Origin of the sequence: Zhongshania aliphaticivorans, assembly GCF_001586255.1 — a bacterium.
GTDB classification, from domain to species: domain Bacteria; phylum Pseudomonadota; class Gammaproteobacteria; order Pseudomonadales; family Spongiibacteraceae; genus Spongiibacter; species Spongiibacter aliphaticivorans.
The window spans coordinates 705,686-821,028 of the sequence record NZ_CP014544.1 but is presented as its reverse complement, the minus strand read 5'-3'; the positions used below and the strand labels follow the sequence as shown (position 1 = coordinate 821,028).

The 115,343-nt window shown below is 51.2% G+C and carries 97 protein-coding genes, 2 tRNA genes, 1 other RNA gene and 4 pseudogenes (2 of these 104 running past the window's edge); 50 read left to right on the top strand and 54 right to left on the bottom strand.

Annotated features, from left to right (window positions below; all coding sequences use genetic code 11):
- Window positions 1-408 carry the 5' portion of a DUF4197 domain-containing protein gene (locus tag AZF00_RS03605; protein WP_081482667.1) on the bottom strand. The gene continues 285 nt to the left of window position 1, outside the view, so the window shows 408 of its 693 coding nt (coding positions 1-408); its start codon is at window positions 406-408; the stop codon falls past the left edge of the window.
- Between the two features lie 341 nt (window positions 409-749).
- On the opposite strand from AZF00_RS03605, the gene queG reads away from it, so the two are divergent.
- Complete coding sequence (queG, locus tag AZF00_RS03600) at window positions 750-1,817, top strand: tRNA epoxyqueuosine(34) reductase QueG (protein WP_040803684.1); 1,068 nt, start codon at window positions 750-752, stop codon at window positions 1,815-1,817.
- 85 nt (window positions 1,818-1,902) lie between these two features.
- Here queG and AZF00_RS03595 read toward each other — a convergent pair whose 3' ends face one another.
- A complete protein-coding gene (locus tag AZF00_RS03595) occupies window positions 1,903-3,741 on the bottom strand; it encodes an autotransporter domain-containing protein (protein WP_008250564.1) in 1,839 nt (612 codons plus the stop codon).
- A gap of 173 nt (window positions 3,742-3,914) precedes the next feature.
- Window positions 3,915-4,460, bottom strand: a complete 546-nt coding sequence (gene orn / locus AZF00_RS03590) for an oligoribonuclease (RefSeq protein ID WP_008250563.1) — start codon at window positions 4,458-4,460, stop codon at window positions 3,915-3,917.
- A gap of 182 nt (window positions 4,461-4,642) precedes the next feature.
- Here orn and rsgA point away from each other — a divergent pair, with 182 nt between their 5' ends.
- The 3 genes from rsgA to asd all read left to right on the top strand — a co-directional run bounded on the left by rsgA (window position 4,643) and on the right by asd (window position 7,552).
- Window positions 4,643-5,653: a small ribosomal subunit biogenesis GTPase RsgA gene (gene rsgA / locus AZF00_RS03585; protein ID WP_008250562.1), complete on the top strand. Its 1,011-nt coding sequence runs from the start codon at window positions 4,643-4,645 to the stop codon at window positions 5,651-5,653.
- 169 nt (window positions 5,654-5,822) lie between these two features.
- Entirely contained in the window at window positions 5,823-6,668 is an 846-nt protein-coding gene (locus AZF00_RS03580) for a sulfurtransferase (protein ID WP_008250561.1), read from the top strand.
- Window positions 6,669-6,691: 23 nt separating this feature from the next.
- Window positions 6,692-7,552 (top strand): archaetidylserine decarboxylase, encoded by an 861-nt coding sequence (gene asd, locus AZF00_RS03575; RefSeq protein WP_008250560.1) that lies wholly within the window; start codon window positions 6,692-6,694, stop codon window positions 7,550-7,552.
- A 19-nt stretch (window positions 7,553-7,571) separates the two neighbouring features.
- Here asd and epmA read toward each other — a convergent pair whose 3' ends face one another.
- Together epmA and efp are read right to left on the bottom strand one after the other, a co-directional pair.
- On the bottom strand, window positions 7,572-8,525 hold the full coding sequence (gene epmA, locus AZF00_RS03570) for an EF-P lysine aminoacylase EpmA (RefSeq protein WP_008250559.1): 954 nt from the start codon (window positions 8,523-8,525) through the stop codon (window positions 7,572-7,574).
- Window positions 8,526-9,095: an elongation factor P gene (gene efp, locus AZF00_RS03565; RefSeq protein WP_008250558.1), complete on the bottom strand. Its 570-nt coding sequence runs from the start codon at window positions 9,093-9,095 to the stop codon at window positions 8,526-8,528.
- Window positions 9,096-9,143: 48 nt separating this feature from the next.
- On the opposite strand from efp, the gene epmB reads away from it, so the two are divergent.
- The 3 genes from epmB (at window position 9,144) to AZF00_RS03550 (ending at window position 14,080) form a co-directional block, all read left to right on the top strand.
- The gene (gene epmB, locus AZF00_RS03560; RefSeq protein WP_008250543.1) at window positions 9,144-10,157 is read left to right on the top strand and encodes an EF-P beta-lysylation protein EpmB; all 1,014 of its coding nucleotides are present in this window, start codon (window positions 9,144-9,146) and stop codon (window positions 10,155-10,157) included.
- A gap of 74 nt (window positions 10,158-10,231) precedes the next feature.
- A complete protein-coding gene (locus AZF00_RS03555; protein ID WP_008250542.1) occupies window positions 10,232-12,034 on the top strand; it encodes a cyclic-di-GMP receptor FimW-related protein in 1,803 nt (600 codons plus the stop codon).
- Window positions 12,035-12,073: 39 nt separating this feature from the next.
- Window positions 12,074-14,080, top strand: coding sequence for a sensor domain-containing phosphodiesterase (locus AZF00_RS03550; RefSeq protein ID WP_008250540.1), 2,007 nt, complete (start codon window positions 12,074-12,076; stop codon window positions 14,078-14,080).
- Between the two features lie 36 nt (window positions 14,081-14,116).
- Here the strand turns inward: AZF00_RS03550 and serB are convergent, their stop codons facing one another.
- Window positions 14,117-15,328 (bottom strand): phosphoserine phosphatase SerB, encoded by a 1,212-nt coding sequence (gene serB, locus AZF00_RS03545; RefSeq protein ID WP_008250538.1) that lies wholly within the window; start codon window positions 15,326-15,328, stop codon window positions 14,117-14,119.
- 119 nt (window positions 15,329-15,447) lie between these two features.
- Here serB and AZF00_RS03540 point away from each other — a divergent pair, with 119 nt between their 5' ends.
- Window positions 15,448-16,668: a hypothetical protein gene (locus AZF00_RS03540; protein ID WP_008250537.1), complete on the top strand. Its 1,221-nt coding sequence runs from the start codon at window positions 15,448-15,450 to the stop codon at window positions 16,666-16,668.
- Here AZF00_RS03540 and parC read toward each other — a convergent pair.
- Entirely contained in the window at window positions 16,665-18,923 is a 2,259-nt protein-coding gene (parC, locus tag AZF00_RS03535; protein WP_008250536.1) for a DNA topoisomerase IV subunit A, read from the bottom strand. The two genes, AZF00_RS03540 and parC, sit on opposite strands and share 4 nt — an antisense overlap.
- Window positions 18,924-19,137: 214 nt before the next feature.
- Between parC and AZF00_RS03530 the strand changes: the two genes are divergently transcribed.
- Window positions 19,138-19,401: a hypothetical protein gene (locus AZF00_RS03530; RefSeq protein ID WP_008250535.1), complete on the top strand. Its 264-nt coding sequence runs from the start codon at window positions 19,138-19,140 to the stop codon at window positions 19,399-19,401.
- A 5-nt stretch (window positions 19,402-19,406) separates the two neighbouring features.
- Here the strand turns inward: AZF00_RS03530 and AZF00_RS03525 are convergent, their stop codons facing one another.
- Complete coding sequence (locus tag AZF00_RS03525; protein WP_008250533.1) at window positions 19,407-19,589, bottom strand: hypothetical protein; 183 nt, start codon at window positions 19,587-19,589, stop codon at window positions 19,407-19,409.
- Between the two features lie 111 nt (window positions 19,590-19,700).
- Between AZF00_RS03525 and AZF00_RS03520 the strand changes: the two genes are divergently transcribed.
- Window positions 19,701-20,183: an FKBP-type peptidyl-prolyl cis-trans isomerase gene (locus tag AZF00_RS03520; RefSeq protein WP_008250531.1), complete on the top strand. Its 483-nt coding sequence runs from the start codon at window positions 19,701-19,703 to the stop codon at window positions 20,181-20,183.
- 14 nt (window positions 20,184-20,197) lie between these two features.
- Here AZF00_RS03520 and AZF00_RS03515 read toward each other — a convergent pair whose 3' ends face one another.
- The 17 genes from AZF00_RS03515 to rlmE form a co-directional block, all read right to left on the bottom strand.
- Window positions 20,198-21,097 carry an alpha/beta hydrolase gene (locus tag AZF00_RS03515; RefSeq protein WP_008250528.1) on the bottom strand — a complete coding sequence of 300 codons (900 nt, stop codon included), beginning with the start codon at window positions 21,095-21,097 and terminating at the stop codon, window positions 20,198-20,200.
- On the bottom strand, window positions 21,079-22,923 hold the full coding sequence (locus AZF00_RS03510; protein WP_008250525.1) for an Lnb N-terminal periplasmic domain-containing protein: 1,845 nt from the start codon (window positions 22,921-22,923) through the stop codon (window positions 21,079-21,081). The genes AZF00_RS03515 and AZF00_RS03510 overlap by 19 nt, the downstream gene beginning before the upstream one ends.
- Before the next feature lie 60 nt (window positions 22,924-22,983).
- A complete protein-coding gene (locus tag AZF00_RS03505) occupies window positions 22,984-23,466 on the bottom strand; it encodes a DUF3015 domain-containing protein (RefSeq protein WP_008250523.1) in 483 nt (160 codons plus the stop codon).
- Between the two features lie 167 nt (window positions 23,467-23,633).
- Entirely contained in the window at window positions 23,634-25,760 is a 2,127-nt protein-coding gene (pnp, locus tag AZF00_RS03500) for a polyribonucleotide nucleotidyltransferase (protein WP_008250522.1), read from the bottom strand.
- Between the two features lie 72 nt (window positions 25,761-25,832).
- Entirely contained in the window at window positions 25,833-26,102 is a 270-nt protein-coding gene (gene rpsO, locus AZF00_RS03495) for a 30S ribosomal protein S15 (RefSeq protein WP_008250520.1), read from the bottom strand.
- Window positions 26,103-26,253: 151 nt separating this feature from the next.
- Window positions 26,254-27,183 carry a tRNA pseudouridine(55) synthase TruB gene (truB, locus tag AZF00_RS03490; protein WP_008250519.1) on the bottom strand — a complete coding sequence of 310 codons (930 nt, stop codon included), beginning with the start codon at window positions 27,181-27,183 and terminating at the stop codon, window positions 26,254-26,256.
- 2 nt (window positions 27,184-27,185) lie between these two features.
- Complete coding sequence (gene rbfA, locus AZF00_RS03485) at window positions 27,186-27,572, bottom strand: 30S ribosome-binding factor RbfA (RefSeq protein ID WP_008250518.1); 387 nt, start codon at window positions 27,570-27,572, stop codon at window positions 27,186-27,188.
- Window positions 27,573-27,600: 28 nt separating this feature from the next.
- Window positions 27,601-30,462, bottom strand: a complete 2,862-nt coding sequence (infB, locus tag AZF00_RS03480; protein WP_008250517.1) for a translation initiation factor IF-2 — start codon at window positions 30,460-30,462, stop codon at window positions 27,601-27,603.
- 30 nt (window positions 30,463-30,492) lie between these two features.
- Window positions 30,493-31,995, bottom strand: a complete 1,503-nt coding sequence (gene nusA / locus AZF00_RS03475) for a transcription termination factor NusA (protein WP_008250510.1) — start codon at window positions 31,993-31,995, stop codon at window positions 30,493-30,495.
- Window positions 31,996-32,040: 45 nt separating this feature from the next.
- Entirely contained in the window at window positions 32,041-32,496 is a 456-nt protein-coding gene (gene rimP, locus AZF00_RS03470) for a ribosome maturation factor RimP (protein WP_008250508.1), read from the bottom strand.
- Between the two features lie 607 nt (window positions 32,497-33,103).
- Window positions 33,104-33,189 (bottom strand) — tRNA-Leu (locus AZF00_RS03465).
- Between the two features lie 8 nt (window positions 33,190-33,197).
- Complete coding sequence (secG, locus tag AZF00_RS03460) at window positions 33,198-33,584, bottom strand: preprotein translocase subunit SecG (protein WP_008250506.1); 387 nt, start codon at window positions 33,582-33,584, stop codon at window positions 33,198-33,200.
- Complete coding sequence (tpiA, locus tag AZF00_RS03455) at window positions 33,584-34,273, bottom strand: triose-phosphate isomerase (RefSeq protein WP_335338873.1); 690 nt, start codon at window positions 34,271-34,273, stop codon at window positions 33,584-33,586. Before tpiA ends, secG begins: the two co-directional genes overlap by 1 nt.
- A gap of 137 nt (window positions 34,274-34,410) precedes the next feature.
- Window positions 34,411-35,745, bottom strand: coding sequence for a phosphoglucosamine mutase (glmM, locus tag AZF00_RS03450; RefSeq protein ID WP_008250502.1), 1,335 nt, complete (start codon window positions 35,743-35,745; stop codon window positions 34,411-34,413).
- On the bottom strand, window positions 35,738-36,613 hold the full coding sequence (folP, locus tag AZF00_RS03445; RefSeq protein ID WP_008250500.1) for a dihydropteroate synthase: 876 nt from the start codon (window positions 36,611-36,613) through the stop codon (window positions 35,738-35,740). Before folP ends, glmM begins: the two co-directional genes overlap by 8 nt.
- Window positions 36,614-36,620: 7 nt before the next feature.
- Window positions 36,621-38,567 (bottom strand): ATP-dependent zinc metalloprotease FtsH, encoded by a 1,947-nt coding sequence (gene ftsH / locus AZF00_RS03440; protein ID WP_008250497.1) that lies wholly within the window; start codon window positions 38,565-38,567, stop codon window positions 36,621-36,623.
- Window positions 38,568-38,679: 112 nt separating this feature from the next.
- Window positions 38,680-39,303, bottom strand: coding sequence for a 23S rRNA (uridine(2552)-2'-O)-methyltransferase RlmE (gene rlmE / locus AZF00_RS03435; RefSeq protein ID WP_008250495.1), 624 nt, complete (start codon window positions 39,301-39,303; stop codon window positions 38,680-38,682).
- 91 nt (window positions 39,304-39,394) lie between these two features.
- Between rlmE and AZF00_RS03430 the strand changes: the two genes are divergently transcribed.
- Entirely contained in the window at window positions 39,395-39,703 is a 309-nt protein-coding gene (locus tag AZF00_RS03430) for a YhbY family RNA-binding protein (RefSeq protein WP_008250493.1), read from the top strand.
- 8 nt (window positions 39,704-39,711) lie between these two features.
- Here the strand turns inward: AZF00_RS03430 and greA are convergent, their stop codons facing one another.
- The 8 genes from greA to grpE all read right to left on the bottom strand — a co-directional run bounded on the left by greA (window position 39,712) and on the right by grpE (window position 51,258).
- A complete protein-coding gene (gene greA / locus AZF00_RS03425) occupies window positions 39,712-40,194 on the bottom strand; it encodes a transcription elongation factor GreA (protein WP_008250490.1) in 483 nt (160 codons plus the stop codon).
- On the bottom strand, window positions 40,191-43,412 hold the full coding sequence (gene carB, locus AZF00_RS03420) for a carbamoyl-phosphate synthase large subunit (protein ID WP_008250488.1): 3,222 nt from the start codon (window positions 43,410-43,412) through the stop codon (window positions 40,191-40,193). The genes greA and carB overlap by 4 nt, the downstream gene beginning before the upstream one ends.
- Before the next feature lie 162 nt (window positions 43,413-43,574).
- Window positions 43,575-44,714: a glutamine-hydrolyzing carbamoyl-phosphate synthase small subunit gene (gene carA / locus AZF00_RS03415; protein WP_008250487.1), complete on the bottom strand. Its 1,140-nt coding sequence runs from the start codon at window positions 44,712-44,714 to the stop codon at window positions 43,575-43,577.
- A gap of 286 nt (window positions 44,715-45,000) precedes the next feature.
- Window positions 45,001-45,807 (bottom strand): 4-hydroxy-tetrahydrodipicolinate reductase, encoded by an 807-nt coding sequence (gene dapB / locus AZF00_RS03410; RefSeq protein WP_040803655.1) that lies wholly within the window; start codon window positions 45,805-45,807, stop codon window positions 45,001-45,003.
- A gap of 18 nt (window positions 45,808-45,825) precedes the next feature.
- Complete coding sequence (locus AZF00_RS03405; protein WP_008250482.1) at window positions 45,826-47,202, bottom strand: YihY/virulence factor BrkB family protein; 1,377 nt, start codon at window positions 47,200-47,202, stop codon at window positions 45,826-45,828.
- Between the two features lie 101 nt (window positions 47,203-47,303).
- Window positions 47,304-48,434, bottom strand: coding sequence for a molecular chaperone DnaJ (gene dnaJ, locus AZF00_RS03400; protein WP_008250480.1), 1,131 nt, complete (start codon window positions 48,432-48,434; stop codon window positions 47,304-47,306).
- Between the two features lie 181 nt (window positions 48,435-48,615).
- Window positions 48,616-50,541 (bottom strand): molecular chaperone DnaK, encoded by a 1,926-nt coding sequence (gene dnaK / locus AZF00_RS03395; RefSeq protein WP_008250477.1) that lies wholly within the window; start codon window positions 50,539-50,541, stop codon window positions 48,616-48,618.
- A 120-nt stretch (window positions 50,542-50,661) separates the two neighbouring features.
- Entirely contained in the window at window positions 50,662-51,258 is a 597-nt protein-coding gene (gene grpE, locus AZF00_RS03390) for a nucleotide exchange factor GrpE (RefSeq protein WP_008250476.1), read from the bottom strand.
- 192 nt (window positions 51,259-51,450) lie between these two features.
- Between grpE and recN the strand changes: the two genes are divergently transcribed.
- Window positions 51,451-53,115 carry a DNA repair protein RecN gene (gene recN, locus AZF00_RS03385; RefSeq protein WP_008250474.1) on the top strand — a complete coding sequence of 555 codons (1,665 nt, stop codon included), beginning with the start codon at window positions 51,451-51,453 and terminating at the stop codon, window positions 53,113-53,115.
- Window positions 53,116-53,356: 241 nt separating this feature from the next.
- Here recN and fur read toward each other — a convergent pair whose 3' ends face one another.
- Complete coding sequence (gene fur, locus AZF00_RS03380; protein ID WP_008250472.1) at window positions 53,357-53,773, bottom strand: ferric iron uptake transcriptional regulator; 417 nt, start codon at window positions 53,771-53,773, stop codon at window positions 53,357-53,359.
- A 76-nt stretch (window positions 53,774-53,849) separates the two neighbouring features.
- Between fur and AZF00_RS03375 the strand changes: the two genes are divergently transcribed.
- Window positions 53,850-54,263 (top strand): outer membrane protein assembly factor BamE, encoded by a 414-nt coding sequence (locus AZF00_RS03375; RefSeq protein WP_081482665.1) that lies wholly within the window; start codon window positions 53,850-53,852, stop codon window positions 54,261-54,263.
- Here the strand turns inward: AZF00_RS03375 and AZF00_RS03370 are convergent, their stop codons facing one another.
- Genes AZF00_RS03370 through AZF00_RS03360 form a run of 3 tightly spaced genes read right to left on the bottom strand, consistent with a single transcriptional unit; the run spans window position 54,264 to window position 56,390 of the window.
- Window positions 54,264-54,578 carry an RnfH family protein gene (locus tag AZF00_RS03370; RefSeq protein ID WP_008250469.1) on the bottom strand — a complete coding sequence of 105 codons (315 nt, stop codon included), beginning with the start codon at window positions 54,576-54,578 and terminating at the stop codon, window positions 54,264-54,266.
- A complete protein-coding gene (locus tag AZF00_RS03365) occupies window positions 54,568-55,002 on the bottom strand; it encodes a type II toxin-antitoxin system RatA family toxin (RefSeq protein WP_008250467.1) in 435 nt (144 codons plus the stop codon). The genes AZF00_RS03370 and AZF00_RS03365 overlap by 11 nt, the downstream gene beginning before the upstream one ends.
- A 17-nt stretch (window positions 55,003-55,019) precedes the next feature.
- Window positions 55,020-56,390, bottom strand: coding sequence for a sodium-dependent transporter (locus tag AZF00_RS03360; protein ID WP_008250465.1), 1,371 nt, complete (start codon window positions 56,388-56,390; stop codon window positions 55,020-55,022).
- An 88-nt stretch (window positions 56,391-56,478) separates the two neighbouring features.
- Here AZF00_RS03360 and smpB point away from each other — a divergent pair, with 88 nt between their 5' ends.
- Genes smpB through AZF00_RS03345 form a run of 3 tightly spaced genes read left to right on the top strand, consistent with a single transcriptional unit; the run spans window position 56,479 to window position 58,136 of the window.
- Window positions 56,479-56,958, top strand: coding sequence for an SsrA-binding protein SmpB (smpB, locus tag AZF00_RS03355; RefSeq protein ID WP_008250462.1), 480 nt, complete (start codon window positions 56,479-56,481; stop codon window positions 56,956-56,958).
- Window positions 56,959-56,981: 23 nt separating this feature from the next.
- Entirely contained in the window at window positions 56,982-57,479 is a 498-nt protein-coding gene (locus AZF00_RS03350) for a SixA phosphatase family protein (protein ID WP_008250460.1), read from the top strand.
- Between the two features lie 33 nt (window positions 57,480-57,512).
- Window positions 57,513-58,136, top strand: a complete 624-nt coding sequence (locus tag AZF00_RS03345; protein WP_008250459.1) for a class I SAM-dependent methyltransferase — start codon at window positions 57,513-57,515, stop codon at window positions 58,134-58,136.
- A gap of 16 nt (window positions 58,137-58,152) precedes the next feature.
- Here the strand turns inward: AZF00_RS03345 and ppk1 are convergent, their stop codons facing one another.
- The gene (ppk1, locus tag AZF00_RS03340; RefSeq protein WP_008250456.1) at window positions 58,153-60,261 is read right to left on the bottom strand and encodes a polyphosphate kinase 1; all 2,109 of its coding nucleotides are present in this window, start codon (window positions 60,259-60,261) and stop codon (window positions 58,153-58,155) included.
- Window positions 60,262-60,419: 158 nt separating this feature from the next.
- Between ppk1 and ppx the strand changes: the two genes are divergently transcribed.
- Together ppx and ssrA are read left to right on the top strand one after the other, a co-directional pair.
- A complete protein-coding gene (gene ppx, locus AZF00_RS03335) occupies window positions 60,420-61,931 on the top strand; it encodes an exopolyphosphatase (protein WP_008250454.1) in 1,512 nt (503 codons plus the stop codon).
- A 35-nt stretch (window positions 61,932-61,966) separates the two neighbouring features.
- Window positions 61,967-62,328: a transfer-messenger RNA gene (gene ssrA, locus AZF00_RS03330) on the top strand.
- A 282-nt stretch (window positions 62,329-62,610) separates the two neighbouring features.
- Here ssrA and AZF00_RS03325 read toward each other — a convergent pair.
- On the bottom strand, window positions 62,611-63,801 hold the full coding sequence (locus tag AZF00_RS03325) for an ISL3 family transposase (protein WP_062382734.1): 1,191 nt from the start codon (window positions 63,799-63,801) through the stop codon (window positions 62,611-62,613).
- 93 nt (window positions 63,802-63,894) lie between these two features.
- On the opposite strand from AZF00_RS03325, the gene AZF00_RS03320 reads away from it, so the two are divergent.
- The 11 genes from AZF00_RS03320 (at window position 63,895) to AZF00_RS03265 (ending at window position 78,813) form a co-directional block, all read left to right on the top strand.
- Entirely contained in the window at window positions 63,895-65,112 is a 1,218-nt protein-coding gene (locus AZF00_RS03320; protein ID WP_040803650.1) for a tyrosine-type recombinase/integrase, read from the top strand.
- Window positions 65,113-65,191: 79 nt separating this feature from the next.
- A complete protein-coding gene (locus AZF00_RS03315; RefSeq protein WP_008250449.1) occupies window positions 65,192-65,662 on the top strand; it encodes a hypothetical protein in 471 nt (156 codons plus the stop codon).
- A 114-nt stretch (window positions 65,663-65,776) separates the two neighbouring features.
- Window positions 65,777-65,983 (top strand): helix-turn-helix transcriptional regulator, encoded by a 207-nt coding sequence (locus AZF00_RS03310; protein ID WP_008250447.1) that lies wholly within the window; start codon window positions 65,777-65,779, stop codon window positions 65,981-65,983.
- 426 nt (window positions 65,984-66,409) lie between these two features.
- A complete protein-coding gene (locus AZF00_RS19280) occupies window positions 66,410-66,802 on the top strand; it encodes a hypothetical protein (RefSeq protein ID WP_143829435.1) in 393 nt (130 codons plus the stop codon).
- A 1,019-nt stretch (window positions 66,803-67,821) separates the two neighbouring features.
- A complete protein-coding gene (gene hsdR / locus AZF00_RS03295; protein ID WP_008250441.1) occupies window positions 67,822-71,331 on the top strand; it encodes a type I restriction-modification system endonuclease in 3,510 nt (1,169 codons plus the stop codon).
- Window positions 71,332-71,514: 183 nt separating this feature from the next.
- Window positions 71,515-72,588: a Fic family protein gene (locus tag AZF00_RS03290; protein ID WP_008250439.1), complete on the top strand. Its 1,074-nt coding sequence runs from the start codon at window positions 71,515-71,517 to the stop codon at window positions 72,586-72,588.
- A gap of 10 nt (window positions 72,589-72,598) precedes the next feature.
- Window positions 72,599-74,215, top strand: a complete 1,617-nt coding sequence (locus tag AZF00_RS03285) for a class I SAM-dependent DNA methyltransferase (RefSeq protein WP_008250437.1) — start codon at window positions 72,599-72,601, stop codon at window positions 74,213-74,215.
- Entirely contained in the window at window positions 74,215-75,759 is a 1,545-nt protein-coding gene (locus AZF00_RS03280) for a restriction endonuclease subunit S (RefSeq protein ID WP_008250435.1), read from the top strand. The genes AZF00_RS03285 and AZF00_RS03280 overlap by 1 nt, the downstream gene beginning before the upstream one ends.
- Window positions 75,756-76,688 carry a DUF5655 domain-containing protein gene (locus AZF00_RS03275; RefSeq protein ID WP_008250426.1) on the top strand — a complete coding sequence of 311 codons (933 nt, stop codon included), beginning with the start codon at window positions 75,756-75,758 and terminating at the stop codon, window positions 76,686-76,688. Before AZF00_RS03280 ends, AZF00_RS03275 begins: the two co-directional genes overlap by 4 nt.
- A gap of 29 nt (window positions 76,689-76,717) precedes the next feature.
- Window positions 76,718-77,512, top strand: coding sequence for a hypothetical protein (locus tag AZF00_RS03270; RefSeq protein WP_143829433.1), 795 nt, complete (start codon window positions 76,718-76,720; stop codon window positions 77,510-77,512).
- The gene (locus AZF00_RS03265) at window positions 77,509-78,813 is read left to right on the top strand and encodes a radical SAM protein (RefSeq protein ID WP_008250424.1); all 1,305 of its coding nucleotides are present in this window, start codon (window positions 77,509-77,511) and stop codon (window positions 78,811-78,813) included. The genes AZF00_RS03270 and AZF00_RS03265 overlap by 4 nt, the downstream gene beginning before the upstream one ends.
- A gap of 132 nt (window positions 78,814-78,945) precedes the next feature.
- Here the strand turns inward: AZF00_RS03265 and AZF00_RS03260 are convergent, their stop codons facing one another.
- Both AZF00_RS03260 and AZF00_RS03255 read right to left on the bottom strand, forming a co-directional pair.
- Window positions 78,946-80,112 (bottom strand): zinc-binding metallopeptidase family protein, encoded by a 1,167-nt coding sequence (locus tag AZF00_RS03260; RefSeq protein ID WP_008250423.1) that lies wholly within the window; start codon window positions 80,110-80,112, stop codon window positions 78,946-78,948.
- A 40-nt stretch (window positions 80,113-80,152) separates the two neighbouring features.
- Entirely contained in the window at window positions 80,153-80,872 is a 720-nt protein-coding gene (locus AZF00_RS03255) for an SDR family NAD(P)-dependent oxidoreductase (RefSeq protein WP_008250422.1), read from the bottom strand.
- A gap of 810 nt (window positions 80,873-81,682) precedes the next feature.
- Here AZF00_RS03255 and AZF00_RS03245 point away from each other — a divergent pair.
- From AZF00_RS03245 to AZF00_RS03225, 5 genes are all read left to right on the top strand, one after another.
- Entirely contained in the window at window positions 81,683-83,428 is a 1,746-nt protein-coding gene (locus AZF00_RS03245; protein ID WP_008250420.1) for an alkaline phosphatase D family protein, read from the top strand.
- On the top strand, window positions 83,425-84,570 hold the full coding sequence (locus AZF00_RS03240) for a metallophosphoesterase (protein ID WP_008250417.1): 1,146 nt from the start codon (window positions 83,425-83,427) through the stop codon (window positions 84,568-84,570). Before AZF00_RS03245 ends, AZF00_RS03240 begins: the two co-directional genes overlap by 4 nt.
- Window positions 84,567-85,082: a hypothetical protein gene (locus AZF00_RS03235; RefSeq protein ID WP_008250415.1), complete on the top strand. Its 516-nt coding sequence runs from the start codon at window positions 84,567-84,569 to the stop codon at window positions 85,080-85,082. The genes AZF00_RS03240 and AZF00_RS03235 overlap by 4 nt, the downstream gene beginning before the upstream one ends.
- A gap of 458 nt (window positions 85,083-85,540) precedes the next feature.
- A complete protein-coding gene (locus tag AZF00_RS03230; RefSeq protein ID WP_008250413.1) occupies window positions 85,541-86,533 on the top strand; it encodes an endonuclease/exonuclease/phosphatase family protein in 993 nt (330 codons plus the stop codon).
- A gap of 108 nt (window positions 86,534-86,641) precedes the next feature.
- A complete protein-coding gene (locus tag AZF00_RS03225; protein WP_008250410.1) occupies window positions 86,642-87,109 on the top strand; it encodes a DUF4112 domain-containing protein in 468 nt (155 codons plus the stop codon).
- 12 nt (window positions 87,110-87,121) lie between these two features.
- Here AZF00_RS03225 and AZF00_RS03220 read toward each other — a convergent pair whose 3' ends face one another.
- The 3 genes from AZF00_RS03220 to AZF00_RS03210 form a co-directional block, all read right to left on the bottom strand.
- Window positions 87,122-87,934 carry a DODA-type extradiol aromatic ring-opening family dioxygenase gene (locus AZF00_RS03220; RefSeq protein WP_062383201.1) on the bottom strand — a complete coding sequence of 271 codons (813 nt, stop codon included), beginning with the start codon at window positions 87,932-87,934 and terminating at the stop codon, window positions 87,122-87,124.
- Window positions 87,935-88,159: 225 nt separating this feature from the next.
- Complete coding sequence (locus AZF00_RS03215) at window positions 88,160-89,134, bottom strand: zinc-dependent alcohol dehydrogenase family protein (protein WP_062383199.1); 975 nt, start codon at window positions 89,132-89,134, stop codon at window positions 88,160-88,162.
- 82 nt (window positions 89,135-89,216) lie between these two features.
- Window positions 89,217-89,666 carry a DUF1499 domain-containing protein gene (locus AZF00_RS03210; protein ID WP_062383196.1) on the bottom strand — a complete coding sequence of 150 codons (450 nt, stop codon included), beginning with the start codon at window positions 89,664-89,666 and terminating at the stop codon, window positions 89,217-89,219.
- A gap of 149 nt (window positions 89,667-89,815) precedes the next feature.
- Between AZF00_RS03210 and AZF00_RS03205 the strand changes: the two genes are divergently transcribed.
- From AZF00_RS03205 to AZF00_RS03195, 3 genes are all read left to right on the top strand, one after another.
- On the top strand, window positions 89,816-90,274 hold the full coding sequence (locus tag AZF00_RS03205) for a MarR family winged helix-turn-helix transcriptional regulator (protein WP_062383194.1): 459 nt from the start codon (window positions 89,816-89,818) through the stop codon (window positions 90,272-90,274).
- A 245-nt stretch (window positions 90,275-90,519) separates the two neighbouring features.
- Window positions 90,520-91,575, top strand: a complete 1,056-nt coding sequence (locus AZF00_RS03200; protein ID WP_062383192.1) for a transporter substrate-binding domain-containing protein — start codon at window positions 90,520-90,522, stop codon at window positions 91,573-91,575.
- A gap of 3 nt (window positions 91,576-91,578) precedes the next feature.
- On the top strand, window positions 91,579-94,542 hold the full coding sequence (locus AZF00_RS03195) for a mechanosensitive ion channel domain-containing protein (protein WP_008250396.1): 2,964 nt from the start codon (window positions 91,579-91,581) through the stop codon (window positions 94,540-94,542).
- A gap of 49 nt (window positions 94,543-94,591) precedes the next feature.
- On the opposite strand, the gene AZF00_RS03190 is transcribed toward AZF00_RS03195, so the two are convergent.
- Complete coding sequence (locus AZF00_RS03190) at window positions 94,592-95,599, bottom strand: TIGR03617 family F420-dependent LLM class oxidoreductase (RefSeq protein ID WP_008250395.1); 1,008 nt, start codon at window positions 95,597-95,599, stop codon at window positions 94,592-94,594.
- Window positions 95,600-95,867: 268 nt separating this feature from the next.
- Between AZF00_RS03190 and AZF00_RS03185 the strand changes: the two genes are divergently transcribed.
- The 3 genes from AZF00_RS03185 to AZF00_RS03175 all read left to right on the top strand — a co-directional run bounded on the left by AZF00_RS03185 (window position 95,868) and on the right by AZF00_RS03175 (window position 99,811).
- Window positions 95,868-98,096, top strand: a complete 2,229-nt coding sequence (locus AZF00_RS03185; protein WP_008250394.1) for a peptidase M19 — start codon at window positions 95,868-95,870, stop codon at window positions 98,094-98,096.
- Window positions 98,097-98,137: 41 nt separating this feature from the next.
- On the top strand, window positions 98,138-99,589 hold the full coding sequence (locus AZF00_RS03180) for a hypothetical protein (protein ID WP_008250393.1): 1,452 nt from the start codon (window positions 98,138-98,140) through the stop codon (window positions 99,587-99,589).
- A 145-nt stretch (window positions 99,590-99,734) separates the two neighbouring features.
- Window positions 99,735-99,811 (top strand) — tRNA-Met (locus AZF00_RS03175).
- Here AZF00_RS03175 and AZF00_RS19780 read toward each other — a convergent pair.
- From AZF00_RS19780 to AZF00_RS03145, 4 genes are all read right to left on the bottom strand, one after another.
- Window positions 99,768-101,378 carry a recombinase family protein gene (locus tag AZF00_RS19780; RefSeq protein ID WP_418112969.1) on the bottom strand — a complete coding sequence of 537 codons (1,611 nt, stop codon included), beginning with the start codon at window positions 101,376-101,378 and terminating at the stop codon, window positions 99,768-99,770. The genes AZF00_RS03175 and AZF00_RS19780 overlap by 44 nt on opposite strands.
- Before the next feature lie 275 nt (window positions 101,379-101,653).
- Window positions 101,654-102,499, bottom strand: a complete 846-nt coding sequence (locus AZF00_RS03155; RefSeq protein WP_062383184.1) for a nucleotidyl transferase AbiEii/AbiGii toxin family protein — start codon at window positions 102,497-102,499, stop codon at window positions 101,654-101,656.
- Window positions 102,496-103,317, bottom strand: a complete 822-nt coding sequence (locus tag AZF00_RS03150; RefSeq protein ID WP_062383182.1) for a type IV toxin-antitoxin system AbiEi family antitoxin domain-containing protein — start codon at window positions 103,315-103,317, stop codon at window positions 102,496-102,498. Before AZF00_RS03150 ends, AZF00_RS03155 begins: the two co-directional genes overlap by 4 nt.
- 109 nt (window positions 103,318-103,426) lie before the next feature.
- Window positions 103,427-103,624 carry a hypothetical protein gene (locus AZF00_RS03145; RefSeq protein WP_062383180.1) on the bottom strand — a complete coding sequence of 66 codons (198 nt, stop codon included), beginning with the start codon at window positions 103,622-103,624 and terminating at the stop codon, window positions 103,427-103,429.
- Between the two features lie 265 nt (window positions 103,625-103,889).
- On the opposite strand from AZF00_RS03145, the gene AZF00_RS03140 reads away from it, so the two are divergent.
- The 6 genes and pseudogenes from AZF00_RS03140 to AZF00_RS03115 form a co-directional block, all read left to right on the top strand.
- A complete protein-coding gene (locus tag AZF00_RS03140) occupies window positions 103,890-104,168 on the top strand; it encodes a hypothetical protein (protein WP_062383179.1) in 279 nt (92 codons plus the stop codon).
- Window positions 104,169-104,179: 11 nt separating this feature from the next.
- Window positions 104,180-104,452, top strand: coding sequence for a hypothetical protein (locus tag AZF00_RS03135; RefSeq protein ID WP_062383178.1), 273 nt, complete (start codon window positions 104,180-104,182; stop codon window positions 104,450-104,452).
- A gap of 17 nt (window positions 104,453-104,469) precedes the next feature.
- The gene (locus AZF00_RS03130; protein WP_062383177.1) at window positions 104,470-105,651 is read left to right on the top strand and encodes a tyrosine-type recombinase/integrase; all 1,182 of its coding nucleotides are present in this window, start codon (window positions 104,470-104,472) and stop codon (window positions 105,649-105,651) included.
- A 340-nt stretch (window positions 105,652-105,991) separates the two neighbouring features.
- Window positions 105,992-107,119, top strand: coding sequence for a dsDNA nuclease domain-containing protein (locus AZF00_RS03125; protein ID WP_062383175.1), 1,128 nt, complete (start codon window positions 105,992-105,994; stop codon window positions 107,117-107,119).
- Entirely contained in the window at window positions 107,116-108,813 is a 1,698-nt protein-coding gene (locus AZF00_RS03120; RefSeq protein WP_062383172.1) for an AAA family ATPase, read from the top strand. The genes AZF00_RS03125 and AZF00_RS03120 overlap by 4 nt, the downstream gene beginning before the upstream one ends.
- A gap of 229 nt (window positions 108,814-109,042) precedes the next feature.
- A pseudogene (locus tag AZF00_RS03115) lies at window positions 109,043-109,240 on the top strand (transposase); the annotation flags it as partial.
- A 39-nt stretch (window positions 109,241-109,279) separates the two neighbouring features.
- Here the strand turns inward: AZF00_RS03115 and AZF00_RS19065 are convergent.
- Window positions 109,280-109,480: pseudogene (locus tag AZF00_RS19065) on the bottom strand (integrase core domain-containing protein); the annotation flags it as partial.
- Window positions 109,481-109,551: 71 nt separating this feature from the next.
- Between AZF00_RS19065 and AZF00_RS03105 the strand changes: the two are divergent.
- Window positions 109,552-110,636 (top strand): IS3 family transposase gene (locus AZF00_RS03105; protein ID WP_156474842.1). Its coding sequence is split into 2 segments (ribosomal slippage): window positions 109,552-109,813 and window positions 109,813-110,636, totalling 1,086 coding nucleotides; the frame shifts between segments, so codons are not numbered across the junction.
- Between the two features lie 40 nt (window positions 110,637-110,676).
- Here AZF00_RS03105 and AZF00_RS03100 read toward each other — a convergent pair.
- Window positions 110,677-111,563 (bottom strand): annotated as a pseudogene (locus AZF00_RS03100) (IS3 family transposase); the annotation flags it as partial.
- A 72-nt stretch (window positions 111,564-111,635) separates the two neighbouring features.
- Here AZF00_RS03100 and AZF00_RS03090 point away from each other — a divergent pair.
- The 3 genes and pseudogenes from AZF00_RS03090 to AZF00_RS03085 form a co-directional block, all read left to right on the top strand.
- Window positions 111,636-112,516: pseudogene (locus AZF00_RS03090) on the top strand (IS3 family transposase); the annotation flags it as partial.
- Between the two features lie 239 nt (window positions 112,517-112,755).
- Window positions 112,756-112,890 (top strand): hypothetical protein, encoded by a 135-nt coding sequence (locus AZF00_RS19690; RefSeq protein ID WP_257722009.1) that lies wholly within the window; start codon window positions 112,756-112,758, stop codon window positions 112,888-112,890.
- A 61-nt stretch (window positions 112,891-112,951) separates the two neighbouring features.
- Window positions 112,952-113,464, top strand: a complete 513-nt coding sequence (locus tag AZF00_RS03085) for an antirestriction protein ArdA (RefSeq protein ID WP_062383158.1) — start codon at window positions 112,952-112,954, stop codon at window positions 113,462-113,464.
- 163 nt (window positions 113,465-113,627) lie between these two features.
- On the opposite strand, the gene AZF00_RS03080 is transcribed toward AZF00_RS03085, so the two are convergent.
- The 3 genes in view from AZF00_RS03080 to AZF00_RS03070 are tightly spaced (at most 19 nt apart) and all read right to left on the bottom strand, a layout consistent with a single transcriptional unit that may run on beyond the window.
- Window positions 113,628-114,263 carry a hypothetical protein gene (locus tag AZF00_RS03080; RefSeq protein WP_062383154.1) on the bottom strand — a complete coding sequence of 212 codons (636 nt, stop codon included), beginning with the start codon at window positions 114,261-114,263 and terminating at the stop codon, window positions 113,628-113,630.
- Complete coding sequence (locus AZF00_RS03075; RefSeq protein ID WP_156474841.1) at window positions 114,260-115,138, bottom strand: J domain-containing protein; 879 nt, start codon at window positions 115,136-115,138, stop codon at window positions 114,260-114,262. Before AZF00_RS03075 ends, AZF00_RS03080 begins: the two co-directional genes overlap by 4 nt.
- A 19-nt stretch (window positions 115,139-115,157) precedes the next feature.
- On the bottom strand, window positions 115,158-115,343 hold the 3' end of the coding sequence (locus AZF00_RS03070) for a hypothetical protein (protein ID WP_062383149.1). 492 nt of this gene lie beyond the right edge of the window; the window shows 186 of its 678 coding nt (coding positions 493-678); its start codon lies off the right edge, out of view; its stop codon occupies window positions 115,158-115,160.

The window sequence follows — 115,343 nt, the reverse complement described above, 5'->3', positions numbered from 1 at the left end:
CTGACCACCTTCAGCCATTAGCAAATCAGTGGCTGCGCTCCGTGGCGAATCCACCAATTTTTGCAAGGTCTCGGCATCCATATTCGCGACCATGTTTTTCAATATTGGCCCGGCCACGGGAATCGCATTCTCCGCCGCGCGGTTCATTAAGGTTTCCAATAGCGCCGCTTTGGGGTTGTCATTTAAATCCCGCGCCACATCAATCACTAAACCCAAGGGCGGCGGCAGTAGAATGCGCACCAGCGGATCGTCAAGAAAGCCGCCTTTGACCGCCAGCTGCCTAACCGCCAGATCAATACCTGCGGTCAATTTCTGGGCAAATCTATTGGCGAGCATTTGCTGAAACTTGGTCTGAGCAGCCAAGGACATATTATCGAACATCGACGCACAAGCAGACGTCAGGAGCATTACCAACACAAGGGCAATTACACGCAATTATTAAATACCTGATAGTGAAAATACTAAGGGATTGCCAAATCGGCGGCATACTCTAATGCGTAAACCCGCGCATGCACGCAGCGCATAAAAGCCCCGCTCCTTGGCGAATATACCCAGATTTTGATGAGCCCAAAATCCGCGCTGCCATTGACAGCGACTATTCAAACTAGTTCGCAGCCGAGAGCTACCGCATTTAGAGTTTGTTCAACAATCATCGTTTCGCGGACCCAAAATACCAACAACATACGGCGACGTCCCAAATGTGTAAAATACCGGACTATCGTAGCGCGCAAATTAGCCCTGGCACTCTAATGACCCAATCCTCCACTGACCTCGATCTACTTGCACAACAGATTAAAGACTGGGGCCGCGAGTTCGGCTTTGCCCATATTGGTATCAGCCCGGCCAGCAATGAAGCCCATGCCCAGCGTCTGCGCGAGTGGCTTGCTAAGCAATACCACGGCGACATGGCCTATATGGCTGAGCGCGAGGGCCTGCGCGGAGAAGCTGCGGAACTCCACAGCGGTACGATTAGGGTGATCAGTGCCAGAATGGATTATTTGCCCGACGCCGAAAATATGGACGCCGTGCTCGGTAATCCTGATAAAGCCTATATCTCCCGCTATGCACTTGGCCGCGACTACCACAAACTAATCCGTAAACGCCTTAGCCAACTCGCCGGGAAAATTAGCGCCGTTGCTGGCGGCCATCACCGCGCCTTTGTCGATAGCGCGCCGGTATTAGAACGCGGTTTTGCCGAACAAGCTGGACTCGGCTGGATTGGCAAAAACAGCATGCTCATTAATAGCAAAGCAGGCTCGTGGTTTTTCTTAGGGGAAATTTATACTGACTTACCCCTCCCCGTAGACCCGCCCCAAGAGACCGGGCATTGCGGCAGCTGCCGCGCCTGCCTTGACGACTGCCCTACCGGCGCGATTGTAGCGCCCTACCAAGTAGACGCTCGGCGCTGTATTTCTTATTTAACCATTGAATTAAAAACCAGCATTCCCGAAGAACTGCGGCCACTCATGGGCAATCGGGTATTTGGCTGCGACGACTGTCAGTTAGTTTGCCCCTGGAATAAATTTGCACAAGCCACCGCCGAAGCCGACTTCTCGCCACGGCACCAATTGGATAATAGCGACTTAATTGAATTGTTTTTATGGAATGAGGAAACGTTCTTAAAAAACACCGAAGGCTCAGCCATTCGCCGAATTGGCTACCAGCACTGGCTGCGTAATCTTGCGGTAGGTTTGGGAAATGCTCCTGCCAGCAGCGCCGCGATTAGCGCCCTTAAACAACAACGCCCAAGTGCCGAGAGTATGGCACGTGAGCACATTGACTGGGCTATTGGGCAACTGCAAGGCAAACTCGTCTGACGTCGGACGAGTCGTAATATTAGCGTCTTCCGTCTCCCATCAAGCGTTCAGCACTTGGATTCGTCGGACGCCAGACATCTTGCCCTTAAAAAGGTCGCGAATAATTCAACATCGCGCTCTCGCGCCCTTCACCTTCATCGGTATAATTCAGGTTCAACGCCACCCGCGCCTGTCCCACGCTCAGCGCCGCACCTAAGCTCACATCGGCAAACCCTTCACCATCGTTCTGGTAACTTGGCAAGCGATAGCTGGCATACCCTAGATTGGTATTACGGATCTCGATAGTCTCATCCGCGTCCTCTTCTTCGGACACGCCGAAGGCTTCAGCATAGAGACTAAAACTCTCGCTCACCGCAATATTAGCCAACATACCCAAACGGAACTGGCGACTAGCCCGGCTCTGCTCACCCCACTGGTAATTAGAGACCTCACCACCCGATTCTTTATAACCATCAACGTTGGTATTCAACCAACGCACGCCGAGGGCGGGCGCCAAACTCACGGTTTGCGAAGACAGCAAGTTATAAGCGAGCTGGCCGTCTAAATGCCAACCGTGGCCATCAGTGCCACCACTGGCGGTTAGGTTTTGACTGCCCAGATTAAATTTGCGATCAATGTCGCTGTAATCAACCACATTCAGGCCGACGCTCGCCTCCGCCAACCAGCGATTTTCGCGGTAATTCACAAGCCCGCTAAGACCGACACTCGTCGCCGCAAACTCGCTGCGATCGGTATTTAACTCATGATCAGCCATACTAATTGCCGCGCCCAAGCTTAAACCCGGCGCTACGGCGCGACTTAGGCCTAAAGTTAAGTATTTAGACTCTTGATCACCGCCCGCGGGCTCATCACCGGTTGCGCCACTTGCGCTTATAAACAAGCGGTCCCCATCAGCTAACCAGCGATTTTCGCGCATCACCTGCACCAAACTTTGCTGCTGCGTGCGAGCGATACCTAAGCCTAAGCTGGGTAGCTGACCAACCACTTGCGGCGCCACAATTACATCGATCATGTAATCGCCAGCAATCGCACCTACACGAGCTGTTGGATGCACGCCGTCATTAAACATAAGCTTATCAGGGTTGGGGCTTGAGCCGTTGATACCGTAAACCGGATGCTCGATACAACCAGGAGCTGGCTGGTTAGGAGCGCCTGGTGTCACGCCGTCATCAAAACACATATAGCGCTGGTCAAACGTCCCAATAGGCCCAAATGCCGCATTAGCGCCATTGGCGAATCCATAGGCCTCCGCGTTATTCGACACATAGTTGATCAAGCCTGCAAGATCAACAGGAATGATATTGGCACTGCTGAAGTTCGCATAAGTCTGGACCGCTTGATTAAAACCTGCAGCCCCTGCAGACGCAGTAGCCGCCGCCCCAGAGGAAGGCGCACTAAAATTTTGGGCCTGCACAGCAGCAGTTTTTCCCAGATCAGGTAGGTTACTGAGCATGATGTATCGGCCACCGGCTCTACTTAAGAGCGATACGCCGCCAATCAAATTCTTAGCCGCAGCTATCGCTTCGTCTGAATTTGTGATCCTTCCCTGCAAAAAATCATTGCCACCCCCGTCCATCAATATTAAAGCTCGCGGGTTAAGCGCCAAATTCGCACCTACCACCGAACCTAAAATCTGATCTGTTCTGTAGCCACCAACCGCGTAGTTTGTGCCTGAAGAGTTAGAGGGATCAGTCGCTAAGCCAAGTGCTCTGCCGAGGTGCTGAGGGGCAATTTCGGCATATGCTCCCGTAGAAAAATCACCATTGCCGTCACCAACACGGTTAGTAAAACGAATTCCCAAATTACCAGTATCGAGCAGACTGTCACCAAAAATAAATAATTGATCAAAGTAAGTAGGAGTCTGGGCTGAAACTTGGGTACAACACAGCAGGCTTGCTGCGCAGAGTGCGGTCAACTTTTTCATATCGGTATCCCCTTATTATTATCTACAGCTTAGTTGATAAATTCGCCACTGCTAGCGCAGGCGAAATTAAGCTTTCAACACAGCGGTAAAAACAATAAGCAGCAAAACCCATGTTGTCAGTGATAACAATATGGGTTTATACCTATGGAATAGCCATCAAAGGAATGATCGGCCTAGGACAGCCGGATAAAATGCTCGCGGTAATATTGAAGCTCGGCAATCGAATCACGGATATCATCGAGCGCCAAATGAGCACCAGACTTCTTTAAACCCTTCATTAACTCTGGACGCCAGCGCCGCGCCAACTCTTTTACACTGCTAACGTCGAGATTGCGGTAGTGAAAAAACGCTTCTAGCTCGGGCATTTCTCTGGCCATAAAGCGCCGATCCTGACAGATACTATTGCCACACATTGGCGAAGCACCCTTCTCAACGTGTTTATCGAGAAAGGCGAGGGTTAAACGTTCGGCCTCTAGCGCAGTAATGCAGGTGTCTTGCACTCGTTTAACCAAGCCCGACTCGCCGTGCTGACGCGTATTCCACTCGTCCATCGCCGCGAGCACCTCGTCCGGCTGATGAATTGCCAACACCGGCCCCTCGGCCAACACATTGAGGTCGCTGTCGGTCACCACCGTCGCAATTTCAATGATGTGATCATTGAGGGTATCTAAACCCGTCATTTCCAGGTCAATCCAAATAAGATTTTGTGCTTTAGCCATGCGGATGCCTTTGCGGTATATAAAAACGGGAAACAAAAACACGGTAGAAACCGCGCGGAGTCAGTGGTTTACGCTGTAACAAACCGGAATTGCTGTCAAAATACACGGTGTCTGTCTCACCGCAGTGTCGATTATACCAGCTCATGGGTTAAGATGGCGCTTCTCCGGCGAATGACGTGTCTATGACCAAGCGTAAACTCAGCCGCCAGCAACGCTGGCGGATAGAAAAAGTTCAGGCAGAACGCACCGAGCGCGCGAGTAAACGCGACAGCCGCGCTGACCAAGCACTAAACGAGGGTGAGCTCGGCCCCGAGCAGAGCGGCCTTATTGTCAGCCACTTTGGTCAGCAGGTCGAGGTCGAGGGCGATGAAGGGCAGCGCCAGCGCTGCCATGTGCGCGCTCAGGTCGAAGGCCTGGTGACCGGTGACCGCGTTACCTGGCACGAAGGCAAGCCCACGGGTGTCGTCGTCGCCTGCAACGAGCGCCGCAGCCTACTGCAGCGCCCCGACAACCATGGCAAACTCAAGCCGGTGGCGGCCAATATCGACCACATTGTGATCGTTATCGCCCCTGAACCCCGCGCCCACGCCAACCTCATTGACCGCTACTTAGTGGCCTCTGAGGCCATCGGTATTCGCCCGATTTTACTGCTTAATAAAACTGACCTAGTTAATGAAGAGAACAGCGACTACCTAAATTCTATGCTCGCTAGGTACGAAGAGATTGGCTATCCCGTCACACGGGCGTCAACAGAATCTGAGCACGGGCTCGACGAGCTAAAAGCTACCCTACGCGAGCACATCAGCGTGTTTGTTGGTCAATCTGGGGTGGGTAAATCGTCCCTAGTTAACAGCCTGCTACCCGGTACCGACTCCCGTATTGGCGCATTGTCTGAAGCCACCGCCAAGGGCCGACACACCACCACGACCGCTCGGCTTTACCATTTCCCTGACGGCGGCAGCCTTATCGATTCGCCGGGTATCAGGGAGTTTGCGCTGTGGAATATGGACCGCGAAAAGGTATTGGCTGGCTTCATCGAATTCCGGCCATTTCTCGGTCTGTGCCGCTTTCGAGACTGCAAGCACGAGCACGAACCGCGCTGCGCCCTGCTCGCCGCCGAAGCCGAGGATAAAATTCGGCCCGAGCGCATGGCCAGTTATCGACAAATTATTGCTAGCCTCACCGCAGAATAATTTGCCGCGCAATTTAACGCAGTGAGTAATATCCAATAATTACTGTCTCAATTTTACAGCGATACATTTTATGGCACCATGACGCCCGCAGTAAAACGCCTATTTACATCGCATCACCTCGGCCGCTACTGCTACAATTCATTAAAAATCAGCGAACACATTATCTATTATGAAAGACTGGCCATTACTTATTGAAGCGACCCAACTCGCGGACGCACTCCACGAGCCCAAACTGCTTATCTTAGATACCAGCAGCGCCGACAATTACGCAAAACACCATGTGCCGGGTGCGGTTCACATTGCCCCTGCCGAACTCCAGTGCGGTATCAAGCCCGCCGTGGGCAAACTGCCCTCGACAGCGCAATTACAAGCACTCTTTTCTCGCGTTGGCCTAAGCCCAGAGAAACACGTAATTGTTTATGACGATGAAGGTGGTGGCTGGGCTGGGCGTTTAATCTGGACGCTGGATGTTATTGGCCACCACAACTACTCCTATTTAAATGGCGGCCTGCAGGCCTGGCTAAATGGTGGTCACCCCAGCGAGGAAGTGGCTAATCTGCCACCGCCAAGTGAAATCGTTATCAGCATTGACAGCACCCCTATTGCCGAGATCGAAGACTTTATCAGCCTACTCGACAACAGCCAGCTGGCAATTTGGGACGCCCGTTCACCCGAAGAGTATCGCGGCGAGAAAGTCCTCGCGCAGCGCGGCGGCCACATTCCCGGCGCCGTCAATTTAGACTGGCTAGAACTCATCGACAAAGAGAACGATATGCGCCTGAAGGACCTAAGCACTCTGCAGCTGCGCTTAGATCAACTCGGCCTGAGCAGTGACAAAACCATTATCACCCACTGCCAGACCCACCACCGCTCCGGCCTCACTTACTTATTAATGAAAATCCTCGGTTACCCCCATATCAAGGGTTATCACGGCTCGTGGGGCGAGTGGGGAAATCGCGATGACACCCCTGTAGAAGTTGGCGACCAACCCCAAGGTAGCGCCCAGCAACCTTGAACCCATGTTAAAAGGACTATTTTGTGAACATCGCGTTTATAATTTTGCAATACCTGCTGCCCCAGCACCTGCTATCAAGGCTTGTTGGTAAATTAGCGGAAACCCAAATTCCCTGGCTGAAAGACCTACTGATTAGCCGGTTCATTGCCCAGTACAACGTTGACATGAACGAGGCGGCGGACCCAGATTATCGCAATTATCAGAACTTCAACGCGTTTTTCACCCGCGCGCTAAAAGACGGCGCGCGGCCGATTGCCCCAGGTGCGCAGGACATTGCCTGTCCCGCAGACGGCGCCATCAGCCAACTGGGGCAAATTATTGACGGGCGCATTTTTCAGGCCAAGGGCCAAGATTACAGCTTACTGCAATTACTGGGCGGTAATCGCGAAGCGGCGGCGCTATTCGCTGGCGGCAGCTTTGCCACCGTGTATTTGTCGCCCCGCGACTATCACCGCGTGCACATGCCGCTGGCGGGTACGCTGCAGTCGATGACCTATATTCCCGGCGCACTGTTTTCTGTGAACACCACCACCGCCGAAAACGTGCAGGGCTTATTCGCCCGCAATGAACGCGCAGTGTGTTTATTTGAGACCGAGGCTGGCCCAATGGCAGTTATTTTGGTCGGCGCGCTGATCGTGGCGGGCATTGAAACCGTCTGGGACGGCCAAATAGCGCCGCCACCTAGCGGCATCAAAACAACAGACTACCGCAAAGGCGCCAGAGAAATCTTTTTAGATAAAGGCGAGGAAATGGGGCGTTTCAAACTTGGCTCTACCGCAATAGTGCTGTTTGGCAAAGACCAAGTGCAGTGGGCGGAGAAATTTGTGGCCACCACCCCAACCCGCTTAGGTGAAGTCTTGGGAACACTCTCGTCAGACGCCTGACGTCCGACGCCAGACGCACTCACACCCGCTCAAGCGGAAAGGCAATAACCTGGTCTATCCGTTCGGCTTTACACGCAATCATCACCAGCCGATCAAAGCCAATCGCGACACCAGTGCATTCTGGCAGACATGGCATGGCCTTTAACAAATAGCGGTCTATCGGAGGTAAATCTTGGCCGCTAAGGCCGCGGCGGCGATGATCATCGCCAATCCTACGCACCAGTTCATTCGCATCGCGCAATTCATCATAACCATTAGCCAGTTCCATGCCCGCGAAAAACGCTTCGAAGCGACGAGCCACTGGATGGCCGTCGCCATTTACCGCAATTTTTGCCAAGGCAGCCTGCGTCTCAGGAAAATCATAAACAATACTGATTTGCGCGGGGTCTAGCGCTGGCTCGACCACCAACGACATCAACAGCTGTAACCACAGATCGCGATCATCGCTGTCAAAGCCCAGGTCGAGGTGCCGCCTCGCACAGACCTTTAATTCCGCTAAGCTCGCAGTATGCGGATTGAGATGACAATGTAGTTCAAATACCTTTTGGTAAGTCAGCAGCGCCACATCTACGCTGCCGCTCGCCAGAGTAATGACCGCCACCACCTCATCTATCAAGGCATCGAGACTCATACCTGGGCGATACCACTCCAACATGGTGAATTCAGGATTATGACGACGCCCGCGCTCACCCCGGCGAAAGGCTTTGCAAATTTGATAAATCGGCCCACTACCCGCAGCCAATAAGCGCTTCATGGCAAATTCAGGTGAGGTTTGCAGGTACATTTGCCCCTCGCCGCTAGGCGACTGGGCAGTAATGGCTTCAATATTGGGATCAGTAACGGGTGCAGAGGCAAGCAGCGGGGTGTCTACTTCCAGCACCCCCCGCGCCGCAAAAAACTGGCGGATCTCACTAAGGAGCTGTGCGCGACGGCCCAAGGCCGTAATATCGGCAGAGGGCCGCCACTCGTTCACTTAGGTCTTAACTCGGTTCTGGTATTCGCCCGTGCGGGTATCTACCTTGATTACTTCGCCTTCGCTAATAAATAAAGGCACTTTCACCACCGCACCCGTACTGAGGTGAGCAGGTTTGGTTCCGCCTTGCGCGGTATCACCTTTAACACCGGGGTCAGTTTCTACGATGGGTAATTCAACAAAATTTGGCGGCGTAACTGACAAAGGCGCGCCGTTGTACAGCGTCACCGTACAGACATCCTGCTCTTTCAGCCACAGCGACGCGTCACCCACGGCTTTTGTGTCTGCTTGCACCTGCTCAAAGGATTCTGGATCCATAAAGTGGTAAAATTCGCCGTCGTTGTAAAGGTATTCCATACTCTGATCAACAACATCGGCACCTTCCAGTGACTCGCCGGATTTAAACGTGCGCTCCCATACTCGGCCAGAGTTAAGATTGCGCAGACGCACACGGTTAAAGGCCTGACCTTTACCGGGTTTAACAAATTCATTTTCCAGAATTGAACAGGGCTCGCCATCGAGCATAACTTTAAGCCCGTTGCGAAATTCGTTAGTAGAATAATTGGCCATGGTTCTCCTCAGCGGCTAGGTCGTAAACCGTAGATTAAAAAGGCAACAATGATACCTCTTATCACCACAATTTGGCAGACTCAAAGCTGGCAACAGCAAATGCAGCAGATGATCCGCGACCCAGAACAGCTTTTTAAGCGTTTGGGTTTAGACATTGCCGCTCGCCCAGAACTTATTGGCGCGCTCAAACAATTCCCTTTGCGGGCAACCGAAGCCTTTATCGCCAAGATGCAACCCGGCAACTGGAACGACCCCCTACTGTTACAAGTTTTACCACAAGCACAAGAAACCGAGCCGCAGCCCAACTTTATTGACGACCCGCTAGCGGAGCTCGACGCCAATCCAGCGCCAGGCTTAATTCATAAATACCGTGGTAGAGTATTACTCATCACCAGCTCCGCCTGCGCAGTGCACTGCCGCTACTGCTTTCGGCGCAACTTCCCCTACAGCGACAACAATCCCAGCCAAAAAGACTGGCAGCAGGCCCTGGATTATATTGCCGAGCATCCCGAAATCCATGAAGTTATCCTCAGCGGCGGCGATCCGCTGGCCACCAGCGACGATTATTTAGACAAACTCATTGGCCGCATTGCCAATATTCCCCATGTTGAAACACTGCGTATTCACACTCGCCTGCCGCTGGTATTACCCGCTCGCATTACCCCGGATTTAATCAAGGTACTCACCAAGCACCGCCTGCATACGGTAATGGTCATCCACTGCAACCACGCCAATGAATTGGATGACGCCAGCACAGACGCCCTCAAATCACTACGTGATGCCAATATTCACTTGTTAAATCAAACCGTTTTACTTAAAGGTATCAATGATCGTGCCGAAATATTAATTAAGTTAAGCCGTCGACTGTTTGAGACAGGGGTTATGCCCTATTATTTGCATGTACTAGATAAAGTCCGCGGCGCGAGTCATTTTGATGTACCTGAATCCACCGCCCAGACACTAATGCGAGAGGTGCTGGCCAGCTTGCCAGGTTACTTAGTACCGCGCTTAGTGAGAGAAGATCCTCACGCGAGCAGTAAACGACCACTTGCGCTATTATGAATTAACGCGTAAAAACATAGACTTAATGCACATACTTAATATTTGTGCTTTGAGACTGCGGAAATTAACGGGACATGATGAAAAGTAGCTCAAGCTTAGCCTTAGTCTTACCCAAATTTAATCGCGATAGCCACAGCCAGTTCGCATTAAATGCTGGCGCAGTTAACTCATGGTTAAGTAGTTTGCCCCTCGCTAATCTTGGCGAGTCTACCCGTCAGCTGTTCCAAGCGCTGTCAGAGCTCAGTCACGTCGCCTGCAAAGCCAAAGACCGCCTAGAAATTCTTGAAAAAATTCGTCCACAGGTGCATTACGTCACCAAAGGCTTATCCCAGCACTACTTGAACAAGCCGATAATTCTACCGGAAAAAACTGAAAAAATTGTGCTGCTTGCAGACACCTTAAACACCCAGCTAGCTACCGCCTATTGTCAGGCATTTCAGGGTTTTGAGGCAGAAAGTCGCTTGCTAAAACCCAAGGAAGCCATGGGAATCTGCCTGCACCGCGCATTGACGGAGTACAGCTGTATATTATTGCGCAGTCACCAGCTCTACCGCGCCAGCCAGAATGGTTTTTGGCAAACATTGCACACCATCTACCAATGCGCGCTGAGCATGAAACTGAGCAAGATTAAGGTCAGCGACGTCACTCACGGCGATGGCGTAGTAGTGCAAGCGTATCTGCGCTCATTAATGCTCGCTTGCAGCCGCACTCACCAGCTGCCCCAGCGCCATATAGAAGAAATATTCAAAGAGCTGAGCTACTGGACAGCGTTTATCGAATTGCGCGCTGACCGCCTAGAAAGCTGCGTACTCCTTTTAAATCCCAAAGAAGATGGTCAGCCCGTATACCGCGAGTTAATTCAACGGGCACCAGCACCTGGCTGGCTAGGCATAGACACCAAAGCGATTTTAAGCCAGGGTGGCGCCATGTCAGACAGTGCGCCCGCTCGCAAAGCTAGCGCACCTACCACGCTACCCAAAACGATCATCGATCACTTGGCAATCGCGTGGAGTTCAGCAACATCACGCGCCGCAGAGCGGGTCCCTTGCAATGAGCCGGTGCTTATCACTCTGGGTATGAACGCCACCCACTTTTTTGTAGCTAATCAAATTGATTTCGAACAGTTTAAAATAGATCGCAATCAAGCGGAGTCCCGCCCGGACCCCTATTTTAAAGACGAAGGCAAAGCTAAAGATGCTTGGGGCAGCGCCGGCCTAGACACCCGTGACGTAGACAGCAATACAACAGAACACCTCGACATTGAATATGATCAAATGCCTAGCCACGTCGAGAATATCAGTTATAGCTTACCGTCGAACAATCACAATAGCCCAACACCCGACACCCAGCACCAATACTTACGTACTCGCCTTCTTGACACCAGTAGCGCAGGCTACCGGCTTGAGTGGCCAGAATCGGCACAAGCGCGCATTCGTACGGGCGAGTTACTCGGCATAAAAGTCAACGATCACGAGGGCTGGCAAATTGCTGTGGTGCGCTGGCTGCGCAGCGACGATATTCATCAAATTGGCATTGAAACCATTGCCTCCGCAGCCACCCCCTACAGCGTCAGGCTGATTCATTCAGGTCTGCCAGTTCAAGACTTTCAGCGTGCCATGCTACTGCCCGGCGGGCAGCTCGCCAAAGGCCCTTTACTGCTATTGTCTAGCGTCACGGGCTTCGCCGAAGGCCAAACCGTCGAACTACTGCGCCCCGGCCACGCAATGCGGGTAAAACTCGATAAAAAGATCGAAAACTCCAATGCCTTCAAGCTCTTCACCTTTCAAGACATTTCTCGCGCCGCCTTTAAGGCGGAGGCACCGGACGCCGAGCCAGGAAATAAAGGAGATTTCAATCAGCTCTGGGATATATTGTAAGTCCGCAGCGATCCAGGCATCACCACGTAATGAGTCATTATGAGTAACGACACCGCTATCAATATCCTGCTGTTTTGCCTAGCGGACAATGACGCCGAACAAATCATTGCCTGCTGTCGGCGTGCTGGCCGAGTCGCCCATACCCAGAGCATTGAAACCGGCGAAAAACTCGCCGAAGTCATTGTCGAAAAGCAATGGGATGTACTTATTTTTGATGCCGAGCGCTCGCAACTTGACGTGCAACGCTGCGGCCACATTTTGCGCAAACACCAGGTCGATATTTCCCTGATATTTATGGGCGAAGGGGACCCGTTAAATCCGCCAGACCCGGCAATCACAGACATTATCAGTAAATATGACATCCCCCAGCTCGTGGGCGCCGCGCTCCGTGAACAGCGGAGTCAAGCGCTTCGTCGCCAATTAAAACAGCGTGAAATTGACCTTAAAGAAGCGGAAGGACGCAATGAACTATTACTTGCCGACCACCTCGACCCGCTCGCTTACATCACCGACGGCATGATTATTTATGCTAACGCGCCCTTTTGCGAACATATGGGTAATGAAGATTTAGAAGGCTTTCCCATTGTTGACTTGATCACCAACAAAGACCAGGACCGCTTTAAAAATGCCCTTAAAAAGCAGCAGCTCAACAAAGATCAACAGCAGCTTGAGATTAGTTTCGCGCACAGCGACGGCCGCGAAATAAAAACCCTGATTACCTGCAATAGCGCTAACTACGATGGTGAAGCCTGTATTCAACTGAGCCTCAATAATAACGACAGCAATAATCAGCTCAACGGTCTAGATCTCAGCACCCAGATGAGCAATAAGTACCGGTTTCAAGAGGTATTGCAGGAGTTCATTGAGAATGAGCGCAATAGTGACTCGTCCTTGATCCTGTTATCCCTCGACCGCTTTAGCAGACTGCGCCAGAGTTCGAGCCTGCTTGATGTTGAGAAAATACTCGAGGCGATCAGCGTTCATGTTCGCGAAGTAATGCCCGCCCAATTCTATGGCCGGGTTGCCGACGACATGATCGCCGCCATCTGCCACCACGTGGGCAGCGATGCGGCCTTGGAAATGGGCTTGGAACTGTGCAGAGCCATTGAAAATGACATCTTTGAAATCAAAAAGAAGTCACTGCAGTGCACCGCCAGTATTGCGATTATGCCTATAAATCACCTCACACCACCGCGGGCGAGCTTGTTGCTTGACACCCTATTCCACGGCGCCGAAAAAATCTATCTCGCGGGTGGTAACAACGCTGAGATTTGTCATCGTGAACGTCAACAGCTCAGCACCGTGGAGGCCGCGACCTCATTAGCTAGCGAAGCCTTAAACCAAGGCCGGCTCACCCTCTTATTCCAGCCTATGATTAATCTCGGCAACGCCGACGGCGACCACTACGAAGCCTCATTGGATATCAAAGACTGGGTAGAAGGCGAAGTCACCGCAGGCGAGTTATTGCGCGTCATAGAACAAGAACCCGACAACAACAAACTCGACCACTGGATTGTGGTTGAGGCGACCAAACAACTGGCCAAAGAACGCCAGACCGGCCAAGACCTAAAACTCATCATCAACCTCAGCGGCAATGTTTTTCACGACCCAGAATTTTGCTCGTGGCTAAGTGTTGCATTTAAAGCTGCGGGCCTACCGCCGTCGTCGGTGATTTTGCAGTTTAATGAAGAGAGTATTGCCAACGCTTTAAAGCCGGCGCTGAACTTCGCTCAGCAATTGCAGAAATTGGGTTCTGCACTCAGTGTTCGCAACTTCGGCCGCGCCCAAAAAGGCAATAAGTTTTTATCGCATATTCAGCCGCATTTGGTAAAACCGGGTTTTAGAAAAACCGACACCCCGAGCGATGAACAAATCAAAGATATTGTTGCGCAAGCCAAAGTGCTTAAAAGCAGAGTATTAATTCCTAATGTGGGCAGCGCCGCCACCCTTGCCATGCTTTGGCAATTGGGGCCTGACTTCATCCAAGGCAGCTACGTGAACGAACCCATGCCGAGCATGAACTACGAATTTGCCTCGTTCAACTAACACTCGCGGCAGGAGGCACTCCTGCCGCGACATACATTAGTTGGTATGGCGGTCGCTGATGCCAAGCAAATACAAAATACCATCCAGCCCCAGGGTCGAAATCGATTGCTTGGCATTTTCTCTAACGATGGGTTTAGCCCGAAAGGCAATTCCCAATCCGGCAATACTCAGCATCGGCAAATCGTTAGCCCCATCACCCACCGCGATAACCTGTTCTAAATTTAAACCTTCACGCTGGGCGATGTCGCGCAACAACTCCGCCTTGCGCTGGCCGTCAACAACAATGCCCTCAACCTCACCGGTCACCCTGCCATCCCGAATCACCAGCTCATTGGCATACACATAATCGATACCGAGCTTTTGCTGGAGATACTGGCCAAAGTAGCTAAAGCCGCCAGACAATATCGCGGTCTTATAGCCTAGCTGTTTTAGGGTAGACACGAGTTTTTCGGCGCCCTCAGTAATTTTTAAGCTGGCGGCAATGCCCTCAAGCACGGACTCATCCAAACCTTTAAGCAGGGCAACTCGCGCCTTAAAACTCTCGGTAAAATCAATTTCGCCGCGCATAGCCCGCTCGGTAATCTCGGCAACCTGATCGCCAACACCCGCCGCTTTTGCTAACTCGTCGATGACCTCGGCTTCAATCAGGGTTGAATCCATATCAAAGGCCACCAAGCGCCGCGTTCGCCGGAACATATTGTCTTCTTGATAGGCAATATCAATATCCAGCTCACTCGCTAAGTGCAGTAGCTCCCGACGGAAGTCGGAGGCATCCACTAAATTGCCCCGCACCGACAACTCAACACAGGCTTTAGACTGCTGTGCGACCCCTTCTAATGGCACCCGACCAGACAAACGGTCAATACGGTCGATATTAAGCTCATAACGCGACACAATATCGGTGACACTGGCAATATGACGCCCAGTGATTTTGCGCGCCAACAGCGTCACTATGTGGCGCTGCTTGCCCTGCCCTGTCACCCATTGATTATAGCTCTCGGGGCTAACAGGTAAGAATCGCACCTGCATTTGCATTTCATGGGTGCGAAACAGGATATCTTTTAGAATACTCGCCGCTTCAGCGCTGGCGGGCACCTCTACCAACAAACCCAGCGCTAAATTATCGTGTATTACCGCTTGACCAATATCGAGGATATTCACCCCGTGGTCAGCTAGAATACCGGTAATGCTACTGGTCACCCCCGGACGATCATCTCCGGCAATATTGATCAATATGATTTCGTTCACACCACCCCCTACGGTAATCGGCGTATTGTAGCGGTTGACGGGATTCCACCCAAGTGCTGCGAGCCTTGATATACTCGCATTACCAATAAAACTTCTAATTCCGGATGGAATGATAGTAAATGCTAAAGCAGCTCCTAAAGCTCCCCTTATCTGCCAAGTGCGGATTGATTACCGCGCTCATTTGCGCGCTTGCTGGCCTAACCTTATTACTCACCAGCATGACCGCCAGCAAGCAAATACTGCTGGAAACCACCCGCATGATTGGCCAGCAGTGGACCAATCAACTCGCCTCGCAAAGCCAGCAAGCACTGCTGCGCAACGACAAGGTTAGTTTACAAGCCATACTGCAGGATTATATTAATAGCCCGCTGATTGTCTACGGCAGTATTTCGAATGCCCGTGAAGAAGCCGTCGCAGAAGCAGGCCACTGGCGCGCAGAAAACCTCAATTACGAAGCGCAGGTCGCCGCCGATGGCCGCCTAGGTTTAGTTAAACTCTCGCTAAGCCGAGAATTAATTGGCGATGAAATTCGCGATCTCGGTAAAACCCTACTGATTTTAACCGGACTGCTTGCCTGCTTTAGCTACGCCATTGTTGCCGTACCGTTGCGCCGCATTGAAGAAATCCTAGAGCTGGCGAGGGCCAGACTAGCGCAACCGCTGCGCAATGATGATTGCTTGTATCGCGGCAGCGACAGCCTCGGCAAGCTCCTCGAAGAGATCCACAAACCCCAAATACGCCTGAGCAAACTCGGCAAAAATCGCTTTAAAGATTATTATGTGCTGCACTGCCACTGGCAGGCCTACGATGCCTTGCACGCCCAGATGGCCCCCGACAGTTTCCGCGAACACCTGCGCACCAGCTACGCCCGAGGCGAGGCCATTGCAAGACTCTACCACGCCGATATAGTGGTACATCGCCACAATGCCATCAGCCTGCGCTTTTTTGAAGTGCCCGACACCGATCACCCGCTATTCCGCGCGCTATGCTGCGCCGAGCTATTTCAAAAGCTCGATAAAATTTTACGCAGCCGCGCCGGTATCGCCCATATTCTTGGCGAGGGCGATCATTGGGAGTGTGCATCACTGGAGTGCGCCGCCATCGATCAACTGCACGGTGCCACCGCCGAGGGCAAAGGCACCTGGCTAGATAAAAGCAGCCGGCAACACGAGCGTATAGAGGCGTGGGGCGATTTCCGTGGCAATCAGGTAATAGGTATGAAGTCGCCGTATAACGACTTGCTTGAGCGTCAGCAGACTCAGCTAAAAAAGCTGAGCCTTGAATCCTTCAAGCAAGACAGTTTACGCCAACACGAAGACCCTACAGACAGCCCTAATTAATTAGGGCTGATGGCCTCCAAGGCATCTACTTTTTGGAAGCCGCGGGGCAATTTGTGACCACGACGGCCGCGCTCACCCACATAGTGTTCGAGCTCAGCAAACTTAAGGGATAAATGGCGCTTGCCAGAAATCACCTTCAACACGTCCCGCTCACCAAAGATCGTCACTGCCGTCACATACTCTTCACGGCTCGCTAGGCGCGCCGACGGAATCCCAATCATCTTATTGCCCTTGCCACGCGGCATGACAGGTAATTCTGCGGCAGGAAAAATCAACATCCGACCTTCCGTCGTCACCGCCACCACATAGCTATTGGTCAATTCGGCAATGGCAATCGGTGGTAGCACTTTTGCGCCGTTCGGCAAGGTTAAGGCTGCTTTGCCCGCCTTATTCTTGCTCTGCAACTCGGCCAATTTGGCAATAAAACCATAGCCCGCATCCGAGGCGAGTAAGTAATAGCCCTCGTCACCGCCCATCATCATGCCGGTAAAGCTCACTCCGGAAGGCGGATTAATTCGACCAGTTAACGGCTCACCCTGGCCCCGCGCCGACGGCAGGGTGTGCGCCGCTACGGTATAACTGCGTCCGGTACTGTCGAGAATAATCACAGGCTGATTACTGCGACCCCGCGCAACCAAGTTATAGCGGTCGCCAGATTTATAACTCAAACTCACTGGGTCAATATCATGGCCTTTACCGGCGCGGATCCAGCCCATTTCCGACAAAACCACGGTAACGGGTTCGGCAGAGACAATATCTTCCTCCAAGAAGGCCTTAGCCTCTGCACGCACCACCAATGGTGAGCGGCGCTCGTCGCCAAACTCCTCGGCGACCGCCAGCAATTCTTTGCGAACTAGGGTTTTCATACGCCGAGATGAGCCTAGGGTTTGCTCTAGCGAATCGCGTTCCTTCGCTAACTCTTCTTGTTCGCCGCGAATTTTCATCTCTTCAAGCTTAGCTAACTGCCGCAATTTTAATTCTAAAACCGCTTCAGCCTGAGTATCCGTCAAATCAAAGCGCGCCATCAATACGGGCTTGGGCTGCTCCTCTTCGCGAATAATGGCGATAACCTCGTCAATATTCAAAAAGGCAATTAATAAGGCGTCGAGAATATGTAAGCGCTTAAGCACTTTGTCCAAGCGGAATTCAAGGCGACGGCGCGTAGTGTTGGTTCGAATCTCTAGCCATTCGCTAAGAATTTTATCCAGGCTTTTCACCTGAGGGCGACCGTCAAGGCCGATCATATTCATATTGACCCGGTAACTGCGCTCCAGATCCGTGGTGGCAAACAAGTGATTCATTACCGCTTGCGCATCAACCCTATTGGAACGGGGTATAACCACTAATCGCGTGGGATTCTCATGGTCAGACTCGTCGCGCAAGTCCACTACCATCGGCAGCTTTTTGGCCTGCATCTGCGCGGCAATTTGCTCTAGCACTTTGGAACCTGAAGTCTGATGCGGCAGCGAGGTAATAACAATATCGTCACCCTCTTCCTGCCACAGCGCACGCATGCGCAGCGAGCCACGGCCGGTTTCATACATTTTACGCAAGTCTTCCGGCGGTGTGATAATTTCAGCATCAGTCGGAAAATCAGGGCCTTTAACATGCTCACACAGTTCGGCTACCGAAGCATTGGGCGCATCTAACAAATGTATGCAGGCGCTGACTACTTCACGCAAATTATGGGGCGGAATATCAGTGGCCATGCCCACCGCAATACCGGTGGTGCCATTGAGCAGTATATTCGGCACCCGCGCCGGCATGGTCGACGGCTCATCCATCGCGCCGTCAAAATTTGGCACCCAATCAACCGTGCCCTGACCCAGCTCGCTCAATAACACTTCAGCGTATTTGGTGAGCTTAGACTCGGTATAACGCATTGCCGCGAATGACTTTGGATCGTCGGGGGAACCCCAGTTACCCTGACCGTCAATAAGCGGGTAACGGTAGGAGAAGTCCTGGGACATCAACACCATCGCCTCGTAGACCGCGCTGTCACCGTGGGGGTGGAATTTACCAATGACGTCACCGACGGTGCGCGCCGACTTTTTATACTTAGCGTTGGCTTTGAGCCCCAGCTCGCTCATGGCGTAGACAATCCGCCGCTGCACTGGTTTTAAGCCATCGGCAATATTTGGCAGGGCGCGATCGAGAATAACGTACATCGAGTAGTCCAAGTAGGCTTTCTCGGTGTAGGTCTTTAATGGCATTTGTTCGACGCCGTCAGCGCCAATCACGATAGTTTCCGACATACAGTGTTATTTAATCCTTAAACAATGATTCTAGAGTCTAATCACAGCAAACAGACGTAAACCCATTCTTGTGCTCGGCCCCTAGTTTAATACAACTCCTCGATACGGCAGCAATGCAGGCTAGTGAACATTCACTGTCGTACGGGTAATTACGAAGGGTTAAATCCGCCCAGCCCCCTATACTTGATTACAAGTTGACCAAAGGAGAACTGAAATGGCCGCCCCAAAAGTTGTTAGACTAGCAGAATATCGTCAAAATACGCAGCAGATGCATATCGACGACATTAGCGCCCAGGCATTTCTGTTCCTACAAGAGCAAGCCCAGGAACACGACCTACCAATGCGTGTTTTACTCCGCGAGCATTTACTCGGCCTCGCCTGCGTCGTCAAAGCCGTTGAAGGTCTAGACGAAGCGCAAAACTGGCTCGCCTTAATCAGTGATGAAATCAATCACGGTGGCTCAATCGAAATCCAGTAAGTACCTCAATGTGCGGTGATTTTCTGTTCACCGCAGCGCTCACACCGGTATACCGTCACTAACTTACCCTGCTTTACATCAAACTGCTTAGCCTTATCTACCCGCCATTTATGATGCCCCTCACGGCATAAGCTGCTCACTGCCTTCCGCCCCGATGGGCGACGTTTAAACGAGATGACCTCGCCCATAGCGTTTCTCCATTATATTCAACCCGGCAAAGCTACCACTGGGCGAATTTCACGATTACTATACGCGGCTTAAGATTGCGGTGCGATATCCAATCGCGACGAGGAGACAAGATGGAAATCAGCAAAAATAAAGTGGTGTCGTTTCACTACGAACTTCGCGATAGTCAGGGCACGGTATTAGAAAACAATTTTAACGATACCCCGTCGCTATATATGCACGGCGCCGACAATATCATCAGCGGCTTAGAAGCGGCCATGGCGGGTCACAAAGTGGGCGAAGAGTTTGAGGTAACCCTCGCACCTGAAGACGCCTACGGCCACGTAGAGCCCAATAAACAAGAGCGTATTCCTGCTAAATACCTCAAGCACGAAGGCAAAATGAAGCCCGGCCAAGCGATTAGCTTCAATACCGACAAGGGCATGCGCCAAGCGACCGTGGTTAAAGTTGGCAAATTTGCGGTCGATATTGACCTCAATCACCCACTTGCGGGCCAGACCTTAAGCTTTAAAGTGCTAATCAAGGACATTCGCGACGCCACTGACGAAGAAATTCGTCACCGTCACGCCCACGGCGAAGGCGGACATCAGCACTAAAGGCCAAATTCGCCTTAGCGCCACTGGGCCACCGCCTTGCGAATAAAATCCATGACGGTGGCCCGGTTTTGCATGCCCGCATGCGGATGGTTAAAGGTTTCAATATGACCACCATCGTAACTGAGCAGCTGGCGCGGCGATGCGGCCGCAGCGTATAGCGCCACCGCATTTGCATATGGCACAACGGGATCGCTGCGGCCATGAATCAACAATAGCGGCAGCGGCGCAATCTCAGCAACTTCGGCAATCAAATCCTGGCCCTTGGGCATCGCCCACGCGACCGGACATTGAAAAGGCCACGTCACGTAATTAGCGGCTGCCACGGTCTTGGCAATAGCGCTATAACCAGTAAATCCTGCGTCTAAAATCACCCCTGCTAAATTAGCAAATTCGCTGCGATGACGCGCCACAACGACGCCCGCCAAACTCGCGCCCAGGCTTTGACCTAAGACCAGAATCGGCGTTTCTTGTAGCGGAGGCTGATCTTGTAACCATACCAAACTCGCGAGAATATCCTCTTGCGCCGACGCGACACTTGGTCGGCCTAATGAGCCACCATAACCGCGGTAATCAATGAGCAGTACATTGACCCCCTGAGCGGGCAGCCAATACACACTGGCCAAATGAGTACTGATATTTTCAGCATTGCCGTGGGCAAATAGCAGTGTCGCCGTGGCGTCGCCCACTGCAGGCAGCCACCAGCCATGCAGCGTAGCGCTGTCATCGACCGTGATCTGCACATCGCTATAGCTCAAGCCAACATCGGCGGGGGTTCGCAACAATTGCTGCTGCGGAAAAAATAGCAGGCCTTCACAAGCACTAAGCTGAAAGCATAACAGCAGCAAAACACCGGGTTTGCGCCAGCATAAGGCCACAGCCACCATCCGACTAAAGCTCAAAAATAATAGCGCCATTGCAACTCTATTCCCGTCGACTCGCCCCAGGGTTGGTGACGGTAGGCCACCGAACCGCGCAGGGCATACGCGCTCGACAAGGCCCAATTACTGCTAACGCTAACGCTGCGACGCTCGCCGTCACCGCCAAAATCACTGTAGCGAAAGCTCAGCTCCGTCGCCAGCACAGCGCCCTGCCACAACTGTCCCAACGCGACGTGTGGCGCAAGACGTAAATGCTGCTTCGCATCACCGTTATATTCCAAGCGCAGCCCCGGCAGCACATACGCCACGCCACCCAACACGTCGGCACTATAGCCCGCTCCGCCGCTAATACGACTAACCAAACTCTGTTCAGGCGCGTCGTCTAAACGCTCTAGCCCGGCGTCGACCTGCCAACTCAGCGGCGAAAAAAAGCCATTGCGCGGCGCCAATGAACGGATCGCCACAGGGTCAAAGCGCTGCAATTGAATATTATCATCGCCCGCGTCACGACCTTCCTGCCAGCGCACTTCTACACGCCCCATGCTCAAGCTTGCACCCGCGGGATATCCGGCAGCGGAATCTAAAGCATCGTGATAACTAATCCGCCACTCAGCGGTACTGTACTGACGGTCATCACGGGAACCCACATTCAATGCAAATAAGGATGTCGGGTGTCCCTGATCCGGCTTGGCCGGTGATGGCGCTTGTGGCCACTCGACCCGGTCGTGACCCTGCACTTCACGCAGCAGCGCCAGACTACGCGCAGCCCCCGCGCTGCTGCGCTGCGCGCGATTATCGCTGTAACGCAAATAGCGGTAAGCGGTCATCGCCATGGCCTGACGCTCTCGGCCTGAATAGCGAGCAAATTCTGCGCTCGCAAGGGCATCATCGCTTCTCGCCAACGCCTTTATTAACTCTCGCTGCTCACCATTAAAGTCCGCCAGCAATAATTCAAGCTCAACCCGCTTCGACGCGCGATACTCCGGCTCTTCCGCCAAACCAGCATCGATAACCTCCCGCACGGTATCGATGGGCATTGCCGCGCGGGTAAAGCGGGAGGTCAAATCCACGTCCGGCAGCGCCACTTCCAGTAACTCTAGCAGTCGGAAAGAACAGTTTTCGTCAAAGTAATAATAATCAAAATTAATCTCCCGCAATTCCCAAGTATGCGCCAGCAGAGTATCGATTTGTTCGGCGCTCAAACGCAGGGGGTAGGCCCACATATCGCGGTTTTCTAGACGGCTATACTCCTGAATTTTTTCATAATAAGGCTGCATACTGAACAGTCCAGGGTATCCCCCCACGATGCCCCGATACGCATATAACAAACCGTTTTCGCCAGTGGGAATATTCGCTGCAAAATTCAGCGCGTAAGATAAAAAGGCGCTCTCGCTGCGCTCACCCGCCGGGTCAAGCCGTAAAAAGGTATGGCCATACATTGACGAGGGGCTGTTTAAATAGCTCGCAGCCAGCACCAAAACCACTCGATTTATATCAGTTTGCGTCCGCCACTGTTGATACTCGGCACAGTGCGCCAACAAGGTTGGTGGCAATACACCCCGCTGCTGCAGCCATTGGTAACGAGCGGGAAAACGGCAGGCCGTTGACTGAGGGTCCTGCGCAAAAGCAGCTAATGTTGCAACAAGTTCGGCAGTCCGATTACTTGGACCGTCTTTAGCAAGAAAAAACCGGGGGTCATCAATATAGCTGTGTTTATTTTCGCCCCGGGGAATATGCAGCAAAGCTCGCCATGAATTACTCTGTGCCAGCGCGCTTACGTCTACGCCCTGACGAGCAGCATCTACGGCGAAGGCGGGAACGCAGAATACAAACCCCATCATTGCAGCGAGTAAACGCGTCATAAAATTCCTTGTATAAAAAAACGGCCCCGAGGGACCGTTATCGCACTGATAAAAAGAAATTTAGGCAGCGTATTTCGCTAAGCGCTGATCACTTTTCATAATTTGAAACATGGACGCCACCACCGCATCGGCGTTGACATCACCCTGTGGGAACAGGCTGTCAAAGTGCTGGTGCATTGCCGCCTTAAATACCGGGCGATCTTCTGCACTGATACCCAGTGACACTGCAACAGCCGTTAATGCTTCGCCATCGCCACGGGCAACGTCTTCAGAGAACTCGTCCATGATAGCGCCGACATTAATCATTTTCTTGCCGCCGTAGGTCAAGGTGCCGTCGGCTGAACAACCGTTGGTGCCCAAGGTCATGCCAAAGGTGTTATTACCAGACGTGCCATTGGTGATTGACGCAACCAAATGCGAAGGCAATCCAGATTGACCGGCAAACAGCATATTGCCCCAACCACAATTCGGTCCACCCGGTGCAACCGCGAACGAAGCGCTAGAAAAAGCCATTACAGCCGAGGCCAATAGTAATTTTTTCATTCAAAATCCCCTTTGTTGTTTTATACATTTTTAACCGCACCCGAAGATTACCACAGCGGGCCATACTGTCTACGGCAAATTTAGTGCGCCAAATAGCAAGTAACGTAAATATCGAGACAAAAAAAAACCCCGCAGTGCGGGGTTTAGCTCAAGCAAGAAAGCAGCGCTTATTCAGCGGCAGGCTCACCTTGCTCTTCAGTTGCCGCTTCCGCTGCAACTTCTTTAATGGACAGCTTGATACGGCCACGGGCGTCAACGTCTAGGACTTTAACCTGTACGTCTTGACCTTCGGTCAGGTAGTCGCTAACGTTCTCGACACGCTCATCTGAAATCTGTGAGATGTGTACCAGACCGTCTTTACCCGGCAGAATCGTAACAAAGGCACCAAAATCAACGATACGCGCCACTTTACCGGTGTAAATTGCACCGACTTCAGCTTCAGCAGTAATCGCCAGAATACGGTTAACCGCATCGTCACGTGAGGCAGCATCAGAACCGTAAACGCGGACAGTGCCGTCGTCTTCGATATCGATCTGCGCACCAGTCTCTTCGCACATTGCGCGAATAGTGGCGCCGCCTTTACCGATGATGTCGCGAATCTTGTCAGAATCGACTTTCATCACGTGCATGCTTGGCGCGTTGTCTGACACATCGCTGCGCGAGCTAGCCAAGATTTGGTTCATCTGACCAAGAATCAACAAACGAGCCTGCTGAGCCTGCTCCAGAGCGACTTCCATGATCTTCTGGGTAATACCCTCGATCTTAATGTCCATCTGCAGCGCCGTTACGCCGTCGGCGGTACCAGCAACTTTAAAGTCCATATCGCCAAGGTGATCTTCGTCGCCCAGGATGTCGGTCAGAACAGCGAAGCGCTCGCCTTCTTTAACCAAACCCATCGCGATACCAGCAACAGGCGCCTTCAGCGGAACACCGGCATCCATCAAAGACAAGCTGCCAACACAGACCGAAGCCATGGAGCTTGAACCGTTAGATTCAGTAATCTCTGATACAACGCGAATGGTGTACGGGAACTCTTCAACGCTCGGCAATACCGCTTCCAAGCTGCGACGTGCCAACCGGCCGTGACCGATTTCACGACGACCTGTGCTGCCCATACGACCACACTCGCCTACTGAGTAGGGAGGGAAGTTATAGTGCAATAGGAAGTGGTCTTTAAACTCGCCCTGCAATGCGTCAACAAACTGGCCGTCGCGAGACGTGCCCAATGTTGCCACACCAATCGCCTGAGTTTCACCGCGAGTAAACAATGCAGAACCGTGAGCTTTGCCCAATACGCCAACTTCAACATTAATTGGACGTACAGTGCGGCCGTCACGGCCATCGATACGCGGCTCGCCATTAAGAATACGCTGACGAACAATTTGCTTTTCCAGCTTGGCAAAAACACCTTTCACATCATCGGCGCTGTACTGGGCGTTTTCACCAGTTGCTAATGCAGCGATCGCTTCATTGCGCAATTCGCTAACTTTGGCGTAACGTAACATTTTGTCAGTAATGCGGTAGGCATCGCCCAAACCGGCTTTAAAGCCTTCGGCAACGGCGCCCAGTAAAGCAGTATTTTCCGCTTCTGGCTGCCAATCCCAAGAAGGTTTGCCCGCGTCTGCCGCAAGCTCTTTAATGGCTTGGATAACCGCTTGCATTTCTTGGTGAGCGTAAAGTACGCCACCGAGCATTTGATCTTCAGTCAGCTGCTTAGCTTCTGACTCAACCATCAATACGGCGTCTTGAGTACCAGCAACAACCATGTCCAGCATGCTGGTTTTCAGCTGTTCAAACGTCGGGTTAAGGATATAACCGTCTTCGGCAGTGAAACCAACACGGGCTGCACCAACTGGGCCAGCGAACGGCGCGCCAGAAATAGCCAACGCTGCAGAAGTACCGATCAGCGCTGCGATATCTGGATCGTTTACTTTGTCTGCAGACATTACCGTACAGATAACCTGAACTTCGTTCTGGAAACCCTTGGGAAACAGTGGACGAATCGGACGGTCGATCAAACGTGACGTCAGCGTCTCTTTTTCAGAGGGACGCGCTTCGCGCTTAAAGAAACCACCAGGGATTTTACCCACAGCGTAGGTGCGCTCTTGGTAGTGCACAGATAGCGGAAAGAAATCCTGACCTGGCTTGGCAGATTTTGCTGCAACCACAGTACACAGAACTTGAGTTTGATCGATAGTAACCAATACCGCACCGCTAGCCTGTCTGGCTATACGACCGGTTTCCAGAGTGACAGTTTGGCCGCCCCACTGGAATGTTTTAGTAACGGGATTCACGGAGTAATTCCTCCCAAAATAAGGATGATAAAAGTAATAAGGGGGCCTCTAAGGCCCCCTCACTTATTCTTCTTAGCGACGCAGACCTAAACGCTTGATCAGCTTGCTGTAACGCTCTTGGTTTTTACGCTTGAGGTAATCCAGCAATTTACGACGCTGGTTAACCATACGGATCAAACCACGACGTGAGTGGTGATCTTTTTTGTGGCCTTCGAAGTGACCTTGTAGCTTGTTAATATTGACGGTCAGCAGTGCAACTTGCACTTCTGGTGAACCAGTATCGCCTTCGGCGGTTTGGTAGTCTTTAACAACTTCAGCTTTCTCGACAGCAGATAATGCCATTTTTACATTCCTTAAGTACGAATATGCGTTTATCAATCGAGCCTGACCGCGCATATTTACAGTCAGGTTCGGAAGCCCAGAATCAACTCAAAGCTTCATTTTCCTATTACACGAGCTATTTTTGTGTCAGCTTCGCAAAATCAGCCGCGCATTATCCCATAGTTGAAAGCAAACGACGAGGCGTAACTCGCCCATCGTCTAAAATTTCACCAATTCCCATGAATTCGCCCTCATTACTGCTTAGCACGACCATGCCTTCGGTAGGCGCACCAGAAACCTGAACAGCCTGCCCCTGGCGCAAATAATAGGCAGCGGTATCGCCAAGAGTGAGGGTATTCATATGCCCAAGCGCATCACTAATGGGTAACAATAAGGCGTCTAGCCCCTCAAAATCCCCAGCATCACGCAGTGCTTGAATCGCTTCAGTCGTCACCACCTGAGCCTCGCAAAACGGCCCGGCCTGCAAACGGCGCAGGGTCGCTACGTGAGCCCCGACCCCGAGTGCGGCGCCCAAGTCCTCCGCCAGCGAGCGTATATAGGTGCCTTTAGTGCACACCACCCGCACCACCGCTTCCGCCAAAGGCCCCGCAGTAAATGACTCTAGCTCAAATTCCCGAATTGTCACGGGTCGCGCTTCACGCTCGACAGTAATCCCCTTGCGCGCCAAGGCATACAAGGGCTTACCATCGCGCTTGAGCGCAGAGTACATTGGCGGCACCTGTAGAATATCACCGCGCAAGGTATCGATCTGAGCCTCAAGCTGTGCGGCGGTTATATTTGAAGCGTCGTGCTCAGCGAGTATCTCACCTTGGGAATCACCGGTATCAGTCTGCTGACCAAATACAAAGGTGCTGCGGTATTCTTTATCCGCTTCCAGTAAGTACTGAGAAAATTTGGTCGCCTCGCCAAAGCACACCGGCAATACACCGGTAGCCAAGGGATCAAGCGCGCCGGTGTGACCGGCTTTAGTAGCGTGGTAGATGGCGCGGGCGACAACCATCGCACCATTAGAAGAACGACCAGGGGGTTTATCCAGCACCAAGATGCCGTTAATCGGTCGCCCTTTACGAGCTTTTGCCAAAACTATTCCCCGTCATCTTCCGGGTAGCGGCTGCGGTCAGACGCGACCGCATCCTGAATCAATTTACTGATGTGTTGACCACGATTAATACTGCTATCGTAGTAAAAACGCAGCTGCGGGGTAGTCCGCGCATTGTTGATTTTAGCCACTTGGCTGCGTAAAAAACCCGAAGCTTTATTGAGCACGTCTAAAGATTCCTTGGCCTCTTCGGCCGAATCTTTACCCATGACCGTGACGTAAATTTTGGCGTGACTCATGTCGCGACTGACTTCTGCATCAATCACGCTAACCATGCCAAGACGCGGGTCCCGCAGCTCTTTCTGGATAAAACTACCCAGTTCGCGCTTCAGGAAATCCGCAATACGTGCTGTGCGACTAAATTCTTTCAATTGACCTTATACCCCACGACGCGCGCCCTTAAAGGCTACGCGCGATTTCCTTCACTTCATAAACCTCGATCTTGTCACCGGGGCGTACATCTTTGTAGTTCTTAACGCCGATACCACACTCAGTACCGTTTTTAACTTCAGCAGCATCGTCTTTAAAGCGGCGTAGCGACTCAAGCTCACCTTCGTAAATAACCACGTCGGCACGTAACACTCGAATGCGCTTATTGCGGTAAACCGTACCTTCAATAACCATACAGCCGGCAATATCACCAAACTTAGGCGAACGGAAGACGTCACGCACTTCGGCAACACCCACGATCTCTTCGCGCATTTCTGGGCTAAGCATACCGGTCAGAGCGGCGGTTACATCGTCGATAACATCGTAGATTACGCTGTAGTAGCGCAGATCTACGCCTTCGTTCTCAGCCAACTTACGGGCGCTGGAATCGGCGCGAACGTTAAAGCCGAACATCACCGCACCAGAAGTCAGTGCCAAGTTCACGTCAGTTTCAGTAATACCACCGACACCGGCAGAAACGATATTAACGTTAACTTCTTCGTTACCAATATCCATCAACGACGCTTGCAAGGCTTCTAGCGAGCCGCGAACATCGGTTTTCAAGACGATATTCAAAATCCGGCGCTCGGCGGTTTCCATGCTTTCAAACATGCGATCTAGCTTAGCGGCTTGCTGGCGCTTAATACGCTGCTCGCGCTCGCGAACCTGACGGAAGTCAGCAACTTCGCGGGCACGCTTATCATTTTCGACAACCACAAAACTGTCACCCGCATCTGGAGTGCCATCAAGGCCGAGAATCTCAACGGGAATCGACGGGCCAGCTTCTTTCACTGGCTTGCCATTTTCATCCATCATGGCGCGAACGCGACCACTGCACTGACCAGCCAAGACGATATCGCCCTGCTTCAAGGTACCGCTCTGGATCAGCAAGGATGCAACCGCACCGCGGCCTTTATCCAAACGCGATTCAATGACCAAGCCCTGTGCTGGCAGATCAGGAGCCGCCTTCAATTCAAGCAATTCAGCCTGTAATAGTACCGCGTCAAGCAGCTTGTCGATGCCTTCACCAGAGTGCGCAGAAACATACACAAACTGGGTGTCTCCGCCCCACTCTTCAGAAATTACATTGCGCTGAGAAAGCTCGTTCTTAACACGTTCAGGGTCAGCGCCCTCTTTATCCATCTTATTCACTGCAACAACCAGCGGTACACCCGCGGCTCTAGCGTGAGTAATCGCTTCTTCGGTCTGCGGCATTACGCCGTCGTCCGCTGCCACGACGAGAATAACAATATCTGTACTCTTGGCACCGCGAGCACGCATTTGGGTAAATGCCGCGTGACCAGGGGTGTCGAGGAAGGTGATCATGCCGTGACCAGTTTCAACGTGGTAGGCACCGATGTGCTGGGTAATACCACCCGCCTCGCCGCTGGCAACCTTGGCTTTACGAATATAATCGAGTAGCGAGGTTTTACCGTGGTCAACGTGACCCATAACGGTAACTACCGGTGCACGGGCAACCATGGTGCCTGCGCCGCGAGCGCCAAGCGTCTCTTCCAAGGCTTCTTCTACTGCGTCTTCAGAAACCAACTTAACAGTGTGGCCCATTTCCTCAACAACCAGCTGAGCCGTGTCCTGATCAATAGGCTGATTGATGGTAACCATCAAGCCCATTTTTATCATTTCCTTAATAACTTCAGCGGCCTTCACCTTCATTTGCTGAGCTAGCTCAGCAGCGGTGGTGGTTTCGCCAACATTAACGGCGTAGACAATTTTATCTGTCGGCGCGTTAAAAGCGTGACGCTGTGCATCGTCCGGCAGCTTAAGGGTTTTCTTCTTACGGCGACCGCCACCGGCAAAACTGCCATCGAAATCATCACGCTTGTTACCGCGAGACTTACCGCCTTTACGACGCGGACGATCATCATCTCCGGCAGCAGCTGGCGCTGCGGCAGCACGACGATGATGGCGTGGCGCTGGCTTATCCTCACTGGGCTTGGCATCAGGAGCAGCTGGTGCTGGGCCCGCGCCTTTATCCGCGCTAGCAGGACTTGGCGCTGCAGCGGCTTTTTTGCGTGCTATGCGTTCGTCTTCATCGCGTTTTTTCTCGGCAACTACTGCAGCGCGACGTTCTTTAACCCGCTCTTCTTCCGCCTTGCGACGCAATATAGCGCGCTGGCGAAGCACTTCTGGGTCAACATCTAATACGTTCTCGACCACTTCGCGATATTCGTCAGTCTTATTGGCGGGTGCTGGCTTGGCGACTTCCGCTACCGGTTCATCAGCAACAACCGGCTCTGGCGCAGGCTTTTCTTCTGCGACAGGAGGTTCAACCTTCACTGGCTCCGCTTTAACCGGCTCGGCCTTCACCGCTTCCGGCTCAGGAGTCGGCTCTGGCGCTTTTTCAGCTTCGACCGCAACTGGCTCTGCTGGCTTTTCTGCAGGCTCAACCTTCGCTGGCGCCTCAGCCACAACGGGCTCCGCGACAACTTCTGCAGCCGCCTTCGGCTCGTCTGCTGGCGCATCGCCGCGCAACAGCGCCTCTTCAGCCGCCGCTTCCGCGGCCATTTCTGCCGGATCGCGCTTAACGTAAGTGCGTTTTTTACGCACTTCAATATTTACAGTCTTTTTGCCCGCGCCCGAACCTGTTTTTAAGGTGCTCAGGGTTTTGCGCTTCAGCGTAATTTGCTGGGGGGCCTCGGCTGATTCTCCGTGGCTCCGCTTTAAGAAAGTCAGCAGGGTTTGCTTGTCTTCATCGGACACAGCTTGCCCGGCAGCACTGTGTGACAGGCCCGCTTCTTTCATTTGTCGCAGCAGACGCTCGACAGGTGCGCCAACGACTTCTGCTAGCTGGCTCACGGTAACTTCAGCCATTCATCATTCTCCCAAAACGGTACGACTCGCTTATTTTGCAGATTCTTCTTCGTCTGCAAACCACGGAGCACGAGCAGTCATAATCAACTCTCCGGCCCGTTCTTTAGTCATATCTTCAATGTCGAGAAGATCTTCAACAGCCTGTTCGGCCAGATCTTCCATCGTTACTACGCCACGGCTGGCAAGAATGAACGCTAGATGTTTTTCCATCCCGTCCATTGTCAACAAGTCTTCAGCCGGTTCGGCACTTTCCAAAACTTCTTCGCTGGCAATTGCTTGCGTCAGCAGTGCATCTTTCGCTCTAGCCCGCAGTTCTTGGGCCAAATCTTCGTCAAAGCCATCAATTGACATCATTTCTTCTAAAGGAACATAGGCCACCTCTTCCAGCGTGGTGAAACCTTCCTCTACCAAAACTTCTGCAATGTCTTCGCCAACATCCAGGGCTTCAACAAAATAACTAATGATATGACCCGATTCTTGCTCGTGCTTGGCGGACATTTCCTCAATGCTCATCACATTGATTGTCCAGCCCGTCAACTGACCCGCAAGACGCACATTCTGTCCTGCGCGACCAATCGCCTGCGCCAAATTATCATCGGCCACACCAACGTCCATGGTGTGGGTATCTTCGTCGACAACAATCGACTCCACTTCAGCAGGGGCCATCGCATTGATGACGAGCTGAGCTGGGTTGTCGTCCCACAAAATTATGTCTACGCGCTCGTTGCCAAGCTCGCCAGAAACCGCCTGCACTCGCGAACCACGCATACCGACACAGGCACCAACTGGGTCAATACGACCATCGTTAGTTTTCACGGCGATCTTAGCGCGCGAACCTGGATCGCGCGCTGCAGCACGAATCTCAATTACTTCTTCATTAACTTCAGGCACTTCAATTTTGAAGAGTTCAATTAACATCTCTGGGCAAGCGCGGCTCAAAAATAACTGCGGACCACGAGCCTCAGGACGGACATCCGCCAAAATAGCACGCACCCGATCATTGATGCGGAACACTTCCCGCCCAACCAATTCTTCACGTGGCAATAAGGCTTCAGCGTTGCCACCTAAATCAACAATAATACTGTCGCGGGTGACTTTCTTAACCGTGCCGTTGATCAGCTCACCAACACGATCTTTGTATTCATCGACGATCTGCGCGCGCTCGGCCTCACGCACCTTCTGGACAATTACCTGTTTGGCGGTTTGCGCAGCAATGCGACCAAAGCCAACATTCTCGACGACTTCTTCATATACATCGCCAGCCTTAAGGTCCGCGCTGTATTCGTGCGCCTCTTCCAAGGTTAAATGGGTTCCCAACAAAGCCATCTCGTCGTCTGGCATAACCAGCCAACTCCGAAAAGTTTGGTAGTCACCGGTAACGCGGTCAATTACCACGCGGATATCTGAGTCTTCGTCGTAGCGCTTTTTCGCCGCTGTCGCCAAGGCCTGCTCAATGGCCTCGAAAATAATAGTTTTTGACACACCCTTCTCGTTAGAGACGGCCTCAACTACCAATAATATTTCTTTACTCATGATCCGCCTCTTTCCGCAGCCGGCTATTGAAATTAGCGCGTCCGATTAAAACCGGGGCACAACATTCGCTTTATCAATCTGATCGAAGGGCAGCAAATACTCATGCTCCTCTGCCGTCAGTACCACATCGCCGTCTTCAATGCCCGTCAGGCGACCAAGGAATTTACGGCGTCCTTCAAAAGGAATTCGCAAACGAACACTGATATCGCTACCAATGTACTGAGCGTACTGCTCTAAGGTATACAAGGGACGATCCATGCCCGGCGATGAAACTTCAAGATTATATTCTCCGGCAATTGGATCTTCGACATCCAATACACCGCTAATCTGATGACTCACCTTGGCGCAATCATCCACACCAATACCGTTCTCACTGTCGATATACACACGCAGCAAAGTATGGCGCCCCTGAGACTGGTGATCCAAGCCCCATAGCTCGTAACCCAGCGCTTCCACGCCAGGTCTAATTAACTCTTCAATTTTGACGGTCTTACCGGACAAGTTCACTACCCACCAATAAAAAATGGGCCCAAGGCCCACTCGAAATTCCTTAACGCATGCCCTATGGCAATACGAAAAAGCCCCTGTACAAGGGGCTTTTGAAAACTTCTGATCACCCCTAGGAAACCTTACATCCTAGGTCTAAAGCCCGCTCGCCACTATCGCGCTACCGACCCACTATCAGGAGGCCGCATTATAGTCGCTGCACCTATGCAGGTCAAGCTAGTAACACAGTGCGCCATGAGGGATCAGCTAAATTAACAACAACCCCAAGCCGCCAAATACACACCTATAACAAGTGGCAACCGCCGCTTGAATAAGCGACCAAAGAGAGGGAAGTCCGCAGGACCGAGCGCAAGCGAGTCAACACGGGACCGCGAAGCGGCTCACGCCGTACTGACACAAAAAAAGGGGGTCATCGCCCAGCGATAACCCCACGATTACAATGTGCCGACAAGCGGCAACCGCCGCCTGGATGACCGACCAAAGGGAGGGCAGTCCGCAGGAGCGAGCGCAAGCGAGTCAACGCGGGACCGCGAAGCGGCTCCCGCCGTACCAACATAAAAAAAGGGGCTATCGCCCTAAGCGATAACCCCTTTTTTTATGTTGGTGCCGAAGGCGGGACTTGAACCCGCACGAGCAATGCTCACCACCCCCTCAAGATGGCGTGTCTACCAATTTCACCACTTCGGCTAAAACTTTTACTTCGATCCTGCTTCCGGCATTTCTTCACTGGCCGGCATATCCATCGGCAACTCTTCAGACTGCGCCGGCATAGTCCCATCACCTACTGGAGCTACGTCGCGACTTTCTTGCAGCTCAGGAATATCAACAATAATGTCTTCCGAGCCACCGCTGCGCTGCTTGGCAACATACGCCAACGACAAACTGGTTATAAAGAAAACCGTTGCCAATATGGCGGTCGCGCGAGTCAGTACATTACCGCTGCCACTGCTGCCAAAAATAGTTTGCGAGGCACCAGAACCAAAAGAGGCCCCCATGTCTGCGCCTTTACCTTGCTGAACCAGAATCAGACCAATGATCGATAAACCAGCCAACACATGTACGATTAAAATTGCTTGTTCCATTACTCCGCCGCCCGACATATTGCGGAAAATTCCTGCGCATCAAGTGATGCACCACCTACTAAACCGCCATCAATATCCGCCTGCGCGAATAATTCACCTGCATTGGCCGCCTTAACACTGCCGCCGTACAGAATTCTTAAACCCTTCGCCAAAGGCTCGTCCTTTTTCGCAAACAAGGCACGGATAAATGCGTGCACTTCTTGAGCCTGCGATGGCGTCGCCGTCTTGCCAGTACCAATTGCCCACACTGGTTCGTAGGCAACCACAATACTGCGCATATCTTCAATGCTTAATACTGCAAACACCGACTGAAGCTGCTCAGCGATTACTTCTAAGGTTGCGCCATTATCGCGCTGACCTTCCGTCTCACCCACGCAAACTATCGGCGTTAAGCCCTGCGCTAAAGCTTGCTTCGCTTTTTGAGCAACACGCTCATTACTATCTTGGTACATAGCGCGACGCTCGGAGTGACCAACAATCACATACCGGCATCCTGCATCTGCTAACATGCCCGCAGACACTTCACCCGTATAAGCACCCTCACCAGCTTGCTCACACACGTTCTGTGCGCCGACCGCCACTGGCGAACCAGACATACCCTCGACAACACGCGCAATATACACTGAGGGTGGAAACACCGCGATATCAACACCGGGTTCCGATGGGAGTGCGGCTCTTAAATTCGCCATTAATTTTCCGATGCTGGCGCTATCGCCATACATCTTCCAATTACCTGCTACGAGACTACTCCGCATGCCATTTCCCTTAGCGCAAAATGGGCGCCAATCTTACATAAACTTATAAATACATACAAGGAGACGAGCGCTTAAGATGAAAGCTTTCTCACCTTATCTGCTAGACGCTGGCAAAGTGCCGTGACCTGCGCGGCATCTTCGCCCTCAACCATGACCCGCAACAGCGGCTCAGTTCCAGAAGCGCGCAATAATACCCTGCCTCGCCCTGCTAATTCCAGCTCAACCGCTTCAACTGCGGCGACTAATTCACTATTTTTTAGATCAACAGGTGAATTAATGCGCACATTTTCCATTATTTGCGGAAATTTACTTACTGGCGCCTTCAATTCCGCCAAGCTCTTACCGCTGCCAACGATTGCACCGACCACTTTCAAGGCCGCAACAATACCATCACCAGTGGTACTCACATCAGCGCAAATAATATGCCCCGAGTTTTCGCCACCCAAATCCCAGTCGAGCGCGTTCATTCGCTCTTTCACATAACGATCGCCAACATTCGCGCGCTCAAAGCCAACACCTAAATCTTTTAAGGCCAATTCAAAACCCAGATTTGACATCAGCGTGCCCACCACACCGGGACAAGGCTTACCGCGACGCAAACGCTCAGCGGCTATAATAAACAACAGCTCATCGCCATCGATCAGCTCGCCATCAGCATCGACAAATAAAACGCGATCACCATCACCATCAAAAGCGATGCCAAAATCAGCAGCTTCCGCTATCACTCTCCGCTGAAGTGCCGAGGGATGAGTAGAACCCACCTCAGCATTAATATTGACACCGTCCGGCGACGCACCCATCACAATGATTTCAGCACCAAGCTCAGTAAAAACTGCCGGGGCAACGTGATAGGTGGCGCCATGGGCGCAATCAAGCACGATGATCAGCCCTTTTAAGGACAGACCATTAGCGACCGTTGATTTACAGTACTCAATATAGCGACCCGCCGCATCATCGATACGCCGCACCTTACCAAGGTCTGCCGAATCGACTGTGGTCATAGTGAGATCAACAGCTGACTCAATGGCAAGCTCAACATCATCAGCTAGCTTGCTACCATCACCCGAAAAGAACTTAATACCATTATCGTAATAGGGATTATGGCTCGCACTAATAACAATACCGGCGCGCGCCTGAAATGTTCTAGTTAAATAGGCAATAGCCGGTGTTGGCATTGGCCCCAGCAACAACACATCAACACCAGCGGCAACAAGACCAGCTTCAAGCGCAGACTCAAACATATAGCCAGAAATACGGGTATCTTTGCCAATCAACACTTTACTGCGCCCTTCGCGCGCAAAAACCTGGCCTACCGCCCACCCTAGCTTAAGGACGAATTCAGGCGTAATTGCACCCTCGCCGACTCGTCCGCGCACGCCATCGGTGCCAAAATATTTTCTAGACATTTTCTATTTTCTCAAATTTTAAGGCCTGCGCTATACGCACGGCATCTACGGTTTCCTTAACATCGTGAGCCCGAATAATATGAGCCCCCCGCTCGACCGCCATCGCGGCCATTGCCACGCTTCCCGCCAAACGCTCAGCGACGGTGCGACCAGTAAGCGCACCAATCATTGACTTGCGCGACACGCCGACCAACACCGGGTACCCCCAGGCCACTATTTCAGGTAAACGCCGAAACAGCTCAAGATTGTGAGCAAGGTTTTTTGCAAAACCAAAGCCTGGATCGAGCACAATCTGGTCTTGGCTAATACCAGCGGCAACGCACGCAGCGACCCGCGCCCTTAAAAAGACCTCAACTTCCCCGCAAATATCCTGATATTCCGGATTATTCTGCATCGACACTGGATCGCCCCGCATATGCATAAGGCAAACTGGCAAGCCACTGGCTGCAGCTTCTTGCAGGGCATTTGGCTGCTGCAGGGCGCGCACATCATTAATAAGTGCCGCGCCTAAAACGGCGCTTTCACGCATAACCGTCGCGTTACTGGTATCCACAGAAATGGCCACATCAAAGCGTTGCGCAATGGCTTCAACCACTGGCAGCACGCGCTGACACTCCTCAGCCTCCGACACCGGCGCCGCACCAGGTCGAGTAGACTCGCCGCCGATATCAATCAGGCCCGCGCCCTCCGCGCAGGCCAGATCCACTTGCGCTAAAATTTTATCGAGCAAAGCGGAGCCGGCGTGGTATTTACCGCCATCGGAGAAGGAGTCGGGAGTAACATTGATAATCGCCATAACCTGCGGCTTGCGCAGGTCTAAAAGGCGATCACCGCAGCGTAGCTGCGATGAGGATTGAAAGCTGTGCATTGCCGACCTAGTGATCGCTCACCGAGTCAACGAAAGGGTCTTCAGGACGATCTTTTTTGTCCGCCTTAGGCGCCGGATCTTCATCGACCTCGTCCTTCACCGCGCGCCCACCGCGACGATCATCATCGTCCCAGCCCGCAGGTTTACGCGGAGTACGACCATTCATAATATCGTCAATTTGCTTGGCATCAATGGTTTCATACAGCATCAAGGCTTCAGCCATCACATCGAGCTTACCGCGATGCTCTTCCAAAATTTTACGCGCTGCGGCATAGCACTCGTCTATAATGCGACGCACTTCTTCATCGATCTGCCGCGCAGTTTCGCCAGAATGACCCTTACCCGCCTGACCTGCAGAGCGACCAAGAAAGACTTCTTCTTCGGCATCGTCGTACATCAGCGGCCCCATTTTGTCGGACAGGCCCCACTTGGTCACCATTTTGCGAGCAATATCGGTGGCGCGCTGAATATCATTCGATGCACCGGTGGTTACACCGTCTGCACCCAAGGTCATTTCTTCGGCAATACGACCACCAAACAATGAACAAATTTGGCTGATAATATGACGGCGGCTCAGGCTGTAGCGATCTTCCTCGGGCAGGAACATAGTCACACCCAAAGCACGACCGCGAGGAATAATACTGACCTTATAAACCGGGTCATGTTCTGGCACCGTGCGACCAACGATCGCGTGACCGGCTTCGTGATAAGCCGTATTGAGCTTCTCTTTATCAGACATCACCATGGATTTGCGCTCAGCGCCCATCATGATCTTGTCTTTGGCCAAATCGAATTGCGCCATGCTGACCAAGCGCAAATTGCTGCGGGCCGCGAACAGCGCCGCCTCGTTTGCCAAGTTAGCCAAATCCGCACCTGAGAATCCAGGCGTACCACGCGCAATAACCGATGCCTCAACATCATCACCCAAAGGCAATTTGCGCATATGCACTTTTAAGATTTGCTCGCGACCGCGAATATCGGGCAAGCCAACAGTCACCTGACGGTCAAAACGACCAGGACGCAATAATGCGGGATCAAGCACGTCTGGGCGGTTAGTTGCAGCAATAACGATAACACCGTCATTGGCTTCAAAACCATCCATCTCAACCAGCAGCTGGTTCAAGGTTTGCTCACGCTCGTCGTGACCACCACCCATGCCAGCGCCACGATGGCGACCAACGGCATCAATCTCATCAATAAAGATAATGCACGGCGCCTGCTTTTTAGCCTGCTCGAACATATCGCGAACACGAGACGCACCGACACCAACAAACATTTCAACGAAATCAGAACCGGAAATTGAGAAGAACGGCACCTTCGCTTCGCCAGCAATCGCCTTCGCCAGCAAGGTTTTACCGGTACCCGGTGGGCCCACCATTAACACACCGCGGGGAATACGGCCGCCTAAGCGCTGAAACTTACCTGGGTCACGCAAGAACTCAACCAGTTCTTGCACATCTTCTTTGGCCTCATCAACACCCGCCACATCGGCAAAGGTGGTTTTAATTTGATCTTCACTGAGCAAACGCGCCTTGCTTTTACCAAAGGCCATCGGGCCGCCTTTGCCACCACCAGCACCACCTTGCATCTGGCGCATAAAGAACATGAAAATCGCCAAGATGATTAAAATTGGGAAGCTCGCCACCAGCAATTGCGTCCACAAACTTTGACGCTCAGGCTTGGTGCCCTCGACGACGACGTCGTGCTCGAGCAAATCATCAATTAGCTTGGGGTCATCAAGCAGTGGCCGCACGGTTTCAAAGCGGCTTTTATCTGCCCGCTCACCGCTGATCATCAGGCCGTCAATGACCACCTTTTTTACCCGTTCATTCTGCACTTCAGAAATGAATTGGGAATAATTAAGCTGCTCTGTGGGCGACTGAACGCTGAAGTTATTAAACACCGTCAACAAAACAGCAGCTATAACCAGCCACAACAGTAAATTCTTTGCCATATCGTTCAAAAACCGATCCTCACGCTGCACTGTTTGCAGAGGCTGCAAACGGGGAAAATGCCCGGATATCTGCCCACTCTACACCATTAATCCGACACCCTCTACGCAATATTCAAGCGCGCAGACCAGTGGCCACTAAATATACTTCCCGCGATCTTGGCCGTGATGCCGCTGGTTTGCGGGTCACCACTTTGCTAAACCGCCCGCGAAGCAGCCGCATATACTCATCGAAACCTTCACCCTGAAATATCTTGGTGGCAAAGCTCCCACCTGGGCGAAGTACTAATCCCGCCATATCCAGCGCCAGCTCACACAAATACATAGATTGCGGCTGATCAACATCTCTCATACCACTCATGTTTGGGGCCATATCTGAGATTACAAGGTCAGCCTTGCTATTTCCCAAGTGTGCCATCAACTCATCAATGACTTCTTGCTCAGTAAAATCACCCCGCACAAACTCCACCCCGGCGATGGAATCCATCTCCAAAATATCGGAGGCCAATACCCGCCCGTGGTGCCCCACGAGCATGGCCGCGACCTGCGACCACCCCCCCGGCGCACTACCGAGGTCTACGACGCACATACCCGGTTTAATCAGGCGGTCCTTTTCCTGAATTTCCAGCAATTTATAACAGGCTCTGGAACGATAGCCGTCACGCTGAGCCATTTTGACGTACTGATCGTCAAAATGTTCCTTCAGCCATGCACCGCTGGATCCTTTAGGTTTCGCCACACTAACTCCATTATTAGCGAGATTTGAGATACCGACTGGGCGCACTTTCTAGTAAAATAAGCGCCCACGCTCTTTCCCGGTTCGATATATTATGCCCAAATTCAGCGCCAGCGATAAAAAACACCTACGCAGCATCGGTCACAAACTCAGCCCCGTTGTTATGATTGCCGACAAGGGACTTAGTGAAAGCGTAGCGCTGGAGCTAGACCGCGCACTCGACGACCACGAATTGATTAAAGTTAAGGTCAACATAGCTGAGCCAACTGAACGCCGCGCGCTAATCGATCAACTGTGCATAGCGCATAAAGCGCTGTTGATTCAGGCTATCGGCAAGATAGCGCTGATTTATCGTCCAGCGAAAACCCCAAACCCGAAATTATCTAACCTACTTCGGGCCTGAGTTAGCACTCACTCGGCGAGGTGTTCTACCTTGTCGATTTCGTACTCGATATTGCCACCTGGCGCGACGACTACCGCGATATCTCCCGCTTCCTTACCAATTAAGGCGCGGGCAATGGGCGAAGTTACCGAAATTTTACCAATTTTCACATTGGCTTCGTCTTCACCAACAATGCGGTAGCGCACCTCTTCGTCGGTTTCGCAGTTAATTAGCGATACCGTCGTGCCAAAAATCACTTTACCGGTATAAGGAATAGCAGTGATATCAATCACCCGCACGCCACCCAGCTTACTTTCGATTTCTTGAATCCGACCTTCGCAAAAACCCTGCTGGTCACGGGCAGCATGGTATTCGGCATTTTCTTTTAAATCACCATGAGCACGAGCTTCGGCAATCGCCTGGGTAATCCGCGGACGATCAATCGATTTTAGCTTTTTCAACTCATCGCGCAGCGCTTTTTCACCGGCAACAGTCATTGGCAATAAACTCATTGCATAAACCCCTTATGAACATCTTGTAAGCGGCGCACGGTTTTCTCTTCGCCAAACACCAGCGCCTGACAAATAGCCTCTGCACCCGCCAAGGTAGTGGTATAACTCACCTTATTGGCCAGCGCACTGCGACGAATCAATGACGAATCCGCAATTGCCTGCTTACCTTCGGTAGTATTAATAATCAGATCGACATCGCCGTTTTTCACCATATCAACAATATGGGGACGACCTTCCAAGACCTTATTAACACGCTGACATTTAAGACCCGCTTCCGTCAAGACTTTGTGAGTGCCACGAGTTGCCAACAGGCTAAAGCCGAGCTCAACCAACTGACTCGCCACAGCGATCGCACCAGCTTTGTCGGGGTCGCGAACACTAATGAATGCCTTACCACTCGTTGGAAAGACCTCACCGGCACCGACCGCCGCTTTAGCAAAGGCTTCGGCAAAGGTTTCGCCCAAGCCCATCACTTCACCAGTCGATTTCATTTCTGGCCCAAGAATGGGGTCAACGCCAGGGAATTTATTGAAGGGGAAAACTGCTTCTTTAACAGCAAAGTACTTGGGAATACGCTCTTCGGTAAAGTCCTGCTCAGCCAGACTCGTACCCGCCATGCAGCGCGCTGCAACTTTGGCGAGTGAAATACCAATACACTTAGACACGAAGGGCACGGTACGTGAAGCGCGAGGATTAACCTCAATCACGTAGATTTCGCCATCTTGCACTGCCAACTGCACGTTCATCAAACCCACCACGCCCAACTCCAGCGCCATGGCTTTAACGATCTCGCGCATGCGATCCTGAACATCGGCATCCAGCGAGTAAGGCGGCAATGAACACGCCGAGTCGCCAGAGTGAACGCCCGCCTGCTCGATATGCTGCATGATCGCGCCGATCACCACATGCTTGCCATCTGACACGGCATCGAGATCGACTTCAACCGCTGCATTTAAGAAGTGGTCCAGCAAGACTGGCGAGTCGTTAGACACCCGCACCGCTTCACGCATATAGCGCTCAAGCTCTTCTTCTTTATAGACAATTTCCATGGCCCGGCCACCTAATACATAGGATGGACGCACAACCAAAGGATAGCCGATCTCAGCCGCCGCCCGCAGTGCCGCTTCTTCTGAGCGCACGGTGGTATTCGGTGGCTGCTTGATATTTAAACGCTGCAGCATCTGCTGAAAACGCTCACGATCTTCAGCGCGGTCAATCGCGTCTGGCGTTGTACCGATAATCGGCACGCCAGCGGCCTCAAGGTCACGAGCCAATTTCAGCGGCGTTTGGCCACCAAACTGCACAATAACGCCCTTTGGCTTTTCTTTAGCCACGATTTCGAGCACGTCTTCCAGCGTCACCGGCTCAAAATACAGGCGATCTGAAATATCGTAATCAGTCGATACGGTTTCAGGGTTACAGTTGACCATAATGGTCTCGTAACCGTCTTCACGCATCGCCAGCGCCGCGTGAACGCAGCAGTAATCGAATTCAATACCCTGACCAATCCGGTTGGGGCCACCACCGATAACAAGAATCTTCTCACGATCCGACGGATTAGACTCGCACTCTTCCTCGTAGGTCGAATACATATAGGCGGTAGAAGTAGAGAATTCTGCCGCGCAGGTGTCTACGCGCTTGTACACGGGGTGAATATCTAGGCTATGACGCAGGCCACGCAACTGCTTTTCGCTCACTGCCAACAGTACTGCCAAGCGCTGATCTGAAAAACCTTTGCGCTTCAAACGCCACATCATGTCTTTGGTGATATCCGCCAAAGCCACGGTTTTTAAAGAATTTTCAGTTTTAACAATGTCTTCAATCTGTACGAGGAACCACGGATCGATCCACGAGTGCTCAAACACCTCTTCAACGCTCATACCGGAGCGGAAGGCATCAGCCACAAACCAAATCCGCTCTGGGCCGGGATTCGTCAACTCAGCAATCAAGATGTCTTTAGCGTCATCGCGATCGGTATCGATCTGGTGCTCAAAACCAGCAGAACCCACTTCCAAGCCGCGCAGGGCTTTTTGTAGAGATTCTTGGAAGGTACGGCCAATTGCCATCACCTCACCTACCGACTTCATCTGAGTGTGCAGACGGGTCTGGGCTTCACCAAACTTTTCAAAGGTGAAACGCGGGATTTTGGTAACCACGTAGTCGATTGCGGGTTCAAACGACGCAGGTGTGGCGCCACCAGTAATTTCGTTCTGCAATTCGTCGAGGGTGTAACCAATCGCCAACTTGGCTGCTACGCGGGCAATCGGGAAGCCGGTCGCTTTAGAAGCCAAGGCCGAAGAGCGGCTAACGCGCGGGTTCATCTCAATAACAACCAGACGACCCGTGTGCGGCTCCATACCAAACTGAACGTTGGAGCCGCCAGTTTCAACACCGATCTCACGCAGTACCGCGCAGGAGGCGTTACGCATGATTTGATATTCTTTATCGGTCAGGGTCTGTGCTGGGGCAACAGTGATCGAGTCGCCAGTGTGTACGCCCATAGGGTCGAAGTTTTCAATCGCGCAGACAATAATGCAGTTGTCGTTTTTGTCGCGAACCACTTCCATTTCAAATTCTTTCCAACCAATCAAGCTCTCATCGATCAGCAGCTCATTGGTGGGCGACAGATCTAAACCGCGGGTACAGATCTCAATAAATTCTTCTCGGTTGTACGCAATACCGCCGCCAGAACCACCCATGGTGAAGCTCGGGCGAATAATAGCGGGGAAGCCGATAGAGTCCTGCACTTGCAGAGCCTCTTCCATGCTGTGCGCAATGGCAGAGCGCGGCGTAGCCAAGCCGATGCGCTTCATGGCCTTATCGAATAACTGGCGGTCCTCTGCCATATCGATAGAATCTTTAGTGGCGCCGATCATTTCTACGCCGTACTTCTCCAGCACCCCTTCGCGGTCCAGGTCCAGCGCACAGTTCAGTGCGGTCTGACCGCCCATGGTCGGCAGCAGGGCGTCGGGACGCTCTTTTTCGATGATCTTGGCAACCGTTTCCCACACCACTGGCTCAATATAAGTGGCATCGGCCATTGACGGGTCGGTCATGATGGTCGCGGGGTTCGAGTTTACCAAAATAACGCGAAAGCCCTCTTCACGAAGCGCTTTACACGCCTGGGCGCCGGAGTAGTCAAACTCACAGGCCTGACCGATAACAATCGGACCAGCACCGAGGATGAGGATGCTTTGAATATCAGTTCTTTTTGGCATAAGTTCTAATCATCTGGCTCTGTGCTTCGTTACAAAAAGTCGGACGTCGGAAGCTGGACGTCAGACGCTAAAGTCGGGCGCAGTAGTGTATTTTCTCGTCCGACGTCAGACTCCCGACGCCAGACTAGCAAAATCGCCTACAAAACCGCGAGGCCGGACTTTCTACTCAGCCTGCTTAGAGGCTTTAATCAAATCTATAAACTGATTAAACAAGGGCGCAATATCATGGGGGCCCGGACTCGCTTCAGGGTGACCCTGAAAACCGAATGCGGGGATATCGGTGCGCCGAATTCCCTGTAGCGATCCATCAAACAATGATTTGTGGGTCACCTCCAAATTTGCGGGCAAGGAGGCTTCATCTACAGCAAAACCGTGGTTTTGACTGGTGATGTGTACAACCTTGGTCGTCAAATCTTGCACCGGGTGGTTGGCGCCGTGGTGACCAAATTTCATTTTGACGGTTTTTGCACCAGAGGCCAAAGCCAACAGCTGATGACCTAGGCAAATACCGAACACCGGCAATGCCGTTGCTAGAATTTCTTTAATTGCCGCAATCGCATAATCGCAGGGCTCTGGATCACCAGGACCATTCGACAGAAACACGCCGTCGGGCTTCATCGCCAACACGTCGGCAGCCGGTGTTTTGGCTGGGACAACCGTCAGGCGGCAACCGCGATCGGCGAGCATGCGCAGAATATTGCGCTTTACGCCAAAGTCGTAGGCTACAACATGGTAGGGCAATTCAGCATCAGTCATGCTGCGGCTGCCTTCACCAAGCTGCCAGCTGCTTTCGCGCCATTCATACGATTCGGCGGTAGTCACTTCTTTCGCCAAATCCATGCCTTTCAGACCGGCAAAGTCTTTAGCGAGCTGAAGGGCCTTAGCTTCGTCGATATCGCCAGCCATTAAGCAACCACCCTGCGCACCCTTGTCACGCAAAATACGCGTGAGGCGACGGGTGTCAATGTCGGCGATGCCGACAATATTGCGGGCTTTTAAATAATCAGAGAGGCTTTGTTCGCTGCGAAAGCTGCTAGCCGTCATGGCCAGGTCGCGAATAACCAAGCCCGCAGACCAAATTTCAGCCGCCTCTTCGTCTTCGCTGTTCACACCGGTATTACCGATATGGGGATAGGTAAGGGTTACGATTTGGCGGGCATAAGAGGGATCCGTCAAGATCTCCTGATACCCTGTCATCGCGGTATTAAACACGACCTCGCCAACCGAATGCCCTTCGGCACCAATAGCGATGCCCCGGAATATGCTGCCGTCTTCGAGGGCAAGTATGGCTGGAACCGTCAAGACTACCTCCTGGATCAAACTTGCGGCCGAGAGTTGCCACCGACATACTCGCCGGAACGACAACCAAAGAACCACAGAGGAAAATACGCGTGCAAAAAAGCGAGATGAAGACGTACTTCACCTCGCTCCTTGCGGGGATACGGAGCTTATTAAGCTCGGCACCCTAATCTGATGCGCGATTTTACGCGAAACCACCCCCGCTCGTCCACCGCAATAAATACCAGCAATAGCGAGCTTAGCGTCGTTTCAGGCCAAAATCTGACCTCTAGCGCGCGAATACCACGTCTTACTTAAGACCTAGCACATCCTGCATATCGTAACGGCCAGCCGCTTGCGCGCTCACCCATGCCGCCGCACGCACTGCGCCACGCCCAAAAGACATCCGCGAGCTGGCTTTGTGAGTAATTTCAACACGCTCGCCCTCAGCAAAGAAGGACACCGTGTGATCACCCACCACATCGCCGCCGCGCACCGTGGCAAAGCCAATGGTCTCGCGCTCGCGGGCGCCAGTTTGGCCCTCGCGACCGTACACCGCGACCTTTTCCAAGTCTCGGCCCAAAGCATCGGCCACCACATGCCCCATACTTAAGGCCGTGCCCGACGGCGCGTCTATTTTATGGCGGTGGTGCGCTTCTACAATTTCAATATCAACGTCATCACCCAAGACCCGCGCCGCCATATCCAGCAATTTAAAGCACAGATTCACACCAGTACTGAAATTAGACGCCTGGCAAATCGCAATCGGGGCAATAGCCGCTTCAAGCTCGGCTTTTTGCTCAGCATTAAAGCCGGTGGTGCCAATAACCATGGACTTACCGGCGCCACCGCACAAGCGAGCATTCGCCAGAGTAGCCGCTGGCACCGTAAAATCGATCAGCACATCAAAATCGTCGAGCACAGCACTCAAATCACCCACAAGAGTGACGCCACTTTTGCCCAAGCCGGCCAACTCACCTGCATCGGCGCCAATCAAGGAACTCTCTGGGCGCTCAATCGCCGCTGCCAATACGCAAGCCTCATTGAGGGCGATAGCCTCAATCAGAATCTTCCCCATCCGCCCGGCGGCGCCCGTTACTGCTACCCGTACTGTCATAGTCTCACCACACTCAATTTAATTGTTCTTGCCAGCCTCAGCGCTATCAGGCGCCGAACCGTCATCTTCAATTGCCATATCCCGCACACTGGTCGCCGCCAAAGCAGCGTCCAGAGCATCATCAATCGCTTTAGCCACCGCCGCCACGCCGTGCACTGGTCTGCGCGGCGCACCCAAACCCAGCATTGAGGCATTGCCTTCACTGCGCACGGCATCAATGACTTGCTTTAAACTGGTTTTTTCAAGCGGCGCATTCGGTAAATAACGGGCTGGCTCTTCACTATTTTCGGTGATTAGACCAGCCTCCTTCAGCGCTCGCAACACCTTAGTCACGCCCTGAATCTGAACGCGCAAACGCAACACAAAATCACTGGCCGAAAAGGGCTTACGCGACTTGTAATGACGCTCAGCAATCACCCCCATAATTTGCAGGGCCAAAACCTCTCGCTGCTTAATACTTAAATCACCGCTGCGCCGCGTTGGCGCAACATACTCAGGATGCTGAACGTAAAATGCCACACTGCTACCCACCAGCAAGATGAGCCAACTGATGTACATCCACATCATAAACAAAATGAGAATGGCAAAGCCCGAATAAATTGCATACGTTCCGCTACCACTGGCCGACACCACCACACTGCCAAAGCCCCAGCCCAAACTTTGAAACAAGAAGCCAGACACCACCCCGGCAATCAAGCCCGCCCGAACGGTCACGCGAGTGTTAGGAATGAACATATAAAAGAAGCTAAAGGCCGCAATGATCATTAAATAGGGCGCAGCTTCGGTGGCAAAGGTAATTAAATACTGCATGAAAGGCAGCTGATGACTAATAGCCTGCACAAAGCTGCCACTCAGCACACTGGCTGACAAACCAATCGCTGAGAACACCAATAGCGGCCCGATCAGCATCACACTGCCGTAGTCGGCGAAGCGACGACCAATACTGCGGTGCTGATCTAAACGCCAAATATAATTAAAGGTGGCCTCGACTTTCTGAATAAGTGAAATCGCGGTGTAAAACAATAGCGCCACACCAAAGGTACCAAGCACGCCGATTTTAACGTTATCGATAAAGCCGATGATTTTGTCGGTAATCTCCACGCCCTGCGCACCCATCGGCGCCAAAAACTGCAACATAATCGGCTGCAACTGCTTATTGTGCATACCAAAGGCTTTGAGCACCGAAAAACTCACCGCCATCATTGGCACCAGCGACAGCAAGGTGGTGTACACCAAACTCATGGCGCGCAGGGTTAGCTCACCCTTGGCAAGATCATCTAGCACCACGTACACATAGCGCAGCAAGTGAATCAATTTGCGGCGCGGCGCAGAATAGTCCGCGACCTTCTCAGACCACAGATAATTGGCAACGAATTGATTTAGGGTCTTATCCATACTTATTTCCGCGGCTTTTATATGCAGCTCAGAATGGAGAAAAACAGAGGGGAAGTCGAGGGCCGATTCAGCAAATCAGCCCTCGAGCAAGATTGATGAAATCAGATTTTCATATCATCAAAAAAGGTTTTTACACCGTCAAACCAGCTTTTTGCGCGAGGCGACTGCTTGTCGTCACCAGCAAGACTCGCCTGCAGCTCTTGCAATAGCTCTTTCTGACGCTTGTTTAATGACACCGGTGTTTCAACGGTCACTTTGCAAATCAGATCGCCAGTACTGCCACCGCGCACAGGGGTAATACCCTTGCCACGCAAACGGAAAGATTTTCCGGTTTGGGTTTCTGGCGGTATTTTAAGCTTAACCCGACCTTCTAGAGTCGGCACATCCAGCTCACCACCCAGCGCCGCATCGGCAAAACTAATTGGCACTTCGCAGTGGAGGTTTTTGCCATCGCGCTTAAAGATCGCGTGGGGCCGCACCTGCATTTGCACATACAAATCGCCCGCTGGACCGCCATTAGGACTGGCCTCACCTTCACCGGTCAAGCGAATGCGATCGCCGGTATCAACGCCTGCAGGCACCTTCACTGACAGGGTCTTGGTCTCTTCAACGCGACCCTGACCGCGGCAGCTAGTGCAGGGGTCGGCAATGATGGTGCCAGAGCCGCGACAGTGCGGGCAAGCCTGCTGCACAGCGAAGAAGCCCTGCTGCATACGCACCTGACCAACACCGTTACAGGTACTACAAGTGACCGGCTTACTACCCTTTTTCGCGCCACTACCATCACAGGGCTTACACGCAACCAGTGTTGGAATGCGAATCTTGGCCGTGGAGCCGTGTACCGCCTGCTCCAGATCAATATCGAGGGTGTAGCGCAGGTCAGAGCCACGCTGCGGGCCGCGCTGACGACCACCGCCACCACCGCCAAAAATATCGCCAAACACATCACCAAAGATATCGCTAAAGCCGCCAGCGCCTCCGCCACCACCGCCAAAGCCACCACCTGCATTAACGCCCTCATGACCAAAACGATCATAGGCCTCACGCTTTTCCTCGCTAGACAACACTTCGTAGGCCTCGGTGGCCTCCTTGAAGATATCGTCCGCCTTGGGATCTTCGGGGTTACGGTCGGGGTGATTCTTCATCGCGATACGACGATAGGCTTTTTTAATATCCTTGCTGTCTGCGTCGCGGGACACGCCCAGAATTTCGTAATAATCTCGTTTTGACATAGCTTCGCTTCACGCTAAACGGGAGGCAGGAGACGCCTTTTAAAGTGTCACCCACTACCCCTATAAATGATTCTACCTCTCATGCCAAACGGGAGATCGCAAAACACGCTGACCTTGGCCTTTGCGTCTTCCGTCTCCCGTCCAGCGTTACACTCAAGCGAGGCACGGCCTCGCGTTAAGCTTACTTCTTGTCGTCGTCTTTCACTTCTTCAAACTCAGCATCGACTACGTCATCTGCGCCGCCAGCTTGAGCAGACTCGGCGCCGCCGTCAGCCTGCGCCTGCGCAGCTTGCTCGGCATACATTTTCTCAGCCAAACCACCAGACGCCTCAGTCAGCTTCTTGGTCGCAGCTTCAATCACCTCAACGTCGTCGCTCTTAAGCGCTTCGTCAACTTCGGTCAGCGCTGCTTCGATAGCCGCTTTCTCTTCGTCAGAGGCCTTATCACCAGCTTCTTCCAAAGTTTTGCGAGTGGCGTTAGCCATGCCTTCAGCGGTGTTGCGCGCTACAACCAGCGCCTCGAACTTCTTGTCAGCTTCAGCATTTGCTTCAGCGTCGCGCACCATTTGTTCGATCTCTTCATCGCTCAAACCACTTGAGGCGGTGATGCGAATAGACTGCTCTTTGCCGGTTGCCTTGTCTTTAGCAGACACATGCAAAATACCGTTGGCATCGATATCAAAAGTGACTTCGATTTGCGGCAAACCACGTGGCGCAGGTGGAATGTCGGCCAAGTCGAAACGACCCAGCGATTTGTTGGCGCTGGCTTGCTTACGCTCACCCTGCACGACGTGAATCGTTACAGCAGACTGATTATCCTCTGCGGTTGAGAACACCTGTGATTTCTTAGTAGGAATCGTGGTGTTTTTCTCAATCAGGTGCGTCGCCACACCACCCATGGTTTCAATACCCAGGCTCAGCGGAGTAACGTCAAGCAGCAGTACGTCTTTCACTTCGCCAGACAGTACCGCGCCCTGCAGGGCAGCACCCATGGCAACAGCTTCGTCAGGGTTTACATCGCGACGCGCTTCTTTACCAAAGAACTCAGTTACCTTGGTTTGCACCAAAGGCATACGAGTCTGACCACCAACCAAAATAATTTCGTCAATTTCAGATGCAGACAAACCAGCATCTTTCAGAGCCACCTTCATTGGCTCTAGTGAGCGAGCAACCAAATCGCCAACCAGTGATTCCAGCTTAGCGCGGCTCAACTTCACAACCAAGTGCTTAGGACCAGTCGCATCTGCAGTGATGTAAGGCAGATTGATTTCAGTCTGCTGGCTAGAAGACAGCTCGATTTTGGCCTTCTCTGCGGCTTCTTTCAGACGCTGCACAGCCAGTGAATCGCCTTTCAGGTCGATGCTGTTTTCTTTCTTGAACTCTTCCGCCAAATAGTCGATCAGGCGCATATCGAAATCTTCACCACCTAAGAAGGTGTCGCCGTTAGTCGACAGCACTTCAAACTGGTGCTCGCCATCTACCTCAGCAATTTCAATGATCGAGATATCAAAGGTACCACCACCTAAGTCGTATACCGCAATGGTGCGGTCGCCCTTAGACTTGTCCATACCGTAGGCCAATGCCGCTGCAGTAGGCTCGTTGATAATACGCTTTACGTCCAGACCAGCAATACGACCAGCGTCTTTAGTCGCCTGACGCTGAGAGTCGTTAAAGTAAGCAGGCACAGTGATAACCGCTTCGGTGACTTTCTCACCCAAGTAGTCTTCAGCGGTTTTCTTCATTTTCTTAAGAATTTCCGCAGAAATTTGCGGTGGCGCCATTTTCTCGCCTTTCACTTCTACCCACGCGTCGCCGTTATCGGCTTTGCAGATATTGTAGGGCACCATCTTAATGTCTTTTTGAACCACGTCGTCTTCAAAGCGACGACCGATCAAACGCTTCACCGCATACAGGGTGTTATGCGGATTGGTGACGGCCTGACGCTTTGCGCTCTGACCAACCAGAATTTCTTTGTCTTCAGTGTAAGCAACAATCGAAGGAGTGGTGCGTGTACCTTCTGCATTCTCGATAACCTTAACTTTGTCGCCATCCATAACAGCAACACAAGAGTTAGTGGTACCCAAATCTATACCGATTATTTTACCCATGTTAAATCTCCGATTTACCTAGTCGCCACTTTTGGCGAACACTATGTCTTGTTGTCAGATATTGGCCCTTATCCACATATTTCAAGGGGACATAGACCATTTTTTACACAATTTTAAAAATTATTCCGGGGCTTTAGCGACCACCACCATGGCGGGACGCAATAAGCGGCCATTCAAAGTGAAACCCTTCTGCATCACATCCATCACTGAATTTGGCTCGGCATCGGGGTTTGGCACCATGGCCATGGCCTGATGAAACTCAGGATTAAAGGGTTCACCCACCGGATTGAGCTGCACCACATTGTGACGAGCCAAAGCGTCGAGCATCGACTTATGCGTCAGCTCCACGCCTTCGATCATCGGTTTTAAGGATTCATTATCCCTATCGGCGGATGCCAAGGCGCGATCCAGGTTATCGGCCACCACCAGCATATCGCCAGCAAACTTCTCCAAGGCAAACTTGCGAGCGTTTTCCGCGTCTTTCTCGGCGCGGCGGCGGATATTCTGAGCATCAGCAACGGCGCGCAGCGCCTGCTCTTTCGCGTCAGCGGCAGCCTGCTTAGCCTCGTCTAGCTGAACTTCAAGGCTTTTTTCTTCAGTCGGCGCAGACGCCTGCTCAGCCTCAGCTCCATCTAGCGCATCTTGAATCTCGCCAACAATCGCTTCTACTTGAGCATCCTCATCTTGCGATGCTGATTTATCCTGATCTTCTGCCACGTAAACTGCCTCCTACACGCCTATACACTTGCGGCAGCATGGCCGCGCTGACTGGGATATGGGGCTGTAGCAAACAATTTCAAGGCAGGCGTAAAAAAAATTCAGCACCTTATTTACCAGCGCTTGCTCAGCCACAGTATTTTACTGTATAAATATACAGACAATTTCCCACACCTACCGTGAGAGAACATTATGCTGAGCCACCTTCATATCAGCAATTACGCCATAACCGAAAGCCTCGACATTGAACTGCACCCCGGCATGACCGTACTCACCGGCGAAACTGGCGCAGGCAAATCCATTATGCTCGACGCCTTGGGCCTCGCCCTTGGCGACCGCGCTGACGCGGGCATTGTCCGCCCCGGCGCAGACCGCACCGACATTCACGCGCTATTTGAAATCAGCCAAATCCCGGCCGCCGCCGCTTGGCTAACAGCCCACGATTTCGATGGTGACAACGAATGCCTGCTGCGACGCGTGATCACCAGCGAGGGGCGCTCCCGCGCCTATATCAATGGTCAACCTGTCACCCTGCAAGATGTCCGCGAATTCGGCAGTTTATTAATAGATATCCACAGCCAGCACGCCCACCAATCACTATTGCAAAAGCCTTATCAGCGCGAATTGCTCGACGCCTTTGCGGGCACCACCGCGCTCGCCCAACAGGTTAGCGAGCACTGCGCCAACTACCAGCGCAGCAGCAAGACCCTTGCCGCACTTGAAAGCAACGTAGCGGAACAAAACGCCCAAGAACAATTACTTAGCTACCAACTAGAAGAATTGAACCGCCTCAACCTTCAGCCCAATGAGCTAGAAGAGCTCGAAAACCAGCAAAAGCAACTGGCCAATGCCGAGCAGATCCTCGCGGCCAATCACCACAGCTTACAGCTATGCCGCGAGGGCGAGGTCAATGCCATGGGCATACTCCATCAAGCCCTGTCCTCATTAAATAGCAGTCAGCACCGCTGCGCCGCCCAAGAAAATGCCGCCCAATTAATGGAGAGCGCCCGCATTCAAATTGAAGAGGCCGCGCGCGAGCTGCAAAATGTCATCGACAGTGTCGAGCTAGACCCTGATCGCCTAGCAGAAACCGAGAGCCGTCTGGACGCCATTTACCAAACGGCGCGCAAGCACCACCTACAAGCCAGCGAACTCCCAGCCCTGCACGCATCACTAGCAGAGCAACTCGAAGGCCTGAATGCCAGCGACGAAAAGCTAGAACAGCTCCGCGCCGAGCAACAAGAATCATTAAAAGCCTACAATGACAAAGCCGCCAAGCTCAGCGACAAACGCCGCAAAGCCGCCGCCACAATGAAAAAGCGGGTAGAAGAACAGCTGCGCGCCCTAAGCATGAAACACTGCGAAGTCGACTTTGCCCTGCACGCCCTTAGCGACGAACCCCACAGCTGTGGCAGAGAAGAGGTTGAAATCCTCATTAGCACCAACCCAGCCGCGGCCAAAGGCCCATTAAACAAAATCGCCTCAGGCGGTGAGCTATCGCGGATCAGCCTCGCTATACAGGTGGTCACCGCCCAAGTTGCCGCAATACCCACCATTGTCTTTGATGAAGTCGACGTGGGCATTGGTGGCGCCACCGCCGAAATCGTTGGCAAACTGCTAAAAGAACTCGGCCAACGCAGCCAAGTACTCTGCGTCACCCACCAACCCCAAGTGGCCAGCCAGGGCGACCACCACATTCGCGTGCAAAAAGTAGGCGACAAGAAACACCTCCGCACCGAACTAGAGTCGCTCAAAGACGAACAGAAGATTGACGAGATTGCACGGATGTTAGGCGGTATCGCGATTACCGAGAATACCCTGGCACATGCGCGGGAGATGCTGGGGGTAAGGCATTAAGCGGGAGATGCTTGATCTCGGGGTGCGGTATGCTTGACGGGAGACGGGAGACGCTAAGTCAAAAGCAAGTTTTCGCGTTCGCAGCATCTAGCATGCGGGGCTCACGATATTACGTGTCGGACATTAAACGAATCATCATACATGGGACGTCAGACTAGCAATTTCGGCTCAGTGGCAAACGGGAGAGGCAAAAGCGGATTTTGCGTCTCCCGTCTAGCGTCTCCCGTTCAGCATTAAAGCGTTACGCCTTCTTCGGCTTCACATACAAAACCAAGCTGTGATCAACCAGCTCATAGCCGCGCTCGGTCACCAGTTGACGCTGACGCGCTTCAATGACGTCGTCGCAAAATTCAATGACTTCGCCGGTTTCTAGGCACACGATATGATCGTGATGATCGCCTTTTTCAAGCTCAAAAACCGAGTGGCCGGCTTCAAAATTGTGCCGAACCACCAAACCTGCAGCTTCAAACTGGGTGAGTACACGGTAAACCGTTGCTAAACCTACGTCCTCGCCAGACTCCATCAGCGCGCGATAGACATCTTCTGCACTGAAATGCTGATTATCGCTCTCAGCCTGTTCCAGTAACTGCAGAATTTTGACACGAGGCAAGGTAACTTTGAGCCCTGCTTTGCGGAGCTCTTTATTTTCTATAGACATGTGCCTTGGACCTTAGCGTTGCGGTGGGGATTGCGTTATTATCCCACGCCTCTGTAAGCGATTGGAACCCTTTAGCATGTATAGACGATTTGCCACAGCATGCCTGCTTGTATTACTGGCAGCATGTAGCTCCCTGGAATTCCCCGGTGTGTACCGCCTGCCTATTGATCAGGGCAATATCATTACGCCGGAAATGGTCGATCAGCTTAAAGTCGGCATGAGTCGCAGCCAAGTTGAATACATAATGGGAACGCCAATGGTGCGTGACACCTTTAGCCCCAACCGCTGGGACTATATCTACACGCTAAACAAGCCTGACGAGCCCAAAGAACGTCACCAGTTAACCGCCTACTTTGACGGCGACACTCTGGTGAAATTCACCACTGACGTCAAACCAAGTGACGTTAAGCCCTTAGAAACAGTGCCTGCGCCAAGTGGCGACGGCACCGCAACTGACCCCGCTACAGTGCCAGCACCGGTTGCTGAATAATTATTCAGCGGCCTTGCGGGCCTTTACTTTGGCGGCCCGCTGCTTGCGCACTTCTTTTGGATCAACAATTAAAGGTCGGTAAATTTCTACCCGATCACCATTTTTCAATTGCTGCTCCTCGGGTTTGCTCACACCTTTACCAAACACCCCCAAATCGACACTGTTCAAATCCAGCTCAACAAACTGCTTATCCAGCCCCGACTGCATTGCCGCTGCCCTAACCGTGGTGCCCGCAGGCAATTCTAGGGCCACAATGCGCTGCTTGTCTGGTAGCGCATAAGCCACCTCGACATGAATCGTTTTATTATTTTCCATACTGTGCATTTGCTCGCTTCACTAGGGCGTCCACTAAATTATTGGCCACCGAATTAAATAATTGCTTGGTTGCCGCCCCCACCAAACTGTTTGCCAAGACAAAATGCAAGTGCAAACTTACCTTGCAAGCCTCGTCACCCAAGGCGAGAAGTGTCCACTCCCCGCGCAAGTCATCAAAGGGGCCATCGACCAATTTCAAGCTAACACTACGGTTATGCTTTAATTGGTTGCGTGTAATGAAGCTCAATTTTATACCCGCTTTCGCCAAATCTAAACGGGCTTCCATTAGGTCTTCACTACGGCTGAGCACTTCTGCACCCACACAGCCATCCATATACTGAGGGTAGGACTCAACATCGTTAATGAGCTGGTAAATGATGCCTGAGGAATAAGGCAATAGCGCACTGCGCCGAATTTCGGTCATTCTACTTTCCAATAATGTTACGCAGTCACTCGCAAATAGAGCCCTACCACGAGCACCAGCAATATTGCAGGGGGCGCAATATACCGCAACAGGGCCTGCCAAATCCAAAAAAACACCCCTTCAAACCAGCCTTCTCGCACGCCGTAAACAAGCTTTGGCACCCGCCACGCGGCAAACAGCACAAAACACCAGGCCGACAGCGGCAGCAAAACATTGGCCGACACGATGTCTACCCACTCCATAAAACTGCGCGATAACCAGCGCAGCTCACTGAATGGCGCCAAGGAGGAAATGGCTAAATCGCCGCAAATTAAAATCAAACTCCCCGCCGTCACTGCGGCCAGAGGCCGCCAAAAGGCCCAACGCTCAACCAAATACGCCACGGTCGGCTCCATTAACGCCACCACCGTCGTCAACGACAAAATACCCAACAGCAGAAAAAAGGCGGTACCCGCGATGTCGCCAAACACCAAATTACCAAAACTAAACGGCAAGCTTATAAAGAGCAGCGCGGGGCCGCTCCCCGGCACAATATGCTGATCAAACACCAAGGCCAAGATTGCCAAACCGGCCAAAATCAATACCCCAGCATCAATAATGACCAAGGCAAACAGCTGCCGAGTAATAGATCGTCCCGAGGGGAAATACGCGCCGTAAGCCATCAGCGCGCCAGTGCCAATGCACAATGTATAAAAAGCATGCTGCAAAGCAAAAAAGCCGCCACGCCAGCTTAAATCATCCATTCGCAGGGTGAACACCCACTTCACCGCAGATGCAAAATCACCCAGTGCATAGCTGTAATACACAATACTCAGTAGCGCCAATAGCAAGACCGGTAACAACACCCGCAAAAGCCCCGCCATGCCCCGCACCACATTCAGCGCCGACAGCCCTATCGCCAGCAACACAAACAATCGCTGCCAAAAACGCATAACGTCAGGAGCTGCTAATAAGTCGGTAAACTGCCCTGCCACCACATCTAAGCTAGCGCCATCCATCACGCCGGTGGCCATTTTGCCGATATAAACCAATAACCACGCCGACACCACCGCGCCATTGGCCGCCAGCAACAACGCCGTGACGCTGGCAATTTGCGTCACCAAAGACCAATGCTTACTCGCCTTGGCATAATGCGCCAGCTGATCCACCGCGTGAATGGGGTTACCCCGCGCCCGCACCGCAATACGCACCTCGGCCACGGCTATCGGCAGCATCACCAACAGCACACAAGCCAAATAAATAATCAGAAACGCCCCGCCACCGTTGTGCCCTAGCTCTTGCGGCGTGCGCCAAAAATTGCCTAAACTGACCACCAAACCGGTGGCAGCAGCCAGAAATGTCCAGCGGCTAGACCAGATACCCTGTATTTTTCGTTTCTTTAAGGCCATATGCCGTCAACATCAATTTTTGCAAAGCAGCGGTCTTTTTACCTGACCCCAATAGGTTTTGCCAGCAACTCCCTCTATAATCGCCACCATGAGTAAAAACAAAAGCAAAAGCCCTAGCGGTACGATCGCCTTAAACAAAAAGTCGCGGCACGACTACACCCTTACCGACAAGTTTGAAGCTGGCCTGGTATTACAGGGTTGGGAAGTTAAAAGCCTGCGACAAGGTAAGATTCAGATCGTCGACACCTACGTAATCCTCAAAGATGGCGAGGCATTTCTGCTTGGCGGCAATATAACGCCACTGCCCAGCGCGTCTACGCATTTCGTCACCGACCCAATTCGTACCCGCAAGCTCTTGCTTCACAGCAAAGAACTGCGCAAACTGGAAGAAGCTGTCCAGCAAAAAGGCTATACCTGCGTATGCACGGCCTTATATTGGAAAAAGCACATGATCAAAGCTGAGATTGCTTTGGCCAAGGGTAAGCAAGACCACGACAAGCGCGAAACCGAAAAGAACCGCGATTGGGAACGTCAAAAAATGCGCATTGTGCGCGACCATAACACCTGACCCGAGCTAGCTAGCCAACGCCAATGAAAACTCTTTATTTGTTACGTCATGCCAAATCCGGTTGGGATGACGACCAGCTCAGTGATGCTGAACGCCCCATTACCAAGCGCGGCAAGCGAGATTGCCAACTGATAGCCAGCGAAATCCAGCGTCGCGAACACCTCTTCAAATACGTTTACTGCAGCACCGCAAAGCGCGCTCAGGAAACCCTCAAACGTTTTCAAGCCGACGCCAGCGTATTTGACGACGCCACCATTACCCTCGACGAAGCGCTTTACACCTTCGAAGCACCTAAATTGCTCGCGTGGATAAAAGAACTGCCGCAGGCGCAAAATCACGCCGTGATTATTGGTCACAACCCTGCGCTAGCCGATCTCGCCAATTATTTATACGACGGCAAAATCAGTCACGTTGGCACCTGTAGCTTTATGGAGCTGGAAATCAATATTGAGTACTGGGATCAACTCCGTGCCGACAGCGCCAAACTCATCGAGATTATTCGCCCAAAACAATTCCGCTAACTCGACCAATCAAGCATAGGATGCGACTCAACAATGGCCGATAATCCGGTTTTAAAAGACATTAGTATTGTTAACGACGTTCTTATTCTCAAAAAGCGCCACAAGCTAATCCGCAAAATGCAGCGCAACCTGCCCGGGCCAGAAATACACGGCTACCAAGTGTGGGGCTCCTCCTTCCTTATCATGGACTACCTGCTCGAAAACCCACCCAAAAAGCGCAGCAAGATAACCGAAATTGGCTGTGGCTGGGGTATTCTAGGCATATCTTGCGCCCAACACTTCAAGGCCAAGGTCACCGCCATCGACGCCGACGAACACGTATTTCCGTATCTTGAGGCCCACGCCTTACTCAACGACGTCAAAATCAAAACCCGCACCGCCCGCTACGAACACCTAAAAACCGAAGAGCTGCAAGGCCATAGCCTAATGCTAGGCGGCGACATTTGCTTTTGGGATACTCTGGTTAAGCCCTTGTTTTCTGCCATTAGTGCGGCGCGCGACGCCGGCGTTGGCAAAATTATTATTGCCGACCCCGGTCGCCCACCCTTTCACAAGCTAGCTAAGCGTTGCCAAAAAGCTTTTGGCGCAGAGCTGATTAGCCGCGAAATACGCAAGCCTAAAAAAATCAGCGGCGAGCTACTGATTATTTCGCAATAGCGACTAGCTAGCCGCCTTATTTTTTGTGTTTCTTCTTCAGCTTGCTTACCCGAGGCCGGTAGTCCAACTTTGCCAAACGCGGCAGCTTTCCGGTGCTGAGAAATTTATGGGTTTGGCCTTGGGAGCGAATTTTACCACCACTCTTTTTCCGCGCCCGAAAACCATTGCTCTGCGACGCATCAATAATCCGCGCCTTCACATTGTCGGCCCACTGCAAATCAATAATCGACTGCAACATTTTTTGCAGGGTTTTGCTGTAAATAGGGCAGGTTACCTCTACCCGAAAATCGATATTCCGCGTCATTAAATCAGCCGAGGAAATTAAGTAGCGGGGCTCGCCTCCATTCCTAAAAATATACACTCGGGGGTGCTCTAAAAAGCCATCAACAATGCTAATCGCTTCAATATTCTCACTCAAACCGGCCAAACCCGGCACCAGCGAACACATACCACGCACAATTAAACGCACTGGCACACCCGCCGCACTGGCCTCGTACAGTAAATCAATTAACTCGCGGTCGACCAGATTATTGCACTTAAGCGTAATACCACACTCATCGCCCTTCTTAGCATTTTGTATTTCTGTTTTAACCAAGCCCAATAAGCGCTCGCGACTATTGAGTGGCGACACCCCTAAGTGATGAAACTCGTGGCGCTTGTAATTGTAAGCAATAAAGTCAAAAACCTTAGCCACTTCATCGCCAATGGCTTGATCGTAGGTCAGCAAACTAAAATCGGTGTACACCGTGGCCGTCTTTTCATTGAAATTACCCGTGCCGACATGGGTGTAAAACCGTTGCACGCTGCCCTCTTGGCGCACAATCGAAATCAATTTGCTGTGCACTTTTAAGCCCGGCACCCCCAAAATAACGTTTACACCGCCGTCAGTTAAACGCTGCGACAAAGCGATATTCGCCTCTTCGTCGAAACGCGCCTGCAACTCAACTACCACGGTGACTTCTTTGTGATTTGCCACCGCATTAAGCAGCGCATCAACCACATGAGAATTCGACGCCACCCGGTACAAGCTTGCTTTAATGCTTTTAACCGCCGGATCAATGGCAGCGGTTTTCAGCAAATCGGTCAGGTAATTAAAGCTGTGGTAAGGGTAGTACAGCAGAATATCCTGCTCGCGCAGACAGCTTAAAATATTGGCGGCCTGATCAATCACCGGCACCGGAATGGTCGGCAGGGGCTTGGCGTCTAAATACGCAGGGCCTAAGTTCGGAAAGCGCATGAAGTCTTTGGAGTTATGGTAACGACCACCGGGAATCATCGAGTCTAATTTACCCAAGCCCATGCGCTTGACCAAATAATCTAACAAATCGTTGGGCATCGCCGCATCGTAAACAAAGCGCACTGGGTCGCCTTTTTTCCGGCGTTTGAGGCTCTGGGTCATTTTTTCTACAAAGGTGTGGGTAACCTCTTCACTCAGCTCCAACTCCGCGTCGCGGGTTAGCTTAATGGTGTAGGCATCGGCCGTCTCCAGCGGAAAAATCCCCCTAAACACCTCAGGCAAACACACCCGAATCATATTCTCGAGCGCTATTAACACCTTGCCGCGCTTACCCTTACGACCGGGAATCCGAATAAAACGATCTAGCCGCGCAGTGGGAATTTCTAACAGCGCAAAGCGAGTCTGCGACTCGTAACCCAAACGGATAGCTAGATAAATAGACGACTCATTCAATTCAGGGATCGGGTTGGCATCATCAAGAATAATAGGAATGAGTTCTTGCTGAATATGCGAGTGAAAATACGAGCGCACATAGTTTGTTTGCGCCTCGTCTAACTGCTTTTCATTAATAAGGTAAATTTTACGACGGCGCAGCTCTTTTAAATTTTCCCGATACACCACATCAAAGCGCTGCTGCAGTTTCAGTACTTTCTGACGTATCTCTTCCAACAGCGCCTTATACTCATCTTGCTTAGACGCAACAGAAAACGCGGCCAAACGCCGCACATCTGCCACCCGCACCCGGAAAAACTCATCTAAATTATTCGAGAAAATACCCAAATAGCGAATACGCTGAATAATTGGCACCGAGGGGTCGGCAGCCTCCTGCAATACCCGCTCATTAAATGACAACCAGCTCAATTCTTTGGCAACCCACGTACTGTCCACGCCCTGCCTACCCCTCTGTTAATCCCTTAAATTAATGTAACAAAAAAAATACACGCTAGTGTAGCCACCGCTCATGTCATTTTTATGACAACAGCCTAGAGTCGATTTTAAGCCCCCCAGCCGATACACTGTGCAGCCAACAGGGAATTCATACTACCATGGCTCAAAACAGCGACTCTTACGCGGCACTCGACCTAGGCTCTAATAGCTTTCACCTGCTTATTGCCAGCTTTAGTGACAACAAAATTCGCGTCATCGACCGCCATAAAGACATGGTTAGATTAGCCGCAGGTCTCGACGACGACGGCCGCCTCAGCGACGAAGCCCAAGACCGCGCCCTCGACAGCCTTGCCAAAATGGCCGACCGCCTGCGCGGCGTGCCTCGGCGCCAAATACGCGTAGTGGGCACTAACACACTGCGCGCCGCCAGCAACGCCGCTGAATTTATGGCCAAAGCCGAAGCGGTACTCGGGCTGCCCATCAATATTATCTCGGGCACCGAAGAGGCCCGTCTCGTCTACCTAGGTGTGGCCAACGATTTTGCCCCAGAGCAAAAGCACCGCCTTGTTATCGACATCGGCGGCGGCTCAACCGAACTGGTGGTGGGCAATAACACCCCCCGCCAACTCGAAAGCCTACCCATGGGCTGTGTCAGTTTCAGTATGCGCTACTTCAAAAATGGCGACATCAACGAGAAGTCCTTTAAAAAGGCCGTAAATGCCGCCAGACAAATGATCGGCCCCTACGTAGAACCCTTTCGCGGCCATTGGCAAGAAGCCGTTGGCTCCTCTGGCACCATTCGCAGCATTGGCAAAATTCTCGCCGAACAAGAACTCAGCGAAGCGGGCTATATCTCTGCCGACGGCCTAGAAAAACTCAAAAACCAAGTACTTAACGCAGCTAATAGTCGCGACCTAAATATAAAAGGCCTCAGCGAAGATCGCCGCGACGTCTTTGTGGGGGGCTTTGCCGTACTCTACGCCCTATTCGAAGAACTCGGCATGGATGGCATACACGTCTCCGCCTATGCCATTCGCGAAGGTATTGTGCACGACCTTGCTGGCCGCCTCCACCACCGCGACAAGCGCGAAGACACCATAAAGCAACTCATTAGCCAATACAGCATTGACGAGGCCCAGGGCAATCGCATTGCCGAACTCTGCGCGCGCTGGCTACCCGCCGTGGCCGACCACATCACCACCCCCGACACCGAGGCAGGCCCCCTGCTGCGCTGGGCCGCCCAGCTCCACGAACTCGGCCTCGCCATTGCCCACGGCAGCTACCACAAACACGGCGCCTATATACTCGGCAACGCCGACATGCCCGGATTTTCTCGGCAAGAACAAGCCCGCCTCAGCTTTTTGGTAGCCAACCACCGCCGCAAACCCAAACCGGTAGGCAACCCCAGCTACGGCGTAAGCGCCGACTGGCCACTGGTTTGCGTGCTGCGCTTAGCCTGTATTTTTTATCGCCGCAGGCAGACCAAACAACTCCCCGCCAACATCACCTTAAGCAGCAAAGACGCCAACAAACTCTGCGTCAACATCCCCGAAGACTGGCTGCTCGCCAACCCCCTTATTGCCGCCGACTTAGAAGACGAAGCCGAACTGCTCAACAAAAGCTTAGACATCAAACTCAGCATCCAGCAAAACCACAGTGAACAATCCTAGCCGGACACAGTCCAAAAGAGTACAATCACCGATCTGGGGCCGATTTGGATTCGACGCCGGTTACAAAACTTCTGGTGCATGCCGTGATGACAGCCAATCACGTTAATCCAAAGCTGTAAACCTAATAGTTGCCAACGACGACAACTACGCTCTAGCCGCTTAAACCCCGGTTAGCGGTCGCTACCAGATGCTTGTAAATGGGACGCGACTGTCATATAGAACAAGCTAGCGAGTAAGGTATGTCTGAGACCGAGCCGCGAAACACTTAATCAGAATCGCTAATTACGTCCTGCCCGTCGGGCTGTATGCAGCTAAATTAATTGACGGAAACCAAGCATGTGAAGAGCCATAAGCAGCGGACTGGCGGACGCGGGTTCAATTCCCGCCGGCTCCACCAAAAAATCTTCCGAAATTGATTCCGGAAGGCCTGAAACCCCAGTATATCTGGGGTTTTTTGTGTCTGAATGATCCACAGGATGCCGAGGGGGGCCATTGCTATCCAGTATATTATGGGGGCACAATTGGGGGCATAAATGGATACCACAAAACAGGGGCTCTACCCCATTATCGGGGGATAGCACTCATCAAACCCTGTTAATCACTCCGTCCCACCCGCAGTGGGCCAGCACTCTCATCCTGTAATTTTCGGCTCTACCCCATTATCGGGGGATAGCACTCATCAAACCCTGTTAATCACTCCGTCCCACCCGCAGTGGGCCAGCACTCTCATCCTGTAATTTTCAAAGTTTCTAAAACCATACGCTCGTCGTGTCATCATTTCCATTTTGTTGTGGAAGCCCTCAGTTATTCCGTTACTTTTACTAAATCGCCACATGGCCACAATGGGCTTCAACCAGGAGCGCAATGTGTTAGCTAGCGCTCGTAGCGGGCTCTCAGCTAGCTCATCAAGCAATTTCATGAATACCGGCAACTTGATGCTGGCTTTCTTGCGCGTCAGGGTCTTGAGCAACACAAATCGGATTAATCGTTGCTTGGCCACATACAGTGCTTGCAGCACTGGGTACTCAGCCAAATACTGCATAAGGTTGGCGTGCTGCTCATCCCGCAAATTCCATTGATGGCGACGCATTAAACTGATCAAACCGCGGTTCTTTCTGCCCTCAGGATCATGCTGCTTCCAGACACTTAAAAAGTGCTGGTTAATAAGCCTGACCACATGGAATCGGTCAGCCACGATCGCGGCATTGGGAAAGTAGCGGCGGGCAATGCTGCGGTACGTTTCCGAGAGATCCATCACCACAACCTGAACGCGCTCTCGTCCCTCAAGGGCCTTTAAATAGCGGCGCAAACTCAATTCTGATCGTCCTAGTTGGACATCAAACACTTTGTGATTCTTGAGGTCGGTAAGCGTGGTCGCATAACCCTTTTTACGGGTAAAGAAATGCTCATCTATCCCTAATACGCGAGGGCAATATCGGCGATCCCCCTCGGAACGCTTTTGCTTAATATGGTGCTGATACCAACGCTCTACCGTCGCTGGGCTGATTTGATGGGTTCGAGACAACTTGCGCTGCGTTACACCGCCATCGTGGGCTTCGAACACTTCCAGTCGATAGGCTTCTGAAGCGCGAAAACGCGGACGAATACCGGTAAAGGCGTGACGAAAATAGCGCTTACACTCCTGGCAATGGTACTTGGGTACTCGAAGGTGCAAGGTCATCACTTGATTCCCCTGACGAGTGTGCTTCACCGTCCTGAGATGCGTGGCTTTAATCCTCAGGCCATTGCCCTGACAATGCTTACAAGGCGGCCTGTGCACAGGCTTTGCCCAGACTTCGATCCCTTTCCTGCGGACTACCCGTTCAATCTCAAGGCCAGGTATGCCTATAATTCTTCCTGCGTGGGACATCGGTATTCTCCATCAAACTGTTTCTTCGCAAATTCAGTTTAATGAATGCCGGTGTCCCCCGTTAATGATGAAGAGCCAAAACAGGTGCCCCAAATGCCCCTAACAGACACCGCAGTTAAACAGGCTAAGCCAAAAGAAAAAACCTACCGCCTAAGCGACGAAAAAGGCATGTACTTGGAAGTCACCCCTAAAGGGCAAAAGTACTGGCGCATGAAGTACCGTATCGGCAAACAAGAGAAGCGGCTTTCGATTGGCGTCTACCCCACAGTCTCACTCAAGAAAGCGCGCCAGATTCGCGAGCAAGCAAGGCAACACCTCCTCGACGGCATCGACCCCTCTGGCCTAAAGCAAGCTAGAAAGCTCACCAGCGAATTAGCTTCAGAGAACTGCTTCAAGGTTGTTGCTCTTGAATGGTTTGCCAAAAAGAAGCCGATATGGGCAGAAAATCATTGGACTAAAGTCGAGAGAATGATGACACGAGACTTATTTCCCTACCTTGGCGCTCGACCTCTAAATGAGATCACCCCGCCTGAGCTATTAGCAGTACTGCGAAAAATTGAAAGCCGTGGCGCGCTGGAGTCAGCAAAGCGAACAAAACAGATAGCTGGCCAGATATTCCGGTATGGTGTGGCGACAGGTCGATGCGAACGCGATGCATCCCAAGACCTTACTGGCGCCCTAGCCAATCCTATAAAACAGCACCGCGCAGCGATAACGAATCCAAAAGAAGTTGGCCCCCTGCTAAATGCCTTAGACGGCTACCAAGGCACAACTGTAGTTAAAGCCGCCCTCAGCCTAGCCCCACTTACATTTGTCCGCCCTGGCGAATTACGTAAAGCTAAGTGGGCAGAAATCGATTTCAATAAAGCTGAGTGGCGATACTACGTTACCAAAACCAAATCTGACCACATAGTTCCCCTATCCCAACAAGCTATTGCCATACTTACTGAACTTCAACCGCTAACCTGCAACAGTGAATATGTCTTCCCTGGCGCGAGATCACTTAGCCGCCCGATGAGTGACAATGCTGTACTCTCAGCCATGCGGCGCATGGGTATCGAAAAGGATGAGATGTGTGGCCATGGCTTCCGCGCTATGGCGAGAACAATCCTAGATGAAGAGCTACATTTTCGCCCAGACTGGATTGAACACCAGCTAGCCCACTCAGTAAAGGACGTTCACGGCAGGGCCTATAACCGAACTGCCCACCTAGCTGAACGCAAAAAAATGATGCAAGCTTGGGCTAACTACCTTGACACGCTGAAAATTCAAGCATCAAGCAGCAACGTAATAACAGCAAGCTTTGGCTAGTTCCTTTTGCGGAAGGATCCGCAACGCATATCAAATCTAACCATAAAACGACCACCCCTAAAAACTTGAGGATACTACGGTGAATTCTTATCAGTTGGGCGAGCTTGAATTATCGATTGATTTCTTAACAGCCCAAGCAAGCGGCGATGCGAAGTACGCGCAGAGCGCTACAACAAAATTACTGGACTACCTACAGGACGGAGAGGTTACTTCTCACCAAATACGCATGCTCACCTTTATCCTGGAAAATATTGTTAAGGATAAAGGACTGTGTAAGAAAGTAATTTATGGTAAGTCAGGAAGACCCAGAAATCCGGCGCTAACCTCGCATCAGGTAGGCATCGCCACTTCGGTACTCAAATTCAGGAAATTAGGAAACTCATTGAAAGGCAGCCCGGACAACCCAGATAAACCAGGGGCATTTTATCTTGCTGCTGAAGAGTTCTTTGGGAGCCATCCCCCGGAAGAAAAAATACGCTATGTCCGTCATTGCTGGGAGTCGCATAAAAAATTAGCAATCGACATGAGTGAAGGCGGGCCTGACTTCTAATATTGCCTCCTCATACAAAACCCAATAAATACCGACCAATTGTTTGGGGCGCAATGGTAGGCCACCTACCCCAAAGTAACGCCATGTTCCACAACATACCCAATAGGTATCAGCATGGCAGAGAAAACCCGAGAAATACTTTTACGGCGCAAGCAAATCGAGGCCTGCACAGGGCTATCCCGCAGCACCATTTACGCGCTTATGGGTGAAGGCAAGTTTCCCAAGCCAATTCCATTGGCAGGCCGCACAGTTGCATGGACGCAAAGCAGCGTCGACAAATGGATCGCCGGTCGTATCGCAGCCGCCAAAGCCGATATTTAAAGTCGTATGACATTGCTAGGCAAACTCATTGCCCGAGGCGACTATGTTGCGATTACAAAAGGGAAGCTAACTATATCCCCTGTAAGCGGAAGCCCGGTACCAAATACCTGGCTTAAAAGTCATCGCGCTGGCCTGTTAGTCGAAATCGCTAACTGCACCGATACCCGCCTATTTTCATACGAGGGGTACTCAACTGGACGCTACTCAATTAAAGGCAGCTCCGCAGTCAAATCTCCCGGTGTGACGCTAAGCTACTACGCTCTGCGATCTGGCGAGCTTACATCAGTCACCTTCAACGCAGAACTAGATCGCAAACGTACGACAAAAGGAGGCAAACAAGGCTCTCCTCTCCCTGCAGGGCAGTTTAGGGTGACCAACAGACATAAATTCCTACGATACTGGGATAGCACAGGAATCGAGCGTCCGTTGCGCCTGTCATCCTTTCACGACTGCATGGGCAAGCTTCGCGACGTGATCATCACCGCCGAGATCAGGAAAGGCAACCGCCTAGATAAGGACACCATTCGGCCTGCAGAGATATGTGCTACGCAACTCCGAAGGGCAATGGGATTCCCCGACAACTCCCTGACAAACACCCAACAACCAACCGACAACTACCCGACAACAATACCCGACAAGAAATCCGGCCAAAGCCACGCCACACAAGGCTTTTATGGAAGTGAAAGTGCGTGTAACGATAGCCAAGTATTAAGCAATCAAGTAGGCAGGAATACAAGTAGTGTTAGATTAGTAGTTAAGGAGGTACTAGACCCTGCTACTCAGAGCAATGATGAATGGCTTGCTGAGTATGGTGAATAATCCTCCACCGATACTCATAAAAAATTAATTGTGTTGTCGTCGTCCGGCTTCCGGGTTGGGGCGTTAGAACACCTATCTCGATGCACTGCTGGTTTGAATCGTAAGGGCATCAGCTCAAAGCCCGATCAAAAATTTAAGTCGAATATAGTCACTGCCAGCGTCTTGCGTAAAGACGTTTTTAAATTTTTGCCTCGCGTATCTTGGCTATTTACTTACACTCGACGATTGACTCACGAAGTCTTTTTCAAGGTGGGGAAAGTTCTTAAGACACATCGCCACAAACTTTCTGTTAGCTTTCGTTTCCGCATCGACGACAGCCATTTTTAACTTTAACCGTGTTGATGACCAAATAGGTCGCTGCTGCCCTTTTTCCTGAAGCGCCTTAGCTTTTGAGTATTTTTTAAGCGCTCTAGCATGCTCATCCATATACTGAGTCGAATAAGATAATTGCCAACATGATCGGCATGCTACGTCCTGCGTCGACCACATGTAGACAATCGCACAACGCCCTTCACATACGGGACAAACAAACCAAGTCCGATCTCCACCAAAATGGCATAGTGTTCTCGTGAATTCTACAGTCGTTGGCCCCAATCTTGATTGGGAGGCAGACTGGATATATAGCCTAAGTTCAGTTGATGAACGCTCCCAATCAACACTAAGTAAAGTCGCACTAGCTTTAGACCAGCTTATCGATCCCTCATTATCGCCAAGCCGCGCAATATCGCGAACATCTAGCTTGGGCAAATCATCAGTCGTGAGGTGCCGAGTTACATGCCTACCGCTTCCGTAACCGCCCATAATTTTTCCCGAAATCATTTGCAAACTTCTGCTCATGATCACTATTGGGCCGTCCGACTGCAAGCCACCAAATTAGAATAATTTGCTCTAACACATTGCCAACCAGACGCTAGCGATGGCCCCCCTCCCAGCATGACAGCCATTGTCCCCAAACCGCTTTTCCCATATATTCAGTGACGGAACATGGATGCAAAACATACACAGACGCTGAGGGAACAATGGCGACAAACACAGACCAAGGACAGGAAAGTAACTTCGCCTTTCTTAGCGAACACGACCCCATCCTAATTCAGCTTGCCGCCACTGCTGAAAATGCCTTCTATGCTGACCCAAACACCACCCTGATTAAACTACGTCAGTTTGGCGAAGCCCTTGCCCAAGACGTGTCTCTGCGTGCCGGTATCGACTTTGACGACACCACCAGTCAAGCCGATCTGTTATTTCGTTTGAATCGCGACATTAGCCTAGAGCCCGATGTACGCAACCTCTTCCATGTGTTGCGCATCGAGGGCAACAAGGCCACCCACCAGTTTCAAACCCAGCACCGAGAAGCGATGCAGGGCTTGAAGGTCGCTCGGCAGCTCGCCATTTGGTATCACAAGTCCTTTGGCAAGCAAGGCAGCGCATTTAAAGCTGGGGCTTTTATCGCGCCACAAGACCCAAGCCTGAAGCTCCGTGAGCTGCAAATACACATCGATCAGCTCAATGCTGAACTAAGCAGCAAAGCGGGTCAGCATGATGTCGAACAGCAACGTGATGCCCTGCTAGAGCAGGAGAAGACCGAATACCAGCAGCTTGCCGAACTGATGGACGAAGAGGCCCAGCACTTTAAGCAGCAGGCCGAGGCAGCGGAACAGGCGCTTGCCGCGCAAAGAACAAAGTTTGAAGCGCAGATCACCGCACTAAAACAACAGCTCGTCAGCAGCGCCGCACCAATAGAAAAACAGCGTCAGTCAGTTCAAAGTAAAACCCAGTCAGCCAGCAAAACATTGGTGCTGGATGAAGAGCTCACCCGCGTATTTATCGATCAGTTGCTGATTGATGCTGGCTGGGAGGCTGACACCCAAGAGCTGACCTACAAATCTGGCGCGCGCCCCGAGAAAGGCAAAAACAAAGCCATTGCCGAATGGCCAACCCAGACTGGCCCCGCTGACTATATGCTGTTCGCTGGGCTGACGCCTATCGCCGTTGTCGAAGCTAAACGCGAGAACAAAAACGTCGCGGGCATGATTCCCCAAGCCGAGCGCTACGCCAAAGGCTTTAAACCCGACGCCACGGTAACGCCAGCATGGCAACTCGCTGGGCGCACAATCGCGTGGCCAGACGAGAGCGATGGCCACTATCAAATCCCCTTTGTGTACTCATGCAACGGCCGCGAATACATCAAACAGCTGGCCGAGCAGTCCGGCACCTGGTTTCGCGATGTACGTGAAACCAGCAATCTTAGCCGCGCACTGCAAAGCTTCCACAGCCCCTCAGGCCTATTAGACCTCCTCGCCAGGGACAAGGACAAAGCCCAGCAAATATTACAGGACGAAGGTTTCACCTACCTGCGCCTGCGCGACTACCAGGAAAAGGCCATTGTCGCTGTTGAATCCGCCCTAGAACGCGACCAGCGCGAATGCCTGCTGGCGATGGCCACCGGTACCGGTAAAACCCGCACTATCATTGGTTTGATGTACCGTTTGCTCAAAGCGGAGCGCTTCAAACGTATTCTGTTCTTGGTCGACCGAAGCGCCCTTGGTCAACAAGCTATCGACGCGTTCAATGAAGCGCCGCTGGAACAGAACCAGCCGCTCAGCAAAATCTACAATATAAAAGAACTCGGTGACATGGCCGCCGAGGCCGAGACCCGCATTCAGGTGGCCACGGTGCAAGCGATGGTGAAACGGATATTTATGTCCGACACCCCACCACCGGTTGACCAGTTCGACTGCATCATCATTGACGAAGCCCATCGCGGCTATACCCTCGACCAAGAGATGACCGAAGGTGAACTCGCCCTGCGCGACACCAGCCAATACCTGTCTAGCTACCGCCGAGTATTAGATTACTTCGATGCTATCAAAGTCGGCCTTACTGCCACCCCCGCCAAACACACCAGCGATATTTTCGGCAAACCGGTCTACACCTACTCCTACCGCGAAGCTGTCGCCGACGACTGGCTAATCGACCACGAACCGCCGATTCGCTACGAAACCTTACTCAGCCAGAACGGCATTAAGTTTGAAAAAGGCGACACCGTCAGCGCCATCAACTCCGCCACTGGCGAAGTAGAAGCCTCTGAATTAGAAGACGACTTAGGGTTTGAGGTCGACGCATTTAATCGCCGCGTTATCAGCGAGAACTTCAACAGAGTCATCTGCCAACAGCTAGTGCAAGAGCTCGACCCCTTTGGCGACGAAAAGACCCTAATCTTCTGCGCCACCGACCTTCATGCCGACATGGTCAAACGCCTGCTGGATGAAGCCTTTGTTGATGTTTACAACGGCGACTACCCCCAAGCCGCGGTCGCCAAAATTACCGGCCAAAGCGACAAAGTCGACCAGCTCATTCGCCGCTACAAAAACGAGCGCTACCCCAATATCGCGATTACCGTCGATTTACTGACCACCGGCATCGACGTTCCTACAATCGCCCACTTGGTATTTATGCGCCGAGTGCGCTCACGCATTCTTTATGAACAAATGGTCGGCCGCGCTACTCGCCGCTGCGACGACATTGGCAAGACCGTGTTTCGCATTTACGACCCCGTTGGCATCTACGCAGCGCTACAGGAGGTTTCCACAATGAAACCGCTGGTGCGCAACCCCAACATTACCCTCGAACAACTCTGCGACGAGCTGACCGACCCAGACAAACTAGAGCAAAGCCTGAACGCCCCAGGCGAAGCCCACGACAGCAGTCACGCCGACACCGTTTTGAGCCAGCTAGGCCAAAAGGTCATGCAAGTACTGCGCAAGGCCGAAAAGAAAGCCGAGAACAACCCGCAGGTACGTCAGAAGCTAGACGAGTTGCAATACAGCTGGGGCGTTGAACCCGCCAAACTCCACCAACACCTGCACAGCCTCGGACCCAAACAAGCCGCCGCCTTTCTTAATCAACACAGCGGCTTTATAGACCAGCTCGCCCAAGTAAAAGCGATTATGGGCAGTGAGCGCATGCCCGTAATTTCGGAGCACGAAGACGAGTTGCTAGTGCGGGAGCAGAACTACGGGGTTTACGACAAACCCCAAGACTACCTCGACAGCTTCAATCAATTTATTCGCCAGCAGCTCAACGACTCGGCCGCTCTCAGCGCCGTGGTTAACCGGCCCCGCGATCTAACCCGCCAACAACTTAAAGACATTCGCCTGCTCTTAGACAACAACGGCTTTAGCGAGGCCACACTGCAATCGGCATGGCGACAGCAAACCAACCAAGACATTGCCGCCAGCATTATCGGCCACATTCGCCGCGCCGCCATCGGCGAGGCCATGATCCCCTTTGAGCAGCGGGTGCAGAACTCAGTGCAGAAAATTCTTAGTCAACACAGTTGGACGGCACCCCAGCGCAATTGGCTGACCCGGCTTGGCAAACAACTCACCCACGAAGTCATCATCAACCGCGACACCATAAACCAGATTCCCGCTTTTCCCGGTGGCGCTAAGCAACTCGACAAAGCACTTGGCGACCAGCTCGATACCGTTCTCGACGCCATTAACGACGCGCTGTGGGCGGCGTCTTAATCCACAACTACGCAGAATATGTATAAAAAACACGATTTTTTATACACGTCGGCAGAACGTGTACATTTTTTGCAATTTTTTAAGCACGACAAGAAAACATGCATAAATTTTTACATTTTCTATACATGTCACGCTCGATATGTATAAACTATCCAAAATTCTATACATATATAATGACTGCCAATGACAACGATAATTGCCCCGCTACCCTTTCCTGACATGCCGCAGCTGGAAACCCGCAATGTGCTTAAAAAATGTGCGGAAGCCCATCGCTACCTTGCGGAACTTAAAGGTGTTGCGGCAAGCATCCCAAACGAAGCCATTCTTATTAATACCCTCACCCTTCAAGAGGCAAAGGACAGCTCCGCAATAGAAAACATTGTCACCACCCAAGACGAGCTATTCAAAGCGACACTCTTTAATGAGGGCATCGCCAACCCCGCCGCTAAAGAAGTCCAAGACTACGCTATCGCGCTAAGGGCAGGATTTAGCAGTATTCGCGGCAAAGGCATTATCCGACTGGCCGACGTCTTAGACACTCAAGAAATTATCGAGAAGAACCGCGCCGGACTTAGGCGCCTACCGGGCACCGTTCTCAAAAATGCCCTCACTGGCGAGGTCGTCTACACACCACCACAAGACCCTAACGACGTCGAAAGGCTAGTGAGCAACCTGCTCGACTACATTAACGATGACGAGCTCTGCGATGCCGACCCGCTAATTAAAATGGCCATCATTCACCACCAGTTTGAGAGCATTCACCCCTTTTACGACGGCAATGGCCGCACCGGCCGCATCATTAATATTCTCTACCTCGTGGCCAAGGGGCTGTTAGACCTGCCGGTGTTGTACTTGAGCCGCTACATCATTCAAGACAAAAGCGCCTATTACCGCGAGCTGCAAGCCGTGCGCGACGACAACAATTGGGAGCCGTGGTTGCTCTACATGCTAGAAGGCGTGTCACAAACTGCCCAAACCACCATTCGCCTGGTGAACGAAATCAAGCAACTAATGGCACAGTTCAAAAACACAATACGCACAGAACTGCCCAAAATTTACCGCCAAGAGCTACTAAACAACTTATTCAATCACCCCTATACCAAAATCGAATTTATGATGGATGACCTGCAAATCACCAGACTCACGGCAAGCAAATACCTAGAACAACTCGTGGAACTTGGCCTACTTCGCAAAGAAAAAATTGGCCGCAGCAATTACTACATTAACCATGCACTGGTTTCACTGTTTCTCAATTAAGGCCTAAGAAATGACCAACAACGACATTGTTCAAAAACTCTGGAATCTCTGCGACGTACTCAAAGACGACGGCATTAACTACAGCGACTACGTCACCGAGCTGGTACTACTGCTGTTCATTAAAATGGTTCACGAAAACACCGAGTCCGGCATTCTTAAAAAGCACCACATCCCCGAAGGCTGCCGCTGGACCGACTTAAACAGCAAGTCTGGCCTCAACCTGATGGACGCCTATAAACGCATCCTGTTAGCGCTCTCCTCTGGCAAAGACGCCAACGGCGAGCAGATTCACGACGACCAACTAATCTCGGCGATTTACGCCGACGCCCAAACCCGCCTACGTGAGCCGCGCCACTTAGAGCAGCTAGTAAAGGCCCTAGATCAAATCGATTGGTATAGCGCCCAACAAGACGGCCTCGGCGATCTTTACGAAGGCCTGCTGCAAAAGAACTCCACCGAAACCAAATCTGGCGCAGGCCAATACTTTACCCCGCGCGCCCTCATCAATAGCATGGTGCGCTGCATACAGCCCCAGCCCGGCGAAGTAGTGCAAGACCCAGCGGCAGGTACCGCAGGCTTCTTGATCGCCGCAGACCGCTATATTAAAGATCACAGCGACGATCTATTTGACCTCGACGCCAAGGCCCAGAACTTTCAGCGCAACAAAGCCTTTATCGGCGTAGAGCTAGTGCCCGGCACCCGCCGCATGGCCCTGATGAACTGCCTTCTACACGGCATGGAAGGCGATGACGAGGGCGTTGTTCACCTTGGTAATAGCCTAGGCATGGTCGGCGCCACCCTTGCCAAGGCCGACATTATTTTAGCCAACCCACCCTTTGGCTCATCCAAAGGCGGCGAAGCCAGCATCACCCGCGACGACCTCACCTATAAAACCAGTAATAAGCAGCTGGCCTTCTTGCAGCACATTTATCGCAATTTAAAACCCGGTGGCCGCGCCGCGGTGGTCTTGCCAGACAACGTTTTGTTTGAAGCAGGCGTAGGCAACGAGGTGCGTCGCGACCTAATGAACAAGTGCAATCTTCACACCATACTGCGTTTGCCCACCGGCATTTTTTACGCCCAAGGCGTTAAAACCAATGTGCTGTTTTTTACCAAAGGCCACCCTAAGGACAAACTGCAAGACGAAAACTGCACCGCCAATGTGTGGGTTTACGACCTGCGCACCAATATGCCCAGCTTTGGCAAACGCACACCCTTTACCGAAGAACACCTAAAACCCTTTGAAAAAGTGTTTGGCAAAAAAGCCGACGGCACCTCCAAACGCAGCGAGGGCGAATGGAGCTGGAACGCCAAAGAGGCTGACGTCGTTGAAGGAGCCGAAGAAAACGACGACCTCGCCAAAAGTCGCTGGCGAGTATTCAGCCGCGGCTGGATACGTGACACCAAAGGCGACTCCCTCGATATAAGCTGGCTAAAAGACAAAGACAGCGTCGATGCCGCCAACCTGCCAGAGCCAGAAGTGCTGGCGGCAGAGGCTATGTCGGAACTCACCGAAGCACTGCGGGAGATGGATGGATTGATGCGGGCATTGGGGGCTGGAGATGAAGCCGATATTCAGAAGCAGCTTTTACAAGATGTATTGGGCGTTGGGAGTGAATTGGCCTGATGAGCAAAACCGACGGCACTATAAACGCAACGCCCCAAAGCAGTCATTCCCGCGAAGGCGGGAATCTAGAGCTGCCCACCGGATGGCGTATTACTTCACTTGGAGAAATATGCGACATAAATCCAAAATCCAAATTGGAGGATGAAATGAGCGTAGGCTTTATGCCTATGAGCGGCGTACCAAAACACTACAACGGGCGATGCGATTTCGAGACCCGCCAGTGGAAGGACGTGAAGAAAGGCTTTACCCAATTTAAAAATGGCGACACGATACTTGCAAAAATCACTCCGTGCTTTGAAAACGGCAAAGCCGCTGTCATTAAAAATTTTCCCTCTGGCTGGGGCGCAGGAAGCACCGAGTACTACGTTTTGCGGCCAATAGCGGAAGGCATCAATCCTCAGCTTCTACTTGCAACCGTGAAATCAAAAGACTTTTTGAACAATGGCGCCGTCAACATGACCGGATCAGTTGGTCACAAACGCGTGCCCAAGGATTATGTTGAAAACTATCCAATACCACTCCCACCCCTAGCCGAACAAAAAGTCATCGCCGACAAACTCGACGAACTACTGGCGCAGGTCGACACCCTAAAAACCCGCCTCGACGCCATCCCCGCCATCCTCAAGCGCTTCCGCCAATCCGTACTCGCTGCGGCGGTAAGTGGGAAGTTGACGAAAGAGTGGCGGTCGTCTAATCGCTTTTCCTTTGACTACAAAAAACTGGAGAACGAAAAAACAAAACTTATTCAACAACGCCTAATCAAAAAAGATCTTGATTTTCAAGAAGGCGACGTCGAATTCGATACCCCTGCAAATTGGAAAGCATTGCAGCTAAAATCGCTGGCAGAAAAAATAACAGACGGCGAACATAAGACCCCGAAGAGAGAGACTGCAGGTCGAATTTTACTATCGGCGCGAAATGTTAGGGATGGCCACATCGATCTAAGAAACATCGATTATGTTGGCGAGGAAGAATATATAAAATTACGCAAAAGGTGCGACCCTGACGTAGGTGACATTTTGATTTCTTGTTCAGGATCTGTCGGCCGCATATCTCTGGTGGATCAATCTGATGCATATGTGATGGTAAGAAGTGCCGCATTGGTAAAGACACTTCCTAAATTTTCAAACAATCAGTACCTTATGCTATGCCTTCAATCGCCGCAATTACAGAAAGAAATCGAATCTAAATCTAAGTCAACTGCCCAAGCCAACCTCTTTCTTGGCCCAATTAAAGAACTATTAATCCCAATTCCATCGCCCGAAGAACAAACCGAAATCGTCCGCCGCGTAGAACAACTCTTCACCTACGCCGACCAAGTCGAGCAGCAGGTCAAAAACGCCCAAGCCCGCGTTAACCAGCTCACCCAGTCTATACTCGCCAAAGCGTTTCGCGGCGAACTCACCGAGCAATGGCGCCAAGACAACCCCGAACTTATCAGCGGCGACAATAGCGCCGCCGCCCTGCTTGAGCGCATCAAAGCCGAGCGGGCAGCGGCCACCACTAGCAAAAAGAAAGCCCCCGCAAGGAAAGCCAAGGCATGAGCGACATCAAACTATTCAAACTCGCCAACAACAGCGTATTAGAACTGACTGGTAAAAGCGCCAAGTTAGAAAAAGACCTGCAAGCCCACATTGAACAAAATATGGATGTACTCTTGGGCGTGCGTTACCTCGCCTCAGAATACGGCACCGGTAAAACCCATAAGGGCCGCATAGACTCGCTGGGGCTAGATGAAAACGGCTGCCCAGTTATTGTAGAGTACAAACGCCACAGCAATGAAAATGTGATTAACCAAGGGCTATTCTACCTAGACTGGTTACTAGACCACCAAGCAGAATTCCGCTGGCTGGTGATGGAGAAAATCGGCAAAGACGCCGCCGAAGACATTGAGTGGGACGGTACTCGACTGATCTGTATTGCCACTGACTTTAACCGCTACGACGAACACGCCGTGCAACAGATCAATCGCAACATAGAACTGATGCGCTACCGCTACTTTGGCGACGACCTACTGCTGCTCGAGCTGGTCAACGCGCAAACCGCTCAACAAGCGAATACCACCAAAAGCGTTGCTGCCCAAAAGCCTGACACACAAGCGGCACCCAACAAAACTGGCAACATCCAGAGAACAAGGCTATTAAAAGCAACACCTGAGCTACTCTCGCTGTACAACGATGCCTGTAACTATATCGACCAACTGGGCGATGAGGTTCAACGCAAAGACCTCCTACAATACACAGCATTTAAGCGCATCAAGAACTTTGCCTGCATTGTCATACTGCCCGGCAAAGACCCAAAACTGCAGATAACACTCAAGCTGCCCGGCGAACTTAGCGAGGAAAACGCCTTCAGCCGCAATATCAGCAACATAGGGTCCTGGGGCACTGGCGACCTTGAGGTGAATATCCGTAGCCAAGAAGACTGGGTTAAAGCCAGACTACTAGTCGACCAGGCATATCAGCAGAGTTAACAACTAATCAATGTTTCGACGAGAATAAATTGCAATATCATCCGCTTAAAACGGGATCTCTTGTCAAAATTATTGAAGCCATGGAGAGTTCTATGCCGAAATTGCGAATTTTTTTTAGTGAACGCCTAAGATGGGAAGCGTATAGAGATTTTTTCCAAATCCAGTTTCTTAGGTACTTGGTGGTTTGGTTTTCATTGGTACCTGCAGCAGCTGCAATCTTAAAAGATGTCCCCAAAACAATCACATTAAACGCAACTCACCCCCCTATTATAATCGCGCTTGAGCTTCCATTTTCATGGCAAGCGCTGTGGTTTTCGTCCGTATTCTTCATGGCTGCGCTAATTCTTTACCTGCTGTTCTGCCCCAAATTCATCAAGAAGTACCACTCTTACAGCGACTATCAAAAATATGAGCACGACGGCCGATGGATCACAAGAGAAGCAGCTCGATTCCTTAGGAGCGCTGAAAGCCCCCAGCGCCAGAAGTTCATCGATCGACTGTTAATTAAAGGTTTAATTACACGCAATGACAAAATCGTTCCGCCAGCTGATCTATACAAACCAGAAGTTGAAAAGCTACAAACCATGATCGTAATGGAAAGCAAAACATCTCAATATTGCCTAAGAACACCTGTACTAGTTAATGATAAGGAAAAACATTCTGATGCTGAAGCAGGCATATTCTGGGAAGTCTACGCTTTAGAGTCAGACAGTGGGTTCTACCTCCGCCTAGCCATTAGCATACTACTCACCCTAAGTGGTCTTACTTTCCTATTAGTTCTTGCTCAACATATTATAGAAGGCGCGAGGTATGCATTAACGTGAGCTACACAAAGAAGGATTATAAATATTACTTATCCCTCACTAGCCAACTCCCGTTTTGTTCATCTCCTTTAAGGCTTGACGCATCAAATAAGTGTGAATTTGCATGCGCATACTGCTTTGCCAGCACTCGCCAAGGCTTCGGACGTAACTCGAAGCTGCAGTTAACTAAAGCTAAAATTCTCAGAGAACGCTTTATTCGTATAAAAAAAGGTAGAATTCTCGGCGCTATCGACGAATTCATTGAGCGGAAAATCCCAATACAGTTTGGTGGTATGTCCGACCCCTTCTCTAAGTCACCACTCTCCGAGAATATCACTGCTGATTTAATGAATACGCTGAAGGAGTTCCATTACCCTTACATACTGAGCACTAAAAGCAGCGCCATTTCCAGCCCAGCGTTCATCGCATCATTAAAAGATTCAAACTGCTACGTCAGGTTTTCCACCACCGTAATAAACCCGACGAAAAGAAGTGCTGTTGATCTAGGTAGCTCTACTTTTGACGAAATCCTTAGAGCTACCGAATTCATAAGAAAAGCTGGGATTCCGGTCTGTTTCAGATTTCAACCAATTATACCTGGCCATGAAGAGTTCGCTGCAGAGATGATCGATCGCGCATCAAACGCTGGTGTAAATCATATTTCCGCAGAATACCTTAAAGTTCCGATAGACGCGGACTCTAAATTTCGGAAAGTACTCAGAGACCTCCTGCCACCAAAGCCAGTCGCATATTATGTAAATCGCCAAGCTTCGCATCAAGGACGCGAGTACATCTTACCCACTAAGTACAGACAGCATCACCTTTTAGCTATGAAGCACCGAGCAAACTCCCACGGAATAACCTTCGGTTTCGCTGACAATGACCTATTACTTTTTTCTGAAGGAAATTCCTGCTGTTCAGCCTCAGACTTATACCTTAAAGAAGCAAATATGTTCTCCGCTAACATAGTTACCATGGCGAAACGCATGCAAATAGGTGAACTAATTTCACTAGATGACTTAAGATCTGAATGGATACCAAAACACCCTATTTCCAGCCAACTGAATTCAACATCTAGAATAAATAAATCACTAATTGGCTCAGATGCAGAGTGGTATGTCTATCTTGAAGAGCTGTGGGAAGGACGCCGCGGCCTTTACTCCCCAGCTTTTTTTGAGGGGATAACTAAATCAGACGCAACCGACAACCAAGGACTTGCATTATACAAGCGCATTAGAACAGACTTAGACATAGCTATAGCTGCTCAAATGCCATATCACCCAACCGTACCAGAGGCCAAAAGTGCCGCACTAGAAACATAAGCTGCAAATCATGCTGGGGGCACTTATGGGGGCATAAACTATCCACAAAAAAAATATGCCTAACAATATCAATAGGTTAATTCATCTATTAAAGTGACGCCGGCCCACCAAAATACAAACCCCAAATACACTTTACCTGCCTAATTCACTACTTTTTATTAAGCTGAACTTGTTGTGAATAGCATGATGAATAAATGATATTTTTTCCCGTACCGGCTGAGACAACACAAAGGGGTAGGCGTCGTTCATGCCCATACTTCTATTTAAAGAGTTTAGAATCACGGAGAACTCCATCCAAGCGTCTAGTACAGATGTGATTGATGTTTGAGAATAAAAGAACTTTGAGTCTTGAGGTAAATTTAATTCATCAGTTTCTTCAGCGTCCGCCGCATCGCCGGTAATTGAGCCAGTAATTGAGAAGTTTTTAGCGGTTTCTAATGTATCCATGATATGCATGTAATGTGCCCAGGTCTCTGCCCAATCCTCATATGGGTGCATGGTGGCGTATTCACTAATAAATTCATCACGCCAATTATCAGCAGGCTTATTTTCGTAGTACTTTTTCAAGGATTCTTGATAATCAAGCTCATCATCACCAAAGTATTCTTTGCTTAGCGCATGCTTTCTCTCTGAGCCAACAATCAATTGGTCGAAGTAGTAGTGACCTAGCTCATGCCGGAAATGCCCAAGCAAAGTTCGATAACGCTCATTCATTGCATGCTTTGTCTGCGAGCGAGCAACATCGTCGGCTTCCGCCAAATTAATAGTAATATGGCCACAGTCATGGCCGGTAAAAACAGATTCAGAATAGTCTAACTTACTAACAAAATGGTCATTCACATCGCGATCGGTAGTAAAGTCAAAACTCAAGCCATTCTCTGGGTCCTGCCTAAGATTACGCAGCGGCAGGGATAAAGCCTTTAGGGTATACAATGCCCGACGTTTAGCTGCCTCCATCTTCTTCCACAACGGGATATGCTCAACAATAGATAAGTCAGGAACCGTTTCATTAAAACGACAAGCAAAACACAACACTTCATCATTGCCGTCCTCCGGCACAAGATCATCCAAGTTAACCATGCCATTGCATACATTATAGTCGGCATTATTATCACACTTTTGATAACGAGCCGCTGGTCTACGGGCTTTGAAATAGCATCCACTTTCTTCATCAAAGTCATACGGCTCTACCTTATTAAAAGCATCATCTAGCCCAACAACTCTTTGACATGAAACACAGCTACTGCTTTCAAAAAACAGCAGCTGCTTATTATCACAGCTACATCTAAAGGTTTTCATAGGTTTTCTCAATTTTATATAGTGTTGAAATAACAGACGATCAACAGGGCACTTCGCTACCGTCCCAGGCAAATACCTTTCCGCTATCGGCTACCGTAAGCCCTTGTAAAACGTCGATCATTTTCCTTGCTGAGTAATCCGCATTAAACAATTTATTACTAGTAACGCGCTGCTGGAAGGGCTGTGATAAATTGGTATCTACAGTACCGGGGTGCAGCCCCACTACAATAGCTTGTTTTTTACGCCAAGCGACTTCAATGCTGGCGGTTTTTATTAGCATATTCAGCGCGGCTTTGGCGGCACGATAAGAATACCAGCCACCCAGACGATTATCTCCGATACTGCCAACGCGGGCCGAAAGCGCGGCAAACACTGCCCGCTGTTTAAGCTGAAGCTTGGGCAAAAAATACTTGGCAACCAACGCGGGACCGATCGTATTGGCGAGAAAACTCCGCTGGAAATTTTCAGCACTTAAATCGCGCAATGATTTTTCCGGCATTAAATCGCTTTCATGAAGTATTCCGGTGGCAACAATAACACAATCCAATAGGCCGTTTTTTGCGCTCTGCTCCGCAGCCTTTTTGATGGATTCTTCATCAGCAAAATCGACTCTGCCGTAATGCACATTAGCCAACTTGTTTTTTATTTCTGAACGAGAAAATGCATGGATTATATTGCTGGGATCAGCAGCAAATATGTTAACAAAGGCAGCGCCAAGACCACCAGAGGCACCGATGATGACAATATTTTGGTTTGGCATATTTACGCTCTATTAGTTAGGCCTATTTTGCAAAGAGTCACCGGTAACGACCCGAGCAAGCAATCATTGCTGTCGCCGTGTATTGCACTTTACGTATAGTTACATGCTGGCGCACAAAATGAATCAAATTTCCATCACTCCTGACGTGATATCCCGCACCTTAATTCCGAACGATGACGGCAATCACCGGTCTTTCACGTACGCCAAATACCAATCAGCTTGCCCCAAAGCGTGATCCCGAGCTTATTAGCTCGCGTATCCCAACGACGACATACCGTGTTAGTAGCTGGATTGTTGATCACGGTATTGTGGTCTTAGAAGGGGACTATTGTAATCCGGGGCTAAACGGGGGTATAAGCGAGGTTAACTGGGTATAGGGACGTAGCACCGCCAATGAAAGCCGATAAAGACCCTGAGCAATATGAGTACTTAAAAATTCCCGACTACTTAATACCGAAGCCACGCGTCTATGGACGATCTTCTTGCTTATGGTGGCCAGCGGCGATGTTGAAATATTCTGTATTGCCCTATTTATACCCTATAGGGCTTATTCGCGGCCGATGGATTAGCGATATTCGGGCCTGATGTTACGATAAGCGCCACACCGCTATCGGTAAGCTAATTATTACTGGCTCACCCTGCACCTCAAGCCCGGCGCCCCATAATTTTGCAGCCAATGTCCGTGAATTTAGAAACAATCGTTGCATTGCTGCGCCATTCACCCCAGTCTACAATTTGTCATTTTCGTGTCATAGCGACGTGCAATTCTAATAAATAAGCCGTCCTTTAAGATAAGTAGGGAAGAATACTATGGGTCAACGTAAATCCCGTCGCGGATTATCGCGCCGCAGTTTTTTACGAAGAATAGGCCTTGGCGGCGCCGCAGTTGGCGCTGTAGCAGGCTCTACCGCCACGGTGAGTATTGCGGCATCGACATCTGACAAGAAGGCGATATCCCAAGCTTTGTCGCCTTTTCAGCACGGTGTGGCTAGCGGTGACCCACTGCAAAACGCCCTAATTATTTGGACTCGGCTTAGTGTTGAAGACCGCTTGCCCTGCGATGTGAGCTGGGAGGTGGCCGAGTCACCCTCGTTTAGCAGTACAGTGGCGCAGGGCGTGTTTACCACCGACAGCAGCCGGGATCATACCGTGAAAATAGACGTGACCGGCCTCTCGCCGGAAACAAGCTATTACTATCGCTTCTCGGCTTTGGATTTTGTTAGTCAAATCGGCCGGGGCCGCACCTTACCCCAGGGCGGGGTCGATCACCTGCGCTTGGCGGTATTGAGTTGCGCGAGTATTCCCCACGGTTTCTTTAATGCTTACCGTCGCGTTGCCGAGCGCCCCGACCTCGATTGCGTAATTCACTTAGGCGATTACATTTACGAATACGGCAACGATGGCTATGGCAGTGATGTGCAGGCTGGCGGCCGCATTTATGAACCCAGCCACGAAATGGTGAGTTTGTCTGACTACCGTCGTCGCCACGCCCAATACAAACGGGATTTAGATTTGCAGCGCTGCCATCAACAACATCCGTTTATTTGTGTATGGGATGACCACGAGTTTACCAACGACGCTTGGATAGATGGCGCTGAAAACCACAACGACGGTGAAGGCGACTGGGCCCAGCGCTCGTCCTTCGCATTGCAAGCGTATAGCGAGTGGATGCCAATTCGCTTACCGGAGCCGGGCAATCGCGCGCGCATTTACCGGCAATTCCGCTTTGGTGATTTGTTAGACCTCATTATGCTCGACACGCGCTTTGTCGGCCGCGACCAGCAGCAAGCCGGTAGTATTCCCGCGCAAACACCGGGCCTCGGTGGCTTTGGCTTTATTGACGCCGGCGACATTGCCAGCCCAGATCGCGGACTACTTGGCGATGCGCAAACTCAGTTTTTAAGCACTGCGCTGAGCAGCAGTTCTGCCCAGTGGCGATTCCTCGGCCAGCAAGTGATGTTTGGCCAGTTAAAACTCATTGGCGAACCCAATGCGCTAAATATAACGAACCCCGGAGGCCAAGGCGGCATATTCTTAAATACCGATCAATGGGATGGCTACCCCCGCGCTAGGGAAGAGGTTTGGAAGATGATTCGCGGTAATGGCGGCGCAGCAGTCGACAATGTGGTGGTGCTAACCGGCGATATTCACACGGCGTGGAGCATGGACATTAATGAAGACCCAAATAACCCGATAGCCTACAACCCGCTTGATGGTAGTGGTTCGATGGCGGTGGAGTTTGTGGCAACGTCGGTGTCGTCGCCGGGGCTAGACGAGGTGCGCGAGCTTGGTGAGGAGGGACTGAAGATTGTGAATCCTCATATGAAATACATTAATTTACGCGAACACGGCTATTTATTATTAGACCTAACGCCTGAGCGCTGCCAGGGCGAACACTGGTTTGTCGACGCCATTGACGGGCCATCGCGCGGCGAAAGCTTGGCTGCGGCGCATTTTACCGCCAGTGGCGAAAATCGTCTGCAGAGTGCAGCTGGGGCCAGTGCGGCCAAAGCGAATCCACCCGCACCAGCACCGTACGAGGGAATACCGCTATGAATAAATTATGCGTCTTTATTGCGCCAATGCTCTTAGCCGCATGTGGTGGTGGCTCCAGTTCCAGCTCGCGAGATGCCGGCGTACCGAGTACACCGGCCGCGCCTCAGGCTGAGCAAACCCTACGATTTATTGCCATTGGCGATACCGGCACCGGCAATGATGGCGACGCCACGCACCTGCAATACCAAGTAGCCGAGATGCTAAAACAGGTTTGCGAAATGCGCGGTTGCGACTTTGCGGTATTAGCTGGCGACAATATGTACGAAAGCGGTGTTGACGGCACAGACGACCCGCTATTTGCCGATGCCTTTGAGCAACCCTACGGCGATATTGGCATTCCGTTTTATGTGGCGCTGGGTAATCACGACAACTCGGTTACGCTAATTGGCGAGGGCTCACAAAACGCCAAGGGCGATGTGCAAGTACAATACACCGACGTGTCGCCGTCGGGCACGTGGAAAATGCCAGAGCGTTTTTACACCCAGACCTTCACTGGCAGCGTTGGCGACGACGTATTTGCGCAATTGTTCACGCTAGACTCTAGCCCAATCAGTCACTTCTTTGACGACACCAGTTCGCAGTGGAGTGGCGATGCCCTAGACGCCTATATTCTCAGTCAGGCGAATTTTATGCAGGAGCAGCTGGCCACCAGCAAAGCCAAATGGAAAATTGCCCTTGCTCACCACCCCTATATTTCGAATGGTCAACACGGCAATGCTGGCCAATATGATGTGGGCACCGCGCCCGACCCCTGTCTTGGCGTGGGCGACGTTATGCTCAGCAGCAGCTGCCGTGGCGCTGACTACAAGGCCTTTTTGGAGGCGACGGTGTGCGACGAGGTCGACCTGTTTATAACCGGCCACGATCACGAGCTGTACTGGTTTAAACCGCAAGCAGGCTGCGGCAAAACCCAGCAGATTGTCTCTGGCGCGGGGGCAAAAAGCCGTGAGGTATTTGATGCCACCCGTAACGATGCCTATTTTCAGCTGGGTATGAGCTGGGGCTTCTTTTGGATTGAGCTGCGCGACGACCGCTTGGTAGGCGCGGCCTACGCCCTCTACCCAGACGGCAGCTTTTACAATGCCGACGACCAAGGACGACCGCTGCCGGTGTTTGAACAGGTGTTGATGAAGCAACCATGAAGGCTTTCTTATTTACGGTAGGCTTGCTGGTATTGCTTGGCTGCAGCGATAACAGCCAGCGCTACCATAATGCCCGCTTCGACTTTAGCTTGCAGCTGCCCAGCGATATGCAGTGGCGCGAAGATTACTTGGGCAGCGCACTGGTAATAGAACCACGCGCCGACTCTGCACTGGCAGGCAAGCTCCGCTACCTGAGTGTCGATGTGAATGACGCGAAAGCTACCACCAACAGTCTAGAAGACTACAGCCAGTTCCGCCTGAGCGAATTACAGCGTTTTGCGCGGCGCAGCGAGATTCATCAACGCGAAACCCGCAGCCTAGCGGGCTACCCCGCACAGCGTTTACGCGCTAGCGTTCAATTCGGCGCCCAAGAAAATACGCTACTACTTTATTACCTGCTGGCCGATGGTCGCGGCTATACCCTTACCGCGGCGTTTGCGCCCAATAACGACCAAGACAGCACTGCGCAAGTCGACGCCCTTATCGGCAGTCTGCGCCTGCCAACGCCTTAGCAAAGGCGCGGGCATTGCTAAGGCGCGGTTTGCCAGCAGAACATCGCCAGTTTTTTGCCCATAATCGTGGTGAGTAAATATTCGTCACTCGCCCTCAGTAAGATCTGAGCTGCTCATGGTGTGGTTTAGCCAGCGTTCAAAGGCATCGCTTTTCGAATTGAGTTCGTCGGCATTTGCGCCAGTGACTTCTCAGAATACCAGGATGCGTTTCGATACGCCGAACACGGCTTTATCGTGGCAGACGGCTTGGATTTGCTAAAAGTAAAAGAATCAGTCTAACATCGAAGCAAAGAGCTATAGACCAAGGGCTCGCCGAGCCCGCTTTTTAAGCATGCTCTAAAAATAATGAGTAAACGTTGGGTTTAATTATGCTTCTAGTGCTTAATTGTTTTAGCCTTTTAATAGTTTTAGCGACCCTGCTGCCTATATCTCGACATCCACACTGGATAGTCAGAGGCATGGACTTCCCCCGTTTGCAAATTGCCGTTATTGCAGCCCTTGTATTGCTTGCCGATTTTATTTTTATGGATCTTCACGCGTCAGTCACTTGGGCGCTAATAAGCGTGACAGCAATATGCTTGATATGGCAGTTATGGTGGATATTGCCTTATACGCCGTTATGGCCTAAAGAAGTAAAGACAGCCACAGACGGCAGCCCGGAGAGACAGCTCAGCATCCTCACCTCTAATGTGCTGACGCCCAACCGTAACGCCAACGCGCTGATCAAACTGGTCAAGCTGCATCAGCCAGATATTCTCGTCACACTGGAGTCGGACCAATGGTGGGAAGATCAACTTAGTGCGCTAGAACCAGATATGCCCTATTGCGTAAAATGCCCCCTGGATAATTTGTATGGCATGCATGTCTATTCAAAACTTCCTCTGGAAGCACAAGAGATCTCTTATTTAGTCGAGCAAGACGTGCCATCGATACACGCCTCTGTGGTATTGAGAACAGGCGACAAGGTTCGCGTACATTTCATCCATCCGGCACCGCCCAGCCCGACTGAAAACCCTGAGTCGGCTGAGCGGGATGCCGAGTTGGTCTTGATCGCTAAAAGTGTCAGCGATAGCGATCAGCCTGTCATTGTGACCGGAGATCTTAACGACGTTGCCTGGTCGGCCACAACGCGGCTTTTCCGTAAAATCAGTGGTTTATTAGACCCCCGTGTGGGCAGGGGAATGTACAATACCTTCCATGTTGACTACCCCTTGCTGCGCTGGCCCTTAGATCATTTATTTCATAGCCAGCATTTTGTATTAATATCTATAAAACGCTTGCCCTCAATAGGCTCTGATCACTTTCCCCTGCTAACTAAGCTACTATTCGTTCCGCAGCGCGGTGACAATCAAGAAGGCTTGCAGGCTGATGCCGCAGACCATGAATGGTCAAAAGAGATTGCTGAAGAGCAAAACGTCAGTAAACATGATGTGCCTGAGCCCGGCGAGTAAGCGAAGGGAAATACCCTACGCTTACGAGCTCGTTTTGGCGCGGACGAATAATTGCCCTAATCCCTAGGGTTCCCCGTTAACTCCCTATTGATGAGAAGCCGATTCGCGATGAACAACACGATCAAGGAGAGCAAAGAAGCACGACAGCGAAAAGTACTTGAACGCTTGGAAAAGTTTAGTCACTTTACCGACAGCAGTATTGGCATACCCTTTACAAAATTTCAGCTCGGCGCAGAATCTGTGATCGGTATGTTACCCGTAGTAGGCGACATAGCCGGTCTGATCTTGTCTTCTTATGTATTAGTCGAAGCACAACGCGTAGGTGCAACGAAGGAGGTAAAACTCCGAATGTTGCGCAATATAATTATCGACTTTGTGGGGGGCCTGCTGCCGGTAGTAGGTGATGCCTTCGATGCCATATTTAAGGCCAACACCCGTAATACACATTTACTGAAAAGCTATCTGGAAGAGCAACTTGCCACTGAGCCCCCTGCACCGCCCTTTCCCTGGCGAACTTTAATTGGCTTGTCGATTTTTTTTGCATTGTTGACGGGCGGATTAACGCTGCTTTTCTAAGCCGGTGAAAATTTATTCTCCGGGCACTATCCAATGGAACATTAACGCCTGCTTGCCCATAATGGTTGTTGGAATAGTTTCATCACAAACATCCCCAGCCATGCCATAACATACGTGGAGCGGCAGTAGATGCTCTTCTCTAGGATGGCAAAAGCGAGCAAAAGGCGCAGCCTCCCATTGCACTAAACGCTCCCGTCGATCCGTTTCGCTTATATCGCCACTGGCGAGGGTTTCGGCTAACCATTGTTCAAAGGCCGCATTTTTCTGATCAAGCTCATTTTGCTCTGCAGAAAAAAACGCCGGTATATTGTGAAACGACGCACCCGACCCGATCACTAATAAATTATCCCATTGCAGTGCACGCAAGGCCCGCCCCATTGCGAGATGCTCTGCAGCATTTAATGATTGCGTTAAGGAGATTTGCACACAGGGAATATCCGCGTCTGGATACATAATTTTTAAGGGTACAAACATTCCGTGATCAAAGCCTCGCGACGAATCGAGCGCAGCATCAATACCCGCATTCGCGAAGGATTGGTAAACCTGCTCGGCAAGCTCAGGTTCTCCCGAACAGGGGTATTGAATCTGGTAGGCCTCAGCGGGAAAGCCACCGTAATCATAAATAAGTTGCGGCGTGTTGCCAGCAGTAATACTCGGTACGCGCGCCTCCCAATGAGCGCTAATCACCAGCACTGCACTTGGTTTACCAATCCGCTTGGCAAACGCCTGCAAGGTAGCCACCATGTCACGGTGCCCAGGGTCGCCCAATAGCGGCATTGGCCCAGCCCCGTGAGAGATATAAATAATATTCTGCTTGATTGCCATTTACTCTCGCTACTTTTATCGCTCAATTCGCGGCAGAATAGCATTTGGCTGAATAGCTAACCACAGGGGATAAACCCGTTTGCGCACCGCCATTACATAGACCATTTTAAATAATGACAGAATATTGGGTATTGCTCGTTATTCTTACGAAGCGTTAAATTACACATAAAAAAAGGCGAGCCAATACTAGCTCGCCGCCTCCGTATCACCGGCACTACACCATTGTTAGCCCACGACTAATATCTTACCGTCACGACCACCCTCGGCCGCCGCAGCAACAGCCTGCTTAATTTCGCTAACGGGGTACTCTGCATGAATTGGGGTATGCAATTTACCTTCAATTATGTATTTAGTGATTTTTCCAAATACCGCCATTTGCTGCTCAGGTGTCGCCGTGCGGAACCAACGTGCCAGCCAGAAACCTTTGAGGGTTACATCGCTAAACACCAAGGATTTTGCAGACAAATGGCAGGGCTCACCACTCATTAAACCGTAGTTCACCAAAGTGCCACCCACCGCAAGACAGGCGCCAATGCGATCTGTTGCCGCGCCACCAATGGCGTCAATCGCCAGCTTTGGTAGTTTATCGCCGGTAATTTTAGCGACTTCTTTAGCGAGGCCTGGGCCGTCGACCAGCACCACGTCGCCACCCTGGGCCTTGACACCTTCGATGGCAGATTCGCGGCGAACAATATTAATGGTTTTCAGGCCTTTAATTTTGGCGAGCTGAACAAGGTAGCTACCTACCCCTGAGTTAGCTGCATTTTGAATGACCCAATCACCCGCGTCTAGATCAACAAACTGCTCAAGCATCAGCAGTGCCGTTGGCGGGTTGATGCTCATCATGGCCAACTGCTTCGGATCGGCCTCATTGGGTACCGGTATAAGCTGAGCGGTCTTAAACACTATGTGGGTAGACCAGGTGCCAACACCCACGGGCAACATCACGTGTTGACCTACAGCTGGGCCTTTGCCGCCTAGCTTCACGATTTTGCCCACGCCTTCATTACCACCAATGGCCGGCAAGGGTGGCAATATGCCGTATTCGCCCGTAAGAGTGAGTACGTCTGAGGGGTTAATTGGCGAGGCGATTAATTCTACTAGGGCCTCGTCTTCGGCCAGCGCCGGGGCGTCAAACTCCACCGCAGTAATTGAGTTCTGTGGAATTGGCCCGCGCTCGGTGTATTGTGCTTTTAACATAGTTTGCTCCTTTGGGTTTGCCCCGCATGACACCCGTGGTGCGCTGACAGCAGGTAAATAGGTTTGTTTAAGCCACTAATGCTTATAGGTCTCGATACAACTCGGCTATTTTGTTGTAACGCTTGCGATTCAAGCCCATGTCCGAATAACCCGCTCGGCTAGATGAGCGGTAATGCACTTGCTGGCTTTCAGTGTCGAGCCAAAACTCCACGTCATCGCGGTAGCGCATTAGGGATGTGGTAAATACCACGTAGAGGTAGTCGTCTGACTCAGCCTGAACTTTGGCCCCGCCATAAGCTGCAACGGCCTTTTTCAATGCGCTTAAGGTGCTGGCTTGGGAATCTTTAAAGGGCAAAGTAGCAACCCGCTTCTCTGGGTCTTTTGCTTGGCTAGACACATTATTTGGCTTACTACTTAGTGCCGCTAACTTGCCGTCTGTCACGCCCAACTCGGGCACCTGATTGCCCTGAATAATTACCCTAGCCAAAAACAACACAACAAGAACGCCAATAACTGACAAGGCGATTTTCATGGTTTTATTCCTCTTATTGGCCCTAAGCCTCTCCGCTAAACAAGGCAGTTTTGCGCCAGGCAAATTACTTTGTGCGCAAAATAATGGCAGGCAAACATTGACCTGTCAATGATTTGCGCGCAAAATATTTTGGACTTTGGAGAACAACATTGACTGACATACCCGCCCTCAAGCTCAAGAATCAAGTTTGCCACTCGCTGTATTCGGCCACCAACGCCCTAATTCGGGCTTATCGGCCGGTACTAGATCAGCTTGGCCTAACCTATGCGCAATACTTAGTCATGTTGGCGCTATGGGATGAAGACACCGTTATTATTAAAAATTTGGTGCAACGCACTCGTTTTGACGCTGGCACCCTTACCCCGATACTCAAGCGCTTAGAAAGCAAAGCCTTGGTCACCATTGCTAAATCCAGTGGCGATTCCCGGCAAAAAGTCATTGTGTTAACACCACAGGGCAAAGCCCTCGCTGACCGTGCGCGGAAGACACCCGACAATATCACCCGCCAAATTGCCATGGCGCCAGAGGACGCCCAGCAACTTAAAGCCCTCGCTGAACAGCTGTACTCGCTGATTAACAACAACCTACTAGAAAACGACACAGAGTAAGTTCCGTCGCATATTTCGCAAGTTCACTCCGCCTGCCCGTCAGTACGCCCCCCAATTCTCAACAAAAAATCAGCCCAAAATAGTCAAATTGCGCCTGTGTGCTATTGTTTTAGTGTTTAGCCGCATCAACTTCGCCGTACATTAACGAAGATGATCTATTCGCTGCGCATTTTGCGTATACCCCGGCCAAGAACTTAGGCAACACCGGTTGCACCGTCCAATTAAGTCGATATTTTGGAGGAAAAATGAGAGCGCTTTGGCAGACACTTCTTATTCTGATCTTCTTCAGCTCCCTGGCGCAGGCCCAGCAGACAATGCGCGTTGGCGTAAAATCGGTACCACCGTTTGCAATGCAAACTGAATCTGGCGAATGGACCGGGATCTCGGTTGAACTCTGGAATAATATTGCCCGGCAGCAAAACTGGGAAACCCAATGGCTGCCAATGAAATCGGCCAGAGCGCAAATAGACGCCCTAGCCAATGACACCATTGATGTGGCGGTGGGCGCGCTGTCGATGACCCCCGAGCGCGAGCAGCTCATCGACTTTAGCTACTCCTTTTTCTCAACCGGCCTAGGTATTGCCACACCGGTAAAAAGCAGCGGCTGGACCACCCTCTTAGTGCAACTCATATCCCCCGCCTTTCTCAGCGCGGTCGGCATTCTTGCCGTGCTGCTACTCGCGGTTGGCGCGCTGTTGTGGCTAGTCGAACACAAGCGTAATCCCGAGCAGTTTGGCGGCAGTGTCGCCGATGGCATTGGCAACGGCTTTTGGTGGTCTGCCGTGACCATGACCACCGTCGGCTACGGCGACAAGGCGCCAGTCACCAGAGCCGGACGCCTGCTCGCAACAGTGTGGATGTTTGTCAGCGTCATCACGATCTCCAGCTTTACCGCCGCCATTGCCTCGTCGGTGACCCTAAACCAAATGCGTACTGCGGTGAATGGTGTTGACGACTTAGACCGGGTTCGCACCTTGGTGGTCGCCGGTTCTACTGGTGAGCAAAGCCTTGCAAACAGAGGGATTAGGGCAAACACCGTCACCGATCCAGAAGCCGGGCTAAACACCCTTAAAAGCGGCCAAGCTGACGCGCTGGTATACGACGAGGCCGTGCTGCGCTATTTACTGCGCAATGACGACGCCAACATTCAGGTCTTGAGCTTTTCTGGAAGCAAGCAGGATTATGCACTGGGTTTGCGCTCAGGCTTTGAGCAGCGCGAAAACCTTAACCGCAGTTTGCTAGAGGTGACCCGCAGCAGCGCGTGGCAGACAACCATGCAGCAATTTATAGGAATAAAATAAGCAATGCACAATCTCCTTACTGCCCGGCTATTTGCCTGTTTGATACTCCTTGCCGCCAGCGTTTTTGCTATTGCCCAAGACGAAGAGCGCGAGCGCATTGCCCGCGCCGAGGCCGACATTAGCCAAGAATTGCTGCAAATTGACGGTGACATTTTGCGTGACCGGGAGCGGCTACGCAGCGCCGAGTCGGCGCTCACCAACAGCATCACACCCAGTATTTTAGAAGATGCCAGACTTGATCTGGCCTCGCTCCGCTCCCGCGAGAGCGGTCTTAAAACCCGATTAAAAGCGCGCCGCAATAAGCTAAGTCAGCTAGACGCTGATATTGCCGACATAGAATCAAGTGGCTCAGCCAGCCCCGACGAAGACAGCCTGAGGCAACAGCATTTACAAGAGATGTACGCGCAACGCGAGCTACTGCATAGCCTGATCGACCGTCTCGAACGCTTAAATGATCGCTTTCAGACCCGAGTTGCCTTAGCTCGGCAGCGCCTTAATTTACTGCAAGCGCGCTTTGAATTGCCCGACCTAGACGCAACGCGCAAAAAGCCCAGCCGCGAAAGCCTGGCCTTACAGGACAAGGTCGATTCGCTACTCAGTACGGCGTCTACCGCGCGGCGGGATGCCACACAATTAACCGGCGACCTTCCCGCTGATCGCGCCAAACGTCGACTCTTAGAACTAACGGCACTGGCATCTGAAGAGCGGGCAGAGTTTTATCAGCTCAAAATTGTCCGCTTGCAGGCCGAGCGCATGCTGCAGTCTTTGGCCATATTCAGCGGCTCGCAGGCCACCCCCGTGCGGGTAATAGAAAAAGCCCTCGCCAATATCGAGAAATTGCGCGACGGCCTAACAGACCAACAACAACTCATAAAACAAAAGCACGAACAATTCAAAGACCAAGGAAAAATTATTCGTCAGCAGGGCGAAATTGCCAGCGGCGCCGACAGCACCTTTCAGCAGCGCTTGGGCCTAATTAACGACCTTATCGACTTAGCCGAGCAAGACGATAAGGCGGCGAGCAATTTAATTGCGAAGCTCGACGAGGTAAAAAATATTTACCGCAACGACTTGGCCGGAAACGCCAGCGCCGAACTACTCATTTTGCGGGAGCTGCCCTCTGACGGGCAAGCTTGGCGCCAGCTTGGCAGAAACATGTTAAGCCTGCCGCTTCGGGTCGGCGTCGCCTTAAAACAAGCATTTATTAATACTGGCAAAGCGTATTCCCGCAGTGACGATGGCATAAAAGGTCTCTGCATTCTTGCGCTGCTCGGTTTGGTGTTTGCGGGTATTCAAGGCCGCCGCGTGCTAGCCAAACAACTGCAACAGGTTCAAGCTCGCGCCGACAGCGAAGAAGCGGCCGCCTGGGTACCTCTCGCCATTATTCACCGCAATTTACTCGGTATACTGCCGCCAATCTTTGTTGTTATTGTTGGCTCGCTATTAAATATACGCGAGTCAGACCTTATTCTGCTGCTCACGCCACTGCTTATTTTCCCGGTAGTTAAGCTTGCGCTAGACTTCATTAATAATTTACTCGACCACTACACACCCGAACTTAGCCGCGACAAAACAGCGGTGCTGCTGATGGAAACCCGCTGGGTGATTGTGCTCAGCGCCCTGCTCAGTGGTGTGTTGGTTATTGCTCACACCGTTGCCCTGTCGCCCACCGTGATCGATGCCATCGATCGCCTGTCGATGCTGTGCCTGCTTTTTATTACCGTACCGCTGCTGCATTTACGCCGCCTGTTACTAGAAGGGGTGGCTGGCACCCTCGAATCCAAAATGCTGCGCAGCTTTACCTTACTCGTTCCCTTACTACTGCTCGTCTGCGCCATTACCGGGCTATTTGGTTACGTTAATTTAGCGCAGGCGGTGGCCAAACGTCTTGGCTGGCTATTTGTAGTCGCGGTGGGCCTGCACTTTGTGCGCAATATTTTGCGCGCCAGCTTCAAGGCCATCGGCCGCTGGTTTGACCGTCGCGACAATGAGTCTGCAAGCTACTGGCGTCAATATATTCTCGGCCCACTGTATCGCATCGCGGTATTGCTGAGCGTGGTACTTGGCGCGCAACTTTTGTTCAGTTTGTATGAATGGAATATGCAAACGCCTGTGGTGCGTTATATACCACTAGCCTTAGACACCACCTTATTTATGGCGGGCACTACGGCCATCAAGGTAAAGACGTTTGCGCTGGCCTTGCTGGTTTTGTTTGTGGCGATATGGGGTGCTGGCTGGAGCAAGCAGGTTAGTTACCGCTGGGTTTACACTGGGGTTAGCGACCAAGGCATTCGCAATAGTCTTTCTACTTTTACCCAATACTTTGTGGTGGTTTTAGGTTTGGTCTTGGCCATGAAAATTATCGGTCTAGACCTAACCGCACTCACTGTATTTGCTGGTGCCCTGGGGGTTGGTATTGGCTTTGGTATGCAACAGATTGTTGTTAATTTTATTAGCGGCATACTGCTGCTAGTAGAGCGTCCGCTGGCCACCACCGACCTTGTTAACGTCGACAAATACGAAGGCGAGGTGACCCGTATCGGCATTCGTTCACTTACGGTAAAGACCTTCGACAACCAAGAAGTCATCATTCCTAACTCGGCGGTAATTACCAAACCCTTCACCAACTGGACTCGTGGCGACGACGTGATGCGCACCATACTCATGGTTGGCATTAGTTATGACGACGACCCCCATCAAGCCGTCAGTCTTATCAAGGCCCTGCTCATCGACCACCCCGCCGTGCTCGAAGAGCCGAGCCCCAAAGTATTATTATGGGAGTATGGTGACTCGGCCCTCATGATTCGGGTTCAATTTCACTCACGGATTCGCGGTGACGTTGGCAAAGCGGATTTGCGCTCGCAATTACTCTTCGCCATTTGGGATGCCTTTAAGGAGGCCGGCATTACTATTCCCTACCCCCAGCAAGATGTTCACTTGCGCAACTACCCGCCCAAACTAGAATAGTATGCAACGCTGGCCTTAGGCTATTCGCTTAAGGCCGCGCCCTTCTATGTTAAGCATGCAAGTCAGCCACAATGGCGCGCCACATATCATCGCTTGCCGCATACGGTGAATAGATTGCCAAGCGATCTGCCAAACCTGCGTACTTTGTTTTTAACAAGCCAGCAATGTCTGCTGGGCGCCCGCGGGTAGTAAACGCATCCAAAAAATCGTCGTTAATATAATCGGCCAATTCCTCCCACTTGCCCTGCTTAGAGAGGGCGTTGAGCGTTGGCTGTAAATGTCCGAGCCCCACCGCATCCATTGCCGGGCGATAGGCGGGCGTCGAACCGTAGAAGCCAAGCAAGCCCTTTACGCTCGCCTCAGCCGCGCGGTATTCCTCATCGCTGCTGCCCGTAATAACAATGGCATTAACCTGCAAGCAAAAGTCACTCCGAGCGCGCGCCGATTTTTCTAAACCGCGTGTTACCGCAGGCAAGGCGAGCTCACGGAGAAAAGGCAGCGTATTGAACGGGTGGACAATAAAGCCGTCGGCAACCTCGCCCGCCACCTCGGTCATTTTTGGGCCAAACGCGCCGAGCATAATGGGCGGTATACCGTAGGGGTTAGGGCCTGGATTAAACATTGGTGTCATCAGGGTATGGCGGTAGTAATCACCCTCAAAATTCAACGCCGCGCCATGCTGCCAACAAGCAAAAAATGCTTTTACCGCTAAAATATACTCGCGCATTCGCGCCGCTGGCGGATCAAAGGCGAGGCCAAAACGTTTTTCAATGTGGGGTTTTATTTGCGAGCCAACTCCCAAGCTAAATTTGCCCTTAGAATACGTCTGTAAATCCCACGCTTGGTAGGCTATATGAGACGGATTGCGGGGAAACGCGACCGCAATCGCCGTTGCTATATCAAGCTCTGGCGCGTGTTCACTGGCCAAAACGAGGGGCAAAAATGGGTCTGAACTTCCTTCTAAGGTGTAAATTCCGTCAAAACCAATGTCTGCGAGACGCCTAGCCTCAGTGGCGGCATTATTTAGCTGCGCATAGAAGGGCCCATCAATTTTCATCACCACACTCCATTCTTATTATTAATTATCAATAGCTTAAAGACGCTCTTAGAACGCCCCTCAGTGTAAAATTCGGCATTTTGAAAAAATAAACGGCCTAGGCCCCATACTAACGGCACAAACAATGTCACAAATTTGCCACATTGCTATTATCGAGTCCGTTAATTTACGGTAGGCTGTATGCACTGATTACATATAACTACACAAAAATAATATTTGGTCGCCAAAAGGCATTGCTACTTCGTAACCACTACTTACGGTCAATTTTATGAATGTTCGTCTATTGCCCCTTGTTTTTCTATCCTTCACATTGATTAGTGCCTGCGGCGGTTCCAGTTCCAGCAGTACCAGTAGCCACAGCACCCCCAAACCCAGCTCTGAAGTACCGCAAACCCGCTTTGCCATGGCCAATGGCTGTTATGCACTGCAGTCGGTAAAAACCGCAAAGTACGTTGTTGCCGCAGCGGAATCCGGCTACGCCACTACTGCCGCGAGCACTAGCGGGGCAGAAGCCTTCTTCATGCAGCCAGCGACGCTGGGCAAGTATCTGTTTTACACCAAGGACAAACGCCTCCTAACCGCCGCTGCCGACACCATTAGTGGTGAAGAGGCCGCGACTGACGCGGCTATTTGGACCATAAACCTGAATACCAGTAACGCCAGCTTTAGTATTGTGTCTGACAGCACTAGCCAGACTATGCAGGTAAATGACAGCGGTGCGCTAATCGCTGGACCAGCCAGTACGGAGCCCGCGGCCCAATTTAAATTCGCCCCCGCGACCAACTGCACCAGCTACCCAGAAATGCCGACATCAATAAGCGGCGAAACCTTTAAAGGCAGAGGTGTAGACAAGCCTATTATCGGCTTTGCCGATATCCACACTCACATGGGTATGTCGAATGAAATGTCTTATGCCGGAGACGTTGGTCCCTCGGCTGGCGGCGTTTTATACGGTGGGCCTATCCACCGCTTTGGCGTAGACCACGCCCTAGAAGACTGCGAAGAGCTGCACGGCCCCAACGGTATTCGCGACGGCAATAATGTAATTAGTGAAAACCCCACCGACAGCCATGAAACCAAAGGCTGGCCTACGTTTGTAGACTGGCCGCGCCGCGACTACTTAACTCACCAAGTCATGTATTACAAATGGGTCGAGCGCGCCTATTTGTCTGGCTTGCGCCTGATGGTGAACCACGGCACTAACATCGCGGGCTTATGTAACGTCGGCAAGGTGATTGCCGCCAACCCTAACGCCGACTGCGACGATATGAGTGTTGCCGTTAAGCAAGTTGAATACCTCTATGAAGTGCAAGACTACATCGACGCCCAGTACGGCGGCCCCGGCAAAGGCTGGTATCGCATTGTAAAATCGCCACAAGAAGCGCGTACCGTGATTAACGACGGCAAAATGGCCGTGGTCCTCGGCGTTGAAGTTGCACAGGTATTTGACTGTGGCGTCACCTTTTTGCTCGGTGGGATCGAACAACGTAATTGTGACGAAGCCCAAATTGATTCTGAAATTCAGCGCTTGTGGGATCTTGGCGTTCGCCATGTTTATCCCTTCCACGACATCAACAGCTCACTGGGCGGCGCCGGTCTTTTTAATGGCAGCACCATGAACTTGCTTAATTTCTTGGACACCAAAGCCTTCTTTAAAACTACCACCTGCCGCGACTATCCCGTAGACGAGCCCTTAGTTCGCTCTCCCGGCACAGAGATGGCTACCGGCATTCCCGGCACTGGCGACGACCCAATATCACAAGCCTTTTTTGAAGTGAGCGCCGGCGCCTCACCACTCTACCCCGCCGGTGTTCGCTGCAATGCGCGCACGGTAACCGATTTAGGTGAATACGCGCTGCGCGCACTGATGAAGCGCGGCATGGTGATTGATATTGACCATGCCGCCTACCACAGCAAAGACATTATGATTGAACTCGCTGAGCAAGAAGTGCCCAAATACCCGCTGTCTTCCTCGCACGACGCTCACGGCGGCTTAACCAGCGACCAAGCCGCAAAAATGCTGAAAAACGGCGGCGTTATTTATCCCTACAAAGGCAATGGTATTAAGCACAAGGAGTTTTTAGAGAAGTTAAAATTCTGGCGTGCAAAAGCAGGCATTAGCGACACCGATCAAGTGTTAGGTCTAGGCTACGGCGCCGATGCCAACGGCTTTGGCGGCCACCCAGGACCTCGTGGCGGCGACTCAGAACCAGTTCGCTACCCATTCACCCTATTTAGCGGCGACGACTGGGGCCCACAATTTAGCGGTTTCAAGCCCGTTACCGTCAACATGCTGTTAATTCCCGATAGCGGCAAATACTGGCATATCGACGAAACCGGCATGTCGCACTACGGCCTTGTTGCCGACTTCGTTGAAGAAGTGCGCCTAGAAGGTGGCAAAGAAGCCCTTGACGCCCTGTACAACTCGGCCGAAGGCTACGTGAAAATGTGGGAGCGCGCTTACAACCGCAACGCGAATCTGAGTAGTGCCAAATAAACCGGTGCTACCTATGCCGCGCGTCTAGGCGCGCGCCAGCAATGCAGCAGTACGCAACAAGAATAAGCCTATACCTCGCCGGACTGCTTGCGTCCGGCTTGGCGCAGGCCCACTCCTTTGGCGAACCCTATATTCTGCCCATGCCCTATTGGATGTATATCTATGGGGCGATGGCCGCGTTAATTTTGTCTTTTATCGTCTTGGCTTACTTTTACAATGCCGACCATGCCAACCGTCCGGCGCGGCTTTGGCCCATCGGCCACCCCCGACTGCTTCAGGCATTTAACACAATACGGCTTGGCACATTGCTAAAAGGGCTTGTTTTACTGTGTTTTGGGCTTGCCATTGTCAGCGGCTTTATTGGCAACCAAGACAGCTACCGCAACTTCAATATGACCTTTTTCTGGATTAGCTTTGCATTAGGCGCAAGCTACCTCAGTGCGGTATTCGGCAACTGGTATCACTACCTTAATCCCTGGCACGTGATACTGAGTCCGCTAAAACACTTTTGCCAAGGTCGCCAAGCCTACCCCAAGCAACTGGCTTACTGGCCCGCCGTAGCACTGTATATGGCCTTTATTTTGTTAGAGCTATTTGGCAATACCAAGCCCTTCTCGCTGTCCTTGGCACTCATCGCTTACACACTCATTAACACCCTAGCGGTATGGCGTTTTGGCAGCCAAAGCTGGTTTCGCCATGGCGAGCTGTTCTCGGTGATGTTTCAGCTAATCGCCAAAATGGCACCTATACATTATGACCCCAGCGCCAAGGGCAGAGCCAAGCTCAGCCTATGCATGCCCTTCAGCGGCTTATTACACCAACGCCTAGAGCACCGCAGTCTGCTGGTCTTTCTTCTTTTTATGCTGTCGTCTACCGCCTACGATGGCCTGCGAGAAACGACGCTGTGGTTCAATCTGTTTTGGACCGACCCCCTGCATATTTTGGAACCCTTGCTTGGCAAGCACCCCCTCTATGCCTACGTCACCCTTCGCCCCTGGTACTTAGCCTTTGAAGTTGTCTGCTTACTGCTGTCGCCTTTTATCTACTTATATTTATTTTTATTCTTCCTGTGGGCGGGTAAGCGCCTGACCCGCAGCGATCTGAGCGTCACTGAACTATCACTGCGCTTTGGCTACAGCCTGCTGCCCATCGCCTTGGTCTACCACATTACCCACTACTACACTCTGCTACTCAGCCAAGGCCTTAAAGTACGCGGACTCATCTCCGACCCATTCGGCTGGGGCTGGGATCTATTCGGCACCGCGATCAGCGGCCGACTGCCGATACTCCCCGACATGGGCCTGATCTGGAACAGCCAAGTGTGGCTCATTCTTATCGGTCACGTCGCCAGCGTATACCTCGCTCACGCCGAAGCACTGCGCAGCTTCCCCAGCCAACGCCAAGCCAGCCTCAGCCAAGTGCCTATGTTGCTATTAATGGTGATCTTCACCGGCGTAGGCTTATGGATACTTGCCCAGCCGCTGCAAGGCTAAGCAAAAGCCTATAAATACCGGCAAAACCGTATCCCACAAATCTAATTCACATTAATTTAAACTTATTCGGCAATAGGGCTTGCAAGAATTAATTTCCGCTCCTATAATGCGCGCCCTGTCATAGAGAAAACGACAGCAGATCAGTTGCGGGGTGGAGCAGTCTGGTAGCTCGTCGGGCTCATAACCCGAAGGTCGTAGGTTCGAATCCTGCCCCCGCTACCAACACTACTTGCTGAAGCTCTGAGGACGATATGTCCTTGGAGTTTTTGCAAGCTTTCCCAAGACTTAGGATGCCTGCCAAGGCTCCGTGAAGGTCAATTTTCAAACCTTTCTTAGCCGTAGTATCTGGGCTCAGCACGATTTTATCGACCAGGCCGCGAATGATCTCTGCGGCCTCTGCGCGCTTGTCATCCTCGTTCAAAACAGCCACCAGTTTTTCGATTTGCTCGCGGTAGCGTTTGCCCATATTGGGGTGGATGTAAACCGGCTCTTCTACTGTGGTTTCAAGCAGGCCTTTCAATTCCTCATTGCGGTTTTCCAGCTCCCACATGCGGTCCTTCACACGGGCGGCAGGTACGCCATTGCAGATCGCGTCGATCAGCTTGTCGAGCTCCTTGTTATTGCGATCAAGCTCTTCTTTGTGGGTTTTGATGGCCGCATTGCGCCCCATGCGAAGCTTGTTCATATGGCGGGTATATTCTTCCGCGAACACCGCTGCCAATTCCGGGTCCATCAAATGATGGCGAAGCCCGTTCAGTACGGTATCTTCGAGGAGGTTGCGACGGATGGAACGGCGGTTAGAGCAGGTTCCCTTGTTGCGCGCCGTCGAACAACCAAAATGCTCGCTGGAGATTTTGGAGAATCCTCCGCCGCATTCCCCGCACTTCATTAAGCCGGAGAACAGATATTTCGGACGGCGGCAGTCCCACAGCGCATCATTCTTCTTGCGCGCCTTGGTCAGCTTCTGCTGGCGCACTTTGGCCGCTTGCCAAAGCTCTTGATCTACAATCGCCAGCTCCGGCACGTCCTGAATGATCCATTCGGATTCAGGATTAAGGCGCGGGACGCGCTTGCCGGTGTCTGGGTCCTTGATAAAACGCTGGCGGTTCCAGACCAGGCGGCCAATATAAAGCTCGTTATTGAGAATGCCGGTGCCGCGATCTCGATTGCCGTTGATCGTACTTTGGGTCCAGCCTTTACCGCTGGGGCCAGGGATGCCACGTTCATTCAATGATTTGGCAATCGCTTTCGGAGAGATGCCCGCCGCGTAGTCACGGAATATCTGATTGATGGTCTCGGCCTGATCCTGATTGATCTCGCGATCACCTTTGATTGGCTCGCCGTTCCCATCGAACTTGCGCACGACATCATAGCCGTAAGACTTGCCTCCGCCGGATTTACCGGCTTCAACGCGGCCACGTAGGCCGCGCCGGGTTTTGTCGGCAAGGTCTTTTAAGAACAGGGCATTCATCGTGCCTTTCAGGCCGATATGAAGATGTGAGATTTCACCCTCGGACAGGGTGACCATCTGGACATTGGCAAAGCTCAGGCGCTTGTGAATTCCGGCAATATCCTCCTGATCGCGCGAAAGACGATCCAGCGCTTCAGCCAGGACAATATCGAACTTGCCGCTTTGGGCATCTTGCATGAGCGCCTGAATGCCGGGGCGCATCATGCTTGCCCCGGACAGGCCATGGTCGGTATAGATTTGGACGATAGTCCAGCCTTCGCGCTCCGCTCGCTCAGTGCAAAGGCGAACTTGATCCTCAATCGAGGCCTGGCTTTGCATATCGGTTGAGTAACGCGCGTAGATGCCGATGTTTGCTTGTGAGCGTGTCATGCAGACTCCTCGCCATTCTGGCGATGTTCGTGCGACGATTCATGGGCCTCGCCGGAGGCTTTGTGATCGCTCTCCGCTGCCGCCCGCGCCAGCAGTTTGACCAGAGCTATCTGCTCCGGTGAATGCTGCGCTGTCGCTGTCTGATTTTTCTTTGAACACTCCATGCAGCCAGACTACGGGATGACTGCAAAGCCGAGCCTCGCGGCATCATCGCAAGGCGTTGGCTAGATTTTGAAGCGCTCTCTCATTGCCTCCGTTTTGGCCCAAGGGTCACCAGAGATTTCTGAAATCAGCTTATCAAAAACCAGTACAAAAGAGTCATGCAGGGCCTGATCGCTGAAAGATTCAATGTGATCGGAACGGACCAAAGGCCTCATATCCGATAATAAATCCTTGCTTGCCAGCTTCTGGAACATACGCTGTTCAGCGTTGGCGCGGGAAATGGGCGCATCTTCGACATAGCGCTCAAAAAGTCTGGCGATATTCGCCGGATCGACCGGGTCAAGGCTAGCAAGCGCATGAGACAGGTCGAACAGATCGCGCCCCTTGTCACGCTGTAACAGCGCTCGTAGCTTGGTAGCTAGCATCTCGTCGTTTGAGAAGGTGGGAATTTCACACCCGCCTGTAAACCAAGGGTTTTCAACTGCATATGGGGAGGTGACTCCTCCATCGAAAGCTGCCCTTTCCCGCGTATTGATCTCTATTTTTAGGCGTATCTGAGTACCGTCTTCCGCCTCTACCGAATAGGTGAGCTTAGGAGCAACTTTGCTCGTCTTATAGTTCGCATCACCCAGCCAAGGCCGCAGGATATCCTGCATCGTTCCCAGCAACCCCTTTATGGGGCCTTCTGTAGTACGCACCAAGTCAATATCTTCCGAATACCGCAGAGGGTCAGGGAAATGCAGCTTGTTCAGCGCTGTACCACCACGAAAACGCAATTCGCTTGCCAAGAAGGGATTAGAAAATAGTTCGACAAGCGCACGACTGATAATCAGGTCTTGCTCTATCTGATATCGTTCTGCCCAGGGCGCATGTTTTGACCATGCCGTTAAGTAGCTGTTTGGTATCATTCGTCAACCTCCACAGGACGACGAATGGTCATGCGCCAGCGCCGGTCTTTCTCGGTAATCTCTGGAATTAAATCGGGGTCCATATCCCGAGGCGGTGGAACCAGCTCGATTTGAGTCAACTTTCCTGTGTTTTCTAGCGTTTTTAACAGATAACGCGCGGCTTTATCGTGGCCAATGTAGTCCAGCAGGTAACCCAGCCTTTGTACTTGGCTGCGTTCAAAGGCCGTGGAGAGAAAGCCCAAGAGTGCCGGATCAATTTTTTCGCCCAGATCAACCAAGACCGTCGCAATATGGTTTATTCCGCCTGTCGCTTTGGGGTAGCGCACCAGATCAAACGCGGTCAACTCCGGCCCGGAAACCTTGTAATAGCCAGTGTCAGACTTTTGCTCAATCAGGCCTTCTTCGACAGCTTCAATATTCTTCCGGTAATAAAACCCGATATGAGAGCGTCCAGCTTTGATGCGGGGGAGCTGCTTATTCGTTATAACCTGAAACTCCATGACGGCCTGATGGCGCGCGCCATGAATTTCGGCGGCTTTCAGTAGCCCGACATAGTAGGGAATGTCCTCAAATCCCATGAGGTCGCGTATATACCAGTCTGGCGGGGGCGCTCCCCATGATTGGTACTGTGATGGCACTATGACGTAGAAGCCGCTTCGGGGGCTGAAGAGACGCCCACGTTTCTGTAGCTTTACGGCGCTGTGCAGGAATGACTTTGGCGAAGAGCCAGTAGCGTCTACGGCTTCGCTTTTGGTAAAGCAAAGCCTGCCGGAGGCTGCTTGATCATCAATGTAACGCTCTATGGTTATTTTCATCATATCCAAATATCCATCATTTATATGGATATTTCAATATATTTATGTTATTTTTTAACCTTCATATCCCTTTTTATGGGATAATGAAGATAAATCAATATGATACGGTAGTCTACCGCATACCCGGCGGTTTTGGCGCGGGCGCTTTCCGCTTTGCTTCTATCACTCCGCTGATGGCCCGAAGGTTAGCCGTGGCGATGGATTGATCCAATTTTGCACCTTGCAGCCCGTCCGCTTCGGCGCGAAACAGAGCCTGCAAAGAGCCCACGCTGTAGGATTGTAGTTCAAAGATTGTGTAGGACTTTCTCATTTTTCGTCTCCTTTTCCTGAAGACCCTGACTGCCAAGGCCTTTACGCCCGGCCCACACATCATCATCCAGTGGCTAAGGCATTTGACCGGCAGGGGAAAAAGGAAGAGGAAGAGGAAAACGGGAATTGCTACCCAAGATTGATGCAGATCGACGCGGGTTCGTTCGGGATCAAAAGGTGCGAAACGGGCTGTTGCGAAAATCCGCGCTATCCATTGCTGACCCTTGTTAAACCTTCATTAACCATATGCAACTTAGAATAGAGTGATGGATAAGAAAAAAGGAAATAAGCGGCAATCGGGCATACTTATCGAGTACAGAGGACTTGGCACAGTCTCAATGGACGAGCTTCTTCAGGCGCTGATTACAGATATTCATGTGCTTAGAGATGACTATAACGCCAAGTTTACGACCGGCGTTCGGCTTCTACTACCTATCACCAATGAATACGGTGAACATATCGATCTCAGAAAGCCGAGCGGGGAAAGAATATCGAAATTCGATACAAATCATTATCGACCGACCTGCCTCGACTTTGAAAGATGAAAGGCAGGGCTATGGAGCCACCAAAATACATAGGCTTATCAGAAGCCAGAGACGTTCTCGCCTCTATGGGCATAGAGCTTAATGAGCGACAAATTAAACGCGCAGCCGAACCGGATGCCTACGGCAAGCGAAAACTTCCATTCTTCGTGGACCCTATCGAAGGGAAACTAAAAATTGAACGCGGCACATTGGTTTCGATATATACGCAGTGCCGTGTTGAAGCCGAAAGAAATTCACATTTTAAACCAGGCTCACTGTCAAATAAGTTTGACGGACACCGGTAGAAAGGCTATGACGAATCATGGCCGACATAAGAAAAAGAACTGGTAAAAAAGGGACAACCTACCAAGTTAGATACCCCACAAGCGCAACAAAATCTGGATATGCGTTTAAGTCGTTCAATACAATGAAAGAAGCCCGTGCATTTATCGAAAGCGGTGCAGCAAAACATTCCTATAGTGCAGCCCGTACCGATATACAGACCATTGAGCAAGCAGTAAAAAAGTGGCTCGACATATGCAAAAATGAAGGTCGTGACGGTCGCGATCCAGTCACCACTTTCACCCTAAAGGTTTATGATTATCGCGCTGATATAATCAACTCATATGAATGGCCCAAACCGCTTCAAGAACTACAAGGCCCGGATATCATCGAATTTCGCTCGTGGCTGCTTGCGAATTACAGCAGAGACCAGGCAAAAAAAGCTCTATCCTCCTTTCAAAGTGTAATGAAAGAGATGGTCACCAGGGGCTATCTATCAAGCAACCCCGCTATTGGAATTGCAGTCAGAGGAGCGTCACGTTATGACGACCCGATAGTCATTCCCTCACTAAAAGACATTCAATCACTTCTTGCTGCGGCAGACAGGCTTGCCAACTCAAAAAACCGACATATAGCGCGGACATGGGAGAGGTATCGCCCAATACTTTATGTTGCGGCAGATACTGGAATGCGCCCGCAAGAATACTTGGCGCTTTCTCAAAATAGTATCCACGAAAATGGCGTAGACGTGCAGCGGGCTATCGAATGCGGCGGTTACAAAATATCAGTGACGAAGACAAAAGCAGCGCGACGTTTTATTGATCTGAGCCCACATGTTTACGAAATGCTTTCCCATTACAGAGACAACAAATCGATTGAGAACAAATATGACCTACTCTTTCCAACTTCAACTGGTCGATGGATATTGCCAGACCACTGGCGGAAAAGAGGATTCTATGCCGCGTGCAAAGAAGCCGGGCTAATGGACGAAAAAGAAGAGGATGGCGACACCCTTCTAAAGGCACGCTACAAACCATACGATTTGCGCCACTTCTTCGCCTCGATGCTGATTGATAAAAAAATGAATCTTAAACGCATCCAGAGGCTTATGGGGCACGAAGACATCACCACCACATTGAATGTCTATGGCCACCTCATCGAGAAAGCAGAAGATGACGGAAGCGAGAAAACGGGAATGCTTTCGATGATCCCGTCGAATTGATGTGGCAAAATTGTGGCAAACTAGCTACAACCAGCAGAAATCATAGTGTTTTATATGGCTTCCGGAGCCAAAGGCCAGAGGTTCGAATCCTCTAGGGCGCGCCACAATAAAATCAATGGGTTAGCTGCATAATATGGGAAGAAAACGGAGGGATCGGCCATTTTTGCCACAATTTTTCGCCACACCAGAACCCGCAGGAATCCGCCACCCTCTGAATCTCGCTGGAATTCCTTGTGGCAAATTTGTGGCAAATCGAAGACTGTGCATCGCACAGGAAATTTGTAATCAGGAAGGCTAATCGACCTGATTGGGGAATATAAGAAAAGCAGGACGCCTTAGTATGAGCAGCGACATCCTCAAATCCTTTGCAGAGACGCCCGTCAGAGAAACCAGCGGCTCAATGTCTTCTAACAGATTCGATTATCAGAAGAACTGGTCGCTATGCGAACTACTTGAATTGCATGCGAACCAAGATGACTACCTTATGGTTTTCGAACACCATGAAGATGTCGTTGTCTTTGATTCCCAAAGTGATCCCTCAGGGGTCATCTTTTACCAGGTAAAATCAAAGAAATCCGGAAACTGGACAGTCGGAGCTCTAACGACCTCTAAAAAGGAAAGTCCATCGATAATTGAAAAACTCTACGAAAACTATAAGCGGTTTTCGGATATCGCGGAAGTCAGTCTGATTTTTTCTTCAAACCAACCTCTATCTGCCAAGCTACGAAACGGAGATAAATCAATCGATCTAGGCCGCGTATCATTTTCCTGCTTGTCCGACAAAGAAAAGGAGAAAATAAGATCGGCAGTAGAGCCCTCCAGCCAGGAATATTGTAACCTGCACGGACTTAGCACCATTGAGACACAGAAAAGCGATCTGAGACTTTCTGATCACACATCCATTGCCAAAGGAAAGCTCGTAGAATTTTTCGAAAACCTGCATCCGGAAAGCCAGGTACATATCTCTCTGGTTTACAAAACATTTTTTGACGAAATCAGAAGAAAAACAAATCATGAAAGAGAAATCGGCAACGATTCCGAACTGCTTCGCCACAAAGCCATAGGGCGCTCTGACTTCGAGCGCATGATAGGTACGGTACTCAATCGCCGAAATGACGACGACCTGTGGAACGATGCCAGCAACGTATTGAGCACGGAGAATTTTCATTTTCAGCAAATAAGAAGAATAAGGCAGTGCTGGCAGGAATATATCGTCGCAAAAATGGATTCCACCAACGAATTCCACGCACAATTTTCATATGACGTTATCTGCGAGATATCTTCCCATGACGGAGAAGACGGCATAAAGACATTCGGGGATCTTGCTGAAAAAATAATTCCCGCTCTTTCCAAGAAATATAAGAACGAATACGATGAAGAATATGTTAGATCAGCAATTTTATACGAGGCATTGAGGAATGAGCCAATATCGAAGACTGATACGAAACTTACGGAAGAAGAAAAATGAAAAACTTGCAGTTAAAAAGCATGCTACTCGTATCGCATCGAGAAAAGAAAGCAAGGAAGATAGAGTTCGATCCGGACATAACAGTGGTCCAAGGTGAAAATGACACCGGAAAATCTTCTGTAATAAAATCCATTCCCTATGCTTTTGGGGCTAATCCGCACAAAAGACACCCCAAATGGACGAATGCCGACATCCTCATATTGATCAGATTCTCTCTCGATGGAAAAGACTACTCGATATACAGGCACCGAAATTCATTTTCCCTGTTTGATTCCGATGATCTTGAAATCGGCACTTACTCAAGCATTACCAACGAGCTTGCGCCGGAGCTGGCAAAGCTGTTCGATTTCAATCTAAAGCTCTCCGACAGAGAAGGCGTTCCTATAACTCCTCCGCCCGCCTATCTCATGCTTCCATTCTATATCGATCAGGATAAAGGATGGGTTGAAAACTGGAGTTCGTTTACAAACCTCTCGCAATTTTCACACTGGAAACAACGTGTCACCGGCTATCATTTCGGATTAAGACCCGATAAATGGTACGAACTCGAAGCTAAGAGGAAGAATCTTGAAAACGACAAAGAAGAGCCTCTCCGCCAAATAAAATCCATTCAGTCAGTGAAAGACAAGGCCTACAAAGATGTCTCTCGTGTAGACTTTAACATTGATGCCGAACAATTTCGCTGCGAAATAAATCAGCTCCTGGATCGATGTGAAATTCTTAAAGGAAATGAGAATAGCTACAGGCAAAAAATATCCGAATACAAAACCGAGAAAATCAGGCTTGAAGCACAGATCGAAATCGTAGTACGGACTCACGACGAACTCAGTGAGGACTATAAGTTTTCTACCCAACTCAATGATGAAACTATTGGTTGCCCCACCTGTGGGGCCAACTACTCAAACTCGTTCTCGGAGCGATTCGATATCGCACAAGATACAGAAACCTGTTCGGATTTACTGGCATCACTGCGGGATGATTTAAGGGATATCGAGAAAAAGATCGACGATACAGAGAGTCTATTCGCCCAGACAAAGGAGACACGCGAACAGATTAACTCGCTTCTCTCGCAAAAAAAGGGAGAGGTAAAATTAAAAGACTTGATTGATCTTGAGGGAAAGAAAGCACTCATCACGCATTTGGAAAATGAAGAAGGCGAATATCGCGCCGTTGTAACCGATTATGATGAGCGAATCCAGTCAACAACAGACGAAATGAAAAAATATGACGACCCTGAAAGAAGAAAGGCCATACTCTCACAATACGAGGAAAATCTCAGACGAAACACCAGCAAGCTTGGTGTCCACTCTCTGAGCGACAATGTTTTCACAAATATAAACGCTTCTATTGAAGAAAGTGGAAGTGATCTTCCAAGAGCAATATTGGCTTACTTTTTTACCGCGCTAAGCGCTATCGAAAAGAATGGCAATGCAACATTCTTCCCGATCATAATAGACGCACCAAACCAGCAGGAACAAGACCCCAAGAACCTTCAAAGAATACTTGAATTCGTTCGCGATAACCGGCCTCAAGGACGACAACTGATTATTGGACTGGTGGAAGATGCGAATATCGACTTCGGAGGCAAGGTTTTACTTTTTGATAAGAAATACTCAGTGCTAAACGAAGATGACTACGGCCCCGTTTCCAATGAAATCCGGCAATTTGAGGCTGCAAATCTGGCAGTCGAGTAAATGGGCCTTAATGCGGTTGTTCTGTCAAGAAAGCTCTGAAGCAGTCATAAGATCGATCCTTGTTAAGCCTGACCTGACCACTGAAATCACGCCAGACTTCCTTCCCGACTAGGTTATCTTTGGATTCGCGCGTTTTCTTGGAAATGCGCTTAGAGTGACCTTTCCCCCGATTTTAGAACCAAGACCAAGATGAGATTTCCGGTTAACCTAACGGGATGGAGATCTCAGTATGAAGAAGCGATACAGCGACGAACAAATCATCAAGGCCATCAAAGAGCATGAGGCTGGAGCCAAGGTAGATGACATCTGTCGTAACCTAGGTATCTCGACGGGCACTTTCTATAACTGGCGCAGCAAGTTTGCCGGAATGGAAGTCAACGAAGCCAAACGGTTACGAGAGTTGGAGAGCGAGAACAACAAGCTCAAGTGTAATCCCCCCATTTGCCGATACAGCTATTCGTAGAATTTAGGCTGCTTGCAGCAGTTGTCTTGGGGGTACTCCTCCTATGGCCATGTTTGGCCGCTCATTGTTGTACAGCCAGAGCCATTCCGTAGCAAGATTTTGTGCCTGTTCTACCGAGTCAAACAGATGTAAATCTAGCCACTCGTGGCGTACCGTTCGATTGAATCGTTCAATATAGGCATTCTGCGTCGGCTTACCTGGCTGTGTAATCCCCCCGGAAATCCGGAACAGTTATTAGTAGAAAATTCCACTAAACTGAAGGAAGGGAGTTTTCTATGCGAACATCAAGATACAGCGACAGCCAGATACTGGCGATTTTGAAACAGAATGAGAACGGTGTTTCCGTTCCAGATCTTTGCCGGGAGCACGGCATGAGCTCAGCCCAGTTCTATAAATGGCGTGCCAAGTTCGGCGGCATGGATGCGTCCATGATGAAACGCCTGAAAGAGCTGGAGGAAGAAAACAAGCGCCTCAAGAAGATGTATGCTGAGGAGCGGCTCAAGGCTGAGATCCGGCAGGAAGCGCTTGAGGGAAAGCTGTAACGCCATCTCGACGTCGTGAGATGGCGGTCGCGGCAAGACAGCGTTACGGCATTAGCGTGCGGATGGCTTGCCATTTCCTGGATATTAGCGTCTCCAGCTATTACTACCAGCCGAAGCTGTCGACAGAAAACCAGTTGATAGCGGATTGGTTGCTTAGGTTGACGACAACAAATAAGCGCTGGGGCTTTGGCTTGTGCTACCTGTATTTGCGCAATGTGAAAGGCTATAGCTGGAATCACAAGCGTGTGTACAGGATTTACCGAGAGCTTGAGCTGAATTTGCGGATCAAGCCCAAACGACGCATCAAACGCGATAAGCCTGATGCGCTGTCGGTGCCAACGGCGCCGAACCAGGTTTGGTCGATAGATTTTATGAGCGACTCTCTGGCGGATGGTCGGCAGTTACGTACGTTTAACGTGCTCGATGACTATAATCGCGAAGGCTTAGGAATTGAGGTCGATTTGTCCTTGCCCAGCCTTCGAGTGATTCGGAGTCTTGAGCAGATAGCGGAATGGCGAGGTTTGCCAAACGCTATTCGCCTGGACAACGGCCCCGAATATATCGCTCAGGCGCTGATTGATTGGGCCAATAGTCGAAAAATTACGCTGATGTATATCCAGCCAGGTAAGCCGACGCAGAATGCCTATATTGAACGATTCAATCGAACGGTACGCCACGAGTGGCTAGATTTACATCTGTTTGACTCGGTAGAACAGGCACAAAATCTTGCTACGGAATGGCTCTGGCTGTACAACAATGAGCGGCCAAACATGGCCATAGGAGGAGTACCCCCAAGACAACTGCTGCAAGCAGCCTAAATTCTACGAATAGCTGTATCGGCAAATGGGGGGATTACAGCTGGATATACATCAGCGTAATTTTTCGACTATTGGCCCAATCAATCAGCGCCTGAGCGATATATTCGGGGCCGTTGTCCAGGCGAATAGCGTTTGGCAAACCTCGCCATTCCGCTATCTGCTCAAGACTCCGAATCACTCGAAGGCTGGGCAAGGACAAATCGACCTCAATTCCTAAGCCTTCGCGATTATAGTCATCGAGCACGTTAAACGTACGTAACTGCCGACCATCCGCCAGAGAGTCGCTCATAAAATCTATCGACCAAACCTGGTTCGGCGCCGTTGGCACCGACAGCGCATCAGGCTTATCGCGTTTGATGCGTCGTTTGGGCTTGATCCGCAAATTCAGCTCAAGCTCTCGGTAAATCCTGTACACACGCTTGTGATTCCAGCTATAGCCTTTCACATTGCGCAAATACAGGTAGCACAAGCCAAAGCCCCAGCGCTTATTTGTTGTCGTCAACCTAAGCAACCAATCCGCTATCAACTGGTTTTCTGTCGACAGCTTCGGCTGGTAGTAATAGCTGGAGACGCTAATATCCAGGAAATGGCAAGCCATCCGCACGCTAATGCCGTAACGCTGTCTTGCCGCGACCGCCATCTCACGACGTCGAGATGGCGTTACAGCTTTCCCTCAAGCGCTTCCTGCCGGATCTCAGCCTTGAGCCGCTCCTCAGCATACATCTTCTTGAGGCGCTTGTTTTCTTCCTCCAGCTCTTTCAGGCGTTTCATCATGGACGCATCCATGCCGCCGAACTTGGCACGCCATTTATAGAACTGGGCTGAGCTCATGCCGTGCTCCCGGCAAAGATCTGGAACGGAAACACCGTTCTCATTCTGTTTCAAAATCGCCAGTATCTGGCTGTCGCTGTATCTTGATGTTCGCATAGAAAACTCCCTTCCTTCAGTTTAGTGGAATTTTCTACTAATAACTGTTCCGGATTTCCGGGGGGATTACACAAGAAACTATTAGCCGACAAGCTCCTTGAAGTCGAAGCGATGAAGGACGTTCTGTCAAAAAAGTGGTAAAGCCCGCCGGCCGCAAGCAGGTAGCCAAACACATGATCGCAGAGCATCGTATCAGTGAGCGCGCCGCCTGCCGGCTAGCGGGCATCAGCCGAACGGCCTATCGCTATCAGGCTAGGCCAAGCAACGATGAGGCACTGAGAACAAGGCTAAAGGAGTTGGCTGTTGATCAGTCTGCTTATGGGTATTTGTTGCTTCACGGGCTTCTCAAGGCTGAAGGACTGGTTGTTAACAGGAAGCGTACTTACCGGATTTACACTGAGGAAGGCCTTCAGGTTCGCACCAAGAAGCGGAAAAAGCTACAGCGCCCTCGTCAGCCCATGGAAGTCCCTTTGGGTGTCAACCAACGCTGGTCGATGGACTTTGTGTCGGATCAATTGAGCAATGGGCGGCGCTTTCGTGTGCTGAATGTTGTTGATGATTATTCGCGCGAGATGGTTGGGCAACTGGTTTCTGTGTCGATTAGTGGTCGGCAAGTCGCTCGCTTTCTTGGTCAGTTAATCGAGGCTCGCGGCAAACCGAATACGATTGTCTGCGATAACGGCACCGAATTTACCAGTAAGGCCATGTTTTTTTGGAGCCAAGAAGCTGGAGTGAAGCTTGGTTTCATACAGCCAGGAAAGCCAACGCAGAATGCTTTTGTAGAAAGCTTGAATGGAAAGTTCAGGAACGAGTGTTTAAACCGTTACTGGTTCCGGTCAATGGAGGAAGCAAGAGTCGAGATCGATGAGTGGCGTCATCACTACAATCACGTTCGACCACACAGTTCTCTGAATTATCTGCCACCTGTTGCATTCGCAAAACAGGCGGCATAACTTTTGGAAAATCTCATCGGAGTTGCGGTACTAACTTTGGGGAAAGGTCAAGAGCAATTAATCCCAGTTCCCTGGAAATGCTTTCGCTTAATCCCGAAGTCCCTTTTTTTCATCAGCAAGCATAATAGCTCCATGGAGGGGAAAGCCTTCCCCTATCTGCAATCGGGCTTTCGCCCGCTTTCCAATACCCCTTCAAACGGGGAATCCCCGTAACGCCCCGAAAAAGCAAACGAGCATGAATGGCATTGCATCCCCTCAGAATCAAGAAAAATGACGGTTTCCGTCGTGGCCGCTATTCGCTACGACAGACCCTCCGCAATTTTTCTGGATTCTTTCACCCCCGCCTAGTCGGCCTAGTCGCCAAGGGTTCATGAGCAGCGCACCAAGCGGTGCTTGATCAAAAACCCATAAAGGCGATTTAAAGGAGTAAAGACAATGAGCGATATCAATATCTATGTGGCAGACCTGGCGGCCTATAACGAGGGATATCTTCACGGGAAATGGATTGATGCCACACTTCAGCCGGAAGATATTCAGGAAGAAATCAACAAAATACTGGCAAGCTCTCCGGTAGAGGATTCCGAGGAATACGCTATCCATGATTATGAAGGTTTTGAAGGAGCCAGCCTTTCAGAGTATGAAGGGATAGAGTCAGCCCATGAAAAAGCTTGTTTCATCGAAGAACACGGCAAGCTGGGCGCGGAAATCCTGAATTATTACGGCGATGACCTGGGCGATGCCGAAAAGGCACTCGAAGACCATTATTGCGGCTGTTACAAATCACTGGCCGAATATGCCGAGGAACTGACCGAGCAAGGCGGCGGCATCCCCGAACATCTGGCCTATTACATCGACTATGAAAAAATGGGCCGTGATATGGAATATAGCGGCGACATCTTCACCATTGAAACCGCTTATGACGAAGTACATATATTCTGGAATCACTAACCAGTAATTGACCGGTATTCAAAACAATTAAAGGCTGCCCCTGTTAGTAGGGGGCGGCCAAAAATCAAAATTTTCCGCGAAGATGGGGCCGTCGCGGAAAATTTGACGCGCGTCGCCAGGTGAGACGCCGCGCGCTGACAATCCGGCATTGTGGCCGCCGGATTTACTTCTTGGTGATCCGATACGTAATTTCTTGGCGGATCGTTCTCTGTATCTCTATTGCCTCGGACTTGTGCTCAATGCGATAGGATGCGCCGATCGCCAAAGACCTCTGACTTTGGTTCTGGCGCTGATGTCCGCTAATATGATCAGAGGGTGACAATTCACCTCTTGAGCCACAGCGTGGCACGCATTCATGAATCCTCTTGCCGTTGATTAGCGTAAGTTTTTTTCCGCCACAATAAAGCTCACCGCAGTCATGACAGAATACAGTTCCACCGTCGTGGCCGCACCAAGGACAATAACGCCCATCATGGCAAAATTCGGTTTGATGGTAGGTTGTTAATCCCGCGCTTTTATTCGAAGAACGACCTGAAAACAAGCTGCGGGAATTATCTTCAGTGGCAAACTCCTTTGTTACCTCATCGACATAAAAACTGAGGAAACCTGGAGCGCGCTTATATACGACAGTATAGGGCTTGTCATATTTATCGCAGCGCATCGGTATCACCCTATATTCGGTGTGACCGCTTGCTTGCTGTAAAGCCTGCATTGTGCTGTCAAAGTCCAGTTCCCGATTGCCAGCTTTAGGGTCATATTTCACGATGTCAGTGTCGTTCCAAATAGTAAGCTTTTTCATGACCAGCCCTTCCTCTTCAAGATAACATCACGGGCCATATTGACCCTCTTTGCTTCGCGATCATCACCGCCAGTTTTATCGGGATGACAACGTGCGATTGCTCTTTTGTAACGTGCGTTCAGCTCAGCTTTAGTGAATGGCTCTGTAAGACCGATGACATTAAGCGCAATCTGATAGGGATCAGAGCCATTTCCTCCCGGACCACCAGAACCTCCGGGGTTGTTGTTCTCTTTTTGCCTGCGCCCGTTGTTGCCTCCCGAGCCGTTCCCGGTTCCCTCCGATCCGGGATATGGGGGATTTTCGCCACGCTGAAGCGCTTTCCAATACTTCATGAAGGCCCGAAAGGAGCGGAAGTCCTGCCGGTATTTTTCTTTGTAGGCCTTTTTCAGTGTCTCTCGCTCATAGCGGCGTCGTGTCGTCCTTTCAGAGAACCAACCATAGAGATCACCAATCAATTCAAAAATGAACCGCAAAGGCCAAGTCAGAAAATCCCAAATCGCGCGCGTGACAGTCGTTACGATGCTTATCACTCCGTTCACCAGCCACTGAGCCACCTCGATAAGCGCAGACACAAGAATTTCCAACTGGTAGAGCAACCATTTACCTATCGCGACGAAAACCTTCCACAAGCCGTAGCCGATCAGGAATAGGATGAAAAACGCCGCAGCGTTAATCGCTGCACCCACTATGACCAAGATCAAATGGCACAACAGGGTTAAAGGGTTTTCCCATGAGTCAGCAATGGCAACCCAGGCTTCTAACTTATCCAGATAGCCAATAGTCTCGGCGACCCAGAAAGGGGTGTGCCAACATACCGACACACCGATCACAAACGCGACCACATAACCCCATTCTTTGTGTTCATAATCTTCCACGGCGGCGTCCTCCTTGGTCCTACCCGACATCACCCGGACTATCGGTCCAGTCATCATCGGCGCTCATTGACAGCCCTTCGGCGAGCCCTGCCTGACGATTCAACACTTCGTTACAGGCTTGTAACCGGCACAGAAGTGCTTCCGCATCTTGCTGCCCGTAAATGGTCAGCAGGTCGTTGCGCTGCCCCAAGTAAACGAATGAGAG

Excerpts from the sequence above, each read along its gene's own strand:
- AZF00_RS03285 (WP_008250437.1), top strand. The coding sequence starts at position 72,599 with ATGACCAACAACGACATTGTTCAAAAACTCTGGAATCTCTGCGACGTA.
- AZF00_RS03505 (WP_008250523.1), bottom strand. The coding sequence starts at position 23,466 with ATGAAAAAATTACTATTGGCCTCGGCTGTAATGGCTTTTTCTAGCGCT.
- AZF00_RS03195 (WP_008250396.1), top strand. The coding sequence starts at position 91,579 with ATGCACAATCTCCTTACTGCCCGGCTATTTGCCTGTTTGATACTCCTT.
- AZF00_RS03225 (WP_008250410.1), top strand. The coding sequence starts at position 86,642 with ATGAACAACACGATCAAGGAGAGCAAAGAAGCACGACAGCGAAAAGTA.
- AZF00_RS03200 (WP_062383192.1), top strand. The coding sequence starts at position 90,520 with ATGAGAGCGCTTTGGCAGACACTTCTTATTCTGATCTTCTTCAGCTCC.
- AZF00_RS03245 (WP_008250420.1), top strand. The coding sequence starts at position 81,683 with ATGGGTCAACGTAAATCCCGTCGCGGATTATCGCGCCGCAGTTTTTTA.
- AZF00_RS03260 (WP_008250423.1), bottom strand. The coding sequence starts at position 80,112 with ATGAAAACCTTTAGATGTAGCTGTGATAATAAGCAGCTGCTGTTTTTT.
- AZF00_RS19690 (WP_257722009.1), top strand. The coding sequence starts at position 112,756 with ATGGCATTGCATCCCCTCAGAATCAAGAAAAATGACGGTTTCCGTCGT.
- AZF00_RS03255 (WP_008250422.1), bottom strand. The coding sequence starts at position 80,872 with ATGCCAAACCAAAATATTGTCATCATCGGTGCCTCTGGTGGTCTTGGC.
- AZF00_RS03320 (WP_040803650.1), top strand. The coding sequence starts at position 63,895 with ATGCCCCTAACAGACACCGCAGTTAAACAGGCTAAGCCAAAAGAAAAA.
- AZF00_RS03515 (WP_008250528.1), bottom strand. The coding sequence starts at position 21,097 with ATGGCGCTATTATTTTTGAGCTTTAGTCGGATGGTGGCTGTGGCCTTA.
- AZF00_RS03155 (WP_062383184.1), bottom strand. The coding sequence starts at position 102,499 with ATGATACCAAACAGCTACTTAACGGCATGGTCAAAACATGCGCCCTGG.
- recN (WP_008250474.1), top strand. The coding sequence starts at position 51,451 with ATGCTGAGCCACCTTCATATCAGCAATTACGCCATAACCGAAAGCCTC.
- ppx (WP_008250454.1), top strand. The coding sequence starts at position 60,420 with ATGGCTCAAAACAGCGACTCTTACGCGGCACTCGACCTAGGCTCTAAT.
- parC (WP_008250536.1), bottom strand. The coding sequence starts at position 18,923 with ATGTCGGAAACTATCGTGATTGGCGCTGACGGCGTCGAACAAATGCCA.
- orn (WP_008250563.1), bottom strand. The coding sequence starts at position 4,460 with ATGGCTAAAGCACAAAATCTTATTTGGATTGACCTGGAAATGACGGGT.
- folP (WP_008250500.1), bottom strand. The coding sequence starts at position 36,613 with ATGCACAGCTTTCAATCCTCATCGCAGCTACGCTGCGGTGATCGCCTT.
- carB (WP_008250488.1), bottom strand. The coding sequence starts at position 43,412 with ATGCCAAAAAGAACTGATATTCAAAGCATCCTCATCCTCGGTGCTGGT.
- AZF00_RS03550 (WP_008250540.1), top strand. The coding sequence starts at position 12,074 with ATGAGTAACGACACCGCTATCAATATCCTGCTGTTTTGCCTAGCGGAC.
- AZF00_RS03085 (WP_062383158.1), top strand. The coding sequence starts at position 112,952 with ATGAGCGATATCAATATCTATGTGGCAGACCTGGCGGCCTATAACGAG.
- AZF00_RS03520 (WP_008250531.1), top strand. The coding sequence starts at position 19,701 with ATGGAAATCAGCAAAAATAAAGTGGTGTCGTTTCACTACGAACTTCGC.
- AZF00_RS03210 (WP_062383196.1), bottom strand. The coding sequence starts at position 89,666 with ATGAAAATCGCCTTGTCAGTTATTGGCGTTCTTGTTGTGTTGTTTTTG.
- infB (WP_008250517.1), bottom strand. The coding sequence starts at position 30,462 with ATGGCTGAAGTTACCGTGAGCCAGCTAGCAGAAGTCGTTGGCGCACCT.
- AZF00_RS03350 (WP_008250460.1), top strand. The coding sequence starts at position 56,982 with ATGAAAACTCTTTATTTGTTACGTCATGCCAAATCCGGTTGGGATGAC.
- AZF00_RS03220 (WP_062383201.1), bottom strand. The coding sequence starts at position 87,934 with ATGGCAATCAAGCAGAATATTATTTATATCTCTCACGGGGCTGGGCCA.
- AZF00_RS03555 (WP_008250542.1), top strand. The coding sequence starts at position 10,232 with ATGATGAAAAGTAGCTCAAGCTTAGCCTTAGTCTTACCCAAATTTAAT.
- AZF00_RS03135 (WP_062383178.1), top strand. The coding sequence starts at position 104,180 with ATGGAGCCACCAAAATACATAGGCTTATCAGAAGCCAGAGACGTTCTC.
- hsdR (WP_008250441.1), top strand. The coding sequence starts at position 67,822 with ATGGCGACAAACACAGACCAAGGACAGGAAAGTAACTTCGCCTTTCTT.
- AZF00_RS03275 (WP_008250426.1), top strand. The coding sequence starts at position 75,756 with ATGAGCGACATCAAACTATTCAAACTCGCCAACAACAGCGTATTAGAA.
- AZF00_RS03345 (WP_008250459.1), top strand. The coding sequence starts at position 57,513 with ATGGCCGATAATCCGGTTTTAAAAGACATTAGTATTGTTAACGACGTT.
- smpB (WP_008250462.1), top strand. The coding sequence starts at position 56,479 with ATGAGTAAAAACAAAAGCAAAAGCCCTAGCGGTACGATCGCCTTAAAC.
- dnaJ (WP_008250480.1), bottom strand. The coding sequence starts at position 48,434 with ATGTCAAAACGAGATTATTACGAAATTCTGGGCGTGTCCCGCGACGCA.
- dapB (WP_040803655.1), bottom strand. The coding sequence starts at position 45,807 with ATGACAGTACGGGTAGCAGTAACGGGCGCCGCCGGGCGGATGGGGAAG.
- AZF00_RS03595 (WP_008250564.1), bottom strand. The coding sequence starts at position 3,741 with ATGAAAAAGTTGACCGCACTCTGCGCAGCAAGCCTGCTGTGTTGTACC.
- secG (WP_008250506.1), bottom strand. The coding sequence starts at position 33,584 with ATGGAACAAGCAATTTTAATCGTACATGTGTTGGCTGGTTTATCGATC.
- AZF00_RS03370 (WP_008250469.1), bottom strand. The coding sequence starts at position 54,578 with ATGGAAAATAATAAAACGATTCATGTCGAGGTGGCTTATGCGCTACCA.
- AZF00_RS03580 (WP_008250561.1), top strand. The coding sequence starts at position 5,823 with ATGAAAGACTGGCCATTACTTATTGAAGCGACCCAACTCGCGGACGCA.
- AZF00_RS03240 (WP_008250417.1), top strand. The coding sequence starts at position 83,425 with ATGAATAAATTATGCGTCTTTATTGCGCCAATGCTCTTAGCCGCATGT.
- AZF00_RS03080 (WP_062383154.1), bottom strand. The coding sequence starts at position 114,263 with ATGAAAAAGCTTACTATTTGGAACGACACTGACATCGTGAAATATGAC.
- greA (WP_008250490.1), bottom strand. The coding sequence starts at position 40,194 with ATGAGTTTATTGCCAATGACTGTTGCCGGTGAAAAAGCGCTGCGCGAT.
- AZF00_RS03540 (WP_008250537.1), top strand. The coding sequence starts at position 15,448 with ATGCTAAAGCAGCTCCTAAAGCTCCCCTTATCTGCCAAGTGCGGATTG.
- AZF00_RS03145 (WP_062383180.1), bottom strand. The coding sequence starts at position 103,624 with ATGAGAAAGTCCTACACAATCTTTGAACTACAATCCTACAGCGTGGGC.
- AZF00_RS03510 (WP_008250525.1), bottom strand. The coding sequence starts at position 22,923 with ATGACGCGTTTACTCGCTGCAATGATGGGGTTTGTATTCTGCGTTCCC.
- AZF00_RS03120 (WP_062383172.1), top strand. The coding sequence starts at position 107,116 with ATGAAAAACTTGCAGTTAAAAAGCATGCTACTCGTATCGCATCGAGAA.
- dnaK (WP_008250477.1), bottom strand. The coding sequence starts at position 50,541 with ATGGGTAAAATAATCGGTATAGATTTGGGTACCACTAACTCTTGTGTT.
- queG (WP_040803684.1), top strand. The coding sequence starts at position 750 with ATGACCCAATCCTCCACTGACCTCGATCTACTTGCACAACAGATTAAA.
- AZF00_RS03215 (WP_062383199.1), bottom strand. The coding sequence starts at position 89,134 with ATGTTAAAAGCACAATACACCGAGCGCGGGCCAATTCCACAGAACTCA.
- AZF00_RS03290 (WP_008250439.1), top strand. The coding sequence starts at position 71,515 with ATGACAACGATAATTGCCCCGCTACCCTTTCCTGACATGCCGCAGCTG.
- AZF00_RS03190 (WP_008250395.1), bottom strand. The coding sequence starts at position 95,599 with ATGAAAATTGATGGGCCCTTCTATGCGCAGCTAAATAATGCCGCCACT.
- AZF00_RS03405 (WP_008250482.1), bottom strand. The coding sequence starts at position 47,202 with ATGGATAAGACCCTAAATCAATTCGTTGCCAATTATCTGTGGTCTGAG.
- AZF00_RS03130 (WP_062383177.1), top strand. The coding sequence starts at position 104,470 with ATGGCCGACATAAGAAAAAGAACTGGTAAAAAAGGGACAACCTACCAA.
- rsgA (WP_008250562.1), top strand. The coding sequence starts at position 4,643 with ATGACCAAGCGTAAACTCAGCCGCCAGCAACGCTGGCGGATAGAAAAA.
- ftsH (WP_008250497.1), bottom strand. The coding sequence starts at position 38,567 with ATGGCAAAGAATTTACTGTTGTGGCTGGTTATAGCTGCTGTTTTGTTG.
- AZF00_RS03180 (WP_008250393.1), top strand. The coding sequence starts at position 98,138 with ATGCAGCAGTACGCAACAAGAATAAGCCTATACCTCGCCGGACTGCTT.
- AZF00_RS03530 (WP_008250535.1), top strand. The coding sequence starts at position 19,138 with ATGGCCGCCCCAAAAGTTGTTAGACTAGCAGAATATCGTCAAAATACG.
- AZF00_RS19780 (WP_418112969.1), bottom strand. The coding sequence starts at position 101,378 with ATGCAAAGCCAGGCCTCGATTGAGGATCAAGTTCGCCTTTGCACTGAG.
- rpsO (WP_008250520.1), bottom strand. The coding sequence starts at position 26,102 with ATGGCATTATCTGCTGTCGAGAAAGCTGAAGTTGTTAAAGACTACCAA.
- AZF00_RS03360 (WP_008250465.1), bottom strand. The coding sequence starts at position 56,390 with ATGGCCTTAAAGAAACGAAAAATACAGGGTATCTGGTCTAGCCGCTGG.
- epmB (WP_008250543.1), top strand. The coding sequence starts at position 9,144 with ATGATACCTCTTATCACCACAATTTGGCAGACTCAAAGCTGGCAACAG.
- AZF00_RS03525 (WP_008250533.1), bottom strand. The coding sequence starts at position 19,589 with ATGGGCGAGGTCATCTCGTTTAAACGTCGCCCATCGGGGCGGAAGGCA.
- AZF00_RS03185 (WP_008250394.1), top strand. The coding sequence starts at position 95,868 with ATGAATGTTCGTCTATTGCCCCTTGTTTTTCTATCCTTCACATTGATT.
- AZF00_RS03150 (WP_062383182.1), bottom strand. The coding sequence starts at position 103,317 with ATGATGAAAATAACCATAGAGCGTTACATTGATGATCAAGCAGCCTCC.
- AZF00_RS03230 (WP_008250413.1), top strand. The coding sequence starts at position 85,541 with ATGGACTTCCCCCGTTTGCAAATTGCCGTTATTGCAGCCCTTGTATTG.
- AZF00_RS03375 (WP_081482665.1), top strand. The coding sequence starts at position 53,850 with ATGTATAGACGATTTGCCACAGCATGCCTGCTTGTATTACTGGCAGCA.
- AZF00_RS03325 (WP_062382734.1), bottom strand. The coding sequence starts at position 63,801 with ATGTCCCACGCAGGAAGAATTATAGGCATACCTGGCCTTGAGATTGAA.
- AZF00_RS03365 (WP_008250467.1), bottom strand. The coding sequence starts at position 55,002 with ATGACCGAAATTCGGCGCAGTGCGCTATTGCCTTATTCCTCAGGCATC.
- AZF00_RS03235 (WP_008250415.1), top strand. The coding sequence starts at position 84,567 with ATGAAGGCTTTCTTATTTACGGTAGGCTTGCTGGTATTGCTTGGCTGC.
- AZF00_RS03430 (WP_008250493.1), top strand. The coding sequence starts at position 39,395 with ATGCCCAAATTCAGCGCCAGCGATAAAAAACACCTACGCAGCATCGGT.
- efp (WP_008250558.1), bottom strand. The coding sequence starts at position 9,095 with ATGGCCAATTATTCTACTAACGAATTTCGCAACGGGCTTAAAGTTATG.
- nusA (WP_008250510.1), bottom strand. The coding sequence starts at position 31,995 with ATGAGTAAAGAAATATTATTGGTAGTTGAGGCCGTCTCTAACGAGAAG.
- AZF00_RS03310 (WP_008250447.1), top strand. The coding sequence starts at position 65,777 with ATGGCAGAGAAAACCCGAGAAATACTTTTACGGCGCAAGCAAATCGAG.
- AZF00_RS03140 (WP_062383179.1), top strand. The coding sequence starts at position 103,890 with ATGGATAAGAAAAAAGGAAATAAGCGGCAATCGGGCATACTTATCGAG.
- glmM (WP_008250502.1), bottom strand. The coding sequence starts at position 35,745 with ATGTCTAGAAAATATTTTGGCACCGATGGCGTGCGCGGACGAGTCGGC.
- tpiA (WP_335338873.1), bottom strand. The coding sequence starts at position 34,273 with ATGGCGAATTTAAGAGCCGCACTCCCATCGGAACCCGGTGTTGATATC.
- AZF00_RS03280 (WP_008250435.1), top strand. The coding sequence starts at position 74,215 with ATGAGCAAAACCGACGGCACTATAAACGCAACGCCCCAAAGCAGTCAT.
- fur (WP_008250472.1), bottom strand. The coding sequence starts at position 53,773 with ATGTCTATAGAAAATAAAGAGCTCCGCAAAGCAGGGCTCAAAGTTACC.
- AZF00_RS03125 (WP_062383175.1), top strand. The coding sequence starts at position 105,992 with ATGAGCAGCGACATCCTCAAATCCTTTGCAGAGACGCCCGTCAGAGAA.